The organism is Mycolicibacterium sp. HS_4_1 (genome assembly GCF_054515875.1).
The window spans coordinates 5,572,153-5,685,713 of the sequence record NZ_CM137261.1 but is presented as its reverse complement, the minus strand read 5'-3'; the positions used below and the strand labels follow the sequence as shown (position 1 = coordinate 5,685,713).

Sequence of the window (113,561 nt, the reverse complement as noted above, 5' to 3'; positions counted from 1 at the left end):
CAGCGCCGGTGGTGTATCTGCCGGCGCCGCCGACGCGGACCCCGCGGCACCGGCACCGAATCCCCCCGTACCGGGGTCGGTGTCGCGGCCCCCGGTGCCGCTGCCGGACCAGCGCCCGATGCCCGAGGACCCAGGCCGGGTCAATCCCATTGGCGGCGCCCGGGTTTCCTCGACCACACCGCAGGGCGAGACGGCGGGTATGGAGCGCCCGTTGGCGGCTCAGGGGGAGCGGGGTGCGGTGACGGTGCCGATGTGGGCCAAGGACGGCATCTTCGTCCCGACCGCGCACCCGAATCGCCAGATCGCCATCCACCTGCCCGGCGAGGTCACGTTGGGCCCGGCCGCGTGGTTGCCCGGTGGAGGTGCTGTTTACGGCTCGAACGATGTTGACTACCAAGTCATCCCATACGCCGGTGGCGGCGTCGACATCACCGTGACCCGCAAGACGGTGTTTTCCGCGTCCACGATCCCGTTTGGGGTGAAGCTGCCTGCCGCGACGCATCTTCGGCAGGGCAACAACGTCGTGTTGGTGGAAACCGATGCCGCACCGAGCAATCCGGCCCGGGTGATCGGCACTTTCAGCATTCCCGCGGCTACCGATGCGAACCAAGCCCTCGTCGGCGTGACACCCACGCTGGGGCCGGGTTTCCCACCAGGACAGTCGAATCTGACCATTGATCTGGGTCCGACCAGTGTTTTCGCGTTCCCGGTCACCATCAGCCTGTCCTACCGGGCTTCCGACGCGGCAACCACGGGCGCACCCACATCGAACTGGGCCGGGCTGCCCGCTGGAACACCGGCCGCGTCAGTGACGCCTCCGAACCCGGCGGGGTACGTCACCGATCCGGGCGGCGCGCACCGCCCCGACAACGTCGACCCGACCGCGTACGCCCAGCGCCACTCGGGGCACTGCCAGGGCGGCCCCGATGCCTATACGTCCGGTGACGGACGTTCAGCGAACTTCGTGGCCGCCTGCCAAACCCAACAACTCTGCCTGGCCGGAACCCCTGCCTACACGTCAGTGGACTCGTGCAACGACCGGCTACTGGCGCACATGTCCATCTCGTGCGTGACGGTGTTCGGCCAAACCGGCGACGACTACGACGCCTGCACCCGTACGGCATCCGATGAGGTCGCCTGGGTCAAAGCGAACATGGCCGGCGGGCCCGGCTGACCCGGCTTGGCATGTCGCATTGATTCGCTTGCAGAGTTCTTGAGCCAGAAGGGGATTTGGGCCATGACACCGATGAAGCCGCCGAGGTGGGGCGTGTACCGCTACCGGCGCGTCCTGGCCATTTTCTCGATCGCGACATTGCTGCTGGCAGCGCTCATCACGACCACCCGGGACGACCACGGCTCCACCATTGCGGCGCTGCCGGGAGCCACCGCCCAGCCCAGCGTCCCAGGCGGCGGATCGGGCGGGTCCGGCGGTAGCGGCGGTGGACCGCCGTTTCCGTTGCAGCCACCCGGAATGCCTGATGGCCCAAGCGCATACAACAGCGGCTCCTACCCGGCCCCTGACCAGGGCAACGGCATATCCATCTACAACAGTGGCGCCCCGCAAAGCTCGGGCAGCCAGGGCTATGAACACGCTCCCAACGATCCTCAACAGTTGCAGCCAGCGAATGGCCAGCAACCCCCGGATTACGACGCCCCACTACAAACTGCAGCGGCACAACCATCAGTCGCCCAGCAGGCCCCAATGTCGCAGGCGCCGGCGCAACAGTCTAACCAGGCGCCACAGTCGCAGCAGGGCAATCAGGGGCAGTCGGGGACGAACTCGACCACTAACGGCGGGCAAAATTCTGGGTCCAATCAAGGCTCCAGCCAAAGCCCGGCGCAGAACGGGAATAGCAATTCGCCGCAAACTCAGAATTTGAGTCGTGAACAGGTACAACAGCAGCAGGAAAGCCTCGACAAACAGTCTGAATCGCTGAGCCGCCAGCAGGAGCAGCTCGATAAGCAGTACGACCAGCTCGACCAAGACCAGCAGGCGCTGGAACAGAATCAGCAATTAAGTCAACAAGAGCGCGCTGACCAACAAGCCCAGTTGGACCAGCGGGAATACGAGCTCGATAGCAAACAATCAGACCTTGACGAGCAGCAGCAACAACTCGAACAACAGAAGCAGCAGTTCGACCAGGAAAATCAAGAAAACCAGGAAGATCCGAACCAGCAACAAAAGAAGAACGAATGCGACCCCAACAGCTTCCTCCTGCCCAAAACGGCAACCCTACAGGGAGACGAGAAGGCGATGTATGACAAGTTCAAGAGAAAGGCCCGCAAGCAAGCGGTCAGAATTTTTAAGAGAGAAAAGGGAATAAAGAACATTCCCGAAGGGTGGACGGTGGATCACGCCCTGCCATTGCGGCGCTTGTGGGACAAGTTCAAGGAGTACGGAATAACAGACGAGAAGACGAAGCTGCGTCTGGTAAATATGGTTGCTAATTTGAAGCTGCTTGAGGGCCCTTGGAATTTCTCTAAGGGGGATGATGACGTGGCCGGTTGGAATTACAGTGACATGCTCGACCCGCAGCCGACACCGAAAGATCTCCAAGACACATGTGCGCTGACGAACAGATGGCCACCGAAGCTATGGAGAAAGCCTTCGCCGAATGGCAGGCCAACCAGGCATCTCAAATTCCGAAGCAGACGAGTATCGACCCACCTCCGGTGTCGGCACCGGCCCAGGCAACTTCTGCGCCACAGGCTCCCGCGGCTCCTCAGGCGCCTGCACCGGTAACTGTGCCTGCGCAGCCGCCGGCCCCGGAAACGGTCGCACCGTCCGCAGTTCCGGCTCAGCAGCCAGCAGCGCCACCTCAAACCTCGGCGCCTACACCCCAACCGGGGTGGTGGGAACGCAACGCAGGAAACGTCGCCGACGGAGTCGGATGGGGCGTCACTATCGTCAGCTGCATACTCGATTGCGTTGAGTCGTTGGGCACCGGCGCAATAGCTGACCGCGCAATCGGTATCGCGGCGAAAGAAGGCACCAAAGAACTCATACTCGACCTCGTGGGTGCCAAGTGAGGACAGGTCTCATGACGCGATTCAAGGCTGCGCTACCGACGACAATGCGGGGTCGCGGTCTGCTCGCAGCAGCAGCCATTTCTCTTGCGGCGGCAGCCGTGATCGGTGGCGTGTACTGGCTCCGCGACACCTCGTCAGATCGCGGTATCGACCCGTCCCGCGTGGTGCAGATCGTTCAAAAGCTCCCTGCGAGCTACGAATCCCGCAGCGGTCAGCGAGTGATCAACCAAGTAACTGTCGACTCGCTCAAGAGGCCCAAACCCGGTGAGGTCCGCCCGGCCGCATGCGCAAAGCAGCAGACCGAAGGAATTCTGGGCGAGACGATTTACGGGGTTAACGCTTATGGCAAGGGTCTGTTCTACGTCATTTCCGCCCAACAGTTGCCTTCTAGTGGAGGCCCCCACGAAGACTCCACCGTGGACTGCTCCTATATGAACGGCACTTTCCCGGACGGCCACGCGATCACGACCCCTGCCGACACACCCCAGATAGCAGGGCTGAAGGTGGAAGCAACACATACCGTGAGCAATCGCGGTGGGCGCGTGATCGACGGCTACCATTACAAGACATGGCTAGACGGATTTCATGCCGTTACCTTGATCGTGACCTCCGACCCTAGCGCGACGCCCCCGTCTAATCCGATCGATCCGGCCTTCGCCAAGCAGATCTTCACCGAATCAGTCGCACTCGTGCGCGGCCGCTAGCCCGCATATCGAAGGGATAACCATGGACAGAGCCGATCTCACGGCCGACGCTGCCGAGTACCTGGAGTGCCGCATCGAGCCGGTGACCTCAGACAATCCTCTCACCGATGAAGAGGCACAGGCACTTCCCACATGGTGGCCGCAACTCGCGGGACTGAATGCGGCCGAATCGACGGAACTGATTCTCGCGCAATGGGGCTCAGCGCTCCCGGGCGTCCTTCCCCGCTTCGGGCAGTCCCTGACGGACTATGGCCACAGCTCGCTCTCGCGGATCGCCTCGGAGAGCTATCACGGGATCGCCATCTTGTACGTCTTCACCTCACCCGATGAGGACCCGATCTACCTTGTCGGCTACCCGCCGACCACAACACCGCCTGCCCTGGTCGCCGAGCTCCCGGACTCGGTCCAGACGTTCTACACCAAAATCCATGATGGCCTACTCAACCAGGTCGAGGGCGAACCCGCAGGCCTGTACCGATCACGCCGCCTCATCGATTTGCGGTCTTGGGTCGGCGATAGCGTCCTCAAGTACCTTTCAGACCCGCCGGCGAATCCACCGGGACTGTCAGATAAACGGTGGATCTGATCCTGGCATTTGGTTAGTTGCCAGTCGGAGTGATCCGGCCGTTAAAGGTGATCGCGAACGCGTTCAGTGCGGGCTTCCACCTCATCGCCCATCGTGCCTTACCGCGGCCGGTGGGGTCTAGGGATCGGGTCACCAGGTAGAGGCACTTGAGCGCGGCCTGTTCGGTCGGGAAGTGCCCGCGGGCCCGAATCGCCCGCCGGTAGCGGGCATTGAGGGATTCGACCGCATTCGTCGAGCAGATGACGCGACGAATCTCGACGTCGTAGTCCAGGAACGGCACAAACTCACTCCAGGCGTTCTCCCACAGCGCCGTGATTGCCGGATACTGCGCACCCCACTTGGCGGTGAACTCGACGAACCGTTCCTTGGCCGCAGCCTCGGTTGCCGCGGTGTAGACCGGCCGGATGTCCTTGGCGATCTGATCCCAGTACTTACGCGACGCGTAACGAAAGGTGTTGCGCAGCAGATGAATCACGCACGTCTGCACCACCGCGCGGGACCACACCGTGTTGATCGCCTCCGGCAGCCCTTTGAGGCCGTCACAGACCACCATGCACACATCGGCGGTGCCGCGGTTCTTGATCTCTGTGAGTACCGCCAACCAGAATTTTGCACCCTCACCGCCATCGCCGGCCCACAGGCCCAGGATGTCGCGCTCACCGGTGCAGGTGACCCCGATCGCGACGTAGATGGGCCGGTTGGTGACCTGACCATCGCGGACCTTGACGAAGATCGCATCGATGAACACCACCGGATACACCGACTCCAGCGGCCGGTTGCACCACTCGGTCATCTCGCCGACCACCTTGTCGGTGATCCGCGAGATGGTGTCCTTGGATACCGTGGCTCCGTAGACGTCGGCGAAGTGGGCGGCAATCTCCCCAGTGGTCAATCCCTTTGCCGTCAGCGACAATACGATTTCATCGATCCCCGTCAGGCGCCGTTGACGTTTCTTCACGATCTGCGGCTCGAACGAGCTGTTGGTGTCCCGCGGCACGTCGATCTCGACCGGGCCGATCTCGGTGAACACCGTTTTGGTCCGGGTGCCGTTGCGGGAATTACCGCTGCCGCGGCCAGCCGGGTCATGCTTGTCATAGCCCAGGTGCTCGGCCATCTCGGCATCCAGTGCCGTTTCCAGCACGTTCTTGGTCAACTGGTTCAGCAGCCCATTCGGGCCGACCAGCTCGACGCCTTGTTCCTTCGCTTGTGCGAGCAGCTGCTCCGCTAGCTGCCGTTGATCCAGGTCAATCGCCATAGATTCGAGTGTTTCTGACATCGTCAGTCCTTCCCGCCAAGCTCACGCTCGGCGTGTCAGACCAAGATCAGATCCACCGTTGTTCGGACAGTCCCAATCCACCTCTAGCGGGCAATCTGATCATGTTTTATTCAGACGGCGCCGGTGGCTACATCTTCATCAATAGGGGCAAGCAAGACAACGCCGTATGGACCGCTGGAGCTGGACTGTTGGACGACGAGTCGGACGGCGGCATGATGACTCTCTGGGATGTGGTGGACGACTGGATCACCTTGTTCGTCAGCCCCGACGATGACGATGACGACTAACCCCGACCCCCGTGGGGCACGCGAGGTTTCTGCACGGGGCCGATGGGTTTCCTGGTAGCGATCGCCGAACCAACTGCGGCTATGCCTGCAGAGTTGGCCGAGTCCGTACCGGTCAGTGTCGGTGAGGTCGTGGTTGGGTGGTGATGGCATGCTTGGCGGCGATAGCTTGGGGGCTGCGGTCTAGGTGGGCGATTGTTTCTCCCAGCGATAGTGATGATTCGTCCAGGGCGATGGCCAACTCGTGGTCTAGGGATCAAAGCCATTGTCCTGCAAGTTGCTTGCTCCCATGGCGATATGTATTCGAGCGCCCATCGGAGCCGCGCAGTGCGGAATAAAGATTGAGCCGCCGCTAGGCAGCTGTGCCATCGATACGGAATCCGGTGACGATATTTAGTTCGATCGCCACGACGGCGTCAGTCCGGTTGATCCACGGATGTAGCCGTCGTTCGTGGAAGCTCGGCTACCACAATTCATTCCGATTTTGCCCGTCAATGCGCAGGCGTGAATGGTGACATGCTTACCGCGGAAATTTGGAGTACATCAGGGTTGCCACCTACGCCGGATGACTTCGCGGGCGGTTTCGCCGCGAACGCTGCGCCAAGTCGGTCCGGTCCAGATCATCACTTCATATTCGAGGCCCTGTTCGCGGCGCATCCGTTCGCCGAACGCTGTTGCGTCGTGAGACTGACAGTAGCGTTCGGGGCGCACCAGAGCCGGCCCATCGACGGCGTCGGTGGCGCAGGACAGGAGGACTGCGTACGTGCTCACGTGCGTACCTCGAATCGCTGCCCGGGGGTGCATTGCGGACCGCCTCGCCACGACAGTCAGCAGCTGCTCGACAGTGATCGCCTGACGCGGTCGATGTCCGCGCGGTCGGCGACGTCGTCTGTGTAGGTCATGATTGCGACGGCGATGTCGACATCTGACACGGCCGCAGCCTGCGGCGCGAAATGGTCTGCCATTACGCTGATTTCATCATCTGCGAGACGCCGGGGCACCAACGCCAGCAGGGGGCTGTAACCTGTCGCCGGGGCATCCGGCGGCTGGCCGAAGCGTAGATAGCCGACGAGCGCCGCAACGGCCTTCGTGCATCGTTCTCTCATGTTCCTGCTCGGCTCGTCGTCACGGGTGACCCAGCACCCAGCTGAGTGCGGGGAAGCGCGTCGGTGAGATCGATTGCCATCTGCACACGATCGCAAGGCGCAGGCCAAATTCGGTTTCTCGGCAGTGTCCGTCCGGTAAGGAGCTGTTCACGATAGGTTTTGTCGGTCTGTGAGCTTTGTGCGCTGCGCCCGATCAGGAAGCCTGGCGCGGGGTTTCGATCAGTTCCGTAGCCCCGCTCGGGGATCTGCACACCCGGCCACCAGCCGGCACCCCGGGGGCAGTACGGCCCGGTCTCGACCGCACCGTGCGCTGCGACGGATTATTAGCTCGCGGTCGAGTAGATGCCACCGGTGGTACGCCGACTACGCCGGATCGGTGCTGGTCGGTGCCGAACTCCATCTGCAGTGATTCGCATACACGTGTGGACGAAATTGCGCTGACGCGGTTATGTTCCGCGATGAAGACGCCGACCTCGCGTTCGTCACCGAGAACGCTCATGTGTGGTCGTACTTCTCACCACAATTGCGTGCCCGGCTGTCCGAACTGCCTCGATCCTCGTCGATGACCGAACGGGTGCGCACGGTGCTCCTCGAAGCGCTGCCGGCCGGGCAATCAGACGTCGAGACCGTGTCCCACAGGCTGACAGTGAGTCAGCGCACGCTGCAGCGTCAACCCCAAGCCGAAGACACCAGCTTCCAAGCCGGATTGAGCCGCACCCGGGAAAGCCTCGCCCGCCATTATCTCACCACCGGAGATACCAGCGTCGCTCAAATCGCCCTGCTGGTCGGCTACAAGGACACCAGTTCCTTCTACCGCGCCTACCGCGGGTGGACCGGTACGACACCCGACGCAATGTGCCTCGGCGCGACGGCAGGTGCCGCCTCGGGAAGTTGAGATTCCGGCGGCTCAACAAATCAGACCGGACCCATCACCTGATGATCAGCCGCGTATGCACCGGAGTCGCCCCGGTCGTCAGATCCAGCACCGGGCAGTGTGCATCCACCGCGTCCTGGAGTTCGCGGTAGCGCTCCGGGGATTCCGGGCCGGAGACGTTGACCGTGACTCGGATCTGTTGGAAGCCGGGGCGGACGTTGTGGTCCAGACCGAAGAAGCCGCGCACATCGAGATCGCCTTCGGCGCTCGCGCTGAGCGAGTCGACCTGGATGCCGAGCCGCTCGGCCCAGAAACGGTACGTCACCACCTGGCAGGACAGCAGCGCGGCGAGGTAGTACTCGACGGGGTTGGGCGCCGTGTGCTGTCCACCGAGCGCCGGTGGCTCGTCGGCGTGGATGCGGTACGTGCCGAGCGTGATCTCGCTGCCGACGGTGCCTTCGGGCTGCGCGGAGGCTTTGAACACCACGGTGGCCGCGGCGGGATTGCCGGCGACGGCCGCCCGGGTGGCGTCGGTGATCGCGTTGAGGGAAGTCACGGAAGCACTCACGCGGGCGACGTTATGTTCGCCGACGTCGGGGATCCACCATTGTGCTCACGATGAATTCAACGTCCGGACTACGCTTTTGCCATGACGGCTCAGTGGCTACCGCGGTACCTGCTGGTCTATTCGTCGACGGAGCAGGCGCGGGCGAAAATAGCGGAGCTGTTTCCCGCGCACCAGGCACACGCTGGTCAGTTCCGTCAGGAACACCCGGGGGTCCTCCTGATGCTGGGACCGGTCCAGGACGCCGGCCCGGGGGAGTTCGGGGCGCTGGCTGTGTTCACCGACAAGGATGCTGCCGAGCGATTCGCGGTCGCCGATCCGTTCGTCGTCGGCGGCGCGGTGACCGACTGGGTGGTGCGAACCTGGCTGTGGTCGGCGGAGCCGGACGAAGCCTGACGAGACCAACGGCGATTGGACGAGCAGATGCCCAGTAATGCGGTTTCGGCCATGAGCAAGTTGATGTTTCGGGGCATGGACAAGTTGCGTCACCGGGACGCCTTCGATATCGGGGAGCCGACGAGGTCCGATTTTACGGGCTTCGACAGGGCGCGACAGATCGTCCTCGTCACGTTCAAGCGCTCGGGTGAGGCCATGCCCAGTCCGATCAATCACGGTGTCGCCGACGGCAGGTTGTATGTCCGCACCGATGCGTCGACGGGCAAGGTGAAGCGGGTGCGTCACGATCCGCGGGTGGTTGTGGTGCCGTGCAATCTTCGGGGCCGGCCGAAGGGGCAGCCGGTCGCGGGCATCGCGCGGATTCTGCCCGAGGCCGAGCACGCCCGCGCCGACGCCGCAATCGCCGCGAACTGGTCGCCGGCCATGACGGTGTTCGAGCGGACGCTCGAGAAGAGCAGCTCGGCGTTCGACATCCCGATTGTCCGATCCCATTGAACATCGCAGTCTGGCTCCGCGGTTGCTGGGTTTTGCAAGGTTTGTCGGGACGTCCTACCACCGTTGGTCCCGAGATACTTTGCATTTTCGGTGGGCTGACGCCTATATCCCATCCCGGGCATGAGTCGACACCGTCTGTTGGCGAATTCTGAAAGTAGACAGCCGAGGGTCCCTTGGGGGTTGACCCACCGGGTGCTCCGTGGAGGGTGCTTTCGGTGGAGGTTGGTGTTCGTTGTCTGGGCACCTATCTGGCTGATCGGACGAATCTGTCCGAGGTCGATACCGCAGCCGATCTGTGTGCAACAAACTCAGGGCGGTTCAGGGTGAGCGCGTTTGTGTACTGGCCATCATGAAAACCGAAACCATCCCTGGTGGCAACACCAAAACCACCTACACAGCAACGCCTTTCGAGCGAATCGATCAGCCGGACTGAACAGTGATCCCGCTACTCTGAACCGCCCCGGGTTTGATGCACACCTTCTTTCGAGGGAAGGTAGTTCGCATCATGCCGAAGAAGTACGACGAGGAGTTCAAGGCCCGGGCAGTGCGACTGGTCGCTGACCATGTCGAGGAGTACGACACCCGCACGGCTTGTCTGGAGGCGGTCGCCAAGCGGTTGGGCGTGTCCTATGAATCGCTGCGCCGGTGGTCCAACCAGGCCGAGGTCGATGCCGGCCAGCGCGACGGCGTGCCCACTGACACGGTGCGCGAGTTGCGCGAGCTCAAACGTAAGAATCGTGAGCTCGAGGAAACCATCGAAATCCTCAAAGCGGCAACAAGTTTCTTCGCGCGGGAGAGCGACCCGCGACGCCGCTGATTTGTGCGTTCATCGCCGAGCACCGCGCTCGGTTCGGGGTCGCTTCGATCTGCCGCGTGCTGTCCGAGCACGGCTGCCAGATTGCCCCGAGAACCTTCTATGCCTGGGCCTCGCGACCGCCGTCGGCGCGCGCGTTGTGGGACACGGTCATCACGCAGGTGCTCGCTGGCCTCTACGAGCCCGACGCCGATGGCCGCCGCGCACCTGAGTCGCTGTACGGGGCGACCAAGATGTGGGCTCACCTGAACCGTCAGGGCATCCCGGTGGCCCGCTGCACCGTCGAGCGCCTCATGAAAGCCAAGGGCTGGCGTGGAGTGACCCGCCGTAAGAAGGTCCGCACGACCATCGCTGATCCGGCCGCCGGGCGGGCGCCGGATCTGGTGGACCGCCAGTTCCGGGTGCCTGCTCCGAACATGTTGCTGGTGGCTGACTTCACGTATGTCCGTTTGGCCAGCGGGGTGTTCGTCTACACCGCGTTCGCCATCGATGCGTACGCCGGGCGGATCGTGGGCTGGACCTGCTCGGCGGGCAAGCGTGACGGGTTCGTGCGTCGGGCGATCCGGCACGCCGCCGAACTTCGCAGACGTGAGGGTAATCCATTGTCCGGCCGCACTATTCACCACAGCGACGCAGGATCGCAGTATACGTCGGTGCGCTTCGGGGAAACCTTGGCGCTGTCCGGGCTCGTTCCGTCGATCGGGTCGATCGGAGACGCCTACGACAATGCCCTGGCCGAGACGACCATCGGGCTCTACAAGCACGAAGCCGTCCGCGACGATTCGCCGTTTCGGCGCGGCCCGCTGCACCGGCTGACCGACGTGGAACTGCTCACCGCGGACTGGGTGCATTGGTACAACACCGGCCGGCTCATGCACCGCCTGGGACGTATCCCACCGATCGAATTCGAGACCGTCTACTACGCTACGACCGCAGCCCAATCCGAGGCTGCCCACCAATAACCGGTGTGCATCGAACCCGGGGCGGTTCACTCTGACTTGGTCTGTTTCTTCTGGGTGACGCGGACGCACACCCAGCGGAAGGACTGTGCTGCCGAAAATGGTGCTGTTACGTGTCCCAGTAACGCGTTATCGCGATGGTGCGCGGGGGCGCCCTTGCTTTGCAGGGCGGCATGTTCTGCGCTGTTCGCGTGTGGTGCAGCGGCGGACCCGCCACGTTGGCAGGCCCGCCGCCGCGGGTGAGAGTCTCATAGCGGCGGTGCCGCTACCGCCTTGGGGGCAGGGGAGTTGCTGGGGTGTCAGGCACCTCCGGGCCGCTCCGGTCACCGCCCTGAATACCGTCGTTGTCTGGGGCTCCCGGAACATCAGGTGTGTCACCCGGCTCCGGTGCATCGACAACCGGAGCCTGTGGGCCCGGTATCGGGGTGGCATGTGCTAGCGCAACGCCGCTGCCGATCATGCCGGCCAGCAGGGCCGCGCCTACCGCGGCCGCCATCGTGTCTTTGCGAATGGTCACTGTTATTTCCCTTTCGTTCGATTCTCCGCCGATCTGGCGATGCATTGACCGTGCCCGACTGCGGCTGAGCTGCCGCTGAACGCGCCTGAGAAATCCCGCAGGTAGCACCGCCCGGGCATGCCCGGTGAGCTTTACCAGCGGCCGAGCCTTGCGCGCCGTGTCATGGCGGACTGGTCAGTGGCAGCTATGCCGCTGCCGGCACCACCGCCCATCCCCGGGTTATGCACAGAGCGCACCGAAGGCGCAGTCCCGCGATCGCAGCGAGACGCGTTGTGGCAATCGCGCGGCCGGGCCGGTTGTCAGTTCATGTTCCAGGGTTCGCCGTAGGTGGTGACCGAGTCGCCGGTCTTGGAGATCAGGCGTGCGAATGGGCGTAGCAGTACCCCGCCGGCGGCGCCGGTGACGGTGCCGTGCGCGTTGGACACCGCCACTGCGCGATGCGGACCGGACACGTCCACCGAGAACGTCGCCACTTCCTGGACGCCGGGGCCGTTACCCAGGTCAGCGGAAATCGACACTCCCGGAAGCAAGTTCGGGGTGATGATGCCGCCACAGCACGCGCCGCGCAGCGTCCCGGGACCGACATTGTCGAGCAGGATGTTCGGCGTGGTGTAGCTAAAGTTGATGCCTACGCCCAGTGACCACGGGAAACCGATCTGGTACCCGAGTTCCAGGGTGCCCGCGAAGTCGTCGCAGCCCGCGCCTTCACACGTGTAGGCGGCTTTACCGGAGTGGAACCACTCGCGGGTCAGCCGGTTGCGGTCCAACGGGAATACCCCGTTGAGGAACGTGTCCCACTGCTGCACCGTCAATGTCCGGTCGTGGCCGTCGACCAGGCTCAGTTCGTTGTCCAGGCCAGCATGAGCGGTACCGGTGCCGGCAACCTGCACGGCCGCGGCGATGCCGCACGCGATCACCGCGCGAAAAAGTGTTCGCACCAGGTCCTCCTCGATTCGATGTCGATGACGCCGGGTGCTTCGCCGCGGCACGTGAGTGTGGCAAATGCTGGCTGAGAGATCGCCAAGATCGAGGTGGCGTCCTACAGTGCACAGGCATGCGCAGCATCAGCCGGATGTCCCCGGCTCATTGGGGGATCCCAGTGCGGTCGGCGGCGGTGTCCGCAACGGTCGTCCTGGTGGCGTTCATCGTCACCAGCGCGGGGCTCATCACGGTGCTCAACACCACCCTGCTGGCCGGCATTGACGCCGCCGTTACCGACCGGGTCACCAATCTGGCCTCGGCCCTGCACGACGACTCGCCCGCCGACCTGGACGCCTCCTTACTCGCCATCGATCAGCGGATCGTGACGGTCCAGGTGATCAATCCGGCCGGCCAGGTGGTGCGCCGATCCGTCGGCGCCCCCACCACCGCGGTCATACCGGTGACCGACATCGGTTCGGGCCCCCGCCACGGTGTGATCGGCGACGGCACCGACGACGGGCTCCGTATCAGCGGCTGGCGCGTCCATACCCCCCAGGGCGACTACACGATCCTGGTCGCCGGTAGCAGCGAGTCCGCCGAAGCGACGCTGAAAACCGTTGCGCTGCTTCTCGGTGCAGCCGCGCCAATCATCATCGTAGCCTCGGCCGTGGCCACCTATCGGCTGGTGAAACGCTCCCTGCGGTCGGTGGAGGCCATCAGGGTCCGCGTCTCTGACATCTCCACCACTGACCTGTCAGAGCGAGTGCCGGTGCCGCAGCACCGAGACGAGATTTCAGAGTTGGCCCACACGATGAACGCGATGCTCGCCCGCATCGAGGCCGGGCACGCGGCGCAGCGCCAGTTCGTCGGCGATGCCTCGCACGAGCTGAGAAGCCCACTGGCGGCAATCATTTCGGCGTTGGAGGTGGGCCAGGCCCATCCGGAGCTGCTGAATTCGGAATTGACCACTGGCACATTGATTCCCGAGGCTTACCGGATGCAGGCCCTGGTCGAGGACCTGCTGCTGTTGGCCCGGGCTGATGAGCGGGCGCTGATGCTGCGCGCCGAGGACGTCGACCTCGACGATCTCGCTGAACGCGAGGCAACGCGGCTCCGACACGCAAGCACCCACACCGTGTGCACGAATCTGCAGCCCGCACGATTAACCGGTGATGCCGCCGCCCTGACCCGGGTGTTGCGCAACCTGCTGGACAACGCCGACCGCCACGCCCACTCACGGATCGACATCTCGGTGCACGATTGTGCCGGCCAGATCGAATTGACTGTCAGTGACGACGGCCCGGGCATCCCCCCGGCCAAGCGGAGAGCCGTATTTGACCGCTTCGTGCGGCTGGATTCCTCGCGATCGCGCGGTGGTGGCGGCACCGGACTCGGGCTGGCAATTGTCGCCGAGATCGTCGCCGCCCACGGCGGCCGGGTCACCATCGGGGAACGCCCTGGCGGCGGCACCGCGGTTCGGGTCAGCCTGCCGTCACGGCAGTAGTCGGTAGCCCACCCCACGGATCGTCTCAATCGTGTTGGTACCAAACGGCGTATCGATCTTGCGGCGCAGATACCCGACGTACACCTCGACCACATTGTCCTGACCCTCGTAGTGCACATCCCACACGCCGCGCAGCATGTCCGCCTTGGTCACCACCGTGTCTTTGTGCCGCATCAGAAACTCCAGGACACCAAACTCGCGCGGCGTCAACGCGATTGGCGTGCCGGCGCGGGTCACCGTGCGACGCGACGGGTCAAGCGACAAGGTCCCGGCGGCGAGCACCATCGGTCGCTCCGGCGCGCCGCGCCGCACGAGCGCACGCAGCCGAGCCACCAGCACCCGGTAGGAGAACGGCTTGGTCAGGTAGTCGTCGGCGCCCAGCTCGAAAGCGTCGGTCTGGTCGTATTCACCGTCTTTGGCGGTCAGCATCAGCACCGGCGTCCAGATGCCTTGCGCCCGCATCTGCCGCAATACCTCGTAACCGTTGAGCCCGGGCAGCATGATGTCCAGGACCACCACGTCGTAGCTGTTGGTGACGGCCTCGTGCAGTCCCTCGACGCCGTCCCCGGTGGCTACCACCAGAAAGCCGTCAGCCCGAAGTCCCATCGACAGCGTCGCAGATAGGGCCGGTTCGTCTTCGACCAGCAGAACTTTCACCTGACCTCCCGCCACAAACCCGTCAACGTCCCTTCCCTCCTTGCGAATCGATAATCGGCGGCTTAACCGATGTGCGCATCCGAATGCGGCGGTATCACCGGGTTGACTTCAGTGGCGGGTCCTGCGGTCATTCGACGTCCGCAACTAGTGTCGGTGCCCAGACCTCAGTCGCCGGAAATCGGTGATGTAGCCGCGCAATAAGGAACTCTGCGTGGTGGACATCGCGGCGCAGCTGCGCGATATCGAGCCGGATCGCCCTGATGTGTTGGGGCTGCCCGGAGCAAACGTCAAGCTCGGCCTGCGCCAGCCTCGGCACCATCGTAGCCAACTGATCCTGAAGCGCCGCGATCAAAACAGTCGCTTGGGCGGTATTCGGATCGATCATGCCCACGATGGTGACATGCGTTGACCGAAGGCTGCATCAGAAATGCCCCGCGACACCGCAAGCGATCTCAGCGTCCTCTCAGCGTGAGCCGTGCGAGTGTGCGGACGAGTCAGTCTTTCTCAGCGTCGGTTCAGCATGCGATATCTACAGTCGGCGGGTATGACCCCTGCTACCCGCGTGCAGACCCGCGCCTGGCGGGTGACTGCGAGCAAAGTGCCCGAAGTTACCATCTGGTTTTGGCTGATCAAGATTCTGTGCACCACCGTCGGGGAGAGTTTCGCCGACTGGATCAATATGGGTCTGGGTGTCGGCCTTGAGCTGACGGCCGTGATCTTCACCGTCGTGCTGGGCGCGGTCTTGGCCGTTCAGCTGCGGCTGTCGCGGTATGTACCGACGGTGTATTGGCTCACGGTCGTGGTGGTCAGCGTGGCCGGCACCCTGTACACCGACATCCTCACGGACACGCTCGCTGTTCCGCTGTCAGTGAGTACGACGGTCTTCACGGTCGCGCTGGTGGTGGTGTTCGGCGTCTGGTACGCCCGGGAGCGCACCCTGTCGATCCACAGCATCACCACCCGACCGCGTGAAGTGTTCTACTGGCTGGCCGTTCTGGTCACCTTCGCCCTGGGCACCGCGGCCGGTGACTGGACCCTGGCGCTGACCGGGTGGCCCCCCGGAATATCGGTCCTGCTGCCGCTGACCCTGATCGCCGCGGTCGCCATCGGCTGGCGCGTCGGGGTGAATTCGGTGCTGTCGTTCTGGCTGGCGTATATCCTGACCCGGCCGCTGGGCGCCAATCTCGGCGACTTTCTCGCCGCGCCGCAAACTGACCACGGATTGGGGTTGAGCTACGGGCTGACCAGCGTGATCTTCCTGGTCGCGATCGCCGCCGCGGTCACCTACCTCACCCTCACTCGCGTCGATGTCATCGAGGCACGGCAAGAGACGCCGCAACAATCAACATCGCCCAGGCCGGTACGACGGGTGTCGGTTGTCAGCACGGTCGGCTACTACGCCGTCGTTGTCCTGGCTGCCGGCGCGCTGCTGCAGTGGGCATCGATGCAGCCGCACTCCACGAAAGGCGGCAGCGAGGACGAGGCCGGCCCTGTCGCGGCAGCCGCGCCCCTCACACCGGGCAAGGTCAGCGCATTCCCGGCCGCCGATATCGCCAACTTCCGCACGATCACGCAGGACACCCTGGTGAAGGTGACCGCCGGAGATCAATCCGGTGCCCGGACCCGGATCACCGACCTGGAAACCGCATGGGACCACGCTCAAGACCGGCTACAGGCCATCGACCCCGACACCTGGTCGGTTCTGGACCATCAGATCGACGCCGTACTCAAATCGATCAGGTCCGCCAATCCCAGCGCCGACGATGAAAAGCGCACCCTGACAACGCTGTTGGATAGTCTGCGCTGAACGCCCGCCGCAGGCGCGCGACGGTGAGACACGAGCAGGCGCTCGGCACCGGGGCCTGCAGCCAGCAACGCTCGAGGGCCTCAAGCTGAGCGTTATCTTCGGGTATCACCGACGTGACAACAACACCCGATAAAGGCCGCGATGGACCCCGATACCCGAATCTTCTACTACATCAACGATTTCGCACGTGACACGCCGTGGCTACACCAGGTCGTGGCGGCATATGCCAACGGTGGCATCGCGCTGTTCGCTGCCCTTCTGCTGGCCGGATGGTGGATCGCCCGGCGACGCAACAATTCCGCCGCGATGGCCGCGGCACTATGGGCGCCGCTCGGAGTACTGCTCGCCGTGGCCATCAACCAACCCATCGCAAACACCATCAACGCGACCCGCCCCTGTAACGCGTTGCCCCACATCGTGGTCCTGCACTGCAACACCGACGGTGGATTTCCCAGCGACCACGCGATGATGGCCGGAGCGGTGACTGCTGGAGTGTGGCTGGTCAGCTGGCGCCTCGGCATCGTCACCGCCATCGCGGCAGTAGTGATGGCGTTCGCCCGGGTTTACGTCGGTGCTCACTACCCGCAGGACGTGCTGGCCGGCCTTGCGCTGGGCGCGGCCGTCAGCTTCGCCGGCTACGCGGCAGTGCGACCGCTACTGCGGTGGGTAGTCGAGCGAGTCGCACACTCGCCGTTACGTGTGCTGGCTTGCACATCCGCCGCAGAGACGCCACGAGTCGCTTCCTAAAGTTCATCTACGACAACACTTTTCGGCGATCGCTGCAGTGGCATCAACGCGTGGACGCGATTCCTGCCGCAGGCCGTGGCCGCCGGCGCAGGCGGCCGCTGTGTACTGAACATGGATGCGGGTACTGCGAAGTGAAGCGACCGAGGGAACCCCTCTCATTCCAGCGCCAGCGTGCGACCCCAGCCCTGTTCTCAGCGTCTCCACAGCGCCGCGCATGCACGCTCGGGGAATAGTGCGACGCGATCATCGAAGGAAGGGGTGATGACGGCCATGGATCTCCGCAAAGTGAGACGGCTGGGCGCACTGGCCGCTGTGCTGGTGCTCGCGGGCTGTGGCCCTGTCCACACGAATACGGACAGCGCCGGATCCTCGACGGCAGGCGCGACAACATCGGAGACCAATCCCGCCGGCGACATCCCCGATAGCCAGGTGTATGTCCCGTTCACGGTGCCAGGTGGGTCATTCAGGGTGTCGGTGCCGGAGGGCTGGTCGCGCAGCGCCAGCGGTAATGCCACGGTGTTCACCGATAAAACCAACACTGTGCGGCTCGAATCTCTCGCACAGCCGACCGCGCCCACCGCGGAATCGGTGACGACCCAAGTTGTTCCCGTGATCGCGGCTGCGACCCCGGGCTATCAGCCCGGTTCGGTCAGCATCGTGCAACGCGATGCCGGGCCTGCGGTACTAGTGACGTATAAAGCAAGTAGCCCACCCAACGCGGTCACCGGCAAATCGATCATCGATGCGGTGCAGCGCTACGAGTTTTGGCACGCTGGGCGCACCGCCGTCATAACGGTATCTGGTCCAGTCGGCGCCGATAACGTCGATCCGTGGAACACCATCACCAATTCGCTGGTGTGGCAATGACTACCCCGCTGCCAATGGTGAACGCCCATGAGCTGTACCGATTTTTTCGCAGCGAGGACGAAGAAACGCAGGCGCTGCGCGGGGTGTCCTTGACAGTGCACCGCGGCGAATTCGTCACCGTCACCGGCCCCTCCGGGTCGGGCAAGTCCACACTTCTTTCCTGCCTGGCAGGCACCGACGACCCTGACGGCGGCAGTGTGCAGATCGGCGGGAAATGGATCAGCCACCGGCCGGAACGTATCCGATGCGCCATCCGCGCGGCCCACATCGGGCTGCTGTTTCAAACGGCCAATCTGTTCGAGCACCTCACGGTTGCCCAGAACGCGGCGCTGGTCAGCGCGCTGGCGAAAAACCGGCACCGCGCAGCGGTCGCCGAGTTGCTGGTCCGGCTGGGAATCGACAACCGCGCGGGCGCCTATCCGCACCAACTGTCTGGTGGCGAGCTCGCGCGCGCTGCGATCGCCGTCGCGCTGGCCAACGATCCGGCGGTGCTGCTGGCCGACGAGCCGACCGGTGAACTCGACAGCACCACCGAAGCGATGGTCCTCAACCTGCTGCGCCAGGCAGCTGGCCGCGGCGCCGCAGTGGTGGTCGCCAGCCACAGCGCAGCTGTCGTGAACACCGCAGACCGGGTGATCCGGCTAAAAGACGGGCGGGTGGTGGCGTGACCGTGGCAGACCACCCCGACCCCGCGACCGGGGTCGACGTCGTGCAATGCACGGATGTGGATCGGGTCTACGGCACGGGTCGCGCCGCGGTGATCGCGGTGCGCGGGGTCACCTGCGGCATCCCACCCGCCGCGCGCATCGCGCTCACCGGTCGCTCGGGATCGGGCAAGTCGACCCTGCTGCACCTGATCGCCGGCCTGGACACCCCGAGCCGCGGCACGATCAGCTGGCCGGCCCTGGGCGTTGACCGGCGTGGCCGGCCCACCGGAGTCGGGGTGGTGTTTCAGGGAACAAGCCTGCTCGATGACCTCGATGTCATCGAAAATGTCTCGCTGCCAATGCTTTTCGCGGGAATATCGGCCGCCGACGCGAACCAGCGAGCACATGTGGCGCTCACCGACGTCGACATTGCAGAGCTGACGCACCGACTGCCCGAAGACCTCTCGGGTGGTCAGGCTCAGCGCGTCGCGATCGCCCGGGTCCTGGCGGCGCGGCCCACGTTGATCCTGGCCGACGAGCCGACCGGGCGCCTGGACCGCCACACCGGTGAGCGCGTGATCACCGCGCTGCTGGCCGCCGCCGATACCGCCGGCGCCGCAGTCCTCATCGCCACCCACGACGACGCCGTCGCGGCGCGCTTGCCCACTCACTGGAGTATGCGCGACGGCCAGCTGGACTGCACCGCATGATCGGCCTGTGGACGTGGGGACTGCTGCGCCGCCGCGCTGGCAGATTGATCTTCACCGCTATCGGCGTGGCCGCCGCGGTCGCGCTACTGGCCAGCCTGGGCTCCTTTGTCGCCTCGGCGCAGGCCACAATGACCCAGCGCGCGGCGGCGCGTAGCATCGTCGACTGGCAGGTGCAGGTAGAACCCCAGGCTGCCAGCACTGCCGCCACACTCGACCGTGTGCGCTCGACACCGATCGTTCGCGCCGCCGTGCTGACCGGCTACGCCCACACCACCGGCCTCACAGCGTCGCCCTCGGGCACGACCCAGACCACCGGGCCCGGCATGGTGCTCGGCGTCCCCCCGGAATACTTCACGATGTTTCCTGGGGTGATTCGGCTACTAGCGGGCGCTGGCAACGGGGTTCTGCTCGCCCAGCAGGCCGCCGCCAACCTTCACGTCAAACCCGGTGACACCGTGCAGATCGGCCGCGCCGGTCTGCCACCCGCCCACGTTGTCGTCGACGGCGTCGTCGACCTGCCCACCGCCGACCAACTGTTCGCCAACATCGGTGCCCCACCAGGCGCCCAACCGGCGGCGCCACCCGACAACGTCGTGCTCCTCGGCGACGCCCTGTGGCACCAGATTTTCGACCCGCTCGCCGGTGCGCGGCCCGATCTGGTGTCCACCCAGGTGCACGCCGCCCTACAGCATGACCTGCCGCCCGCTCCGGGCGCCGCCTACCTGCAGGTGACCGGCGCGGCGCACAACCTCGAGGCCCGCAGCGCCGGAGGTGCCGTGGTCGGCGACAACCTGGGCGCCACGCTGGCCGCAGCCCGCAGCGATGCCGCCTACGCGCAGATCCTGTTCCTGTTCCTCGGCGTTCCGGCGGTCGTGCTCGCCGGTCTGCTCACCGCGACGGTGGTCACCACCGGCGCCCCGCGACGGCGCGGTGAGCAGGCGCTCTTGCGCGCCCGCGGCGCGGCTGCACCGCAACTGTTGCGCCTGGCCGCCGCCGAAGCTGCGGTGATCGGACTCGGCGGCGCAGCTGCCGGGGTGGGCGCCGCCGTCGCCGTGGGGCACACCGCGTTCGGCGCTGCGGGCCTGCGGTGGTGGACCGTAGGTGCGGTGCTGGCCGGCTTGTTTATCGCCGGCCTGGCCGTGGTCGCACCGGCCTGGCGCGACCTACGGCGAAGCCACGCACCGGCCGACCACGCCGCCCCTGCTCCCGCCCGTCTGCCGGGGTGGGCACGGTGGGGCCTGGACATCGCGGCCCTGGCGGCGTGCGCAGCGCTGTTCTTGGACCTACGGCGCGGGGGCTACCAGCTGGTGCTGGCCCCCGAGGGGACACCGACCATCTCGGTGTCCTATTGGGCCTTCGCCGCGCCCGCACTGCTGTGGGTCGGGGCCGCGCTGCTGACATGGCGCCTGGCCAACCTGCTGATGGGCCGCGGCAGGCCGCTTGTCAGCGTGACGCTGCGGCCTCTGGCCGGCCAGCTCGCACCGATCATCGCCAACACCGTCGCGCGCCGGCGCCGCACCCTGGCCGTGGCGACGGTTCTGCTCGCCCTGGCTGCCGCGTTCGCCGCCTCGACCGCCGTATTCAACGCTACCTACCGCACTCAGGCCATGGTGGACGCGCTGCTCACCAACGGCGCCGACGTGACGGTGACCGAACCTCCGGCATCGTCGGTGCCGCCGCAGGCCGCGTCAGCTCTCAGCTCGATTCCCGGTGTACGTGCGGTCGAGCCGATTCAGCACCGGTTCGCGTATATCGGCGCCGACCTTCAGGACCTCTACGGAGTCAATCCCAACACGATCGGCGCCGCTACGGCTTTGCAGGACAGCTACTTTCAGGGTGGTAGCGCTAAACAGCTGCTGGCCGAGCTGGCCGCGCGGCCCGATTCGATTCTGGTCAGCGCCGAAACAGTGAAGGACTATCAACTACATCCCGGTGACACGCTCAATCTGCGCCTCACCGACACGCGAAGCCATCAACCGGTCACGGTGCCGTTCCGTTACGCCGGCGTGGTGGCCGAATTCCCCACGGCCCCCAAAGACAGCTTCTTCGTTGCCAACAGCGGCTACGTGGCCGCGCACACCGCAAGCAATGCCGTGGGCGCTTTTCTGATCGATACCGGCGGCCGCGGCAGCGTTGCCGTCGCCGCTAAGGTGCGCGCGCTGGTCGGAACCAATGCCATTGTGACCGACATCGCGACGGTGCGCGGCACCGTCGGGTCCAGCTTGACCGCGGTCGACCTGGCCGGATTGACCCGCGTCGAACTCGGCTTCGGGCTGCTGCTGGCTGTCGCGGCGGCGGCTCTGGTCCTCATGCTGCGGCTGACCGAACGGCGGCGGAATTTCGCGATCGCCACCGCCCTCGGCGCCCACCGACATCAGCTTCGCGCGTTCGTCGCTGCCGATGCCGCGCTGCTCGGCGTAGTCGGGTTGGCGGCCGGGGCGGCCTTGGGGTGGGCGGTCGCCGAGATGCTGGTCGCGCTGCTCAATGGTGTCTTCGACCCGCCACCGCATAATCTCACCGTGCCGTGGACGTACCTGGGCACACTTGCGGCGGCAATCATCGCCTCGATCGCTGCTTCGGTGGAGATCATCGCCAGACTCGCGCGACGCACACCCCTGGCAACGCTTCGCGAGCTGTGAGCGTCGCGAGAGCGTGGCCGTCTGGGAGTCTAGGCCCCAGTCAACTACCGTGGTCAGACTGGGCTCTCAGCGCCCTCTCAGCGCCGGTCGGTAACACTGCAGTCGGCCCCATTTCCGCCCAGCAACATGCGCCCACCGCATGACACGAAACGCCTTGTCCACCCGTGATATTTCGACACCACTTCATTGCCGGGGCCGGTGTCGACCGCTGTGTCCATCCGTTCCCGTTCGCAAAGGTGGCCCCTTGAGCACCCCCACCACCAGACTGAGTTCTTCCTCCGCACTGACCCGCATCGGCGCGCTGCGGGTTCCCGAGATCACCGCAGTGTTCTGGATCGTCAAGGGATTGTCCACCGCCATGGGCGAATCCACCTCCGACTTCCTGGTGACCAGCATCGACCCACAGATCGCGGTCGTGCTGGGTTTCCTCGCCTTCGTCGCTGCCCTGACCGTGCAGCTGCGCCTCGGCCGCTACAACGCCTGGACGTATTGGGGCGCGGTGGTCATGGTCGGCGTCTTCGGCACGATGGCCGCCGATGTGATGCATGTCGTCCTCGGCATCCCCTACCCGATCTCGACCGGCTTCTACGCCCTGGTCCTCGCGGCGGTTTTCCTCGTTTGGTACCGCACCGAACACACTCTGTCGTTCCATGCGGTCGACACCAACCGCCGAGAGCTGTTCTACTGGGCCGCGGTCATGGCGACCTTCGCCATGGGCACGGCCCTGGGCGATCTCACCGCATACACACTGCATCTGGGTTACGCCGCCTCCACGGCGGTCTTCGCCGTGCTCATCCTGATACCCCCCGCAGGCTACCGCTGGCTGGGCTGGAACCCGATCGTGTGCTTCTGGACCGCCTATGTCATCACCCGTCCGCTGGGCGCCTCCATCGCCGATTGGCTTGCCAAACCCACCGGCACCAGCGGCCTCGGCCTGGGCGACGCCCCCGTGGTCGCCGTCCTCGGCGTGCTCATCCTCGCGTCGGTCACGTACTTAGCGATCACCAAATCCGATGTGCAGCAAGCCGTCCACTCCGATGGCCCGTACCGCGATGACCCGTGCTAAGGCGGTGACCAGACCGCTCAGCGGTGCACGAGTCAGCGGCGGGCCCGATCCCGTGCGTCAAACCCGCTGGCATACCGGCGAATCCGGGTCTATCACGCCCCCACCTGCGTGGCTGGCCCGGGGGCGGGGTGTGCCGGCGCGCCGCTGAAAGGCTGTTGCGGCAGCTTCGGCGGGTGCTTTAACGACGCGACCGTTGCTGGAGTGGTTAGTCGCGCGCCCGCCGTTGCGTGCGCTGGCCTGACCAGCCGCCGCGGAGACGAGCATGCATCGTTTCCTAGAATCGCATCGTGCAACAGCTGGTATCGGCGATCATCGTGCCGGCATCAGCGCGCGCACTGCGATTGCCTATCGTGACCGTGCCTGTCGTAGCACCCGGCCGCCGCATGCGGTGGATGTTGCTTCCGAACATGGCGGCGGGTATGGCGACGTGAGGTGGGGACCGTGGCCTGGCGCGGCGGTGACCGCGGTCGTGGTGAGCGCCCTGCTGCTGCTGTGCGGGTGCGATGCCACGGTGCCGGATCGGCGCGCGAACGTTGAGCGTCTGAGCCGGCAGCTGGGTTCCTTGCCCGGGGTACAGGCGGTCGACATCGCCTATGCCAACAACTGGGCCCAGGGCACCGTGCTGTTCACCATCCATGCCAAAGCTGCCGAGACCGTGAGTCCAGATCAGCTGGCCGCGATCGTCGGTACGTACCTTGGCGACCTGAAATCGGGCAGGTACCGCAGCTACCACACCGAACTCGACGTCCGCCGCGGGCGCAGTGTTTTCGCCGTGGAAAGCAGCGATCAACCGATAGCCAACGCGAGGCAGGTCATCGATCAAGCTCGCGACTGGATCGCCTTGCACGACACACTGATTGGTGCCACCGTCACGTTGCGGGCGACGATCAGACATCCCTCAGGGCGCTTGACCCCACGGGAGATGGAGAGCTCGAATCAGGCGGACATCGAGCTCCCCGAAGGTGCCCACAGCGTCGATGTTGCCAATGCCGTCGACACAATCGCCGCCCACTTCCCCCACCTAGCAGTGCTGGCCTCGGCGGTCAGCGCCGCCCTGGAACTCAACCAGATCGCCTTCACCGGACGATTCCCGACCGCGACTGAACTCGACCTCTGGCGTCAACTCGCCGCCGACCAGTCCATCCCCCACACCGACAGCATGCGGATCAACGGACCGGTCACGCCACCGGTGTGGCTGTCCGAGACAACAACCGGCACCCATGACGTCGACGTCGCGCTGGCGCTGGCGACCCGGCACCTGCCGCTGGCCGCGAGGCTACCGGCACCGGTCCTCTACACAGCCAGTGACCAAACCTCCGGCCACATCGGCGCTCACGGCGCCGCGCGTGGCCCCGTCGCCGTCACCATCGGCGGATGCACACCCCGCGATCCGCTGGTCTATCGGCCCAGCAGCAGTGAACACGCACTGATCCGCCGGTACGAGGCATGCCATCAATGACTGCGTGCCACGCCCCCGACAGACACGCTGGACCACCCGCGACATGAACAGCCTCAGTAAGCAGCCACGCGTGAAGATGGACGTGCGCACCGCAGGGGGCGCGTCCCGCGTGGGCACGTCATTGACCACCAGACACCATTGGGTTGGCGACGCGCAGGCTGGGACGGATGCTGCGTGCGCAGATTCAGCGGTGACATCGACGCCGACGTGGATTCGGCCGGTCCGACAGTGCGTATCCGCCCATGATCATGGCACCGGTGAACGGCACGACGGAGCGGATACAACATCGCTAAATGGCCTGGGCCACAAATACTTTCATCGTCGTGACGTCGGAATAGTGGTGTCGCATCGCGGCCGAGATCATTGATCGTGCTACGGCGGCGGCATCAGCTCGGGGTTCGGCGTCTCCGGCGCCGGCGCCCCGGCCGGGGCTGGTGCGCCGGGCGGGGATGGGGTGTTGCTTGCGGGCACCGGAGCCGGGTTCTGGTCCGGCGGGGCTGGCGCAGTGAACGGGCGGATCGATTCGGCCAGTGTCTGGGCGGCGACTGTGTCGATCGGGCTGTCGGCGGTCCCGAGCCAGACGACGAACCACCGGTTGCCGCCCGGCGCAGGATGGGCACCGTGCTGCGGGGTTGCCGAGCCCAGGGCCGCCGCCCAGATCTGGCCGTTGGGTTTGCCCGTGTCGGTGAATTGCACCTCGTAGTAGGAGGCGGCGCCCGGCACGCCCGCGGCGTTGAGCGCGGTGGCCTGCCTGTTGACACGGATGCCGGGGAACGGCATGAAGAATTCGCCCATGTCTGAGGCCAACCGGGCGGCGGCCTTGGCGTTGTCGGGCTCGGCGGCGGCGTAGAGCCGCTGATCCAACGTGCCCAGCATGATGGCGGCGTCGGCGGGCGGCGGGGCACCGGGTGCAGGCGTCTTGGTCAAAAGCGCTTGGCCGTAGGCGATCTTTGATGCATCACCCACCGTCCAGCCATCAGGTAGTGCGTAGCTGAATCCGCCGGCGTCGACGTTGATCCGGTTGGGGTCGGGCGCGGCGTCGGGATCTGGCGGCGGTGGGGGCGCGCCCGGGTCAGCTGGGACCGCCGGCGGCACAGGATCGGCGGCAGCCGGTGCCGGCAGCCTCAACGCCACCGTGCCCAGGATCGTCAGCACCGCCACCGCCGCCGACGTCACCCGTGGCCGAAACCGGGTCCCATCTCGTTGTCCCATGGTGACGAAGCTACCGGCGCCAGCAAAGTCGTCGGTGCCATCGCCGTGAACTGCAAGGTGATTCCCAGTCGCGCTACCCCGTATGGGCGCACAGCCCTCACCGACCGCTGACGCACCACATCCATCGCCGCCACAGCAGCTGCCGGTACGCAGCCGTCTAGAGCCGGAGGCGCTGTTCACCGCCGGGCACATCGATGCACGGCCATGACGCTCCGGCAACTTCGGCGAAGTTTCCATCAGACCGCGAAATCAGGTCGGGCCGATTCGGTGACCATCGGCACTGGGGAGAGCCGACTATGGGGGTGCACCATCGGTGATATGTCGGCCGTGGGACGGGATTGCCGTGGTGAATGAGCGCGACACTAGTGCCGGTAGCGTGCCTGGTCTCGAGTTGGGCCTTGTCGGATTGACGTCAGATCAAGCACGGGCATTGCTGGCGCAGCGCGGTCCGAACACCGTGCCCGAGCAGCGGCCACATGTGCTGGCGCGGTTGGCCGGCGGGTTGTGGGCGCCGGTGCCGTGGATGCTCGAGGCCACAATCATGTTGGAGCTGGTGCTGGGTAAGTGGGCCGACGCCGCGATCGTCGGCGTGGTGCTGATGTTCAACGCTGGGCTGGGGTTTGTGCAGCAGCAGCGGGCCGCCGCAGCGCTGGCATTGCTGCGCCACCGGCTGACGGTCAACACCCGGGTGTGCCGCGACGGCACCTGGCGGCAGGTCCCGGCGGCAGAGTTGGTCGACGGGGATCTGGTGCATGTGCGCGTCGGTGATCTGGCGCCCGCGGACCTTCGCATCGCCTCGGGTGATGTGCTGGTCGATCAGTCGAGCTTGACCGGCGAATCGGTGCCGGTGGAACGCGGCCGCGGCGACAGCGTGTTCGCCGGGTCGGTCATCGCGCGCGGTGAGGTGACGGCCACGGTGACCGCCACCGGTCCACGCACCTTTTTCGGACGTACCGCCCAGCTCGTCGGTACCGCGCAGACCGCCGATCACCTGGCCGCGGTGGTGCTGCGCATGGTGCGGGTGTTCATCATCATCGACGTGGCGCTGGCGATCGCCGGCACGATCTATCTCGCGGCCGGCGGCGCCAGTGTCGAGGACATCGCATCGTTTGCGGTGGTGCTGCTGTTGGCGTCGGTCCCGGTGGCCCTGCCGGCGGCGTTCGCACTGGCCGGGGCGCTCGGGGCACGGCATCTGGCCGGCAGGGGCATCCTGACCGCGCGGCTAGCCAGTGTGGCCGATGCCGCCGAGATGGATGTCCTGTGCGTGGATAAGACCGGCACCATCACCGGTAACCAGCTCGCGGTGGCGGCCGTGTCCGCCTGCCCCGGGGCTTCGGAGGCCGAGGTGCTGCGCATGGCCGCCGGCGCCTGCGATGCGGCCACCCAAGACCCGATCGATGTGGCAATCCTGCGCGCGGCCGCGCAGCGCGGCATCGTCCCCGATCCCCGCATCGGGTTCGTGCCCTTCGATCCCGCCACGAAACGCTGCGAAGCCACCCTGCACGCGGGATCGCGGACGGTGCGGGTCGCCAAAGGCGCGCCGCAAGTCATCGCCGCGCTCGCCGGCCAACCGGTCGACCCCGACGTTCCACTGTTGGCCGCCGCTGGCGCCCGGGTGTTGGCGGTCGCGGTCACCGACGACACGAACTCGTGGCATCAGCTGGGCCTGATCGCGCTGGCCGACCCGCCCCGTCCCGACGCGCCGGTGTTGATCGAGCAGCTGACCGAACTCGGGATCACCGTGGTGATGGTCAGCGGCGACACCGCGGCGACCGCTGCGGCGGTCGCCGCCCAGGTCGGTATCACCGGGCCGACGCTGCGGGCCGACGCGCTGCGCGACGCCAAGATGGATGCGCACGGCGCGGGGGTGATCGCCGAGGTGCTTCCCGAAGACAAGTACCGGCTCGTCAAACGTCTGCAGGACGCCGGGCACACCGTCGGTATGACCGGTGATGGGGTCAATGACGCGCCCGCGCTGCGTCAGGCCGATGTCGGGATCGCGGTGGCCGGGGCCACCGATGTCGCCAAATCCGCGGCGGGGATCGTGCTCACCCGCGAAGGACTCATCGACATCGTCGGCCTGGTGAAGGAGAGCCGGCGCATCCATCAGCGCTCGTTGACCTACGCGCTCAACGTCAGTGTCAAGAAGCTCGAGGTTCCGCTGGTGCTGGTTTTCGGGGTGTTCGCCTGGCAGCAATTCGTGTTCACCCCGCTGCTGATGGCCCTGCTGCTGCTGGGCAACGATGTGGTGAGCATGGCCATCACCACCGACCGTGCTGATTACGCCCGCCGCCCGGACCGCTGGGATGTCGGACGCATCATCGGCGGTGCGTGCGTGATCGCCGTGCCGCTGCTGAGCGCCTCGATCGGGCTACTGTGGTGGGCCCGCACCCTGTGGCCACACCTCGATCTGCCCGAGCTGCGCAGCCTGATTTTTGTGACCCTTATTGCCAGCAGCCAGGCCACCATTTACGTGGTGCGCACCCGTGAGCACGCCTGGACCAGCCGCCCCAGCAGCTGGCTGCTGGGCGCCACCGCGGCCAACCTCGCCGCCGCGCTCACCCTGGCGGTGAGCGGCACCCTCATGGCAGCGCTGGCGCCGGTCGTGGCCGCCATCGCCATCGCCGCGCTCACTGCCGCGGCCCTGCTGGCCGACTATCTCAAAATCCCCGTCTTCAAAGCCCTTGGCCTGCACCGCCTCTGGCGCCAAACCCCGCCAGCCGGGCCGACTAGCTGACCCACCCGTTCGCCGGTTGAGATGCCGGCGTGCCGCCTACAGCGCGGGCACTGACGGCGCGCCGATCGAGGGTGTTGATCAGCGGTCGATCAGCCCTGCCGCGCGACGATGACGGGCACGCGGGCCGCATGCACCACAGCGGTGCTCACCGATCCGAGCAGCATGCCGGCGAATCCACCCCGACCGTGGCTGCCCACGACCACCAGTTGAGCGTTCTCGGCCTCGTCGAGCAGATGGCGGGTCGGCTGATCCACGACCACCACGCGGCGCACGCGAACATCGGGGTAGCGGTCCTGCCACCCCGCGAGTCGCTCAGCCAGCTCTTCTTCGGCCGCCGGGCCAACCGACCACCCGCCGGGGACCTCCGACACATCGGCATCGATCCAGGCGTGCACTGCCACCAATTCGACCCCGCGCCACGAGGCTTCATCAAAGGCAATGGCGGTGGCCAACTCCGAGGCCGGTGAATCGTCGATCCCGACCACGACCGGTGCCTGCGGTGCCACGGCGGCGTCATCGTGGATCACCGCGACCGGGCAATGAGCGTGATGCACCAACGCGGTGCTGACCGACCCAAGCAAGACGCGTCGCAGCGCCCCGCGGCCTCGGCAGCCCACCACGATCATGTGTGTCTCTTTGCTCAAGTCGATCAGTGTGGGCACCAGCGGGGAAATGAACACCTCGGTGTGGATCTGGGCCGCGCCATACTCTTTGGCGGCCTCACCGGCGGCGCCCTGGGCGGCCTCAAGGATCTGCTGAGCACGTTCATCCGGCCATGGGCCGAGAGTTACGGATTGGTCAGTCGGTATCAGTGGCCAATCCGACCAGCCCTCCAGCGGTACCGACAGCCCATGCACGATGGTGAGCGCGATATTGCGCATCGCCGCTTCCCGTGCCGCCCACCGCACAGCCGCCATGGAGTAGTCCGACCCGTCGACTCCGACGAGTATTCCCCGATGCGCTGACCGAACCGGCATTTTCGCCCTCGTTTCCGTTTTCTCGGCGAACCCACGCTCGGCCTCCGTGAGCCTGGACGTCAACCACGACGCTACGAGCCCGACCGCATCCCGGTCGCGGGGCATTCGTCACCGCGGCAGGGGCCATCAGGCCTTCATGTTCCCGAATAGCCCGCACCACAAGGGGAACAGTGCAGTGGCCGATGCCACGGTGGGAATTGCGCGTGAAGCGGCGCCGGCGCGCACACTATGCGGACGGGACGAGACAGTAAGGGCCTGAAACCGTCGATTCCCCGGCCAATCCGATTCAGCGACCGCACGGAGTTGGTTTAGCTCGCCCGGTGGCGCCGAATGTGCGGGTTTGCTTGCCGCGGGCCAGGTAGATACCGGCCAAGATCGCGATGGTGCCGCTGGGCAGGCGTGCGGTGAGGTCTTCGTGCAGCAGCACGATCCCGGCGGCCACGCCGATCGGGGGATCGGGTAGGTGGACAGGGCCGCAGTGGTCGGACCGACCGCGACGATGTTGCGGTAGTTGAGCAGCTGCGCGGCCCCGGTGCCGACGCAGCCCAGCAGGATCAGGCTCCACGCCTGCCATGGCGTCGGGGATTGCGGTCAAGGCGTTGTTCCAACCCCAGATGAACCCGACGCAGGCGACCCCAAACACAGGCTCCTCCAAATGGTCGAACCCAACGGTCAGCGCGTCGTCTTCCAGCCAACCATCACATCGTCACACCATAGAATGTAACTTCGGATACATACCTATTAGCAACGATATGCCGTAGCCACGCGGCGTCCCCTTTGAGGGTATCGACCAGGTGTGGTGCGCCGCGGTGGTGCAGATGTTTGGCCACGACCATCGGTGAGGGGCGTGTGAGGTCCCGCGTTCCTCCTGCAGGGTGGCAATGATGGTGACCGCGTTCGCGCAGTTTGGTTTTTCAGATCGGCAATTTGGGTCTCGTGAGCTTCGGGCCGGGTCCGCGGAGCCAGCGACGATGCTGCTGTCGGTATCTGCCAATCTCAGGCCGTCGGCGGTGGATGACGCTACGGGACTCGTCCGTGTCCCGGGACAGTCCACCGCGGGTGATAACCGCGACCTGTTTTGGCGCTTTCTAAGGGCCTCATCGATGTGGGTATCGACCCGTTCGGTGCCCCATCGGGTGTGGGCGTCCTTCGATATTCGAGATCGCGTCCCACGTCGTGCATGCGGCCGCGGCATCGACGATTCGACGGTGTGGGTTCGGCTTTGCAGCTGCAACCCAACGTGCGGCGCGCACACCGCGGACCGCGATGGCATGGCGGCGCGATACAGAGTGATCAGCAACATATGTTACATTTGGGTCCGTGGCGGAAGATCACGATGCGATGGTGCGGTGGCTCCTACTTGCGGTGCGGGTGCCCGCCGAGCCGTCACGGCACCGGGTCGCGGTGTGGCGGGAGCTGCGCCGCATCGGTGCAGTGCAGATCGGGCAGGGTGTCTGGGCCGTCCCGGACGTACCGGTTTTCACCGACGGGGTGACCCGGGTGATCGAGCTGGTGCACCGCGGCGACGGCGAGGTGCTCACGCTCAGCGCCGCCGGCCGCGATGAGCCCGACGCGGCCCGCCTGGAGCACATGTTCACCGCTGAACGCACCGAGGAATGGACCGAATTCCTTGCAGACTGCGCCAAGTTCGATGCAGAGATCGACAAGGAGATCGCCAACGGCAAGTTCACGATCGCCGAGCTGGAGGAGGAAGAGCAGAGCCTGGAGCGGCTGCGCCGCTGGCACCGCGACATCCGGGCCCGCGACGTGTTCGCCGCCCCGGCGGCCGCCGAAGCCGACCATCAACTCAAGTACTGCACGGAGCGGTTAGCCGTGTATACCGAGCGGGTCTTTGCGGCTGTGCACCAGCTGTGATCCTCGAATATCGGAGCACCCATTTGAATCTGGACACGCGAATCTTCTACACCATCAACGATTTCGCCCGCGACATACCGTGGTTGCAGCCCCTGGTATCCGGATACGCAACCTACGGGGTGGTGCTGTTCGCGGTGCTGCTGCTGGCGGGCTGGTGGATGGCCCGCCGCGACGACGATCGGGCACGAATGATCGCCGCGGTATGGGCCCCGCTGGGCATGCTCGCCGCGCTGGCGATCAACCAGCCGATCGCCGCCGCCGTCGGCGAAACCCGCCCCTGCCAAGCCCTGCACGACATCGTCGTGCTGCACTGCAACACCGACTCCGGGTTACCGAGCGATCACGCCGTCATGGCTGGTGCGGTCACCGCCGGACTGTGGCTGGTATCCCGGCGTTTGGGTGTGTTGGCCGCGGCCGCCGCCGCGCTGATGGCGTTCGCTCGCGTGTATGTCGGCGCGCACTACCCACAGGATGTGCTGGCCGGACTACTGTTGGGGGCCACGATCGCCCTCGCCGGATACGTGGTGGCCCGGCCGCTATTGGAGCGGCTGATCGCCGTTGTCGCCGACGGCCCGCTACGCACCCTGATCACACCGCCTGAATCGAAAGCCGTTGCTGTGCAGGAACAACCGCGATGAACACGGCAACAAACCGACACTCGTACGCTCCCTGCTCGCAGTCCCGTCAGCGGTTGCCGACGCACGACGGTCGGCAGCCGGCAGGGAGCCTGTGATGGATACCTCACCTGCAAGTTCAGCAACCGAAGATCCAGTGCCAGCGACCGGTCATCGGCTCAAACCCTGGCAATTCGTGATCATTTTCGGCGTGGTGAGCCTGTTCGCCGACATGGTGTACGAGGGTGCCCGCAGCATCATCGGCCCGTATCTCGCCACGTTGGGCGCATCGGCAGCCGTCGTCGGATTGGTCGCCGGCGCAGGGGAATTCATCGGATACGGACTGCGCGTCGTGTCCGGATACGCCACCTCCCGCACCCAGCACTACTGGGTCTGGACGATCACCGGCTACACCCTGACCGTGCTCAGCGTGCCGCTTATCGGCGCCACCGGCACACTCCTACCCGCCCTGGTGCTGTATGGAACCGAACGGCTCGGCAAGGCCGTGCGGTCACCGGCCAAAGACACCCTCCTCTCGCACGCATCGATGAGCACCGGTCGGGGCAGCGCGTTCGGTGTTCACCAGGCCCTCGACCAAACCGGGGCGATCGCCGGGCCGCTGCTGCTGGCAGCGGTGCTCAGCACGCACGCCGGGAACTACCGGTTGGCTTTCGCGGTGCTCATCGTCCCCGGCCTGATAGTCCTTATCCTGTTGGGTTGGCTGCAGTTTCGCGTTCCGGACCCGCGCCGCTACGAACTTCACTCCCCGAACCCAGCGGCCACCACCTCGCCGCATCCAGCTGGCCCCACAGCGCCGCCCATCGACGACACCGGGCGGCTTCCGGCCCGTTTTTGGCAGTACGTCCTCACCATTGGGGTGCTGTCCTGCGGTGTCGCGGCGTTTCCGCTACTTGCATTCCACGCCCAGCGCAGCGGGGCACTGTCCGATGCCCAGGTCCCCGTCCTATTCGCGGTGGCGATGGCCGTCGACGGCGCAGCCGGCCTCATCGTGGGCCAAGTGTACGACCGGCGCGGACCCGTCACGCTGCTCGCGGTGCCCATCGCCGCCGCAGCCTCGGCAATCGCCTTCACCACAAACCCGACCCTGGTGTGGATCGGGGTCGCCATCTGGGGCATCGTCAACGGCGTCCTGGACTCCACCGTCAAAGCCGTCGTCACCGAACTCGTCCCCGCCCACACCCGGGCCGTGGCGTTCGGCTGGCTCGCACTGCTGCGCGGCGTGGCACTACTTATCGCGGGCGGACTGCTCGGCGCCGCCTACGACGTCTCACCCGCCGCCACCATCGCCCTGATCGTCACCGCCAACACCGCCGCACTCATCGGCCTGACAGCAATCCTGCGACGGCTGCACCCCGCGACCCCCTCGACGATGTGAGGAGTTCACCGATGTCTGAGGGAATCGCGGGCCGCACGCTCGTGCGTCGTAGTGTGCTGGGTTTGGGCCAGGCTGGAGCGCTGACCGCGGTGATGCTGCTGGCGCTGGCAGGGACGGCGGGCGCTCAAACCGGGCTGCTGTCGGCTGAAGGTCCGCCCGGTCCGGATGTCGAGTTGCGCCAGGAGGCAGCGCTGGCCGGGTACCTCTGCTACGGGCTGATGGCCCTGGTAGTGGTGTGGGGCATGGTCATGGCCACCAAGTGGGCGCGAAAATGGTTGGCGCACAATGTGATCTATCACACCCATATGGTTCTGGCTGTTGTCGCGCTGACCTTGGGGTGGGTGCACGCCGGGTCGTACGTCCTGCAGACCCAAGAACATTTCTCCGTCGCCATGGCGGTTATCCCGTTCGTCGACGGCGAGGAGCCCGAGGTCGCGTTTGGCGTGATCGGGTTGGAGCTGGCCCTGGTGTCGGCGCTGTCGGTCCTGGCGATCCGGTGGTTGAACTTCCGCCGGTTCCGGTTGATTCACATTGTCGGTGCCTATATCGGGTTCGGGTTGTCCTGGGTGCATGTGCTGGCCACCAGCGCAGAAGTGAAAACCTTGTCCCTGGTGGGGATTACCGTCGCGGCGGTCCTGATTGTCTGTCTCATTGCCGGCGTCCTGCGACTCCTGTCCGCCTCACGGGCCGCGACAGCGCCGGAGCCGGTCAGCTGACACACGCTGGACGCACCAGCTGCGAAAACGCCAGAGCAGGCGCATGCCAGCTGCGCTTCGTGTTCGTGGACACGGGGCGCCGCAAGCGTCGTGCACCCGGGTCCGCGCGGGCAGTCCTGGGCCAGGTCGGCCGTTGCTTCGGCCACGTTTTTGCCAGTCACGCATTTCCTCCGGTGCCCGAGGTGGGGCAGAGTTCGGCGGCGTTTTAGGTGGCAGCCAAGACGGTCTCGGCGGCCGTTCAGCACATCGATGAGGGCGGACAGGGCGAGCTGAAACAACGAACATCGGTCTACCGGATCGGAGGTCGCCAGACCGTAATCTCGAAGGCAACACAAAATGTTTGGAGATTCTCGACTGCGCCGGCGATGTCCTTCTCTTGTCGCAGCCTGTGTGAGGACCTGCAGCTGACCGCCCGCGCTTTAGTGGGGGCAATGCACCACATATTGAACGTCACGTCCGAAAAGTACGCCATCGAGCCGCTAACTGACGGTCCGGTGCCTGAACATCACTCGGGTAAAGCGCACCCTCTCAGACTATTGACAGTTGGTGTGCCTTACCTTAGTTAGGTGGTCCTGTCTGATGCCGTGCCGAATCTGCTGATCGGGCTGCGGGAGGGGCTGGAAGCTGGTCTCGTGGTCAGCATCTTGCTCGCCGCCGTGCGCAAGTCTCCTGCCGCGGCGGAGGTGCCGCGGCCGACTGCCCCGGTCTGGCTGGGTGTACTGGGCGCCATCACGGTGTCGGCGAGTGTCGCTGCGGTGCTGAGCTCAACCACGAGCTCCTTCGGCGCGCGCGGCCAGGACATCCTCGGCGGACTGTTCAGCGTGGTCGCGGTGGCGCTGGTCAGCGCGATGATCTTCTGGATGTCGCGGACCGCAACCAATCTCTCGGCTGAGCTGAGCGGTAAGGTCCGTGAAGCGCTGATGCTGGGTGCCGGTGCACTCGCGCTGACGGCGTTTCTTGCCGTCGCCCGCGAAGGCTTGGAAACAACGCTGTTCTTGTGGACCGCCGCCCGCGCAGCGGGCGAATCCGTCGGCCCGATCATCGGCGGGGCACTCGGCCTGGCGATCGCGGTCCTGTTGTGCTGGGGGCTGTACCGGCGGTCGGTGCGGATGAACCTGAAGGTGTTCTTCACCCGAACCGCCGTGCTGCTGATCGTCGTGGCCGCGGGCATCCTTGCCTACGGTATCGGTGATCTGCAGACCGCTGGCTGGCTACCGGGCCGGTGTTGGTACGCGTTCGATTTCAGCGGACACGGATGGACCGACTCGTGGTGGGTGGCCATCATCACCGGCATCACTCAGCTCACGCCGCGCATGACGGTGCTGCAGGTGCTGGGTTGGGCCGGATATCTGGCAGTCGTCCTTCCCGCGTTCCTGCGGTCGTCGCGGCACACCCCGGCCCGCTCAACCGAGAGTATCGCCGAAAATCCGTCACTGCCTTCGGGTTTCAGTCGGCTGATTGCGCGTCGCCCGCTGGTCATAGCGGTGGCGGTGGTGCTGGCGCCGGTCGCGGCCGCGGCTGCCGTGATCGCGGTGTTGCCGCAATCGCCTCGATTCGAGGCCACCCAGGTGACCGTCACCGGCTCGACCTGCGCCGCGGACTGGTCCTCGGCACGGCCTGGAGCCCAGACGTTCACCGTGATCAATAAGTCCGGTAAGACCGGCGAGATCACCCTCGTCGATGCCGCCAACGGAGTGGTCGGCGAAATCGAGACCTTAGGCCCGGCCACCAGCGCGCCGCTGGCGGCTACCCTGGGGGCGGGCAGCTACAAGTTCACTTGTCTGCTGGCCGGTCAGGCCCCGACGACATCGTCAGCCAGACAGATCACGGGGCTACCGGTTGCCGACACCACGGCGGCGGTCCTGCGGGTGACCGAGAGCGATCTGAAGCCCGCGATGCAAGCCTACAAAACCTACGTCGCGGGGCTGTTGGTGACGCTGGCTGACCAGGTGCACCGGGTCCACGCGGATCTGGGCAGCGCGAATCTGGCTGCCGCCAGATCGGATTGGACTCCGGCGATGCTGATCTGGACCCGGGTCGGCGCTGCGTACGGAAGCTTCAGCGACTACGGCGACGCGATTGCCGGACTCCCGCACGGCCTGCCCGGCGGGGTGAATGACCCCGGTTTCACCGGGCTTCGCCGCCTGGAATACGGCCTGTGGCATGGTCAACCCGCCGCGCAGCTGATCGCGGTCGCCGACAGGCTAGCTGGTGACATCGCGAAACTGCGCGCCCATCTCGCCGATGCGTTGCCGGCCCCAGTCGACCAGACCAAGCGCCCCCACGAGATCCTCGAGGACATGCTGAGATTCCAGCTGATGGGTGACACCGACCAAGGCGCGGGAACGGAGTACGCCGAAACCTCTGCCGCCGTCGAGGCCACCCGAGCCTCCCTGGGGCAGTTCGCCCCGCTGATCGCTGCGCGCGCACCAAAACTGTTGCCCCAAAGCAATTCTGAACTCGACGCGCTCGACGCAGCGCTACGCGCGACACAGCTGAATGGGCATTGGGTTTCATTGGCGCAGGTCGCGCCGAACCAGCGGCGCGCCGTCGACGCCGCACTCGGACAGGCGCTGGAGACCCTCGCCGCGGTGCCCCTGCTTCTCGAACTTCCACCCAGCCGTTAGGAGCGCGCAGACATGGACGTCAGTCGTAGACACTTCCTTCGCGGCGCCGCCGCCGGCGCAGCCGGGACCGCGATCACCGGTGCCGTACTGGCCGAGGGCAAGGCCGTCGACGCCAATGCCGCCACCGTGGCCGCCCCGCCGCAGCAGTACCCATTCCACGGCGCACATCAGGCGGGCATCCTGACCCCGGCCCCCGCGCAGAAACAGAATTTCGCTTGCCACGTCGCCCTGGATGTCACAGCCCCCGGCAAGGGCGCACTGGCCCAGGTGCTCACCACGCTGACCCAGCGTGCGCGCTTTCTGACCGCAGGCGGGTCGCCGCCGCAACTGGGCGTCGGCGCCCCTCCCTCCGACAGCGGAGTCGTGGGCTCACTCGTCTCGGCCGACGGTCTGACGATCACCGTCGGCGTGGGTGCGAGCCTGTTCGACGACCGCTTCGGTCTGGTCGATCGCAAGCCCGCCAAACTCAAGCCAATGACGGTGTTCCGTAACGACTTTCCGGATCCGGCGTGGACGCATGGGGATGTGGTTGTGCAGCTGTGCGCGCACAATCCCGACACGGTGCATCACGCATTGCGCGACATCATGCGCGCCGTGCGAGGTTCGATGCAGTTGCGCTGGCGCATTGACGGATATAACTCGCCGCCACGTCCGTCGGGTACCGGCCGCAACCTGTTGGGATTTAAGGACGGCACCGCCAACCCCGTCTCAGTCGATGCTGAAAACCTGGTGTGGGTCACTGATCCAGCCGAACCCGCCTGGACTCACGGCGGCACCTATCTGGTCATCCGGCTTATCCGCATGCTCGTCGAGTTCTGGGACCGGGTATCGATCAACGAACAAGAACGGATGTTCGGCCGGCGCCGCGACAGCGGCGCCCCCCTGGACGGCAACAACGAATTCGACATACCCAACTACCCGGCCGACGCCGAGGGGAAGACCATCCCGCTGGACGCCCACATCCGGCTGGCCAACCCGCGTACCTCACAGACCGACAACCAGCGCCTGCTGCGGCGGTCCTACAACTACGACCTCGGCGTCGACACCAACGGCAACCTGCAATCCGGCCACGTCTTCGTGTGCTTCCAGCAAGACATCGACCGCCAATTCGAAACCATTCAACGCCGGCTCACCGACGAACCCCTCGTCGATTATGTCCAGCCCTTCGGTGGCGGCTACTTCTTCACCCTGCCCGGACTGACCGACGAACACGACTGGTACGGCAAGACGCTGCTGGCCTGAACGCATTGGCCAACCGAACACGACCCGCCACGCAGGTCAGCACACCCACGTGCCTGGTGATTGACCGGACCAACCACGGCTTGCCGGGTAGCTGCTCGCATGACCATGCTCACCACACCTGTCGGAGGGGAATGCGCCGCAGGGAACCCTCGATGCGGGCGGCCAAACGTCGTGGTACCGCTGGTGGGCCCGCGTCGAAGGTGCTGGCGCAATTGGGGATTCGTGTCTCAGGGTCCTTTCAGGGTGCCAGCTGTAAGTGTGGATTAGTGGGCGGCTTTGGTGTTGTTTGCGCCAAAGCCGTTGCGATGCCTGATGATCAGCGGCGATCTCGGCATGTTGCGGTCGATGTGGCCCGTCGTTGGTTCGGCGTCGACGGAAGCTGCGGACATCCAAACCGGTGAAACGGAAAGGCGAGAACGTATGAGCGAGAGTGCGAAGCAGGCACTGACTAAAGTGCCGGCTGTCACCTTGGGCTTTTGGGCCATCAAAGTATTGGCGACGACATTGGGTGAGACCGGTGGCGACACCGTGACGATGACGCTGAATTGGGGCTACCTAGCTGGTGCGGTTCTGTTCGGCGGATTGCTTGTGGTACTGGTCGTCGCGCAGATCGTTGCTGAGCGCTTTCATGCCAGCCTGTACTGGGCCACCATCGTTGCCTCGACGACGTTTGGCACGGCATTGGCTGATTTTGCCGACCGATCACTCGGCATCGGATACACGGGTGGGTCGTTGCTGTTATTGGTGCTTCTTGTGGCCACTCTTGGTCTCTGGCGCTGGTCACAAGGCAGCGTCTCGGTGAACACCGTGGTGACACCGAAGACAGAGGCGTATTACTGGGCCACTATCACCCTCTCGCAGACCTTGGGTACCGCACTAGGTGATTGGCTCGCTGATACGGGCGGGTTGGGTTATGACGGCGGTGCGTTAGCTTTTGGCGCGGCTCTGGCGATCGTTGCGGGGCTGTACTACTGGACCAGCATGTCGCGCGTGGCGCTGTTCTGGTTGGCCTTCATCCTGACCCGACCGCTGGGTGCCACGGTGGGCGATTTCCTCGATAAGCCGGTGGCCGAAGGGGGATTGGACTGGAGTCGCCCAGTGGCGTCAGCTGTACTTGCAGCCATCATCATTGTGCTGCTCGTCGTGCTGCCGCAGCGCCCGGGACAGCACCCCGGCCACGACGATCCGAGTCCGCCCTCCGATGACGCCACATCGACCGTAGGCCGGCGATCGGCAGCCCGCTGATGTGCGTCAGCAAGGCCAATCTGCGACGATCCCGGGGGCTATCCGTGGTGGCCACCATCGCGGTGGGCGACGACCCCAGTAATCGGTCCCGGTACGGTTCAACTGAGCGAGGTTTTGCTCAGACAAAAAGTGGCCTGCTTGATGTTGCGGCCGGCTCGGCGTTGTTGGGTAAGTGCAGTCGGTCGTATTCCTGTGCGCGGATGCCGCCATAGTCGTGTAGTGAGGCGCTGGCCGAGATCGTCGCGGTCATGCCGGCCATCTGTGCGGCCCATTCGCGGACGAGCACGGGTCGGAGGTGGCGGTGGTGCAGGATGCTGCTGCCGCCGCACCGCTTGACCGCGAACCAGCGCGCTTCGCGCTGGGTGCGCTCGCGGCTGGCACTGTTGGGATTGGCTGGCCGGGTCGCGCCGCACTCGCGGGTTTCGGGGAACGTCTTGTCCGGCCGGCTGGGCGGCCGATGGCTGTCGAAGATCATCCAGTGCCGGATCGCGTCGGCACGCTTGTTGTCCAGGTCGGGGACGGCTCGGCCGAGGCGACGGCTCGCTTCGGTCAAGAACATGCGCTGCCCGGCGGTATCGCCGGAAGCACGTTGGCGCCAGGCCGGGTCGGTGATCAGTTCGGCGAGGTTGACGGCCTCGGGATAGACCGCGGCGAACAGCAACGAGGTGCTGTAGGAGGTGGTCTCTGTTCCCGGCGGGATCAGCCAATGTGCCCGTTGATCCCAGCGGTGAACGGGCGCGGTGGCGTGGTCTCGTTGTGGCCACTGGGTCCAGAGGTGACCGCAGAACAGGAACCCGGTCAGTACCGCGTCGAACACCGCTGCCGGGCTGTAGTGGGCCAGCAGCCGGTTGTGCCGGTGCTGGGCAGCCACGATCTGGTCGCTGACCCGATCATGCAGGGGTGTGGGCGGTTGCCCGGCGTCGGGTGGGCCGATCCAGTAGCGATGGCGGATGCAGACGTAGTGGTGGTGCGGCAGCAGTAGCAGGACTGGTCCGCCGTCGTGGCGGGCGTCGCAGCGGCCGCAGCCGGGCTGGGATTGGTGGCGCCATGCCGTCCAGTCCGGTGCCGGGTCGCGCAGTTCGGGCAGCGCCAGCCCCAGGTGCGTGGCCGGGCGGCCGGTGAGGACGGCGAGCCGCTCGGGCAGCACCACCCGGCCTTGTGCGCGGCCGGAGCGGTCTGCGGCCTTGGCGGTGGCGACATGGTTCCACAGTTCACCCGTTGGTAGGCCGTGCAGTACCGCCAGGCGGGTCAGATAGGAACGGACAGTCTCGTGGCGGGCCGGTCCGGCGGGGATCGGTAGGCGTGCCAGCACGGTCAGCCGATCGCCCGGCGTGAACGATCGGTGGCAGCGCTACGTTCGGCGGCGTAATCGACCGGGACAAGATCGAGCAGCGGGCGGGTGATCTGTTCGGTGCCGTCCTCGATGGCCAGGACTGCCGCGCCGCGGACCAGGTGGGACAGGCTGCCGATCATGCCGCCACTGCGCCGGTACAGGTATTCATCCAGCGCGACCAGGGAGCCGGTCTTGTGTCGGTGCAGCCTCACCGTGGATTCCATGGTGGCGACCAGCGCCCGCCACTGCTCACGCTGCTCACTGGTGCCGTAAGCGAACGCGCTGGCCCCGATCATGGTGAAGCGGCCGGCGATCTGCCGGCCCCGGACCCCGGCGAACAACCCGGCCGCTTCGACGTCGATGCCGGCGTAAATGAACGTTGCTGGTAGCCGCTCGGCGAAGTACTTCAGCTGGTCGGATACTTCGGCGCCAGGGCGGGTCGTCAGGTTCAGGTTGTGCACCTCGTCGACGAGCACCAGCTCGACACCCGTGTGGGCCGCGGTGTGGCAGACCGCGTCGACAATGTCGGTGATGTTGACCCGGCCGGTGAACGACAGCCCGAGGAAGCGGGCGAACTCCATCGCCAGCATCCGCGCGGTCGAGGCCGGCGGGACGGTCACGTACAGTACCGGCAACCGATACACGTCGTGCGGGAACCGGCGGCGGATATGCAGTTCGTGGGTTCGGCCCAACTGCGTCAGCGCGGTTGTCTTGCCGGTGCCCGACTCCCCGGACACGATCAGACCCCGCCGAGCGGAAACCTGATTGCGGTTCAACTGCACCAGCAGCCGCGCGGTGGAGATCACCTTCTGGATGGTTGGGGTGTTCGCCAACGGCAAGTCGCCGTGGTAGGCCTGCCGCGCCTCCTTGACCGCTTCTCGCTCGACTTCGGTGAGCAACTCCAGGGTGGCCGGGTTGTGCCCGTCGGGCGCAGCGGGTTGGCGGTTGACGAACCGCTGCCATCCTTCCTTGGTCGTCAGCGGCTCATCGGCCCCGACCGCTGCTGAGGCGTCACTGTTGTTTCGGTTCACCATTTGTCGGCCTCGGCGGCGGCGTCGAACACCCCGAACGGGATCACCGTCGCCAGCGCCGGTTCAGCCTCGACGGTCGGCTCGCGTTCTGGCTCCGCACGCTCGGGCAGCGTGCTCACCGGATTGGTAGCGCTGGTCAGGCGGGTGCGGGCAGCGACCCGGTCAGTACGCTTGTCCACCGGCCCGGCCGCTGCGCGGGTCAGCAGATCATCCAGCACCCGGGCGACCTGCGTCTGGTTGGTGTCGTCGCCGCCGCGCTGCGCGGTCAGGGCGCGGGCGTGGCGCCAGGTGAACTCCGCGAACGGCGCGGTCACCATCGGCAGATGCGTCCACGGGACGGTCAACCACCCCTCCCGCGTGCGCACGAACACCCGAGTCGCGTCGTAGGGGTCATAGTGGACCTCCCAGAGCCCGCGGCGGGCGGTGACACCGGAGTGCTGCAACCGCAGCGGCCCGAGTTCAGGGCAGTCGTAGGTGCGGTAGTCGATGATGATTCCGTAGGCGTTGATCTGCCGCGAGGTCACCGGCAGCAACTCCAAATAGTCTTCCCCGGTCAGGGTCAGCGGCAGATACCCGGCCGCGGCAACCAGCGCGGCGTACTTCTCATTCGGACTAAGCACGCGTCGCGGGGCCAGCGGGTCGCGTAGCGCGTCGTGCGGGCGGGTCTGCCAGCCGGCCAGCAGCCACTCATCGAGCAGGTCCTGCAACTCGGTCAGCGTCCATGCCCCGGACACGTCGGCGCCGCGCCGGGTCGGGTTGGGGCCCGTGTAGGAGGCAACGTGCTGACAGAACAGCGTGTTGATCGACCCGAACGTGGCCTCCACGATCGCTTTGTCGGTGGGGGTGCGGGGCCGCGCCTGCTGCACCGAAATCCCAAGCCGCTCACAAGCTCTGGAGAACGTTTCGGAAACGAACACTTTCCCGCCGTCGACGGTGATCGTATCCGGGACGATCACCGGCTTGGCTGCCGCCAGCTCCATCCGTGCATCAATGTCCAGCAGCCTGGCGTGTGGCAACACCGACGCCGACATCCGCAACGCCTGGCTCCATCCGGGGCGCATCGGTTCGGGAACCAGCATCCGAGCCAGGAGCAGGGCGGCGTCCACCGCCTTCGTCCCGACCGGCCTCAGCACCGCCGCGCAGATCGTGCGGGTGGCCACATCCACCACGATCGTCAAGTCAGCCCGTGCCGGTGTGCCATCGTCGAGCAGCACCAGCACGTCGATCGGGGTCGAATCGATCTGCACCTGCTCACCGGGCCGCGCGGCGAACGACGGGGTGAACATCCCTGCCGGACGGTTCGCCGTCTGCCGCCGCGTGACCGCCGACCCGAAACTGTGCCGGCCGGTGGCCAGTGCGTCGATCAGTCGGTAAAACGTCGAGCGCGACGGGATTGGCACTGCCCCCACGCCGTGTTCGTCTTCGAGTTGCTGCCGCACCCGGCGGATCAGCCGCGTCCGGGTGCCGGTCGAGTTGTTCGTCTCGGCATCCAGCGCTGCCCGCACCGCCGCGACCACCCGTGTGTCGACCCGGCCGGTGACGGCCCACTCGCGGGTAGATCGTTGATCGACCAAACCCCACAAGCCCTGCCGGGCGTACCGCGCGCGCCTGGTCTGCACGGTACGGACACTGACTCCCAGCTCAGCGGCCTTGGCGACATCGCGGTCGGTGACCGTCGTCAGCGCCGGGTCGAACCCGTCGCGGGGCACCGCACCTGGCTCTGCTGCCGGCGGCAGTCCAGTCTCGACCTCGACCACATGTCGTTCCCATGCCCGGGCCGCATCCACGACGTCAGCCGGCAGGCCCTCCAGCAGGCCGAACGGCTCCATCCCCACGGGCTCATCGTGATCGACCAGCTCGAAGTCGGGGCAGGCCAGCAGATGCGAGGCCAGCACGACCTGCTCGACACCCTCGTCTGAACGCAACCGCACCGCGGTGCCGACCAGCCCCAGTACCTGGTGCTCGCCGCCGTCGAATACCACCCGATCACCGGGGCACAGCACCCCCGGCCTCATCACACGCACACCAGCGGTGTTGCCTCACCCAGCGGAACCGACAAGTCGGTCGCCAACCGTTGGCGCCAGAGCAGATGAAACAACACCGGCAGCACGCCGATCGGATCCCCCACCGCCTCCGCGCCGGCCAGCAGCGGCATCGGAGCCGCGAACACCTTCAGCAGCGACACAGCGACCGTCGGGATGTCGTGGCGTTCGTGGCGGTAGCCCGACAGCCACCGCAGATTGCCCTGCAGCACCGGGTCCAGCCCCGCGACCAGCCGATACCCCCAACCCAGCCGCTCGCACGCCCGCTCAGTGACGGCGAACTTGACCATGTCCCGCGGCCGGCGCCGCTCGACCGGGCGGCAGTCGATCACCAGCCCACTGCCGTCACGGTGGCGGGCGAACAGGTCCGGCGCATGCGCCACCGGCTTACCTCCCGCGCCGGTCCAGTGCAGCCAGAACGGCTGCGCCGCGATGCCGACCACCTGCGGGTCGAAATCCAGCAGCATCACGTGATCGCGCTCCAGCCACGACTCAAACCCAATATGGCTGCCAGTCGTCGCACACCACCACCGGCCGCTCAGATGCCGCTGCCCCTTACGCGGCCGGTACCGCCGCACAGGCAGCCCCTCCTCGAATGGCGCTCGCACGGCGGCGTCGAGGGCGCACCACTGACGCTCACCGTCGGAGGTCACCCACTCGACCTCCACGTTCTCCGCCTTGGTCACATCGGCGGCTACTTCGACCGGAGCCATCGTCACGACCAGCATTCTTCGCCATCACACGGACCCAACCCGGCAACGACTCGCAACCTACAACGAGACATTCGCAACGCCACTCGCAACCTAAGCCGAGATCACGCAGCCTTCACTGGGACCGGACACCGATGGCGTACCTCGAGATCACACCCGCTGCGAGCTAATTGGTAATACCACTAGACCTCTTACCTCTAGTGGGTTAGGGTCGTGCGGTGGAGTTGATCGCGATCAAGCGACGCTCGGCTGCCGACGAGGTGCACGACCAGCTGCTCAAGCAGCTCGTCGCGGGCGCCCCGCCGCCGGGCTCGCGCCTGCCGAGTGAGCGCAAACTGGCCGAGGTGCTGGGCGTTTCGCGCCCTGTGGTGCGCGAGGCGATTCAGCGCCTGGTCGCGTCCGGGCATCTCGATGTGCGGCAGGGGGACGGCGCTGTCGTCAACGACATCATGCGCACCGGCGGGCTCGACCTGCTGCCACATCTGCTGGTCGACGCGCCCGCGGGGGCGATGGTGAATCCGTCGGTGGTGCGCAGCGTGCTGGAGGTGCGCGAGTATCTCGGGCCGTGGATCGCGGAGCGGGCCGCGGCGCGCTCGGCGGAGAAACTCACCGGACCGCTGACCCGGGCGCTCGCAGACCTCGAGCGCGCGCAGACGGGCGCCGAGCAGCAACTCGCTGCCCTCATCTTCTGGGAATGCCTTGTGGTGGGCGCAGATTCGATCGCGATGACGCTGATCTTCAACGGGATGCGCCGGGTGTACGAGCCGATGCTCGCGGTGGTGGCCGACGCCGTCGCGGCCGCTGAGCCCGTGGACGCCTACCGAAAGCTCGCGGCGGCGGTGACGTCGGGTGCCGCGCCGAAAGCGCGCCGGGCTGCTGCCGTCGTGCTCGGTGGCGCCACCGCGGTGCTCACGGATTTTCTCGACCAGATGGAGGCACAGTGACGACCACCGGCACCCGAGGCGTGACCCTTGGCCAGGCGGCCCGCGAGTTCTGGCGCCATCCGACGCCGTGGATGATCCTGGCGCTGGTCGTCGGGTCGGTCGTCGCCCGTGTGGCGGCCGGTGGCATCGGTCTGGCTGACGTGTGGGCCCCGCTGGCGCTGGTGCTGCTATTTCCGTTCGTGGAGTGGGTAATTCACGTTTTCATCCTGCACTGGCGACCGCGGAAGCTGGGACGTATCACCCTGGACACGCTCGTCGCGCGTGATCATCGTCGACACCACGCGGACCCTCGTGACGTCGACCTGGTCTTCATTCCGACGCCGACCCTGCCGTGGCTGATCGCGGCGATCGTGGCGCTGCCTCTGGGCATCGGCGCCGCAGTCGGTGTGCCGGTATCGGCCACGCTGTCGTTCATCCTGGTCGAGTCTCTGATCCTCATGACCTACGAGTGGATTCACTACCTCGTGCACACCGACTACAAGCCGCGGACAGCGTTGTACAAGGCGGTGTGGCGCAATCATCGGTTGCACCACTTCAAGAATGAGCACTACTGGTTCTCGGTCACCACGTCGGGCACGTCCGACCGGGTGCTCGGCACCTACCCTGATCCCGCGTCAGTCGAGACAAGCCGGACGGCGAAGAACCTGCACGGGGTGCAGAACTAGCCGCCCTCACCCTCGCGGCGGGTCGGCGGCCTCGCTCAGTGCAGGGTCAGCCAGGCCAGACTGCCCAGGCCGGCGACCAAGCAATAGATCGCGAACGGTGTGAGAGTGCGGGTTTCGAAGTACTTCACCAGGAACCGCACGGACAGGTACGCCGCGATGAACGCAGCGGCACTACCGGCCAGCACCTGTCCGCCGATGCCGTCGCCGGCGGGGCCGAGCAGTTCCGGAATCTTGAGCGCGCCCGCGGCCAGGATCACCGGGGTCGCCAAGAGGAACGAGAACCGCGCGGCGTCTTCGTGGGACAGTCCGCGCAGCACGCCGGCGACCATGGTCGCGCCGGATCGGCTGATGCCCGGCAGGAGCGCCAGAATCTGGGCCGCACCGATGCCCATGGCCTCCGGGATCGGGAGGCGGGCCAGGCGCTCGTCGGACTCGTTGAGTGCTTCCGAATGCGCGGCGGCGGGCACCGCCGAGGCCGTGCGCCGCCGAAGCCGTTCACCCACAAAGAGAACGACACCGTTGATGGCGAGGAACGCGGCTGCCGGTACCGGCTTGCCCAACGTCGTGCGCAGCGCGTGATCCAACGCCAAGCCTGCGATACCGACGGGGATGGTGGACAGGATCAGCAGCCACGCGAGGCGCTCGGCGGAGGTGGTGATCTTCCGGTTCTTGATCGACGTGATCAACCCGCCGATCACCGCGACCCAGTCTCGCCAGAAGAAGACGAGCAGTGCCAGCGCGGTCGCGACGTGCACGGCCACCAGGAACGCCAGGTACGGCGATTTCTCGGCCGTCATGCTCAGGTCCTGGGCCCAGCGACCACCGACCAGGGCCGGTACCAGGATCGAGTGGCCCAGACTCGACACCGGGAACAGCTCGGTGACGCCCTGGAACGCACCGACAACGATCGCTTCGATGTAGTTGAGGCTCAAGGCAGTTGACCCCTACTCGCCCTTGAATTCGGGCGCGCGCTTTTCGAACATCGCGGTGATGCCCTCGGTCAGATCCTTCGACGCGATGAAAGCCGAGTTCCATGCCGCGACGTAACGCAGGCTGGCCGAAACCCGTTCGGTGCGTTGCTCGTCCAGCACATCCTTGACGCCGCGCACGGTCAGTGGCGGGTTGGCGGCGATCTCGCGAGCGGTTTCGTGGGCGGCGGCCAACGACGCCTCGGCGTCGGCGAAGACGTCGTTCACCAGACCGATCTTCTCGGCGCGCGCAGCATCGAAATCCTTACCTGTCAACGCCAGTTCGCGCAGATGCCCGTCGTTCAGGATCAGCGGCAGGCGGGCCAGCGAGCCCACGTCGGCGACGATGGCCAGCTTGACCTCACGCACCGAGAACTTCGCGTCGGCGCTGGCGTAGCGGATGTCGACCGCGGAGATCAGGTCGACCCCGCCGCCGATGCACCAGCCCTGAACCGAGGCGATGGTCGGGGTGCGACAGTCGGCGACCGCCGTGATCGACTGCTGCATGGCCCGCAGCTTGGTGTGGAAGTCGGCACGCTCCTTCGCCAGCGCGCCGTCGGCCATCATCGGGGTCAGAGTGCCGCCCATCGCGGCCAGGTCCAGCCCGTAGCTGAAGTTGCGGCCTGATCCGGTGAGGACGATGGCCCGCACGTTCGGATCGGCATCCAGCGCCTCGAAGGCCACCGGCAGCTCGGCCCAGAAGGCCGGGCCCATGGCGTTGCCCTTGCCGGGGCCGGTCAGTGTCACCTGCGCGACGTGATCGTTGACCTCAACAGTGAGAGATTCGTAGGTAGCACCCATGAATCGGAAGGCTAGCCGGTGAACCTGGGCGTAGCGTCTCGCCTATGACGATTCCGTCCGATGTGATCGAGGCCGGCGAGGCGAGTCTGGATGTTCTCGAGCAGGTGCTCTCAGGTCTGGGGCCCGGCGACGCAGCGCGGCAAACACCGTGCAGCGAGTTCGATGTGGCGGCGCTCACCGATCACTTGATGAACTCGATCACGGTGATCGGCGGGATCGCGGGCGCGCAGCTGCCTGAGCGGGACGCGGCGGCGCCGATCATCGACCAGGTGAGTGCCGCGGCGCGGCCTGCCTTGGCGGCGTGGCGCACCAGGGGGCTGGAGGGCACCGTCGCGGCGGGGCCGGGCGAGATGCCGGCCGTGCGGGTCGCCGGCATCCTCTCGCTCGAATTCCTCGTCCATGCGTGGGACTACGCGACGGCAGTCGGCCGCCAGATGGAGGTCCCCGATGACCTGGCCGAGTACGTCCTCGGGATGACCAAGGCCGCCGTCAGCCCCGCGGCACGGGCAGCCGTCGGGTTCGACGATCCCGTCGAGGTCCCGGCCGACGCGAGCCCGCTCGATCAGCTGATCGGCTTTACCGGCCGCCGCGCCAACTGACGGCGAAGTCCAGGAAGAGGTCGTTCTCCTGCGGCACCGTGACGGTGACGCGGACGCCTTCCTGGCCGTAGGGCCGCACCAGGAGTTTGTTGTCGGCCGCGGCATCGACGAAGTCGACGGTGTCCTCGGAGCTCAAGGGCAGCCAGACGAAGTTGGCCTGCGAGTCGGGCAGCTCGAAGCCCGCCGCGCGCAGTGCGGCGCTGACCCGGGCGCGTTCGGCCACCACGGCGTCGGTCCGGGCCAGCAGCTCGTCGGCGGCGTCCAGAGACGCGATGGCTGCGGCCTGGCTGATGCTGGTCGCGGTGAACGGCACGTACACCTTGCCCAGCGCCGTGACGATGTCTTCGTGCGCGACGGCGTAGCCGACCCGTAGTCCGGCTAGGCCGTAGGCCTTCGAGAAAGTGCGGAGCACGACGACGTTCGGGTGCTTGCGCACCAGTGCCAGGCTGTCCGGCAGCAGGCCGTCGCGGATGTACTCAACGTAGGCCTCGTCCAGGACCACCAGGATGTGCGGTGGCACTTTGGCGACGAAGTCGGCCAGCTTGGCCGGATCGACGACGGTCGAGGTGGGGTTGTTGGGGTTGCAGACGAAGATCAGCCGGGTGCGGTCGGTGATCGCGGCCAGCATGGCGTCCAGGTCGTGCGTGTGATCGGTGAGCGGGACGGGGACCGGCGTCGCGCCGGCGGTGCGGACCTGAAGCGGGTAGATCTCGAAGCTGCGCCAAGCGAACAGCACCTCGTCGCCGACGGAGGCGGTGATCTGGATGAGCTGCTGGCACAGGCTCACCGACCCGCAGCCCACCGAAATCTCGTTGGGCGCGAACCCGACATAGGCGGCCAGCCGCTCGCGCAACGCCGCATAGCCGTTGTCCGGATAGCGGTTGATGTTGTCCATCGCATTGACGATGGCCTCGCGGACGCTGGGCAGCGGTCCGTCGACGGTTTCATTGCTGGCGATCTTGATGGCGCCGGGCACTGTGCGGCCGGGGGTGTAGGCGGGCAGGGCGTCCATCTCGGGGCGCAGGCGGGCGGTCACCCGGGACAGTCTAGGTGTCCGGCAGATGGCGCCCTGGCGTCGCGCTTTGCCTTTCGCGGTGTTGACTGTGTACCGTATGCCCTCGGCGGTTGCGGGGTGTAAGAGTCCGGTACCCTCGGATCGTTCAGGAGGCGTGCCAGAGCGGCCGAATGGGACTCACTGCTAATGAGTTGTCCCCCTTACAGGGGACCGGAGGTTCAAATCCTCTCGCCTCCGCCACATAACTTAATAGTTGTACCCATGCGCCCGTAGCTCAACGGATAGAGCATCTGACTACGGATCAGAAGGTTAGGGGTTCGAATCCCTTCGGGCGCACAATCACTACAGGCCAGGAGCAATGCTCCTGGCCTGTAGTTCGTCTATGGGTGGTTTAGATGCCGGCGACGTGGACGAGTTGACCGACGAGTGCCGTCACCAGCATGGCCAACCCACCGCCGATGACGACGCGGAGCGCGGGTCGGAGCAGCTTGGTTCCGGCAATCCACGCGCCCAAGACGCCCGCGACGGCCAGGCCGATGACGGTGACGGCCACGATGAGCCACAGTTTGGTGGTGGGTGTGGGCGCGAGCAGCCCCAGCAGAGGTATGAGACCACCGACGAAGAAGCTGGCCGCCGATGCAGCGGCGGCTTGTACCGGCCGGGCAGCGGTGATGTCGGAGTGCCCGAGTTCGTCGCGTAGGTGTGCCGCCAATGGATCGGCGTCGTGCAGCGCGTGTGCGACTTGGTCCGCGAGCTCAGCGGGTAGACCGCGGTCGCGGTAGATGCCGGCCAACTCGGCGAGTTCGGCATCCGGGTCGGTCGCCAATTCGTGCGTTTCTTTGGCGCGATCACCCCGTTCCACATCGACTTGCGAACTCACGGAGACGTATTCACCAGCGGCCATAGCCATGGAACCAGCGGCCAGCCCGGCGATACCTGCGGTCAAGACGCTCGTGGCCGCGGCGCCACTAGCTGCGACGCCGACCATGAGGCTGGCCGTGGACACCAGACCGTCATTGGCGCCCAGTACCGCGGCCCGCAACCAACCGGCATGTGCGCCGCGGTGGGCTTCGGAATGCGGATTGACCATTTCGAAAAAGCTCACAGATATCTCACCTCTGTCGTCGGATCACCTGGCACGTTCGCACGCCGCGCCCAGGACGGCTAGGGCATAACGGCTCCATCGATGGAAGTGCGCATCGACTGGGTGGTGGGGTCCTACGGCCCTAGATGCGGCGTGAGCGCCCTGGTGGACTGGGCCAGACGTGCTGCCTTCGATTCTGCCTTGGATCGAGCGCGGGTATGGCAACGGTGGCGCGGCCGAAAGGACAGTCGTGCGAGGCGAGACGAAACAATCAATGAACCAACGGATTTCGCGGCTGCGCCCGTTTGTCGAACCCACGATCGTGGTGCTGACGGTGGCCGCCCTCGCCGGCGGCGGGGTTGCTTGGCTGACCGGATGGCGGTCTGTCGCTGATCGATGCTGGATCGCCGGCACGGTGCTGGCCGTGGTGCCGGCTGTGGTGTGGGTGGTGATCGCGTTGCGACGAGGGCGGCTCGGGGTGGACGTGATCGCGGTACTGTCCCTCGTTGGCACGCTGCTTGTCGGTGAGTATTTGGCGGGTGCGCTGATCGCGGTGATGCTGGCCGGTGGCCGCGCACTGGACGCGGCCGCCACGCGGCGGGCCTCCCACGATCTGCGGGCTCTGCTCGAACGTGCGCCGCGATTCGCGCGGCGCCGGATCGGCACGACGGTCAGTGTGATCCCGCTCGATGACGTGGTTGTCGATGACCTGCTGGTCGTCGGCCCGGGCGAGGTGGTCCCCGTGGACGGCCGGGTTCTCGATGTGGTGGCTGTGCTCGATGAGTCGCTGCTGACCGGCGAACCCCTGCAGGTCGAGCGCGCTGTCGGCGAGCCGGTCCGCAGCGGTGTGATCAATGCGGGCGGGGCATTTGAACTGCGAGCGACGGCCACCGCTGAGGCCAGCACCTACGCCGGCATCGTGCGGTTGGCCGAGCAGGCCGGTGCGGAAAGCGCGCCGATCGTGCGCTTGGCCGATCGGTACGCCGCGTGGTTCTTGCCGCTGGCGCTGGGGCTGGCGGCAGTGGCGTGGCTGGCCAGCGGCTCGGCAGTGCGTGCGGTGGCGGTGCTGGTGGTGGCTACCCCGTGTCCGTTGCTGCTGGCAGCGCCGGTGGCGATCGTGTCGGGTTTGTCGCGGGCATCGCGCACCGGGGTGATCATCCGCAGCGGCGGCGCGTTGGAAAACCTGGGACACGCAACAACTTTGGTGATGGACAAGACCGGAACCCTGACCATGGGCCGCCCGGTTGTGGTCGACGTGATCGCCGGACCCGGTAACGAGGCGACCAGCTTGCTGCAGCTGGCGGCGTCGGTGGACCAGTTCTCCCCGCATGTGCTCGCCGAGGCCATCGTCACCGAGGCGCTGGCACGTGGACTGTCGTTGTCGCTACCTACAAACGTGGTCGAAGAACCGGGTCGTGGGGTGACGGTCACCATAGAGGACCGTCGCGTCTCCGTCGGCAAAATTCCGGTCAGCAGCGTGACCAGCGACTGGGGGCGTGGCGTGGTCAACCGGGCCAGCCTGGACGGTGCCGCGATTGCCTGGGTGAGCATCGACGGTGAACTGGCCGGCGCCGTCTTGTTGCGGGACCCGTTGCGCCGCAGGGCACCACGCACGATGCGCCGACTGCGCAAGGCAGGTTTCGACCGGTTGGTCATGCTTACTGGCGACCGGCCCGAGCCCGCCCGCGAGGTCGCCACGGTGCTCGGACTCGATGAGGTCTACGCCGAACAAACCCCAGCGGACAAGGTTGCCGCAGTGCGCGCCGAACGCCAACGTGCCGTGACGGTGATGGTCGGTGACGGCATCAACGACGCACCCGCACTGGCCGCCGCCACGGTGGGGGTGGCGATGGGTGCCCGCGGCGCCACCGCATCCTCCGAAGCTGCCGATATCGTCTTGACCACCGATCGGGTCGACCGGCTTGCAGATGCCATGGACATTGCCCGCTGGTCGCGACGCATCGCTGTGCAAAGTGCGGTGGTCGGGATGGGCTTGTCGCTGCTGGCGATGGTGATCGCCGCCCTGGGGTGGCTACCGCCGGCCGCGGGCGCTCTGCTGCAGGAAGGCATCGACGTCGCGGTTATTCTCAACGCACTTCGTGCCTTGCGGGCCAACCCTCAGACTGCCGTGGAACTACCCATCGAGACCGAACAGCTGCTACTGCACTTTGCGGCCGAACACGACGAGCTGCGCGACACCTTGGGCCAGCTGCGGGAAGCCGCCGACCAACTCGCGGCAACTCCGGATGCGAAGGCATTACAGTCGCTGATGTCGATACGCAGTCTGCTGTCGGACCGGATTCTGCCCCATGAACTGGCCGAGGAAAACGAGCTGTATCCCGCGTTGGCGCGGCCGCTCGGCAGCGATGAAGCCACCGCCACGATGAGTCGCACCCACGCAGAGATTCAGCGGCTCTCCGATCGTGTCACGGCGCATGCCGGGCTGGCCGAATCGGCCGGCACGATCCAACCGGATCAAGTCGACGACCTCTTGGCGTGCCTGTATGGCCTGTACGCGCTGCTGCGCCTGCACTTCGCCCAGGAAGAAGAAAGCTACTTCACCCTTGCTCAGGACGACCCGGCGGCCAAAGATGCGACTGCGGTGCGGCCCGGTTCCGCAGCGGCGCGCTGAGCCCACGGGATAAGCCCGGGATAAGTAGGCGCCGCGGTCACGGACAAGCGCCGGCGAGCGCGGCAAGGTTAGCCATTCCTTGAAGCACAAAGTCGTTCGCCGTGGTGACCAACGTCGCCTTTAACGCCGACATTGCGCCCTCGAATCGTCGACGGACTGCGCCGACGATAGCGATGTGTTGTGCGGCGAGCGAAAGGGATAGCGCGTATGGACACGTTGTTTGGGTTGCCGGGGCATCCATTGTTGGCGCACGTAGCGGTGACAGCGATTCCCGTCGCTGCGGTGCTGACGGTCGTGATCGCGGTTGTTCCGCGGGTGCCGGCGCTGGTGAAAATCACCACGCTGGCACTGGGCGCCATCGCGCTGGCCGTGGTGCCGTTCATGGAGTCCTCTGGCAAAGCGCTCGAACACAGGGTGACCGAGACGCCGGCGGTGGAGCTCCACACCGAAATGGGAGAAACGTTGCTGCCGTGGGTAATTGGTCTATTCGCGATCATCGTCGTGATCCTGATAGCTGATCGCTGGTTGCGTCGACCGCAGTCAAACGGGTCAGGCGCGGTAAGCGTGCCGCGTCGGCGCACCCCGATGGGGCGGGCGGTGACCGCGGCGGTGGCCATCACAGCTGCAGCCGTCGCTGCGGGCACTCTGGTACAGACGGTCCGTATCGGTCACAGCGGCGCGCAGGCCACCTGGTCGACCCCCGCGCCTGCCGTTCCCGCTCCTGGCTCGGGCGGCGCAGGTGAGCAGGAACAAGGTGAACACTGACCAGCGCCGCCGCGCAACTCATACAAATTCATTCCCGCGAAAATATCTGCGGTTCAATGTAATTAGAGGAGAACTGATGCTTCCTTTCGGCCGTTCGTCTATAGCCGCGTGCGCTGTGCTGATGCTGCCGGTAACCGCATGCGCCGGCCAATCGACCCCATCGGGCGCTCCAACCACGTCGGGCACCTCCGCACTGGCCGAATCCACCCGGGCCAATGCCCTGACGGCAATGCATGGCGAAGCGATGGCTCACGCGAAGTATCTGGCATACGCGGCGCAGGCTCAGCAGACGGGGCGCGCGCCGGCCGCTGAGCAATTCACCAGCGCAGCAGAAACCGAATTGCGCGATCATTTCGCTCGCGAAGCCGACCTCATCGGGCTAGGTGGCAACCTGCCCGAGAACCTACGCGACGCGCTGAGCGGCGAAACCACCGAAGCCACCAACATGTACCCCGAATTCGCCAAACAGGCCACCGCGGAACATGATCCGGCTGCAGCTGCGCTGTTCACCGACATCGGTTCCGATGAGGCCACGCACGCCAGAGACTTCAGCACCGCCCTGACCTCCGTCACCGGTGGCCAGGGCGCGCCACCGGTACCCGGTGGCGCGCGTCCTGCCCCGGAGGCGATTACCGCGGGACCGCCGCATGCGTCGGGTGCGACATTGGCCAACCTGCGCTCCGCGATGCAGGGTGAGGCCTTCGCTTACGCCAAGTACATGCGCTACGCAGATCAGGCCCGCCGGGACGGTAACTCCGCAGCGGCACAACTGTTCACCAGTACCGCCGCCATCGAACTCAACGAGCACTTCGCCTCCCTGGCCAACCTGGCCGGGCTGGTCGCTGCCAGCACCAACGACAACCTCACCGACGCCATCAACGGCGAACAGCACGAGGCTGATGTCATGTATCCGGACTATGCGCGCCAAGCCGATGCGGCGGGCAACCCGAAGGCGGCCGGCCTCTTCCGTGAAATCGCCGGCGACGAAAAGACCCATCAAAAGGCGTTCCAAGCGGCACTGACCACCTCATGAACCCGCCGCGGGACACCCGCCGCACCACCCGGCGGGTCCGCGGCACCCCGACCAGCGGGCTGGCATTTGTTCAGATCTGCTGGACGGTCTACCGGGCTCCACGCGAAGGCCCGGCGGGTATCGCGCGACGACAGCAGCAGCGCCTGGAGCACCTCGTCGCATTTGCCTGCGCACAGTCGCCCTACTATCAGCAGCTGTACCGCGATCTTCCCGAATCACTTTGCCCGACAGATCAATTGCCGACGGTCAGCAAGACCGATCTGATGAATCACTTCGACGACTGGGTAACCGACCGAGCCGTCACCAAGGCCACCGTGCAGGAGTTCCTGGCCAATCCGGACAATGTTGGCCACGATTTTCTCGGACGCTACGTCGTGTGTACGACCTCGGGTGCTACCGGTGTGCCGGCGATACTCCTGCACGACCATTTCGCGTTGATGGTCTACAACGTCCTGGGCTACCTGCGTTCGTTGCCGGCGGCGCTGATGACGCCCAGAGATATCGGGGCACTGTTGCGGCGACGGGCCCGACTGGCGGCGGTGTTTGTCACCGGTGGACATTTCCTGGGCAACACCATGATGGCTCGACGCATCCGTGCGCTGCCATGGCGCGCCAAGACTCAGCGCCTGTTTTCCGCATTGTCGCCGGTACCGCAACTGGTGCACGACCTCAACGCCTTTCAACCCGCAGTACTGGGTGGCTATCCGAGCGCGCTCGAGACGTTGGCCAGAGAACAGCAAGCCGGGAGGCTGCATATCCGCCCCATTCTGATCAACGCCGCGGGTGAAACGCTCACCACCACCGCACGCCGGCTCATCGCAGCCGCTTTCGGCTGCCGAGTCGGCAACTACTACGGCTCCTCCGAAGCCGTCGGGTTGACCTACGAATGCCGGGCACAGCGACTGCACGTCAACGCCGACTGGTACCTCGTTGAGCCCGTCGACGAACACAACCGCGCGGTACCGCCGGGCCGGCTCTCCGATGGCGTGCTGGTGACCAACTTGGCCAACACAATTCAGCCGATCATTCGCTACCAGATGGGCGACCGCGTCGCGATCGACCCCGATCGGTGTCCATGCGGCAGCCCTTTTCCCTCCATACGGGTGGTCGGGCGCACCGACGACGTCCTGACGTTTCCGACCGAAGCGGGGGAACCGGTTCGCATCCTGCCGCTCGCGGTCGCGACGGTGGCAGAGGAGATTCATGGGGTTGCTGCCTGCCAGTTCGTTCAGCGCACACCGTCGACGCTCACCGTTCGCCTCGCCACCGACGACGACGCCGATGAGCGGCAGGTGTGGTCCGCACTCCGAGAGCGGCTGGCCGCCTTTCTCACTCAGCATGGCGCCACCACCGTCACGGTCGAGAAAGCAGCAGAGCCACCCGCCCTGCACCCTCGCAGCGGAAAATTCCGGCAGGTGTATTCGGAGCTGACAGCACAACATGATGCCGGGCGCGGCTAGGCTTCCCGGTTGAATCGGTGACAGCGGATCATGCTCAAGGTGCGACTACGTCAAGCTCGGCGTACATGCCCGCCGCGTAGTGCCCGGCGATGTTGCAGATCAGCTCGTAGCGCCCCGGTGACAGGGTCAGGGTGGTCCAGCCGGTGGACTGTGGGGCAATGCCGTACTCGGGCGAGTTTTCTTCGCCTTGGTCGGCGCCGCAGGTGCGGGACGCTTCACCCAGGCTGCCTGCCTCGTCCACGCGGCCGTCGGCGCCGCTGACACGTTGCCCGGGTAGCTGGCCCGCAGGTAGTGGCAACACCACCATTTCGTGGGCCACGGTGCCGGTGTTGTCGACACGCAACGATATCTGACCGGCCGGGATCAGGTTGGGATACACCATGATTCGCATCATGCCCATACCTGGCATCATGTGCTGGCCCATCATCGGATATCGGCCCATCATCGACCGGCCCCACGGACCCATCATCGGTCCCATATCCGTGAGATTGACCTGCGTCACGGTGCCGGGCAACGCCGGTACCGAACATGTTGGGGCAGAGGGATATTGTCGCCATCGGCCGGGGTACGCCACCGCAGTGGCGGCCAATCCAAGGATGAGCGACGCGGCTGCGATGGCCAGCACCGACCACGCACGGTGGGCGCGCCCCGTAGCCATGGTCAGCGGTGCTCGCGCAGGGCGGTCATGCGCCGCCGGTATTCGTCATCATCAATCTCGCCCCGAGCCAGGCGCCCACCCAAGATGTCTTCTGCGGCCGGGGTCCGCGGCGCGGTATCCGCGTCCCGATGGGCACCGCTGAGGTAGCGCACCACGAGCACCGTCGCGGTGATCAGCATTGCGAAGAACAATGTGAACACCACAGCGGTGCCGACCCAACCCCAGCCGCCATTCCACATCCAGCCGTTGCCGCCCCAGCCGCACATCTGCCCGCTCCCTTCCCGGCGCCCGTCACGAACTCCGTCCGCAATCGAAACGATTCACCGGAGCGTCAAGGCTTTCTAGAGTCCAATGGCCGGCCACGCAGGGCCCATGGTCGTCAGCCCCCGTCGCGATACGGGCGTCGGGCAATCTGGCCGTGAATGCCGCCCTGACGTGCGCGTTCGGCGCTAAGCTGCCGGTCATGTCGCCGGCGACCACGTCTGCACAGGCCCTGGCGCGCCGCCAACGGGTGTTGACGGTCGCCGCCCGGATCGGTGCGGTGGTGGCCGCTTTTCTCGGCGTCCTGTCGATGCTGGCGGGTGAGGCCGGCATCTGGATCGGGTGCCTGGCCGTCCTGTCCACGCCGGCCTACCTGATGATGCCCAGGCTGTACCGCTATGGCGAAGTCGTCGCACCGCTGACCTTCATCGGCATCGCCTATTTCGTCACGACCCTCGTGACCGCCTATGTCGGGAGGGGAGCCGGCCAGCAGTTGTACTTCCTCGTGGCTGCAGCGCTGTTGGTGGTCATTCTCGGAATCGATCACGTCGTACTCGCATCGGGAGTCGCGGCAGTGGGTGCAGCAACGAGCATCGCATTGCAGTTCCTGGTACCCGCGGATACCGGCGTCCAGCCGCTGTGGGCCACGACCGTAGGGTTCGTCATCTCGGTGGTTTCCTCATGGGTGCTCGTGATTGCCACCATCGGGTACGCGATGCGCGAAACCGCCCGCGCCGAAACAGCTTTGGCCGGTGAATACGAACGCTCGGAGTCGCTGCTGGCCAACATCCTGCCGGCGAAGGTCGCCGAGCGGCTGAAGGATCCGCACCGGGACGTCATTGCCGACCGGTACGACGAGGCCTCGGTGCTGTTCGCCGATATCGCCGGATTCACCGAGCGGGCAAGCGCTACCTCGCCCACCGATCTGGTCAGGTTCCTGGACGCCTTGTACACCGACCTGGACACCCTGGTGGACCGTCACGGACTGGAGAAGGTCAAGACGAGCGGTGATTCCTACATGGTCGTGAGCGGGGTGCCGGAACCACGACCCGACCATCTCCAGGCATTGGCATGCCTGGCTCTGGAGATGGTCGATGTGGTCGCCGAGTTGACGGACCCTGATGGCCGGCCGGTGCCGCTGCGGATCGGGCTGGCCTCGGGCCCGGTGGTGGCGGGTGTGGTTGGCGCCCGCAAGTTCTTCTACGACGTGTGGGGTGACGCGGTCAACGTCGCGGCGCGAATGGAGACCACCGACGTCGTAGGCCGAATCCAGGTGCCGCAGAACGTCTATGAGCGGCTCAAGGATGCTTTCGTGCTGGAGGAGCGTGGGGCGGTCGAAGTCAAAGGCAAAGGCGTGATGCACACGTGGTACCTGACGGGCAGCCGCGGTGTTTCAACGCACTGAACGGGATCGGTTGCGGCTGGCTACGCCGCAGCCTGCTCCAGTTCATCGAGCGCGTCGCGGGAGTAGACCGCCAGGCGCTGCAGGTGCGGCATGGTGTCGCGGCAGCCGACGAACCCGAGGATGACCTTGTCGGTGTAGCCGACCAGGGTGATGTTCAGGCCGTAACCATCGCACAGGAAGGACACCGGGGCGATCAGTTCCAGCTGGGCACCGCCGAGGTACAGCGGCTCTTTGGTCAGCACCACGTTGGACACGGTGAGGTTGAACAACGGCGGAATCTTGGTGAGGGCACCGGTCTTCTGGCCGATGGTCAGCGGCAGCAGACCCATCAACGTGTAGTGGTTCAACGCATTTGGTGACATCGCGAGCAGTTCCTTCTTGCCGCGCGTGGTCGAGGCATTGATCACCGCCAGCCGCTGTAACGGGTCGGATTCGGTTGTCGCCAAAGGGCAGACGAATCCGGCGGCGGCATTCAGGGTGTCCTCGTCCCGCTCCCAGCCCACCGGCACCGAGGCGGTCAGGGTTTCGTCGGGTAACTCACCCTGCTCGTCGAGGTAGCGGCGCAAGGCCCCTCCGCACACGGCAAGCGTGACGTCGTTGACCGTCGTCTCTGTGGCTTTGGCGATGGTCTTCAGGCGGGACAGCTCGAGCACCTCGACCGCGAGGCGGCGCTGCGGCGTGAGCGTCGCGTTGAACGGAGCCCGCGGGGTGCCCAGCGTGGCGCCCACGTGGCTGTTGGCGCCGCCGATCATCCCGACCAGATTCTTCACCAACTCGGCCGAACCGGTGACGCCGTCGGCGGCCCGGTTCCACAGCTCGTACGCGACCGACGCGAGCCGGTTGCGGTCGGGCACCTCGGCCTTCGGTCCGGCCTCGGACAGCGGTACGTAGCGGTCGGGTTCGGTGCTCAACCATTTCTTGATGGTGTTGATCGCGCCCATGCCGTCCACCGCGCAATGGTGGGCCTTGAAGTAGATCGCGAAGCGACCGTCGCACAGGCCTTCGATGAAGTGCGCCTCCCACAACGGCCGGTGCATGTCGAGTGGGTGCGCGTGCAATCGGGCGACCAGTGTGCCGAGGTCGGCCTCACTCCCCGGATACGGCAGCGCCGACAGGCGCACGTGGTACTCAGGGTCGGGGTCGACAGCGCGCCACTCGGGCAGCAGACCGTCGACCACTTCGCTGTCGAACGGGAACGGCAGAAACGAGAGTTTGGAGAACGCTTCGTAGAGGTCGCGGACGTAATCGGGGCCGGCGGCGTCGGGCAACCGGAATGTCAGCAGGGCGCCGATGTGCATCGGCGTCCGGTCGGACTCCATCCGGTAGAACATGGTGTCGACAGCACTCAACAACCGCATGGCAGCACTATGGCAGGTTCGCCAGCTGGAACGCGACGAAATCCACCACCAAGTCCACGCCCGACGCGAATTCTTCGTCCCGATCGAACCGGGCCAGAAAAGGAGCGCACGCAACGACTTCCGGTAGCGAGGAACTCTCGAGTTCCGCCTGCCGGGACGCGATGTCGGCCGGATTCGCGCTGCCGAACGTGGGGCCGGCCGACACCTCGCGAAGCAGCATCCCGACGAGGGTCGCCACGAGTACACGAGTGAGTCGCACGGCGTGCTCGGGGTCCGCTCCCGCCCGCCGCAGGATGGACAGCAGGGCGTCGACGGGTGCGAGCCCGGCCGGCGACGACATCGGCCGGGTCAGAATGAGCGTCGCGGCTTCGGGATGTGCGAGTGTCACGCGCCGAAACTCGTAGGCGAGGGCCCGCAGATCGGTCCGCAGCTCACCGGTGGGTGACGGGGGCCGCAGCTGTCCCAGCAGATGTTCGGCGACGGCGTCCAGCAGGTCGTCTTTGTCGGCGACGTGGTGGTACAGGCTTTTCGCGTCGACGCCGAGTAGTCGGCTGACCGACCGCATGCTCACCGCGGCGATGCCGTCATCGTCGATCACGGTCAGCGCCGCCTCGCGGATGGTCGATCGGCTGAGCTGTGCCAGGGCTTTTGGCGGCCGTCCGCGTCGAGGCGCTGGGGTGGCCGCGTTCATGGGCCCATTCTCACCCAGACTCTTGCGAATTTCCACGCCGTGGGATTACTCTCGATTTAATCCCACGGTGTGGAAATAACTTGTAGCTGGAGGAGACGTCATGACGCACCGCTTCGCCATTCCTTCCCTCGAGGTATTGCAGGCTCGCGAGAAGCTCGTCCTCGACCACTTCCACGACGAGGTCCGTCAGGACTGGGACGACGTGCTGGCCACCTTCCCGCATCCGCACTACGAGATCATTCCGACGCTGACCGTCCACGACGGCGACGCCGATGTGCGTGGCTACTACCACGACACCCGGGTCGCGTTCCCCGATCAGGACCACGAGATCATCGCGCTGCGCCACAGTGCCGATGCGGTGATCGTCGAATTCTGGCTACTCGGAACACATCTCGGTCCGCTGGGCGGCATCCCGGCCACCGGATCGCGGCACCGCACCCGGATGACGGCGTACTTCGTCTTCGACGAGGACGAGAACCTGGTCGCAGAACGCATCTACTTCGACACGCTGACGATGCTGAAACAGCTTGTGGGCGGCCTGAATCTGCGTGATCCACGAAACTGGCCCACGGTCATCCGGGGGCTGCGCGGCCTACTGGCCATGTCGAGCCAGCCTGACGCCCGGCTCATCGATACCGCGCCCGCCAACCTGACATGAGAGTCCACCACCTGAACTGCGGCACCATGCACCCGCGTTTCGTCCCCGACGGGCTGGTCTGCCACATCCTGCTCGTGGAAACGCCCGGCGGCCTCGTGCTTGTGGACTCAGGGCTGGGGCTCCGGGACGCTGAGTCGCCGGCCAGTCGTTTCGGCCCGGCCCGCTTCTACGTTCGCCCGGTGTTCGACCCGAGCGAAGCCGCCGTCAACCACATTCGCCGGCTCGGATATCAGCCCAGCGACGTTCGGTACATCGTCATCACCCACTTCGACGCGGACCACGTGGGCGGCCTCGCCGACTTCCCTTGGGCACAAGTCCATCTCACCGACGCCGAGGCGTTTGCGACGCTGCACCCGAAGACCCTGGTGGAGAGACAGCGGTACCTGCCTGCCGGGCACGCGCATGGCCCGACCCTTGTCGAGCACTCGCCGTCGAGCGCCGAGTCCTGGCGCGGATTCCCGGGCGCCAAAGAACTGACCGAGATCGCCGACGGCATCGTCTTGATCAGCCTGCCCGGGCACACGCGTGGGCACGCCGCGGTGGCGGTCGACGCCGGAGACCGCTGGATTCTGCATGCCGGTGACAGCTTCTACCACCACGGCCAGCTCGACGGCAGCGCCACGGCGCCCCGTGCCCTGCGGCTGATGGAACGCTCCGTCGCTTTCGACTGGCGGCGGGTCCAGGCGAATCATCAACGCTTGAGCGAACTTTGGGCTGCAGATGAACCTGATCTATGCCTAGTCAACGCCCATGATCCGCAGCTGCTGCGGCGAGCGGCCGGCTAGGTCTGGCCCAGGGCGTCCCGCCGGATTGCGCGGCGATGGCTGGCCGGACCGGCGCCGAACCAACGGCGGCATGAGCGCGTCAGCACGCTCTGCTCGGCGTAGCCGAGCTCGCGAGTCAGGTGAGACAGGGTCATGTTGGTATCGCGAAGGTAGTGCTCGGCAGTTCGCCGGCGGACGTCGTCCAGTAACTCGCGGAATGGCGCTCCTTCGTCGGTGAGCCTGCGCTGCAAGGCTCGTGGATGCATGTTGAACTGGCCGGCGATCAGTTCCAACGTGACGGTGCCGGTCGGCAAGAGTTGGCGGACCATCGTTCGCACTGACGCCGATAAACCTGAGTCGCGAGCGGTGATCAGTTTCAGATATTGGACGACGGCCTGGTTCGCGAGTTGATCATGGTTGAGATGCTGCGCGAGATCGGTTGCCCGCAAGGTGAATCCGGCGGCCTTGGCCCCGAAGCGTGGCGGGCAGCCGAAGTAGCGCCGATAGTCGTCCTCGGGCGTCAGTGGCTGGTGTGGAACGTGGACGTCCAACGGCGCATAGCCGGTGCCGATCATGAGTCGGAGCACGCGAAGTGTGACGCCGAGGGTCAGTTCTGTTGATTGCGGTATCGGCGGCGATCCCTCAAGCAACAATCGAAACTCGAAGAACGCCCGCCCGGGGTCGTCCAGTTGCGTGACGGTGGTGGAAATCGCCGGGCTGTAAGCCGCCATGAAGTTCTCGAAGATGGCGAACGCGTCGGCGACTGTGGCCGCGGTGCGGGCTGCGACCCCGACCGGCCCGAGGATCTCGATGCCTTGTCGCAGGGCGAGCCGGCGCCCGAAGTCCGGTGTGGCAGTGGCGACGGCGGCGGATTCGACGGCAGCGGCCACACCTTCAAAAGGGATGAAGACCTCGTATTGGCCGACGTCTCGGGGCTCGATGCCGGCAGTGCGAAGGAGCTCCACCGGATCGCCGCCCAGCTCGTGAACGAGCCGCGGGTAGTTCGACAGCGATGTTCCTCGCACGACGGACATGGCATCAAATGTCAAAGAATCGTCGTGAAGTGTCAAGACTGCGGCGGGTTCGGCGCGGGATCGTGATGGCAGTTGCCAGATCAACTGATCCGCGAAGGAGGACTCCCATGACAGTGCGACACGTCGCGATCACCGGCGGTGCCCGCGGCATCGGCCTCGCCACCGCCCAGGCCTGCCTGCGCGCAGGTATGTCGGTCGCGATCGGCGATGTCGACGGCGCGGCGTGTGCGGCCGCCGCTGCCGAACTCGGTGACCGTGCCGTAGGCCTGCGGCTCGACGTGCGCGACCCGGAGGATTTCGCTGCCTTTCTGGACTCCGCGGAAAGCTGTTTCGGTCAGCTGGACGCTGTGGTCAACAACGCCGGCGTCGCGCCCATCGGCATGTTCGTCGACGAGGATCCCGCCGACACCCAGCGCCTGCTCGACATCAACCTCGGCGGCGTCCTCCTTGGAACCAGACTGGCGCTCAGCCGGTTTCTGCCACGACGCCACGGCCACATCGCGAACGTCGCCTCGTCGGCGGGTCAGATCGCTACCGCCGGCGGCGCCACGTATGCGGCCACCAAGCATGGGGTTGTCGGGTTCACCCGGGCGATCCGCGCTGAATGCCGCGGCACCGGCGTGCGGACCACTATCGTGATGCCCGGCCTCATCAACACCGACATGATCAGCGGGTTCGGTAAGGCCCGCGGCAGCCGCATTGTCAGCCCCGACGCGGTGGCGGACGCCATCGTCGAGGCGTTGCGCGGCGGTCGCCATGAGATTTTCGTGCCCCGTGAACTCGGCCCGATGGCCCGGCTCATCGCCGGAACGCCACCCGCTGTGTCCGATCGGCTCAAGAGCCTGCTCAAGGCGGATCACATCATGACTCACGCCGACGCGAAGGCGCGTGCCGGATACAACCGGCGAATGAACCAGGACATCAAGGAGATTCAACGATGACCGGGTTCGAGACGCGACGGTTGGAGGTGAACGGTGTCGGCTCGCCGGTGTTGACTGGCGGCACCGGCGCCCCGCACGAGGCTGTGGTCTTCGTGCACGGCAATCCCGACGCCGCCGGAGACTGGGAACCATTGATGGCACGGGTCGCGGAATTCGCGGCCGTGGTCGCACCGGACATGCCCGGTTTTGGCGGGGCGGACAAGGGCGCGGACCAGGACTACACCTTGGCCGGGTATGCCGCTCACCTCGGTGGGTTGATCGACCAGCTCGACCTTGATCGAGTACATCTGGTCGCGCACGACTTCGGCGGTCCGATGGCACTGACCTGGGCTGCGGCGAATCCGGATAAGGTCGCCAGTGTCACGCTGATCAACACCGGAGTGCTGCTGGACTACAAGTGGCATCGGCTGGCTCGCGTCTGGCGCACCCCGATCGTGGGGGAACTGTTCATGCGCGCCACCACCGGCCGCTTGGCGCGCTTGGTGATGCGTCACGACAACCCCGGGTTACCCGATGGCTGGGTGAATCGCATTGCGGGACATCTGAATCCGGCGGGGACCAAGCGAGCCGTCTTGCGCCTGTACCGGTCCACCCGGGCGGAAGACATGGACGCGCTGGTCGAACCATTGCGCCGATGCGATCCCGATGCGCTCGTGGTGTTCGGCACCGACGACGTCTACATCCCGGCCGAACAAGCCGAGCGACAGCGCCGCGTGTTTCCGCGCGTACGAATTGAAACCTTGCCCGGTGTCGGTCACTGGGCGTGGCTCGAGCAACCCGACCGGGTTGCCGGCTTGGTCGTCCCGTTCTTGCGCGAACGGGTCGGCATTGATATTCAAAAATCCAACTGACACAAGGAGATTCGAAATGAGCACTTCGGTAGACACCACGGCAGAACAGTTTGCGGCGCTGGCCGCGCGGGCAGCCGACGCACCGGTGGTGATGGTGAACCTGCTGCAGTTCAAAAAGTCGGGAGGGATCGAGCGCTACCTGCAGTATGGGCAGGACGTGGCACCGCTCCTGGAGCAGGTCGGCGCCCACGTCGTCTACGGTGGCGTCGCGCCGGCGGTCATCATCGGCGACGGCGAGCAGCCGTGGTGGGACGCGATTCTGATCGTCGAATACCCCACGCCGGCAGCATTTCTCGACATGGTCACCACTGATGAGTACGCCAAGGTTCACGAGCATCGGGCCGCTGCGCTCGACCGCGGAGACCTGATTGCCACGTCGATGTGGTCGCTCGCTGATCAGTGATGGTGGGCCAGCCGCCTGACCGACGGTAGGTGTAGGTAATCCGAACTGATCGGCTAGGGCGTGTCTGACAAAAGTTTCAGGTGTGGTGCCTGAGACTTGAGGAATGTCGCGGTTCCAATTGCTCTCCGATGCCCAGTGGTCGTTGATCGAGGATCTGCTTCCGGTTCGAACGGGTAAGCGGGGCAGACCTTTCCAGGATGCTCGGTCGATGGTTGAGGGCATCATCTACCGGTACCGGTGTGGCATTGCCTGGCGTGACGTGCCGCAGGTGTTCGGTCCGTGGCAGTCGATCTGGACGTGGCACCGGCGGATGAGCGCCGACGGTACCTGGGATGCGGTGTTGGCCCGGTTGCTGGCGGCCGCTGATGAGGCCGGGATGATCGATTGGGCGGTGGCGGTCGATTCCACGATCGCTCGCGCGCATCAGCACGCCACGAACCTCACCCGTGACACAGGGGGCTGGGTCGAATTACACGAATCTGGCGATCGAGCCGCCTGACCACGGTATTGGCCGCTCCCGCGGTGGGTTAACCAGCAAGATTCACCATCTGGTCGACGGTCGCGGGCGGCCGTTGGTGGTGCTCGTGGGCGCCGGTCAATCCCACGATGGCCCGGTGTTCGAGCATTTGCTCGCCCATCTGCGAGTCGACCGCCCCGGCGGCGGACGGCCCCGCACCCGCCCCGATCGCGTCCGCGCAGACAAGGCCTATTCGAGTCGAGCCACCCGGACCTTGCTGCGGCGACGCCGGATCGGCGCGGTGATCCCGGAACCTTCCGATCAGGTCGCCAACCGGAAACGACGGGGCTGCCGTGGCGGCCGGCCCCCGGCCTTCGACGCCCAAGATTACAAGGGCCGCAACGTCGTTGAACGCAACTTCAATGACGTCAAGCAATGGCGCGGACTGGCCACCCGCTACGACAAGCTCGCCATCGTCTACCGCGCCGCAGCAGTCCTGAGAGCGGTCACCCTGTGGCTACCCCATTTGTCAGACACGCCCTAGTCGGGTCCCGATAACGGTTGCTGGAAAAGTGTCAAAAGGAAACTTCAGGCTGGTGCCGGGCTGAACTCGCGCCGGTCAAGACGCCCAAAGCCTGGCGGTTCGTCGACGCGTTGCCCATGACGCCGTCGGGCAATATTCAGAAGTTCCAATTGCGCGAATCAACTTGTGGGGACTGGTAGTTTGCGGCATCTGCTACTGGGGTGGGACGGCCGGTTGTCAGTTTCGTCAGCGCTGATGACGGTCACCGACCTCTCGCTTGCTTCGTACCAAACGCGAGCTCATCGAGCGATGGCTGAGTCTGCCTGTGATTTATCAGGACATCGGTGACAGTTGGTGTGTCAGGATTTCGGTGACAGTTCGTCTGGTTTGGGGTGTGAGCCGCGGGGTTTTCCGTTGCCGACGTAGGTCACTCCGGGTGCGGGCCGGGTGTGTTCGATGAGGATTTCGCCGTCGCCGTCGCCGTCGCCGTCGCCGTCGCCGTCGGTGGCGACCAAGACCTCGTGCAGGCCGTGTCGGCCGCCGACTTTGTAGATGACCCCGCCGAGCATGAATGTGCCGTCGGTGGTCAGCGTCCGGATGCTGGTGGTCGCGGGTAGCTCTGGTGCGGGCTGGAGCTGTTTGACTGCGGCCTGGATCAGCAGAGGCGGGTCGGGCTGGGGTCGGGGCGGGTCGGCTTTGGCGGTCGCTTCCCACGCGGTCAGCGGGGTGACGCGCCCGGGAAGCCCCTGATGTGGGCGCTCGGTGTTGTAGATGCGGTCGAACGCGTCGACCTGGGCCTGTAGTTCGGCAAGGGTCTCGGCGAGAGGCTGTTTATCCAGGTAGCGGAACAAGGTCTGATGAAATCGTTCATTCTTGCCCTGGGTGGTCGGTTTGTAGGGCTTGCCGGTGATGGCCTCCACGCCCAGTGCCCCAACATGATTAACGAATTTTCCGACCAATCCGCGGCGCGAAGGATTGAGCGCCAGTCCGTTGTCCGAGAGCAGTCGTTGGGGCACGCCGTGGGCGGCGACGGCCTTGTCAAAGACGGCGATCGCCGCCTCAGCGGTCTCGCCCCATGCCACGTGCGAGGCAACGGCGTAGCGGGAGTGATCATCGATGAGCTGGAAGATCACACACTTGCGCCCGCCGGCCAGGACGTACTCGGTGCCATCGAGTTGCCAGCACGCGTTCGGGGCCGGATAGACGAACCGCCGCCACGCCGAGCGGGGCTTTTTCTTCGGCTCCCGACGAGCCACGCCCGCTTCGCGGAAGATCCGGGCCAACGACGCCGTGGACGGGACCCGCGCCAGGCCCATCGCGTGCATCTTCTCGTGCACGCTGATCGGCCCATGGTCCAACCCGCAGTACTCCAGGGCAGCACGCACTCCGATGGCCTGTTCCTTGACCTCATCGCTCAACGTCGACGGGCTCGACTTCGGCCGTCGGGTCCGCGGTTCGAGCACCGCGGCCGAGCCGTCAGTCTTGGCGCGGTTACGCAACGCGTAGAACGACTTCCGCGAGATTCCATGTTCGGCACAGAACGTCGAGACCGCCCCGCGGGGCGCGTCATCGGGCCACTGCGCGATCGCCAGACGGACACGAGGATCGATCGGTTCATGAACAGCCACCACCTGAGCCTGCGGGCCCAAGTGTCACCACCAAGACCACCGGAACTGTCACCGATGTCCTGATGCAGAACTGTCACCTATGTCCTGCGACATTACAAAATCCGAACACTCCCCCCATTGCCATTCGAACGGTTGTTCGATAAAATGAGGTATGGGGATCGCGCAAGAATTCACCACTGGCCTCGGCGCCATCCGGGGCGTGCAGGTCCCCGGCGAAATTGCCGGGGACGACGCATTAGAGGCGATGCGCGTTCTTCTCCTGCTGCGCAACGTGATTGATCATCTGGCGGCGACGGTCGCCGGGGTCCTGGATCGGCGTGGCGTTGCAGCTGGGCAGGGGCGGACGGTGCGGGAGCTGCTGATCGCTCTCGGTGCGGCGCCGGCCGTGGCGTCGCGGGTGGTCCGTGTCGGTGTCGCGTTACCGTCGTTGCCGACGCTGGCCGCCCATGCCGCGGATGGGGCGATGTCCGGTGAGCATGTGGATGCGATCGTCAAGGGCATCAACCATATTCGGGCCCGCTCACCGGGCCCGGTGGATGAGGAGGCCCGGTTCGGGCAGGTGACCGATCTGGTGGGGCAGTTCTTCTCCGGGGCCACCCCCGCCCAGATCGGGGACCGCGCCCGCCGGCTGGGCAACCGGGTCGCCGCGGCCGAAGGTGGTCTGCCGGCCGCCGAGGACCGGTCGATCAACACCGTCGATCACCGGGTGACCAGCGACGGGCGCCTGCAGGTGCGGGCGGACCTGGATGCGGAGGTGGGTGCGAAATTCGTAGCCGCCATGGAGCAGTGGTCGGCGCCGCGGCCCGAACCCGACGGCACCGCTGACGTCCGTTCGGCGGGGCGGCGGCGCGCTGATGCCCTGGAGGCGGTGCTCGATATCGCGGCCCGGGGTGGGGATATCGCCTCGGCGCCGCGCACCCAGTTGCTGCTGACGGTGCCCGCCGACACCCCGGACCTGGCCCAACTCGAGTTCATGGGATCGATCAGCATGGCGACCCTGGAACGCCTGTCCTGCGACACCACCGTGACCACGGTGATCGTGGACGGCGAACAGGTACCCCTGGACATGGGACGCGATAAACGGTTGTTCCCGGCGCCGCTACGCAAAGCCTTGTATCTGCGGGATCAATGCTGCATCAAATGCGGGGCACCGCCCGGACGCACTCATGCCCATCACATCGTGCACTGGACCCACCACGGCCAAACCAGCCTGAGCAACGGCTGCCTGCTGTGCCCGGCGTGTCACGCCAATGTCCATCACGACGGCTGGGACGTCGTCATGGGCCTGGACAAACACCCCTGGCTCATCCCACCGGTGGCCGTGGACCCCCACCGCAGACCCATCCCGGCCTACAACCGCCGCACCATGCGACTGGACGTGGCCGCATAGCCGCCTCACACGCCATCTGAAACCTGCTGCGCACCTTGACAACTAAACAGTGTTGGCCGTTTTCATCACGCCCGGCTTGTACGGCTGCAGCGGCCGCTGCCGGACGAACGTCGGCCACCAGAACCACGGACCCAGTAGCCGCACCAGGCACGGCACGATGAACGACCGGACGACCAGGGTGTCCAGCAGCAGGCCGATGCAGACGGTCGAGCCCATCTGGCCGATGGTGCGCAGATCGCTGGAGAGCATGGCCAGCATGGTGAACGCGAACACCAGCCCGGCTGATGTCACCACACCACCGGTGCTGCCCAGCGCGCGGATCAAACCGGTGTTGAGGCCGGCGTGGATTTCCTCCTTGAGGCGGGCCACCAAGAGAAGGTTGTAGTCCGAACCGACGGCCACCAGCACGATGAACGTCAGCGGCAGGATCAGCCAGTGCAGGTGTAGCCCGATCAGGTGTTGCCAGATGAGCACTGACAACCCGAACGCGCCCGCGTAGGAGAACGCCACGGTGCCGGGAATGACCAAGGCGGCCACCAGAGATCGGGTGATGATCATCATGATCAGGAAGATCAGCACGAAGGCCGCGATGGCTGCGATCATCAGGTCGTCCTTGGCGTACAGCTGGATGTCCTTGTTGTTGGACCCCGAGCCGCCGATATAGATCTTCGACCCGGCCAGTGACGTCTCCTTCAATGCGATCTTGATGGCGTCGGGGAACTGCTCGACGTGCTCGATGCCCTCAGGTCCCATCGCGTTGCCCTCATGGGTGACGATGAAGCGCGCCGCATGGCCGTCAGGCGACATCATCAGTGCCATACCGGTTTTGATGTCGTCGTTGTCGAAGGCCTCGTGCGGGATGTAGAAGAAGTCGTCACTGCCCGAAGCGTCGAAGTCGTTGCCGACGTTGATCATGTCGTCGAAGGTCTGGTCGGTGTTCTTGTTCTGAATGTCGGTGGGGCCGTAATTGTTGACGATCAAAGCCAGCAGCGCCTGATTGTCGGCCACCGTCTGCCGCAGCAGTGACACCATCTGCGGCATCAAGCTGTCGACCACCTCCAACGAGCCGACGGCATTCCCGATGTCGGCGGCGAGGTTGTCCACCTTGTCGATCACGTCGAACAGCGACCGGAACGACCAGCACACCGGAATGTCGAAACAGTGCGGTTCCCAATAGAAGTACGCGCGGATCGGGCGCATGAAGTCGTCCAGATTGGCGACCGCGTCGCGCATGTCGTTAGTGACCTGCTGCATGTCCTCCATGGTTAGCACCGTGGAATGCAGCTCGTCGGCGAGTTTCTGGGTCAGGTCCGCCGTCTTCTTCAGCACCTCGATGCTGTGCGCGGTGATCTTGGCCTGCTGGGCGGTGTTCTCGTTGTTGTGCTGGGTGAACGGCAGCTGCTGGCCGTTGCCGCTGCCCTGGGTGGTGAAAAGGTAAGGGATGGAGGCATGTTCGAGGGCCCGTCCCATGGGGCGGGTGATGCTCTGCACCATTGCCACACCGGGCAGCCGGATCAGCGCCTTGGCCACGCGATCCAGCGAGATGAAGTCCGCCGAGTTGCGCATGTCATGGTCGGCCTGGACCATCAGCATCTCGCTGAACAGCTTGCTCTTCGGGAAGTGCCGGTCGGCGGCCTGAAATCCCTGGTTGGCCGGGGCATCTGGTGGCTGGTATGTGCGGTCGTCGTAGCTCACCTGGTACGTCGGCACGAACACCGCGCCCACCGAGACGACCGCGACGCTGGCCACGAGGATCGGCTTGGGCCAGCGCACCACGGCGGTGCCGATGCGCCGGTACAGCTTTGCCCTGACCGCCTGCTTCGGATCGAACAGCCCGAAGAGGCTGCCGACGCTGAGCAGTGCGGGTCCGATGGTGAGGGCACCGGCGATGGTGATCAACATGCTGACCGCCACGGCGGGGCCCATGGTGTGGAAGTAATTCAGCCGGGCAAAGGTCAGGCAGGCGCAGGCGCCGGCGATGGTTAGGCCGGAGCCGACGATGACGTGCGAAACACCTTTGTACGCCGTGTAATACGCGTCCTCCCGGCTCTCGCCGGCCAGCCGTGCTTCGTGATATCGGCCGATGAGGAAGATGCCGTAGTCAGTACCGGCGCCGAGCGTCAGCGAGATGACCATGTTCGTCGCGAACGACGACAACGGGATCACGCCGTAGTGGCCGAACGCCGAGATCACGCCCTTGACCGACAACATCAGCAGGATCACCCCGAAGAATGGCACCAGCATCGTGACGACCGAGCGGTAGACCAGCAGCAGCATGAAGATGATCAGGAACATCGTCGCGATGGTGATGTTGTTCAGGCTGGAGTTGGCGATGAGGACGGTGTCGGCCGCCAAGGGTGCTGCGCCGCTGACGTAAACCTTCAGCCCGGCAGGTGGATTGGAGTTCTTGACGATCTGTCTGACGGCATTGACCGAGTTGTTGGCCTCCATCTGGCCGATGTCGCCGGCCAGCCGCAGCAGAACGTAGGCGGACTTGCCGTCGAGACTCTGCGCGCCGGCTGCGGTGATCGGTTTGCCCCAGGTGTCCATGACGTACTGCACGTGCGTGCTGTCCGCTTTGAGCGTGCGGACCAGGCCGGCGTAGTAGTCGCGATCCTGTTCGGTGAGGCCCCGGTCGGCCTCCAGCACGAGCATGGTCAGGCTGGTCGAGGTGGACTCGTGGAATTCCTTGCCGATGGTCAGCATCGCCACTTGGGACGGCGCGTAGGTCGGCACCATCGGACCGGCGAGTTCCTCGGCGACGTCTTCGATCTTCGGCACGAACGTGTTCGTGACCACGGCGAGCAGGGCCCAAAAGACGATGATCGGGATCGCCAGCAGGCGAACCATTCTGGGGACGAAGGGCCGCTTCACCGCGCTGTGTGCGGGACGGGCGATCGGGGCGGTGTCGGTATCGGTCACGCGGACTTCACCCGGCACGCGACGTCGGCGTTGCCGTGATCGTCGGATTGTTCGTCGCGCACAACGTCGTTCACCTTCATCCGGCAGCCGACGGTGCCGCCGTGTACCTGAACGGAGATGCTGCCGGAAACGACCGTGAGGGTGGTGGTCTCGGTGTGCGACCACGGCAGTTCGGTCAGATTCACGGTGTGCGGGTGTCCGCTGATGTCGATGTACGACAGCAGGCCGCCGGAGCCGAGGTTGCCGAACACTTCATAGGTGAGCGTCTTGGGCGTGAACTCCGGTGGCGCCTGCGGTGGGTTGACGGCCAGCACTGGTCCGGGCTCGGAGAACTCGTGCACTTTCACCATGCACAGCACCCCGACGCCGATCGCGATCAGGGCGACCGTGGGCATCCAGGCGCGGGCAAGGAACCGCCAACCGGCAGAACGCTGGCTCACTCGACCACCTTTCGACAGTAGGACGTCATATATCAATTAGGTTGAGATGAGTCGGCGTAAACGCTATCAGTGAATCGACAACGGGGGAATTTGAGATATTCCACAGCACGAAAAGGCGTGGTCGGGGCGTCCAGCTAATTCCCAGAATCGGCCAGGGTCACCTGGGGGAGACGCCTTTTCAGCTTGATCACGCGGAAGATCTGGGTGGTGACATTGATGGACGAGATCATCGCGATGACGCCGAGGAACGTGCGCTCCGATGGCGTGGCTCCGTGCAGCTGTTCCAGGCTGCCGAGTACGTAGAAACAGCCCAGCGAGAAGATCGTGAGGGGAATCGCAAAGGTCATCAACGTCCGCTGGTTGTCGATCACCTGGGTGGCGTACTCCAGCTCCTCGGCCGTCATCGGCTCGCGCTTACGTACCTTGCCCAGCACCGTCTGCTTGGCTCGAACGTTCTCCGCCATCGGTAGTTGCGGTTGTTTTCGCAGGCGCTGGATATAGAAGAACATCACCGTTGCGCCGAATAGCAAAGTCAACAGGGCGACGTCGGCGAGCTTGCCGAACAGGTGCCAGTCGGTGCCGAGAAAATTCCAATCCATTCGGGCACTCCTTCGCAGTTCTGGATGTGCGGGACGTTACCTCAGCTAACTGGCAATGCGCGATCGGTGTCAACTCGATTGATATGAGCCCTTGATGCCGGGGCATCCATGGCACAGACTGGCGGAGATGACGCACGTGCAGACGGTCAGAGGCCCGCTGCCTGTCGACCAACTCGGGGCCACCCTCATGCATGAGCACGTGTTCATCCTGGGCGACGAAATCCGGCAGAACTTCCCGGATTATCCGTCGCCGTGGGATGAGGAGACCCGCGTCGCCGACGCGATCGACCAACTGCGCCAATGTAAATCGCGGGGTATCGACACCATCGTCGACCCCACGGTGATCGGCCTGGGCCGTTACCTGCCGCGCATCCAGCGGATCAACGAGCAGGTCGACATCAACATCGTCGTGGCGACCGGCATCTACACCTACAACGACGTGCCGTTTCAATTCCTGCACACCGGCCCCGGGCTGCTCTTCGATACGCCGGAGCCCATGGTGCAGCTGTTCGTCAGAGATATCCGCGAGGGCATCGGTGGCACCGGGGTCAGGGCCGCGTTCTTGAAATGCGCCATCGAGCGCCAGGGGCTGACGCCCGGCGTCGAGCGGGTGATGCGCGCGGTCGGTCAGGCGCACGTGCAGACCGGTGCGCCGATCACCGTGCACACCGACGCGCGCAGCCGCTCTGGCCTCGTCGCGCAGTGGGTTTTCGCGGAGGAAGGCGTCGACCTGACCAAGGTGGTCATCGGACACTCCGGCGACAGCACCGATCTCGACTATCTGTGCACGCTGGCCGATGCCGGGTCGTATCTCGGCATGGACCGGTTCGGGCTCGACATCCTGCTGCCGTTCGAACAGCGAGTCGACACCGTCGCGGCGCTGGCCAAGCGCGGTTATGCCGAGAAGGTCGTACTGGCGCACGACACATCGTGCTTCATCGACTGGTTCTCGCACGACGGGAAAGTTGCGGCGGTGCCGAATTGGAAGCTGACGCACATCAGCGACGACGTGCTGCCCGCGCTGCGCCAACGCGGCGTCACCGAGGACCAGATCACCACCATGCTGGTGGACAACCCGCGCCGGTATTTCAGTGATGCGCCTACTGCTGATCTCTGACACCCACGTGCCCAAGCGGGCGCGGGACATGCCGGTGCGGGTCTGGGATGAGGTGGCCCGGGCCGACGTCGTGCTGCACGCCGGTGACTGGGTTGACGTGACGCTGCTCGACGAACTCGAGCAGCGGGCCACCCGGCTGGTCGCGTGCTGGGGTAACAACGATGGCGCCGAGCTGCGCGTCCGGCTGCCGGAACGGGCTGACGTCACGCTCGGCGGCGTCCGGTTCACCGTCACGCATGAGACCGGCGCGTCATCGGGCCGCGACGCACGCATGGCCCGGCTATATCCCGACACCGACGTTCTGGTGTTCGGGCACAGTCACATCCCGTGGGACAGCACCGCGGCCACCGGACTGCGACTGCTCAACCCCGGCTCGCCCACCGACCGTCGGCGGCAACCGCACTGCACCTACATGACGGCCTTGGTGAGTGGCGGCACTTTGTCGGAAGTGGTGCTGCATAACCTCTAACCCGCGGGGTAATTGACGCTAGGTTGGTCGGCATGGAGCAGAAGCCGCCCACCGATGCCATTGCCGCCGCCAACCGTGCGCACACCGCGTCACTGCCGTTCGCGGACACCCGCGACTTCGACGACGCCGACCGTGGCTTCATCGCCGCGCTAGAGCCCTGCGTTGTCGCGGCCGCTGACGGAAGAGTGGTGTGGGACAACGATTCCTACAGCTTCTTGGACGGCGACGCCCCGGACAGCGTGCACCCCAGCCTGTGGCGGCAGTCGCAGTTGTGCGCCAAGCAGGGCCTGTACGAGGTGGTGCCGGGCATCTACCAGGTCCGCGGTCTGGATCTGTCGAACATCAGCTTCATCGAGGGCGACACCGGCGTCATCGTCATCGACCCGCTGATCTCCACCGAGACCGCCGCCGCGGCGCTTGCGCTGTACCGCGCGCATCGCGGTGAGCGCGAGGTCCGGGCCGTGATCTACACGCACAGCCACGTCGACCATTTCGGCGGGGTGCTCGGGGTGACGTCCCAGGCGGAGGTTGACGCCGGAAAGGTCACGGTCATCGCGCCGGAGGGCTTCACCGAGCATGCCGTGCAGGAAAACGTCTATGCCGGAACAGCAATGGCCCGCCGGGCGGGCTACATGTACGGCGCCGCCTTGGACCGCGGCCCGCAGGGGCAGGTGGGCTGCGGCCTGGGGCAGGTCGGGTCGACGGGCGAAGTCGCGCTCATCGTGCCGACCCTCGACATCACGGCGACCGGTGAGACCCACGCCATCGACGGCGTCGAGATCGAATTCCAGATGGCGCCGGGCACCGAGGCACCGGCCGAAATGCATTTCTATTTCCCGCAATTCCGCGCGCTGTGCATGGCCGAGAACGCCACCCACAACCTGCACAACCTGCTGACTCTCCGCGGCGCACTGGTTCGCGATCCGCATGGCTGGGCCGGTTACCTCACCGAAGCCATCGACACGTTCGCCGGGCGCACCGATGTTGTCTTCGCGTCGCACCACTGGCCCACCTGGGGACAGGACAACATCGTCGAATACCTGTCCGTGCAAAGGGATCTGTACGCCTATCTGCACGACCAGACGCTGCGTCAGCTCAACCAGGGCTACACCGGTATCGAGATCGCCGAAACCTTTCAGATGCCACCGGCATTGGAGAAGGCGTGGCACACCCACGGCTACTACGGCTCGGTCAGCCACAACGTCAAAGCCGTCTACCAGCGGTACATGGGCTGGTTCGACGGCAACCCGGGCCGGTTGTGGCAGCACCCGCCCGCCGCAGCGGCACCGCGGTACGTCGCAGCGATGGGTGGCATCGACCGGGTTGTGGAGATGGCCCGCGCCGCCGCCGACGAGGGCGATTTCCGTTGGGCCGTCACCTTGTTGGACCACGCCATCTTCACCGACGAGAATCACGCGGCGGCCCGCGAACTGTACGCGGACACGCTCGAACAGCTGGCCTACGGCGCCGAGAACGCGGTGTGGCGCAACTTCTTCCTGTCCGGCGCCACCGAGCTGAGAGTCGGCAAGTTCGGCACACCGACCCAGGCCGCCTCACCGACCATCATGATGCAGCTGACCCCGGAGCAGATGTTCGATACCTTCGCCATCAATATCAACGGCCCGCGGGCATGGGACCTGAACCTCGCCATCGACGTGACATTCCAGGACATCGCCACCAACTACCGGCTGAGCCTGCGCAACGGAGTCCTGGTACACCGCGAGGTTGCCGCCGACCCGGATACCGCGCAAGCCACCGTCACCCTGGCGAACAAGTTGCGGCTGTTGGCTTTTGCCGCCGGAGATACGAGCTCCCCGGGGGTTGAGGTGACGGGCGACGCCACGGCGCTCCCGACGCTGCTGAGCGTGGTCGACCGGCCCGACCCGGCGTTCAACATCATCACGCCGTAGCCGAGCCGGTCGGCGAATCTCACGTGCTGGGTACCCAGTTGCCGTGGAACCCGGCCGGCACCCGGTGTGGGATCTTGATGCTCGCGAGGTCTTCCAACGTTTGGGCATCGATGATCGCCAGCTCGCTGCGGTCGGTTGTCTGGTCGTAGACGTAGCCCATCAGCACGCCGTCGTCTTCGGCCGCGGTCGCGGACGACGGATGGAAGACGAACTCGCCCAACATCTTCCCGCTACCGAAGTTCCGGGTGGCAGTGCTGCCGCCGATCAGGTCGTGCTTGAGCAGCGTGTCGCTGCCGCCGGCATCTTCGCCTACGGTGGGTGCATAGCCGTAGCGGTGGCGCTTGCCGGTCAGGCGTTCGTCGACCCGCGGGAACTCCTGGCCACGGTCGTCGAAGCGTTCTTCGCGGACCTTGCCGTCGCCGAGGTCGACGGTCCAGCGTTCGAGGGTGGGCGGTCCCTCGTTCGGTCCCAGCTGGTCGGTGTCGAACATCTTCGGGTGCCGGACCACATCCAGGACGATCGTGTTGTCGTCGGGGGAGTCATAGGCATTCATCGGATGGAACACGTAGCAGGGTTCCACTTCGAACCACCGGACGTCTGAGTTGCCGCCGTCGCGTGGCATCACCCCGACGCGGGCCGGGTATTTCGGATTCCACGAGTAAGGCATCCGCCGGTCCTTCGATGAAAAGCTCGACTGTCGCGCGGTGACCGGATCGGGAATCTTGACCCGACCGATCAAGGACGACAACAGCAGTCGCGCCGGCAACCGCAGTAGCTTCGGCACCGCCATCTCGGTGATGATGCCCGCATCGAAGCTCACCGGCAGGTCGTAGAAGATGACGTGCCGCTCGGTGAGGGAGAAGTCGTGCATCATCGGGCTGCCGTGCACTTCGATGTCGACAGTGCGCTTGGCGCGGCCGTCGGTGCCGATCACCGAGTACTGCACGGTGTTGCCGCGGGCAAAGCTGTACGAAACCGCGTGCAGTTCGCCGGTTTCCGGATCACGCTTCGGATGAGCGGTGTAGCCGCCGCGGAGCGTGCCGTCGAAGTCGCAGACACCCACGGTGTCCAATTCGTCGGTCAGCTCGAAGTTCGCCCCGCCGCCTTCGACCAGCGCCAGGGTCTTGCCGGCGTGTCCCAGCACATTGGTGTTGGCACCGATGCCGAAAGGACTGCCGTGCCCGGCCTGAGTACCTTCGCCGAGCGCGGCGGCGGTGGACGGCCCGCGCACCCAGCGATTGCGGTACCACTCGGCTTTACCGTCGCGGATGCGGATGCCGTGGACCATGCCGTCACCCAGGAACCAGTGATACAGCTCGGGATCGACTTCGCCGATCGGGTTGGGGCCGTTGCGTAGATAGCGACCGTCCAGATAGTCCGGGATCGTGCCGGTGACGGTCAGGTCGGTCAGGGTGTATTCGTCGTGCAGTGGCGCGAAGGCGCCTTCCAGGTAGCGGTTGGTCATCCCAGAACCTCCATAACAGCGTTATTGGCCGCGGTTACTGGTATAACACTGTTATGAGAGGTGTGCAAGGGTGAGCGAAGAAATTCGTCGGCAGTTGATCGAAGCCGGCATCGTGATCCTTGAGCGCGACGGTCTCCAGGCGTTGACTGTGCGCAAGCTCGCCGCCGAAGTCGGCACCTCGACCATGGTCGTGTACACCCACTTCGGGTCGATGACCGGTGTTGTCGAGGCACTTTCGGGCGAGATCTTCGCGCGGTTCGGGGCGGCCCTGGCCGCCGTACCGCACACCGATGATCCGGTGGCTGACTTCTTCTCGATGGGTGCCGCCTACCGCCGGTTCGCGCTGAAGAAGCCGCAGCACTACCAATTGATGTTCGGCACGGCCGTCCCCGCGTCGTTGTCGAGCTGCCGCACGGATTTGACGGTGACCGGGCATGCGACGTCACGCGACGCGTCGTTCCAGACGCTCTGTGAGTCGGTGCGCCGGATGACCGCTGCCGGCCGCATCCGCGATGACGGCGAAGCCGCTGTCGCAGGACGGATTTGGAGCATCTGCCATGGGGCAGTGATGCTCGAGATGGCGGGGTTCTTCGGTACCGAAGGCCACGGCCTGCGGGATATCCTCAGTCCGCTGACCGTCGATTTCCTCGTCGGAATGGGTGACGAACGCGAACGCGCCACCGCATCACTCGCCACCGCGGCTGCCGCCCTGGTGGCGAGTGGCCACCTGTGAGCTAGGCGAACCCGCCGTCGGCGCGCAGGATGGACCCTGTCGTGAAGCTGGACGCGCCGGACATCAAAAATAGTGCGGCACCTACGATTTCGCTGGGCTGGCCCGCTCGCTGCAGGGGCAGGGAGTGGAAGGCGTTCGCCGTGTCTTCGCCCCAGGCCTTGCTGACGTCGGTGAGGAACGGGCCGGCCATCAGGGTGTTGACCCGCACCGTCGGGCCGAACGCCTTCGCGAAACCCTCTGTGAGAGTGTTCAATCCGGCCTTGGCCGCGGCGTAGGGCAGCATGTACGCATCCGGGCGCAGCGATCCCGACGAGCTGATGTTGATGATCGACCCGCCACCGTCGGCCACCATCCTTTCGCCGACCAATGCCGACAAGCGGAACGGCCCCTTGAAGTTCAGGTTCACCACCGCGTCGAAAAGCTTCTCGGGGACCGAGCCCAGCGACTCGTACAGCGGGGACATCCCCGCGTTGTTCACGAGTACGTCGACCTTGCCGAAGCGCTCGTACGCGGCGTCGACCAGACCGTCGAGCTCAGCCCAGCGTCCGACGTGCACCTGGTGTGCCAGTGCGGCTCGTCCGGTCGCCGCGACGATCTCGTCGGCAGTGGACTGACACGACTCCAGGTTCCGGCTGGCGATGATGACGTCGGCGCCGCAGCGGGCTGCGGCGAATGCCATCTCCCGGCCGAGCCCGCGGCTGCCCCCGGTGATCAGAACCACCCGGTCAGTGAGGTCGAAGAGTTCGTCGGCATACCCCATGGCTTTATGGTGACACGGTGCAATTGCTTCTGATCCGCCACGCCCTTCCGCTGCGCAGCGCGCCCGGCGAGGGCGCCGACCCCGACCTGTCGGAGGAAGGCATCGCGCAGGCGATGCGGCTGCCCGACGCCCTCAAGCGGTACCCGATTGCCAGGCTGATCAGCAGCCCACAGAAGCGCGCCGTCCAGACTGGTCAACCGGTGGCCGACGCGCTCGGGCTGGCCATCGAGGTCGACGACCGGCTGGCCGAGTACGACCGGGACATGGAGCAGTACATCCCGATCGAGCAGATCGCCGCCGAGCATCCGGAGGAGATGGCCCGGCTGATGACCGGTCATCTCCCCAGCAGTGTCGACGAAGAGGCGTTCCTGGCGCGCATCACCGAGGCCGTCATGGACATCGCGAGCGAGGCCGAGGCCGACGACACTGTCGCGATCTTCAGTCATGGCGGCGTGATCAACGGCCTGCTGCATGACATCGTGCCGACCGAGCGCATCCTGTCGTTCCAGGTCGACTACACCGGGATCACTCGGCTGCTGGCCTCGCGCAGCGGCCGGCTGGCGGTCGCCGGAGTGAACAGCGTCGAACACGTGTGGGACCTGCTGCCGAGAAACCAGCGGTGGTAGACACATTGGGTGACCAGTCTCGACGGCCTTGACCTGACTGCCCTTGACGCGCATCTGCGCGAGATCGGGGTGGCCCGCACCGGTGAGCTGCGCGCCGAACTGATCGCCGGGGGCCGGTCGAATCTGACGTTCCTGGTGTTCGACGACGCCGCCAAGTGGGTGCTACGACGGCCGCCGCTGCACGGCCTCACGCCGTCGGCGCACGACATGGCCCGTGAGTACAAAGTCGTTGCGGCACTTGAAGGTACGACGGTGCCGGTGGCCCACCCGGTGACGATGCGGGGCGACGACTCGGTGCTCGGTGCGCCGTTCCAGATGGTCGAATTCGTGCCCGGTCGCGTGGTGCGGTACTCGGCGGAGCTCGACGCGCTGGGGGACCAGCAGGCCATCGATGCGTGTGTGGACGCGCTGATCAAGGTGCTCGCGGACTTGCATGCCCTGGACCCCGAAGCCGTCGGGCTCGGGGACTTCGGGAAGGCCAACGGGTACTTGGAACGGCAGGTGCGGCGCTGGGGTTCGCAGTGGGATCTGGTGCGGCTGCAGGACGATCCGCGCGACGCGGACGTGCGCCGGTTGCACGGCCTGCTGGCCGAGAAGCTGCCGCCGCAGAGTCGCAGTGCGATCGTGCACGGCGACTATCGCATCGACAACACCATGCTCGACGCCGTCGACGCCACCAAGGTGCGGGCCGTACTGGACTGGGAGATGTCGACGCTGGGCGACCCGTTGTCGGACGCCGCATTGATGTGCGTCTACCGGCACCCGATGTTCTCCATGGTGCATTCCGACGCGGCCTGGTCCTCGGACAAGATTCCGCCGATGGACCAGCTGGCCCAGAAGTATTCAGTGGCCGCTGGGCAACCGCTGGACCATTGGGAGTTCTACCTGGCGCTGGCGTATTTCAAGCTGGCGATCATCGCCGCCGGCATCGACTTCCGCGCCCGGATGGCTGCCGGTGAGGCCGGCCACGACGACCCGGTCGGGGAAGCCGTCGCACCGCTCATCGCCGCCGGACTGGCTGTGCTGTCTTAGCGCGAGCGTGCGTGTCTGCCCGCGACACTCCGTGAATTTCGTGCGGGAGCGTCGCGCTCGCAGCCGTTGAGTGAGACGTTCTTGCACACCGGGGGCGGCGTGTCGGGGGCAGACACGCACGCTCGCGGGAAGTGATTTAAAGCCCGGCTTTGAGGTTCTTCTTCGCGGCTAGCCGCAGTTGCAGGATCCGGGTCGTGGCGACCGCGAAGGTCAGCAGGCCACCGGCGATGGCCGCGAGCAGGATCGTCACACCCAGCTGCACCTGGTGCAGTTTCCAGCCGAGTAGGACGATGTCGACCGGGGTGTCGTTCTGGATGACGAACACCAGCAGCAGGATCAGAATCAAGAAACCGAGGACCAGCGCCGTCCACAGCGCCGCGGTGCGGGTGAACTTCACCGCCGATTCGGGTGTCTTGGACTTCTTGGCGGGCGCCGAGCCCGACTTGGGGGACTTGGGCTCCGGCGGTTCGGCGTGGGTAGGCGCGGCCTTGTGTGTCGCGTCGGTCGGCTCGGGGGTCGACGCGTGATCGCTACTCATGCGGTCCATCTTGACGGTTATGTGGGCTGGATGCCGGGAACTGCGGCACCAATTTTCGAATAACGCTAGGGTCGGCCTCAGTGCACGACGCCGAAAGGACGTTCGGATGGACTTTCGGGGAGCCGGGGTGGGCGCTGCCGCACCCCGCAGACTTCTCGCTGCTCTGGCCCTGCTGTGCGCTGTCCTGCTGGCCGGGTGCGGCAGTGCCAATCCCCTCGGCGGAGGCAGCATCTCGGGTGATCTCAAGTCGATCGTGGTCGGGTCCGCCGACTTCCCCGAGTCGAAGATCATCGCCGAGATCTATGCACAGGCGTTGGCAGCCAACGGCTTTACCGTCGCCAAGCAGTTCGGCATCGGCAGCCGCGAGACCTACGTCCCTGCGGTGAAGGATCATTCGATCGACCTGATCCCCGAATACACCGGCAACCTGCTGCAGTACTTCGACCCGAAGACCACGGCCACTGCCGCCGATGACGTCGAATTGGCGCTCGCCCGTGCCCTTCCGGGGGATCTGTCGATCCTGACTCCCTCCCCTGCCGCCGACACCGACACCGTGGCAGTGTCGGCGGAGACCGCCAAGAAATGGAATCTGAAGACCATCGGTGATCTGGCCCGGCATTCAGCTCAGGTGAAATTCGGTGCGCCATCGGAGTTTCTGCAACGGACCGAGGGCCTGCCCGGATTGAAGGCCAAGTACGGCCTCGATATCGCGCCGGCCGACTTCATCGCCATCAGCGACGGTGGGGGACCGGCCACGGTCCGTGCGCTGGTGGACGGAACCGTCACCGCGGCAGATATTTTCAGCACCTCACCGGCCATCGTGCAGAACAACCTGGTGGTGCTCGACGATCCGAAGCACAACTTCCTGGCCGCCAACGTGGTGCCGCTGGTGGCGTCGCAGAAGAAGTCCGATCTGCTGAAGACGGTGCTCGACGCCGTCAGCGCGAAACTCAGCACGAAGGCCCTGATCGACATGAACACCGCGGTGTCCGGCAACGGTGGCGTCGATGCGGATCAAGCTGCGAAGAAATGGGTGCAGGACAACGGGTTCGACAAGCCGGTGGGCCGATGATCACGTTCGACAAGGTCACCAAGAGCTACGGCAATGCCGTCGCCGTCGACGAGCTGAGCCTCGAGATCGCCGAGGGTGCGCTCGTGGTGTTTGTCGGGCCGTCCGGTTGCGGCAAGACCACATCCATGCGGATGATCAACCGGATGATCGACCCCACCTCGGGGACACTGACCGTCGACGGTGCCAACGTTGCCACCGTCGACCCAGTGAAGCTCCGGCTCGGCATCGGCTACGTGCTGCAGAGTGCCGGGCTGATGCCGCACCTGAAGGTGGTGGACAACGTCGCGACGGTGCCGGTTCTCAAAGGCGAATCCCGCCGCACCGCAAGGAAAAAAGCGCTAGGTGTTTTGGAGCGCGTCGGGCTCGACGTCAAGTTCGCCGACCGCTACCCAGCCCAGTTGTCGGGCGGGCAGCAGCAGCGGGTCGGGGTGGCCCGGGCGCTGGCCGCAGACCCTCCGATCTTGTTGATGGACGAGCCGTTCAGCGCGGTGGACCCTGTCGTCCGTGAAGAGCTGCAAGCCGAAATCCTGAGGTTGCAGAGCGATCTACGCAAGACCATCGTCTTCGTCACCCACGACATCGATGAGGCGGTCAAACTCGGCGACCGGGTCGCGGTGTTCGGGCCTGGCGGCAGCCTGCAGCAGTACGACGCGCCACAGCGTCTGTTGTCCAACCCGGCCAACGCATTCGTCGCGGGGTTCGTCGGTGCCGACCGCGGCTACCGCGGTCTGCAGTTCCGCGACACCGACGGACTCCGGCTCCGCGACATCCGCACCGTCGCCGAGCCGGCGGTCGACGCGTTGGAACTGACCGACGGCCAATGGGCCTTGGTGGTCAATGCCGACGGCAGCCCGTACGCGTGGATCAACGCCCACGGCGTGGGCCTGCACCGCATCGGAAAGTCCTTGTACGACAGCACCATCGCCGGCGGCTCTCTGTTCCGGCCCGACGGCACCCTGCGACTGGCGCTGGACTCGGCGCTGTCGTCGCCGTCCGGTCTGGGTGTGGCGGTCGACGCACAGGGGCGCGTGGCCGGCGGCGTGAGCCTCGACGACGTCATGGCATTGGTGAAGAATCACCGGAATCTCACGGGCCCCCAATGCGATACCTGCTGACCCACCTCGAGACCGCGTGGGTGCTCACGCAGATTCACCTGCGGTTGGCGCTGCTGCCGCTGCTGATCGGGGTGCTGATCGCCGTGCCGCTGGGTGCCTATGTGCGGCAACGGCCGCGGCTGCGCCGGTTCAGCACCGTCACGGCCAGCATCGTGTTCACCATCCCGTCCCTGGCGCTGTTCGTGGTGCTTCCGCTGATCATCCCCACCCGGATTCTCGATGAGGCGAACGTCGTGGTCGCCCTGACCCTCTACACGGTGGCCCTCTTGCTGCGGACGGTGCCCGAGGCGCTCGACGCCGTGCCGGCGGACACCCGTGAGGCGGCCACCGCCATGGGCTATCGGCCCCGCACCCGGCTGTTGAGAGTCGAACTGCCGCTGGCCATTCCGGTTCTCACCGCCGGGATGCGCGTGGTTGCCGTGACGAACATCTCGATGGTGTCGGTGGGGTCTGTGATCGGCATCGGCGGGTTGGGTACCTGGTTCACCGAGGGCTATCAAGCGGACAAGAGCGACCAGATCGTCGCCGGCATCATCGCGATCTTCGTGCTGGCGGTGGTGGTCGACATGGTGATCCTCGCCGCCGGCCGGCTGGCCACCCCGTGGCTCCGGGCGAAGGCTCCGGCATGAATTTCCTGCACCAGGCCCTGGCCTACATCTTCACCGCAGCGAACTGGACCGGCCCGGCGGGGTTGGGCATGCGAATGCTGGAACATCTCGAATACACCGGCATCGCGGTGCTGTGCAGCGCACTCGTCGCCATCCCGGTGGGCATGTACGTCGGGCACAGCGGTCGCGGTACGGCCCTGGTGGTCGGTGGCGTCAACGCCCTGCGCGCACTGCCCACCCTCGGCGTCCTGCTGCTCGGCGTCCTGCTGTGGGGCCTGGGCCTGCTGCCCCCGACCGTCGCGCTGATGCTGCTGGGCATCCCACCGCTGCTGGCGGGGACGTACGCCGGGATCGCCAACGTCGATCCCGTGGTGGTCGACGCCGCTCGCGCCATGGGGATGACCGAACGTCAGGTGTTGCTGCGCACCGAGGTACCGGTCGCCATGCCGCTGATCGTGGGCGGCCTGCGGACCGCGACGCTCCAGGTGGTGGCTACGGCGACCGTCGCCGCGTACGCCAGTCTGGGCGGGCTGGGCCGGTTCCTGATCGACGGCATCAAGGTGCGCCAGTTCTATCTGGCGCTGGTCGGGGCCCTGTTGGTCGCCGTCCTCGCCCTCGCGCTGGACGCCGTCTTGGCGCTGGCTGTGCGGGCATCGCGGCCCGGTCCGTCCTCCAGTTGCAATCGTGACTACGAAGGCGGGCTTCCGTCGCCTACGGTAGACGGGTGAGCGCAGCCCAGTCCGATGCCAGCCCCAACGCTGCTGAACCCGCCTGGCCGGCGATTCTGACCTGGCGCGCGCAGGATGTATCGCGCATGGAATCGGTCCGGGTCCAGTTGTCCGGCAACCGAATCAAGGCCTACGGCCGGATCGTGGCCGCAGCCAACGACATACATCCGGCGTTCAGCGCGTCCTATGACCTGGTGACCGACGAGAGTGGCGCAACCAAACGCCTGTCGCTCACCGTCACCCTCGCGCAGCGCGAACGGCAGCTGTCCATCGCGCGCGACGAAGAGAACATGTGGCTGGTGCAGGATCACCAGAACCAGGCCCGCCGGGCGGCCTACAACGGGGCGTTGGACGTCGACGTGGTCTTCAGCCCGTTCTTCAACGCGCTGCCCATCCGGCGTACCGGGCTGCACCACCGTGCGGCGGCGGTGTCCTTGCCGGTCGTCTACGTCCGGGTGCCCGACCTGACGGTCGAACCGGTGACCATCAGCTATGCCAGTGCCGGCCCCGGCCAGCCGATCAAGCTGGACTCACCCGTTGCCGACACCTCGATCACCGTCGACGACGACGGCTTCATCCTCGACTACCCCGGACTGGCAGAGCGGATCTGATCACTCCACCGGCCCGTCCCTGGGCAGCCAGCTCCTCGCGCCAGCCGTCCGCCCCGATGGTCGTCGCGATGATCTCGGGCCGGCGGAAGCTGTCGTAGCGGACGCGAGCGGCATGGCCACTCTCGACCAGTTCAGCCACGGATTGGGCCTCTACCAGCGACGACCGGGCTTGGCTCAGCAGGTCAATGGCCCGGTCCAGCATGACCGTCAGCTCCGCGGCGTTGGCCTCACACATGGCCCGGACCAGGTCGGGTCCGGTGGCCGCCACCCGGGTGCCGTCCCGGAACGACCCCGCGGCGAGGGCGAATGCCAGCGGAACCTCGCCGGCTGTCACGGCCAGCGCCTCGGCCAGCAGGTGCGGCAGATGCGAGATGGCAGCGGCCGCGGCGTCGTGTTCGTCGGAGCGGGCCGGGACGATCGCCGCGCGGCAGTCCAGCGCCAGGTGCATCACCTGGGTCCACACCTGGGGGTCGACGTGGTCGTCGACGCTCACCACCCACGGCGCACCGACGAACAATTCGGCGGTCCCTGCGGCCCAGCCGGAATGCGCGGTGCCGGCCATCGGGTGGCCGCCCACGAAGTTATCCAGCAGTCCGTACTGCTGAACCTGTTCCAGCACATTGCCTTTGACGCTGACAACATCGGTGAGCGGGCAATCCGGGGCGGTGTCCCGGACGTGCTCGAGCATGATCGGCAGCGCGGGCACCGGCACCGCCAGGACGATGAGCGCTTCACTCAAGGCGGCGCGTTTCAGGGTGGCGGTGAGGTCCTCGGTCGCGTCGAATCCGTCGGCCGTCGCGCTCTTGACCGCCTCGATCGAGCGGTTGTACCCGAAGACTTCGCGGCCTGCGGCCTGGCCGGCACGCATCAGCGAACCGCCGATGAGCCCCAAACCGAGCACACACACCGGAGTTGTCACCTTCCAAGGTTTGCACATGGCCCGGGTCGGGTACATACGGGACCGCTGGTCAAGTGGCAGAGTGCGGACTAGCGTTGTCCGCATGGGAGTACAGCGCGCGCAGGCACAGCAGCAGGTTGCCGATCTCCCCGACGGCTTCGGTGTCGCGGTCGTGCGGGAGGACGGCGCCTGGCGCTGCGTCCCGCTGAAGCGGACCGCGCTGGTGGATCTGGCCGCCGCCGAGACCGAACTTCGTGAACTCCGCTCCGCCGGTGCGGTTTTCGGACTGCTGAACGTCGACGACGAATTCTTTGTGATTGTCCGCCCGGCCCCCTCCGGCGCTCGGCTGCTGCTGTCGGATGCCACCGCGGCGCTGGATTACGACATCGCGGCGGACGTGCTGGAGAAGCTGGACGCCGACCTGAGCCTGGAAGAGCTCGAAGAAGACGATCCCTTCGAGGAAGGTGACCTCGGGCTACTGGCCGACCTGGGCCTGCCCGAGGCGGTTCTCGGCGTCATCCTCGCCGATGACGAATACGCCGACGAACAACTCAGCCGCATCGCCCAGGAGATGGGCTTCAACGACGAACTCGTGGCGGTATTGGACAAGCTGGGGCGGTGAGCGGCGCTGATGAACGGCTGATCCGGGCTGCGCTGGAGGCTGCCGAACTTGCCGGTGCCGACGACGTCCCGATCGGCGCCGTGGTGTTCTCGGCAGACGGCGTCGAGCTGGCCCGGGCGGCCAACGCTCGCGAATCCCTGGGTGACCCGACCGCGCACGCGGAAATGCTGGCGCTGCGCGCCGCTGCCGCGGTCCACGGCGACGGCTGGCGGCTCGAAGGTGCGACGCTGGCCGTGACGGTCGAGCCGTGCACCATGTGCGCCGGCGCGCTGGTGATGTCCCGCGTGGCCCGGGTGGTGTTCGGGGCGTGGGAGCCCAAGACCGGCGCCGTCGGCTCGCTGTGGGATGTGGTCCGGGACCGCAGGCTGACGCACCGACCGGAAGTGCGTGGCGGGGTGCTGGAGGCCGAGTGTGCGGCGCTGATGGAGCAGTTCTTCGCTCGTCAGCGCACGTCAGGGCTCGATTAGGGCGAGACAGCCCCTGGCCGGTAAGCTGCCACACGGTGGCGTGTCCGAGCGGCCTAAGGAGCACGCCTCGAAAGCGTGTGTGGGGTAACCCCCCACCGAGGGTTCAAATCCCTCCGCCACCGCCAGTGAGCCCCTCACCTGTTAGCCCAGGTGAGGGGCTTTTTTGTGGGTGATCGCGGGCCTGCGTGCGCGCACAGGCGCACAGATCGCAATCTGGATATTTCGGCGATCTGGCCACACGCTCGCCACTAAAAGTCCCTGAGTGCAATCGTGATTGCGATGCGGTGGTGGTTATTGCGCTCAGGGACCTCTGAAGCCCGCAAAAAGTACCTGGGCTCAATCACGGCAGCGCGGGCGCCCCGTGATTGACGCCAGGAATTTCTCGGGAGTCCCTGGCCGAATTTCTCTCCGGCGAGCAGAGTCTGCCGGTGGCGCCGAGTGCGGACTGAGGTCACCGTTGATGGCCGCCGGAAATCACAAAGGCCAGGCACCCATCGGGTGCCTGGCCTTCGAGATGAGGATTAGCGGCCGAAGTTGAAAGCCGATCCGGTGTTGAAGTTGGAACCGCCGACCGGGGTGGCGACGCCGGCACCGGAGTTGGTGCTGGTGCTCGCACCGTCGGGGCCGATCTGGCTCGAGCCACCGGTGTTGAAACCGCTGCCGCCGACTGGGGTGCTGACCGCCGCGCCGCCGTTGGCGCCGCCACCGACGGTCGGGATGAAGTCGGCCGGAGCCGGCATGGCGAAGTCGTTGGAGGCACCGGCGTTGAAGCCGCTGCCGCCGACCGGGGTGTTCACTGCCGCGCCGCCAGCGGCGTTGGCGCCGCCGCCGAAGGTCGGGATGAAGTCGGCCGGGTTGGGCACGTTGAAGTCGGTGGCCGCGCCGGTGTTGAAGCTGCTGCCGCCGAGCGGGGTGTTGATCGCCGCGCCGGTGTTGCTGTCGAAGCCCGCGCCGCCGACGCCGGCGTCTGTGCCGGTCGCGGTGTTGAACTCGCCGCCACCGAGCGGGGTGTTCACGCCCGCGCCGCCACCTGCGTTGCTGGCGGCGTCGAGGGGCTGGAAGAACGGGTTCTGCATGCCGAAGCCCGCGCCGCCATCTGCGTTGCCACTGCCGACCGGGGTAGCGACCGCGGCGCCGGTTTCACCGGAAACCTCGTCGTCGGCCCACGCCGGGGCGGTGACGGCGAGTGGGGCCAGCGTGAGGGCTGACGCCGCAGCAAATCCGATCAAACGTCCTGAGTTGCGCATTAGTGATACTCCAATCGTGGTTCTCTCGCGTATGGCCGCTGGGCCCTACTAGGTCGTACTCGGTTCCTCCGACCACTACCCTGATATCGACGGCCGCGGCGCATCCGTTACAGCAGTGAACCAGCTGGTTAACGCATAGTGATTTGCCAAGCGTCTCGATTTGGTCACTTATCGTGGCAAGGATGTGCTGTGCGATGTTCGCTGAGAGGCCGTCCGCTATTCGGAATGCAGGACTGCGGACTCGTACCACTGACACAGTAGCAGGGCCATTTCGACGTCCAGCCTGTCGTCGCCGAGCGGCCGGCCGCGGCGTTCCAAAGCCCGCCCGACGCGATACTTGACGGTGTTGAAATGCACCACCAGCTCGTCGGCCGCGGCGGTGTAGCTACCGCCGTGCCGCAGGAACACCTGCAAGGTCTCGCGCAGACGGGCGTCGTTGGTGCTGGGCCCGGCCAACGGGCCGAGGACGGCGTGGACGAACTCCCGCGCGTCGTCCTGGTTCTCGCCCATCAGTGCGGCTGCGGCGAAGCCCGGGGCATCGGCGGCGGTCACACCGGTCAGGTTGGCCGTCACCGCGACGCTGTGCGCGCGAAGGGCCTGCCGGTGCGACCGGCGGAAACCGTCGACGCTCGGAAGTGGAGTGCCGATCGCGACGGCGGGTGCGTCGGGGTGGGAGTCCGTGAACTGCCGCAGCTGTGCCGACGCTCCCGGTATGGTTTCGCCGGACAGTGGCAGCCAGCCCCAGCCGGTCCGCTGGTCGACGGCCAGAAAAAGTGGACTGCCTTGTGTGCCAACATGATCGGCGGCTGCGCGTAGGAACTGTTCGAGCTTGGCCAGCGCGTCGTCGTGGGGGATGGCACGTACCACTGACTGCCTGTCTTCTCCGGGCCACCACAGCACGACGGCCAGATGATGGCGCCGCATCGGATAGCGGATCGCGGCCGTCACGGCCTCGGGGTCGGAGTCGTTGCCGGACAACACTTCCCGTACCCGGAGTGCCTGAGTGCTGTTCCGGTTGGCCAGCCAGCGATCGCGCTCGTCCTCGTAAACGGCGACGACCTGCTGTGAGATCCAGTCGATGTAGCGGAACGTCACCGACGTCAGGCGCTCGAAGATCGCCAGGCTGGTCTGCGGCGCGAAGCCGGCTCGGTTGATCTCCTCGCTCGCGACGTCGAGTACCAGCGCGTGGCCGATGCGATAGGCCCGGGTGAGCGCGTTCATCGGCACCCCGCGCTGCGCGAGCCGACGGGCGTACTCCAGCGCGGCGGTCGGCGCTTCGATGTTGTCCAGAGATATGTCGTAGCGCAGTGCGTGGAATATGGTGTCCACGTTGCCGGCGACGCTGGCGCGGAGCAGTTCGATGATCTCGGAATCGCCGCGGAGTTCGGTGATATCGCTGGCCAGGCGGTGCCCGACGGAGCGCGCCACCTCGGCCTGGCGGGCGATGAGACGGGCCATGATCGTGGTGTTGGCCTCACTGACCGCCGGATCCATGTGCCGACTGTAGGGCCAATCTTTGTGCTGAGCGAACAAATCCGCCGACAAAGTTGATCTGCGCAGAACGGGGTGTCGCAGGCCACTCGATTTCTATCGTTGTGACATGAATCTCGCCTCCCTGCCTGACCGCCGGGCCGCCGCGGCGCCGCACGCGCCAGCCGTCGCTGACGACCACACGGACCTCGACAACGCGGCCTTCCTCGACGCCGTCCAGCGCGCCGCCGGGGCACTGTACCTGCGCGGCGTGCGCGCCGGCGACGTCGTCGGCATCATGCTGCCCAACCGCGCGGCCTTCGTGGTGACGCTGTTCGCCACCTGGCGCCTGGGCGCCGTCGCCACACCCATCAGCCCGACGCTGGTGCCTGCCGAGGTCGCCTACCAGGTGGCTGACGCCGGCGCCGTCGCACTCGTCGTGGATCGCGACGTCGACTCCGAGGTTCCGGTATTGCACGTCGACGACATGGGTGGCGAGCCTCGGACCGCCGAACCTGTGGTCGGCGATGACGATGACTTGGCCCTGCTGATCTACACCAGCGGCACGACGGGCCGCCCCAAGGGCGTCATGCTCGACCACGGCAACGTCAATGCCATGTGCGCCATGGTGATCGCAGGATTTGAACTGTCCGAGTCCGACCACAGCTTGCTCATCCTGCCGCTGTTCCACGTCAACGGCATCGTGGTCAGCGTGCTGTCGCCGCTGCTCGCCGGTGGACGGACCACCATCGCCGGCAGATTCAACCCGGCCACCTTCTTCGAACGCCTCGAGGCCAGCCGCGCCACCTACTTCTCCGCGGTGCCAACGATTTACACCATGCTGCTGGGTCTTCCTCCGGAGGTACGGCCCGACACCTCGGCCGTGCGGTTCGCCGTCTGCGGCGCCGCGCCCGCCAGCATCGAGCTGCTGGAGGGATTCGAAAAGCGTTACGGCATACCCTTGGTCGAGGGTTATGGGTTGTCAGAGGGGTCGTGCGCCAGCACTGGCAACCCACTCGGCGGGCCGCGCAAGGTGGGCACCGTCGGAATTCCCTTGCCGGGACAGGAAATTCGCATCGTGGACGTGGCCGGTGCCGAAGTTCCGCAGGGCCAGCTCGGTGAAGTGGTCATCAAGGGGCCCAACGTGATGCGCGGTTACCTGAACCGCCCCGAGGAGACCGAGAAGACCCTGAAGGACGGCTGGCTGCATACCGGCGATGTCGGGCGGTTCGACGAGGACGGCTACCTGGTCCTGGTCGACCGGGCCAAGGACATGATCATCCGCGGCGGCGAGAACATCTATCCCAAAGAGATCGAGACCGTCGTCCACCAGGTGGCCGGGGTCGCCGAGGCCGCCGTCGTCGGACGGGCCAGTGGCCTGTACGGCGAAGAACCGGTGCTGTTCGTCTCCGCGCATCCGGGAGCCGAAATCGACATCGACAACATCGCCGCGCACCTGAAGGCATCACTGTCGAAATACAAACTGCCCGTGGACATCACGGTGCTCGAGACGCTGCCGAAGAATCCCGTCGGCAAGATCGACAAGCCGTCCCTGCGCAAAACCCTCACCACCACCGAACCGCGAATCTAGCCTGATACCGGCAAAGGAGCTCACGTCATGGGATTCATCGAACCGACCTTGCCGAAGGTCGACCTGGAGGAGTTTCTCCGGATGCCGCTGCGGGAGCGGCTGCGCATCATGTGCCTGAAATGGGTGGACGAGGGCTACGGCGCACCGCGCATGATCCACGTCCTGTACGTCGTCAAGCTCGTGTTCTTCTACGCGATCGGTGGCGTGGCGATCGCCACCTGGACGTCGCACCTGCCCGCGTTCTGGCACGTGTCGCAGTGGTGGAACCAGCCGATCGTGTACCAGAAGGTGATTCTGTGGACCGTCCTGCTGGAACTCATCGGGTTCGCGGGCTCCTGGGGTCCGCTGGCCGGCAAGACCAAGCCGATGACGGGCGGGTTCCGATTCTGGGCCAAGCCCAACACCATTCGGCTGCGGCCGTGGAAGGCAGTGCCATTCACGAACGGCGACCGGCGCACCTGGTTCGACATCATCGCGTACCTGGCCCTGATGGCCACCGTGTTCGCCGCCATGGTGCTGCCCGGGGTGCCCAGCGAATCACTGTCGAAGGCCTTGCCGGACAACACTTCCGGACTGGTCAACCCGGCCCTGTTCGTTGCGCCGATCATCCTGTTCGTGCTGATCGGGCTGCGGGACAAGACGATCTTCCTGGCCGGCCGCGGTGAGCAGTATCTGCCGGCGCTGATCTTCTTCGCCACGCTGCCGTTCGTGAATATGATCATCGCCGGCAAGCTGCTGATCGGCACGGTCTGGATCTGGGCCGGCGTCTCGAAGTTCGGCCTGCACTTCACCAGCGTCATTCCGCCGATGGTGAGCAACAGCCCCGCGATTCCGTTCAAGTGGCTCAAGCGGGCCCACTACCGCAACTTCCCTGAGGACCTGCGTCCGTCACACCTCGCCACTTTCATGGCGCATGGACCGGGCAGCATCGTGGAAATCGCTGCGCCGCTGGCACTTCTGTTCTCGCCGTGGCCGTGGCTGTCGATCGCGGCCGCCGCCATCATGGTCAGCTTCCACCTGTTCATCATCTCGACATTCCCGCTGGCGGTGCCGGTGGAGTGGAACGTGCTGTTCGCCTACGCCACCATCTTCCTGTTCTTGGGCTTCCCCAATGGGGACGGCTACGCGGTGTGGGATATGAACCCGGGCTGGCTGGCCATCGTGCTCGCCGCGGCGCTGTCGTTCTTCCCGATCCTGGGGAACCTGCGCCCTGACCTGGTGTCGTTCCTGCCCGCCATGCGCCAGTACGCCGGCAACTGGGCCTCGGCGGTGTGGACCTTCACGCCCGGTGCCGAGCAGAAGCTCAACCGCGTGACGCGGTCGTCGCCCAACTCTGCCGACCAGTACGTCGAGTTCGGCTGGGACCCGATCACCGCCGAGGTTTTCACTCAGCAGGTGACGGCGTGGCGGGCCATGCACAGCCAGGGACGCGGCCTGTACTCCGTGCTGCTGACATGCCTGCCCGACATCGACACTCGCGTGGTCCGCGAAGGCGAGATGTCGTGCAACACCATCATCGGCTTCAACTTCGGCGACGGTCACCTGCACAATGAAGATCTGATCCGGGCAATCCAGTCCGAGGCGCAGTTCGAGCCGGGCGAGTTCGTCATCGCCTGGGTCGAATCGCAGCCGATCCACAAGATGACTCAGGAGTACAAGGTGATCGATGCGGCACTGGGCGTCATCGAGCGCGGCACCTGGAACGTGAAGGACCTTGTCGACGAGCAGCCGTGGCTGCCCAACGGGCCGATCCCGCTCAACGTCACCTGGCGGCGTGCCACGGTCAGCCACTGATGAGCACCGCGGTTGTGGTCGGCGCCGGGCCCAACGGGCTCGCCGCCGCCATCGCCTTGGCTGCCACGGGGGTCGACGTCACGGTGCTGGAGGCCGCCGACCGGATCGGCGGCGGCATCCGCTCCAGCGAGTACATCCTGCCGGGCCTGGTGTTCGACGATTGCGCCGCCATCCACGTGATGGCCGCCGGCTCGAAGTTCATCGCGGACCTCGGCCTGGACCGGTATGGCCTGCAGTGGAAATGGACCGAGATCGATTGCGTCCACCCGCTCGACGACGGTTCCGCCGGGGCCCTCTACCGCTCGGTCGAGACCACCGCGACCGGGCTCGGGGTCGACGGGTCGCGCTGGCGGATGCTGTTCGGCGGACCGTCGCGCCGGTTCGACACCGTGTCCGAGGACATCATGGGACCGCTGCTGCGGGTGCCGCGGCATCCGCTGGGGCTGGCCCGGTTCGGCGCGCCGACGGTGCTGCCCGCCGCCGCACTGGCCCGCGTGTTCCGTACGCCGCAGGCCCGCGCGCTCTTCGGAGGCGTTGCCGCGCACACCTTCCAACCGCTGCACCGCCCGCTCACCTCCGCGATCGGGCTGGGCATCATCACCGCCGGGCATGCCAACGGCTGGCCGGTGGCCGCCGGGGGATCGCAGTCGATCACCGACGCCTTCGAAGCGGTGCTGACCGAGCTGAGCGGCAAGATCGAGACCGGCGTGCGGATTACCGCGGCATCGCAGTTGCCGCCCGCCGACATCACCATGTTCGATCTGTCACCCACCGCCGTCGCCGGCATCCTGGGGGATCGGCTGCCTACACGGGTGCGCCGCGCCTTCGATCGATTTCGTTACGGCCCAGGCGCTTTCAAGGTCGACTTCGCGGTGGAGGGCGATGTGCCGTGGACCAACACGGCGGCGCGCCAGGCCGGCACCGTCCACCTGGGCGGTGACTTCGCCGAGATCGCCGCGACCGAACGGGATATTCATGCGGGCCGGATGCCGCAGCGCCCCTTTGTGCTGGTGTTTCAGCAGTACCTGGCTGACCCCCAACGTTCGGTCGGCACCATCAACCCGGTCTCGGCCTATGCCCATGTGCCGGGCGGCTACGGCGGCGACGCCACCGCGGTGATCATCGCGCAGATCGAGCGGTTCGCTCCCGGGTTCCGCGATCGCATAGTCGGGCAGGCCGTCCGGTCGACCACCGAAATGTCCGTCTACAACCCCAATTACGTCGGCGGTGACATCAACACCGGCGCCAAGGACATCCGTCAGCTGGCCTTCGGCCCGCGAACCACGTTGTCGCCGTACACCATCGGCGTCCCCGGGATGTACATCTGCTCGGCAGCCACGCCGCCGGGCCCGGGGGGACACGGCATGTGTGGCGCCAACGCCGCTGCTGTGGCACTGGCTCGGCTCGCCAGGTAGCCCACGCTGTTAGCTCATCAGAAATTCTGGTGCGTCAGCAGCAGCTGCAGGGTTTCACGAAGGTCGGCCAGGCGCCGTTGGCCCAGAACCTTCCGCCAATCAGCCTCGATCGCAATGGCGTTGGTGCGCATCACTGCCAGTGCCTTCCTGCCTAGCGGGGTGAGCTCGATGAGCAGCGTCCGGGCGTCGGAGGGGTCGCGGGTCCTGGTCACATAGCCGTGCGGCTCCAGAGCGCGGATTGCCTGGGCCACGGCCTGCCTGGTGACGCCGAGGTGGTCAGCCAACATCGAGGCATGCAGCGGGCCGCCGGCCAACGGCACCAGCGCGACCGCCTGCGCCGGCCGGATGCCCGTCAGGCCGGCATCCTCGAATGCGGCCCGCAACCGTGGTGCGGCGAGGCCCGCGACCATGTGCAACATGGCGGGCGTAGTCGGCCGCCAGCCGGTATCAGAGGATGCATCCGCCACCGACTGAGTGTCCCACCAACTGTTAATTGACAAGTTACTTGTCAATTGATTGGGGCGAGTGCACGATGTATGACATGTTCCAGTCTGTGCGACAGGCCTTGTTGGGCGTGCTCGTTGTCGGCGTGGTCGCGATGATCGGCGGTTGTGTCGGCGGACAACACGCAGCGGGTGCGCCGGAAAGCGGCATACCCGTCGGCCAGTCGAGCCACTCGGTGCAGGCAGGCGGGCTGACCCGGACCTTCCACCTATACCGGCCGGCCGGGCTTGGCGGCGCGGCCCCGTTGGTCGTGATGCTGCACGGCGGCTACGGTGACGGCGCGCAGGCCGAGCGTGCCTACAACTGGGACGGCCAGGCCGATGCCGGCCGGTTCCTGGTTGCCTACCCCGACGGCATGGATCGCGCATGGAACGCCGGAACCTGTTGTGGCGTACCGAAGAAACGCGATATCGATGATGTCGGGTTCATCACCGCGATGGTCGCCGCGATCCAATCGCAGGTGCCCGTCGACGGTGCACGCATCTATGTCACCGGCATGTCCAACGGCGCCATGATGGCGCTGCGCCTCGGCTGCCAGACTGACCTGTTCGCTGCCGTGGCTGCCGTCGCGGGGACACTGCTGACCGACTGCTCGCGAGCCGTCCCGACCTCGCTGCTGCAGATTCACGGCACGGCCGACGATCGGGTGCCCTTCGACGGCGGGCCGGGCAAGGCGAAGACCATCGCCGGCGCGCCGAATGTCGACGGACCGTCGGTGCCCGCGGTCAATGCCACGTGGCGCGGCATCAACGGCTGCGGGGCGCCCGCGACGTCCACGGCCGGCACCGTGACAACGCAGACCGCGGACTGTCCCGGTGGGCGCACCGTCGAGCTGATCAGCATCGCCGGTGCCGGCCACCAATGGCCCGGCGGGGTGCCGAGCCCACTGGCGCAACGGCTGGGCGACCTGCCGCCGCCGTCGACCGCGCTGAACGCGACCGACACCGTCTGGCAGTTCTTCGCCGCGCACCCGCGCTGAGTCCGGCGCAAATATACGGATTGTCGAAAAGTCACCCGAAAAATCCCCGGATTGTCCGAGCGTCGCTGATGTGTCCTGGCGCACACTGAGGCCGTGACCGCCGACGGTGAGGTGAGATGAGTCGACAATGGCGGGTCGCCCTCGCCCAGGCCAGTCCATTACAGGGCGACGATCCGGTGGCCGAGCTGGCTGCCGACCTTGCGACGATCCTCGCAGAGCGCCCGGGCACCCAGATGGTGGTGTTCCCCGAGATTCACCTGCTGGGTGCGAGCGACGGCGACGACGATCTTCGGGCCTATTTCGACGCTGTGGCCGAGCCGCTCACCGGTCCGCTCGTGCAGGCCCTCGCCGCAGTGGCCGCGGACGCCGGCGTCTGGCTGGTGCCTGGTTCGATCGCCGAGCGCGGCGAGGACGGCCGGGTGTACAACACCGCTGTCGTCTTCGATCCCGACGGTCGTTTGGTCTCGTCGTATCGCAAAGTGTTCCCCTGGCGCCCATATGAGCCGTGGGCGTCTGGCGCCGGTTTCACGGCCTTCGACGTGCCTGGTGTCGGCCGGATGGGCGTCAACATCTGCTACGACAGCTGGTTCCCCGAGGCAACCCGGCAGATCGCGTGGCTCGGTGCGGAGGTCGTCTTCAACATCGTCAAGACGACGTCCGACGACCGCGAGCAGGAGCTGGTCCTCGCCCGCGCCAACGCGATCGCGAATCAGATCTACTTCCTCAGCGTCAACGCCGCCGGGCCACTCGGGCGAGGGCAGAGCATCTACGTCGGACCGGAGGGTGAGGTGCTCGCTCAGGCGGCCCACGCCGAGCCGGAGGTCACGTATCTGACGATCGACCTCGACCGGGTGACCGCGGTGCGGACCAACGGCACCGCCGGGGTCAATCGGGTGTGGGAGCAGTTGCACGCCGATGATGACCCGATCGATCTGCCCGCCTACGGTGGCCAGCTGGTTCACCAGCGGTGGCAGCCCCAGTATGTAAACCCCGAAGGACGCTCATGACCGAAACAGCCCAGCAGCCCGTCGAGGCCGGCCACCTCAACGCCACACTCGGCTTGGGCGGCGTGACGCTGTTCGGCCTCGCCTATATGGCGCCGATCATCGTCCTGGGCATCTTCGGCGTGATCGCCGAGGCGTCCGCGGGGGCCAGTGCCGGTTCGTATCTGCTGGCCACCGTCGCAATGCTGTTCACGGCCGCGAGCTACGCGAAGATGTCGGTGCACTATCCGGTTGCGGGCTCGTCGTACACCTATGTCCGCAAGGCCCTGGATTCGCGGCTCGGATTCTTGGTCGGCTGGACGATCCTGCTCGACTACCTGTTCCTGCCGCTCGTCATCTGGTTGATCGGCGCCGCGTACCTCACCGGTGAGTTTCCGTCGGTGCCGGCGTGGGTGTGGATCGTGGTGTTCATCGTCGTGACGACCGCGCTGAACATCATCGGGCTCAAGGTGGCAGACAAGGCCAACCTGGTTCTGATGGCTCTGCAGTTCCTGGTGATCGCACTGTTCGTCGGTTTCGCGGTGGCTCATATGGTGTCCCACCATGGCGGTGGCTCGCTGCTGTCCGTCACTCCGTTCAGCGGTACCGGTGGCTTCCCCGCGATCGCCGCGGGCGCGGCCATCGCGGCGTACTCCTTTCTCGGGTTCGACGCCGTCAGCACGCTCACGGAGGACACCAAGGATCCGCAGCGCAACATCCCGCGCGCGATCATGCTCGTCGCTCTCGTCGGCGGGGTGGTCTTCGTGGCGGTCGCGTACATCCTGACGCTGGTACAGCCCGGCGGCACATTCTCGAACGCCGATTCGCTGGCCGCGGACACGGCGCGGACCATCGGCGGGGCGCTGTTCGCCGCGTTCTTCGTGGCCGGGCTGATCATCGGCCAGTTCACCTCGGGCCTGGCAGCGCAGGCCAGTGTGTCCCGGTTGCTGTATGCCATGGGCCGAGACTCGGTGTTGCCCAAGCGATTCTTCGGCCGGCTCTCGCGGCGGTTCTTCACGCCCGTCTTCAACATCGTGCTGTGCGGGCTGATCGGGCTGGGTGCGGTGTTCCTCAGCGTCGCCACGTCAACGTCGTTCATCAACTTCGGGGCGTTCACGGCTTTCACGCTGGTGAACGTGTCGGTGATCGGCTACTTCGTGCGGCATCGCGGCGAACAACAACTGAATCCGCTGACGTACGTGGTGATTCCGTTGATCGGCGCGGTCGTGGACGTCTACCTGCTCACCCAACTCGGCAGTGCCGCACTGATTCTCGGGGTGATCTGGATGTGCGCCGGCGTGGTGTATCTCCTGGTCCTCACCCGTGGCCTGCGCGTCCCGCCGCCGGAGCTGTCACTGGCTGAGTAGGCGTGCGCTGCTGTCGGCCCAGTGGGGCGCAGCGGACGTCGAAGCGTTGCGCGACGGTGTCCAGCGTGCGTTGCAGATGCGGGCGGCGACGGTGGTGCGTGGCCAGGAACTGGGCCATCCCCAGGAGCTGACGCGGCGCTGGGTACCACCGCGCGATGTCGAGCCCGCAGTCGCGAAATACCTTGGTGGGCAGGGTATCTGTCATGAGGCTGAGGTTGTGCAAGGCCAGCGTCATGATCGTGTGGGGAAACGCCGCGTTGCATTTGCGGCGCAACTCGATCATGTCGAGTTCGTAGAGCGGCACCTCCGTGAGTTGGTCTGTGAACATCAGATGCGGCAGGAAGTAGCCCATGTACGTTGTCAGATGCAGGGTCGCCGCCCGGGCATTCAACGACAGCACCCGGCCGCTGGGCGAGGTGTAGGGCTCGTACGGGTGTGAGCGCTTCAGCAGGTAGCCGGTGCAGTTGACGATCCAGCTGTCCGGGTCGATCTCCCGGACCGCGCCAGTGCGCAGTTGCAGTTCGGTCCGTCCGTCGCGGTCGACGGCGTCCACGAAATGGTCCATCACGATGTCGTTCAGGCCGTCGGCGATGGCGTCGCGCTCCGCTGTCGACAGCAGCCCGAGGAGGAAGTTGCCGGTGCGAGGCGTCACCCAGACTCCGCACCGCTCACGCCAGCGGCGTGCGACCTCGTCTTCGTTGGTGCCGTCGAACAGTTGGGTCACTTCGTCGACAAAGGCATTGAAGGTCACCCCACCCCACCACCGCTTGCCGCCGGTGGGGAAGAGGAGGTCACGGTGCGCGAAATACGTGCCCGAACCCGCCAGCAGATTCACTTCGCGCCCGGGGTGCCGGGTGATGAGTGCCAGGGCGGTGTCCATCGCGGTCTTGCCGCTGCCGATCACCCACACCGGAGCACGGCTGGCATCGATGTCACCGGTCCGCATATTGCAGTAGTTCGGCGACACCGAGCGGACGCTGGTGCTGGAGACCGGCAGCGGGTCGTTCGGTTCCACATCGGAAGCGCCGGCCTTGATGAGGCGGTTGGCTTCCACGGCCATGCTGCGCCCGTCGTCGGAAACACATTGGATGCGAACAACACCGTCGGCTTCGGCGTCCGATTGCATTGTCCAGCCGTAGTATTCGTCCACCGTGAGGCGGTGCCGCAGCACATCCAGGCAGTGGTCGAAGTGTGCCAGCACCTCGTGTTTGGTGGCCAGGTGGGATGGTTCGGCGCCCAGCGTCCACCCGATGTTCCCGACGGTGAAGAACGGATGCGGCTGGTGCAACCGGACGTAGTCGTACGTGTCGACCCACATGCCGCCCGCGCGGTGCCGCCGGTCCAGGAGGATGACGCGCTGTCCCGGTGACAGGTACCGGGAGGTCGTGAAGAGGGCATTCAGGCCGGCGATCCCGGCCCCTGCGATGCAGACGTCGCAACGCTCGATGGCGGCGCTCACCGGTGCGATCCAGTCGTGGTGATGACCATGGGACCTCCCTTGTCGTTGACCTGAGAATCCGGCATCAGTTCCGGTGGCGCATCAGCTGATCGGCGTATTTGGTGCTACTACAGCGAGATGGCCAGCAGCGCCCGGACGAGCTCGGCCTGGCGATGGGTACCGGTCTTGTCGAAGATGTGTTGAACGTGGGTTCTCACGGTGCCGGCGGATAAGCACATGCTCTCGGCGATCGGCTTGATCCCGTCGCCTTGCATGAGCCGGATGGCTACCGCGGCTTCCGCCGTCGTCAGCCCGTACAGGCGGCGCAGCAGGTCGCCGTCCGGCTGCGGGTGCTGCTCGGGATCGAGGATGAGCACCAGGGCCCGCGATTCGGCGAGTGGAGCCGTCACATGCTGGAACGGCAGCACGTGAATGACGTACGGGCGCAGGCCGGATGGTCGCGGGCACAGCAGCGAGGTGGTGCCCCGAACCACCGCCCCGGCCTGTCCGAGTGCGGCGTTGATGCCGTGCCGCAGCGCCGCGTCCGCGGGTGGATGCGCGAATGCGAAGGATCCGTCACGGATGGTCAGGCCGTCGCGGCCACGGATGATGTTCTCCGCGGCCGTGTTCAGGTATCGCACCGATAAGGCGCAGTCCATGACGGCCATCCCGATCCGGGTCACGTTGTTCATCGCCGACGAGATGTTGTGGATCTGGTGGGTGGCCTCGCTGAGGTCGTGCTGGATGCGCAGCGCGCGCTGGAAGTGTGGCACCAGCGCCTCGGCCAGTTGGACGCGTTCGGCGGTGTCGAACGGCTCGGCACGTTTCTCGGTGGCCACGACCCAGGTGGACGGCTGGGGCCCGTCTGTGAGCCGGACGAACAGCCCGTCGTCGAGTCGGTGCGGCCGCATCCAGTCCATGTGGAACTCGGCGTTCGGCTGCAATGCGGTCAGTTCTTGGCTGGCGCGCACCTGCCCGACGGGCCCGGCCTCGACTGCCTCGAGCAGGTAATCGATGTGGCGGTAGTAATCCGTGTACTCGGCGAGGGCGTCGGCAGGGATGGTGACACTCTGGGGCGCCCGGCTCACGGCGTCGGCGACCACGAGGGCGGACCCGCCCGTCGCCCCGAAAATGGTGTGAAGTTCGGCCATGGTCGCGGCCCATCGTTCGGGTTGGACCGCGGAATCGTAGATCGACGAGACTACGCGTGAAAACGTCTCGACCGTGACCACGGCCGATACTCCCGACGATGCGTTGTGCTCACGTCTGGGGCCTTTCGCGACGTGATGTACCCGCAGGTGGTTTACAGGTATTGCGGAAATCGTAATTCAAGACCAAAGGTATGTAAAGTATTCCTCGGTGGCTGCTGCGAGTCGGATCAGTGCCGCTGAAAGTGCGGACAGATCGCGATTAGCGGGGGATCGCGATCTGTACGCATGGCCGCCGACGGGCGGCTGTCAGGCGGCCGACTTCTCCGGGTGAGTGGTCTGCCCGCCATCGGACCCGCCGGCCTTCGGCGCCGGCTTCGCGTTCGGCGTGTCTGCGTCCGTGCCGGGCGTGTCCTTCTTCTTCGGCTTCGTCACCTTCACCGGTGGCGCGTCGGGGGCATTCTTCGGTTTGGTCGACTTGGCCGGAGGACCGTCCGGATCGGCTTGCGGCGCCGGTGATTTCACTTGCGGATCGGCCGACCCCGTCGGTTTCTGGTCGGTGTTCGATGTCGACGGTACCGAAGACTGCTCGATCGACAGGCCGGTCTTGGGGTCCGTCTTCCCGTCGACCTTCGCGTCTGTCGTCGGCTGGATGGTCGCCGTCTTCTGCTCCAGGACCGCCGGCTTGTCCTCGGCAGTCGCTGCCACCGGCGCCAAGGTGGCTGGCTTCTTGGCGGAGGCGTCGAGCGGCTTGGCGGGCGGAGGGACTGCCGGTGTGGCGGCAAGAGGAGGCAGGTGCAGCTCCGACTGCACATCGGTGACGAAGTTGTTGGCGCCTTCCTGCAGCGCGCCGGGGATCGCGCCCAGCGTCTCGATGATTCGGGACAGCGGAGTGAACAACGAGAACGGTGTGTTCTTCGCCGGATTCAGGTTCGCCCGGTCCGTGTAGCCCATGTCGACCAGCACGCGCAGCAGCGGCTCGACGGCGTCCAGCAGTGGTTTGATCACGGGCGTCAATCCGATGGCGCCGGCGCCGATGCGCAGGGGCACCAGCAGCGGCAGGTCGGGATTGTTGATGAACACGTAGGTGTCTTGTCCGCCTGCGCTGTTGGTCACCGTGGTGGTGATGGCCGGCGTGGTGCCGGGGATATACGAGTCGTAGTACGCGTCCGGGTGCGCATACATGACACCGAGCAGGCTGTTGGCCAGGGAGAGCGGATTGAAGTACGCCGGGAAATCTGCGTAGGGGTCGTACTCGTTGGTGATGAACGTGCTGTTGTAGGCCGACGGCACCGCCGGGCCCATGTTGTTCACGATGAACGGCACACTCATGCCGGGGAACCGCGCGAAGATGCCGCCGTTGGGTGCGAAGGGTGAGGCGATCATCAGGAACGACAGCTGCGAAGGAACGGGACCGGTGTTGTTGGCCAGCAGCTGCCGCTTCGCGAATTCGGCGCCCAGCGTGCCCTCCGAGTAACCGGCGACGATGATCGGCGTGGTCTGCGTGAGGATTTGGTTGTAGGTCTTAGGACCCGAGATGGCAGTGCTTGCCGACAGCTGGATCGACGCGGGGTAGTTGATCGGGTCGTAGACGTAGCCCGGCGGCACGACGGTGCCGTTGAGTTTCGCGGGGATGTTGGCCGACGTCGGGTCGTCCTTCCCGCCGATGCCGATGACCGTGCCCACCACCGACGAGGTGTGGATCAACCCGACGATCAGTCCCGTGGTGATGTTGGTGGCGGGTCCCACGAGCAGCGCGCAGCACATCGCGAACAACAGGAATGCGCGCGGCACACCGCGCGCGGCAGGACTGGTGGTCGGCCATATCTGAACTGACATCGACGTTCCCCCGACTAGGCGTGAACCGGACGCTACTCCCGTGACCAGGGCTTTAGAGGGGAATTCGCAAGTTCTCCGGGAATGCAGAACGGGTGGTGTTCCGGCAACCGGAACACCACCCGTGTCTGTGTGCGGGTACCTGCTAGGGGCAGGTGACCTCGATCTCGAAGGGCTTCTTGGTGGGCTCCATGGGGTTGGCCATGTCGACCCCGGTCGCGGTGCCGCTGATCTTGTAGGTCTTGCCGTCCTTGGTGGCCTTGGCCTCGCCGCCCGGGACACCGTCGGTGTAGCCGAGGGTGACGCCGTTGACAGCGCCCAGGCCGACGGTCTTGACGACTGGCGGGTCGGCGTCGGTCAGGGTGACGCCCAGGCCGCCCGAGGCGTTGCCGATGGCGATGACGACGTTGCCGGCTGCTGTGGTGCAACCGATCTGGCCCTGGACGTCCTGGGCCTTGCCGTCGATGCTGACCTTCGCGGTGCCGGAGCCCGCGCTGGAGTTACCCGCAGCCGACGAAGCCGAAGCCGACGCGGTGGCCGACGAGCCGGAAGACGACTTCTTGTCGTCCTTGGAACAGCCGGTCAGGCCGGCGGCCAGAACCGCGGCGCCGGCGACGGCGACAACCAAACCACGTTTCATAACTTGTGCTCCTTTGTATTGCGAACCGTCGAGATCGGCGGGTCATCCAGTGCATTATGAGGTTCGCCACCCGACTGTTCATGGAATTCACAGAAAATCCCTATAACCGTCCTGACCTGTTTGTTTCCGTGTTGTCGGCGGGCATTCGGGCGTCCGGCCGGGGAATTGATTGAATACAGCGGTGAGCCAGCCGTACTTCGAAGTCACCGCCGAACTGCCGGACCGGCGTGCCCGGGCCGGGGTCATCCATACCCCACACGGTGACATCCAGACCCCGGCGTTCATCGCCGTCGGCACCGCGGCCACGGTCAAGGGCGTTCTCCCGGAGACCATGAAAGCGCTTGGGGCGCAGGCACTCCTGGCCAACGCCTACCATCTGTACCTGCAGCCCGGGCCCGACGTGGTGGACGAGGCGGGAGGTCTCGGCGCCTTCATGAACTGGCCCGGGCCGACCTTCACGGACAGTGGTGGCTTCCAGGTGATGTCCCTCGGTGTGGGCTTCAAGAAGGTGCTGGCCATGGACACGGCCCGCTTGCAGGCCGACGACATCATTGCCGAAGGAAAAGAGCGTCTCGCACACGTCGACGAGGACGGGGTGACGTTCCGCTCGCACCGCAGCGGCGACGAGCATCGGTTCACGCCCGAGGTGTCGATCGGTATTCAGCACCAGCTCGGTGCGGACATCATCTTCGCCTTCGATGAATTGACCACGCTGGTGAATACCCGCGCTTATCAGGAACGTTCGGTGGAACGCACGCACCGGTGGGCGGAGCGTTGCCTGGCCGAACATCGGCGACTGAGCATCGAACGCGCCGGCAAGCCTGCCCAGGCGCTGTTCGGGGTGGTGCAGGGCGCGCAGTACGAGGACTTGCGCCGGCAGGCCACCAAAGGGCTGGTCGGAATCGTCGACGAGGACGGCCGGGGCTTCGACGGTTACGGCATCGGCGGCGCGCTGGAGAAGCAGAATCTCGCGACGATCGTCGGCTGGGTGACGGACGAACTGCCGGCCGACAAGCCCCGGCACCTGCTGGGCATCAGTGAGCCGGACGACCTGTTCGCCGCCATCGAGGCCGGAGCCGACACCTTCGACTGTGTGTCACCGTCGCGGGTCGCCCGCAACGCGGCGATGTATTCGGTGACGGGCCGCTTCAACGTCACCAACGCGCGGTTCAAGCGCGACTTCAATCCCATTGACGCCGAGTGTGATTGCTACACCTGCGCCAACTACACCCGGGCGTATCTGCACCACTTGTTCAAGGCCAAGGAAATTCTGGCGGCCACGCTGGGCACCATCCACAACGAACGGTTCATCATCCGGCTCGTCGACCAGATCCGGGCCGCGATCGGGGCGGGGGAGTTCGACGAGTTGCGCGACCACGTGCTGGGGCGTTACTACGGGTCCAGATAGGGAACCACCTGCGACGATCCCGCGCTGTGCACAATTGCTTGTATGACTGGCGCACCGGGAGTGATCGATCCCCAGACCCTGCTACTGGGGTTGATGGATCCGGGCAACCGCGCTGACCCGTACCCGCTGTATGAGCGATTCCTCGACGCCGGCCCGCTGGCGCTGCCCGACGCGAACGTGGTGGTGTTTCCGGGCTTCGCCGAGTGCGACGAGGTGCTGCGGCACCCGGCGTCCGCCAACGACAGGTTGAAATCGACGGTGTCGCAGAAGCAGATCGCCGCAGGACAGCGTCAGGCCCGGCCGTTCGGCGAACCGGGCTTCCTGTTCCTCGACCCGCCGGACCACACCCGTCTGCGAGGACTGGCGCAGAAGGCGTTCGCGCCCAAGGTGATCAAGGCGCTCGAGGCCGACATCGTGGCCATGGTGGACGGCTTGCTCGAGGGCGTCACGGGCACCATGGACGTGGTGGCCGACCTGGCCTATCCGCTGCCGGTCGCGGTGATCTGCCGGCTGCTCGGGGTGCCGATGGCCGACGAGCCGCAGTTCAGCCGCGCCTCGGCGCTCTTGGCCCACGGACTGGACCCGTTCGTGGCGGTGAACGACGGGACGGCCGAGGACAATACGGATTTGATGGAGGCCGGGCTGTGGTTGCGCGGGTATCTGCGTGATCTGATCGCCGAGCGCCGCAGTTCGCCGGGCGAGGACCTGATCTCCGCGCTGATCGCCGCCGAAGAGGACGGTGACCAGTTGACCTCCGAAGAGATCGTCGCGACCTGCAACCTGCTACTGATCGCCGGGCATGAGACGACGGTGAATCTGATCGCCAACGCCGCGCTGGCCATGCTGCGGCACCCGCGCTACTGGGCGGAGTTGGCGGCCGACCCCGCGCGCGCGTCGACGATCGTCGAGGAGACGCTGCGCTTCGACCCGCCGGTACAGCTGACCAGCAGAGTCGCCGTCGAGGACATCCAGATCGGTGGCGTCGCCGTGCCGCGGGGCGACATCATGATGCTGCTGCTGGCTGCCGCGCAGCGTGATCCGCGGATGTTCGACAGGCCCGGCGAGTTCGACCCGGACCGCGCCGTGATCAAGCACCTGGCCTTCGGCAAGGGCCCGCATTTCTGTCTCGGTGCGCCGCTGGCGCGGCTGGAGGCGTCCGTCGCGCTCTCGGCGCTGGCGGCACGGTTCCCCGACGCGCAATTGGCGGGCGAGCCCGTCTACAAGCCCAACCTGACGCTGCGCGGTCTGGCCACCCTGCCGGTCACCGTCTGATCCCGGCTACGCTCGCGCGTATGCCTTCAGTTCTCGTCACCGGTGCCGGCCGCGGCATCGGCCTGGCCATCACCCAGCACCTCGCCGCGACCGGGTGGGACGTCATCGCCGGGGTGCGCTCCAAAGCCGACGCCGCGGCGGTCGTGGCGCTGGCCCCGCAACGGATTTCGGCCGTGATCCTCGATGTCACCTCTGACGACGATGTCGACGCACTGGCAGCGGCTCTGCCGGACCGGTTGGATGCCGTGGTGAACAATGCGGGCATCGTGGTGGCCGGCCCCGTGGAGACGCTGACGCCCGCGGACTGGCGGAAGCAGTTGGACGTCAATGTGGTTGGTCAGTTCGCCGTGACCGCGGCGGTGCTGCCCAAGTTGCGGGCGTCCCGTGGTCGGGTGGTGTTCATCTCCAGCGTCAACGGGCAATTGTCGGCGCCGATGCTGGGTGCCTACGCGGCGTCGAAGTTCGCGTTGGAGGCCGGAGCCGAAGCACTGCGAATCGAACTGCGGCCCTGGAACGTTCCGGTGGTGGTCGTCGAGCCCGCCCAGACCGATACCGACATGTGGCGCAAGGCCGACGACATGGTGGTCGAATTGGAATCCGCGACCTCACCCGCGCACCACGCTCTGTACGGCCGGCACATCGCCGGGATGAAGAAGATGATTCCGCTGTCGCAGAAAATGGCGGTCGACCCGGCGAAAGTCGTTGCCGTGGTGGAGGAAGCGCTCACCGCGCGGCGGCCCAAGCCGCGGTATGTCGTCGGGTTGGGGCCCAAGCTGCAGGCTGCGCTGATGACGAACATCCCGGCATCGGTGCGAGGATTCTTGCTGGCCAAGGTATTCGGAGTGCCGCGCCGGGTGTGAGGCTCTGCCTAAGTACCTGAGTGCAGTCGCGATCTGTCGGTGATTGTTGCACAGGCGGGGCTCTGGCGTTTGCAAAAGGTACCTGGACTCAATCAGGGTGGCGGCTAGGGCCTTGTGATTGATGCCGCGTACTTGCCCCGGGTCCCCCGGCAGCTGGCGGAGTCCACCCGCTGAGCGCTCGACTAGCAAATCCCCTGTGGTAGTTGAGATTGCGATAACGCAGCAAGAGTTCGAGTAGCGATGTGCGTAGACGCACAGTCGACGTGCCTAGCCTAGGGCCGGAAAATCCACGGCTCGCGGGGAAGTCTGGCCGGATCGAACTCGGCCAGCATGCCGTCGAGTGTGGTAGCGGTATAGCCCAGTGACGCCGCGATCTGTGCCATCGCTGATTCCGGTCCGATCTCCGAAACCGTCACCGCGCCATCGCGCTTGGCCAGCCGCTTACCGTCGGCGTTGAGAACCAGCGGGACGTGCGCGTAGACGGGCTGCGAATAGCTCAGCAGCGCAGCCAGATACGCCTGCCGCGGGGACGACGGCAACAGGTCGTCGCCGCGCACCACCTGGTCGATGCCCTGGGCGGCGTCGTCCACCACCACGGCCAGGTTGTAGGCCGGCACGTTGTCGCCGCGGCGCAGCACGAAGTCGTCGACGACACCGGTGTACGTGCCGTGCAGCAGATCGGTGACGGTGTATTCGTTTGTTTCCGAACGCAATCGAGTGACGGGCGGGCGGCCCGCGGCGCGGCGCGCGGCGCGCTCGTCGGCACTGAGATCGCGACATGTGCCGGGATAGGCGCCTTCGGGCGCATGTGGCGCCCGGGGTGCCTGCTGGATGTCCTTTCTGCTGCAGAAGCATTCGAACGTCAGGCCGCGTGCGGTCAGCTCATCGACGACAGCGAGGTAGCGGGCCTCGTGTGCGGTCTGGTATTCGGGCGGTTCGTCCCAAGTCAGTCCGACAGACGCCAGATCGTCCAGTTGCCGTTGGGCCACGTCGGCGAACGTGCGATCGTCCAAATCCTCCACGCGCACCAGAAAGCGGCGGCCAGTGGACCGCGCGAACAACCACGCCAGCACCGCGGTGCGCACGTTGCCGATGTGCAGGTCGGCGGACGGACTCGGCGCGAACCGGCCGGCGGGTGAGTGGGACACGACCGCAATGTAACGCGCCGGGCGATGAGATTGCCCACCCGCGCCGGTCTACGTGACTATGGAAACTGTGGACCTACCCGTGCAGCCGCCGATAGACCCCATGCTCGCCAAGGCCGCCGCGAAAGTGCCGGATGAGGCGGGGTGGTCCTACGAGCCCAAATGGGACGGGTTCCGGGCCCTGGTGTTCCGCGACGGCGACGAGGTGGTGCTGCAGTCACGCAACGGAAAAGAACTGGGCCGGTACTTCCCGGAACTGGTCGCGGCGTTGCGGGACGAGGTCGCGCCGCGCTGCGTGCTCGATGGCGAGGTCGTGGTGCCGCGGGAAATCCACGGCCGCATCCGGCTGGACTGGGAGTCGCTGAGCCAGCGCATCCACCCTGCGGCCAGCCGGGTACAGATGCTTGCCGAACAGACTCCCGCGCACTTCATCGGCTTCGACGCGCTGGCCGACGGCAGTCGGAGCCTACTGGCCGAGCCATTCCGCGTCCGTCGGGCAGCGCTGCAAGAACTGGTGAGTGAGAAGCAGTGGTGCCATGTCACGCGGACTACCGAGGACCCGGAACAGGGTGCACACTGGCTGACCACGTTCGAAGGCGCCGGTCTAGACGGTGTGATCGCCAAACGGCTTGACGGTCCCTATCTGCCGGGCAAGCGGGAGATGGTCAAGGTCAAGCACGCCCGTGACGCGGATTGCGTGGCCATCGGCTATCGCATCCACAAGAGCGGTGACGGCATCGGGTCGATACTCCTGGGCCTCTACAACGGCGGCAACCTCCACATGGTCGGTGGCGCAGCGTCTTTCAGCGTCAAAGACCGGATCGCACTGCTCGCTGAACTGGAGCCGCTACGAAAGGGTGACGCGCAGGACGGCGAGCCGAGCCGCTGGAATTCGGCGGCCGACAAGACCTGGATTCCGATCCGTCCGGAGAAGGTGTGTGAGGTGGCGTACGACCAGATGGAAGGAAATAGCGTGCACGGCAGACGATTCCGGCACACGGTGAAGTTCCGGCGCTGGCGTCCGGACCGGGATCCGGAGAGCTGTACGTTCGACCAACTCGACGTGCCACTCAACTATGACCTGTACGACGTCCTGGAGAATTCATAATGGCAAGCGCCGCGGAACAACTCGATGTCGACGGCGTAGCCGTCAGGTTCACCAACCCTGACAAGGTGTACTTCCCGCAGTTGGGGAGCAAAGGCACCAAGCGCACGATGGTCGACTACTACCTGGCCGTCGCCGACCGGATTGTGACGCTGCTGCGGGACCGGCCCACCCACTTGCAACGGTTCCCGGATGGCATCGAAGGGGAGGAGATCTACCAAAAGCGCGTCCCGGTAAAGCATCCCGACTATCTCGAGACCTGCCGGGTGACCTTCCCGTCGGGCCGTACCGCCGATGCGCTGAAGGTGACGCACCCCTCGGCCATTATCTGGGCCGCGCAGATGGGCACCGTCACGTTGCACCCGTGGCAGGTCCGGTGCCCGGACGTCGAGCACCCTGACGAGTTGCGCATCGACCTGGACCCGCAGCCGGGTACCGATTTCAAAGACGCCCGCGAGATCGCGACCGGTGTGCTCAAGCCGATCCTCGACGAGCTGGGCCTGACCGGTTATCCCAAGACGTCCGGCGGGCGTGGGGTGCACGTCTTCGTCCGGATCAAACCGGAGTGGGACTTCATCGCCGTGCGCCGGGCCGGTATCGCGCTCGCCCGCGAGGTGGAGCGGCGTGCGCCCGACGCGGTGACGACGTCATGGTGGAAGGAAGAGCGAGGCGAGCGGTTGTTCATCGACTACAACCAGAACGCCCGGGACCGGACCTTCGCATCTGCGTACTCGGTGCGCAAGACGCCGATCGCCACCGTGTCGACGCCGCTGTCGTGGGCTGAGCTAGCCGACGCCGATCCCGACGACTACACCATGGCCACCGTGCCGAAACTGCTTGCGCAGCGCGACGATCCGTGGGCCAGTATCGACGACGTCGCATACTCCCTGGAGCCGCTGCTCGAGATGGTGCGGGCCGACGAGGACCGCGGACTGGGTGACCTGCCCTACCCGCCGAATTATCCGAAGATGCCGGGCGAGCCCAAGCGGGTGCAGCCGAGTAAAGACCGGGACTTGAAAGGTTCCTAGAACCTCACAGGGAACTCGGGTGCCGGTGCGGTGCGGTACCGGAGTGGCTTGCGGGGCGAATGACGGGTATGTACGTGATGTCCCGATGAGTCGCTGACGCATGCTGACGGATATTGACGATCGCCGCTGTTCTGATGGGGTTCACTGGGTAGATTGCTGCCCATGACTGGAAGCTGGGGCACGGTGTTGACCGGGCTTGTTCCGCTCGGACTGGTGGTGGCACTGTCGCCGATCACTGTCATTCCGGCGGTGTTGGTCCTGCAGGCGTCGCGGCCCCGGCCGACGGGCCTGGCGTTCCTCGCCGGCTGGGCGGTGGGCCTGGCGGCGGTGATCGCGGTGTGCGTCCAGTTGTCGCATTCGCTCAGCGACGCGCACAAGGCGCCGCCGGAGTGGGCTTCGTGGCTACGGGTGGTGCTGGGCGCGGCACTCATCGTCTTCGGCATCTATCGCTGGTTCACGCGGCACAACAGTACGGACTCGCCGGGCTGGATGAAGAAGATCGCGACCGTCACTCCCACGCGTGCGGCCGCGATGGGTGCGGCGCTGGTGGTGGTGCGCCCCGACGTCGTATTGATCTGTGTGCCAGCCGGATTGGCGATCGGCACCGCCGGGCTAGGGCTCGAGGGCGACTGGTTGGCGGCGGCCTTCTTCGTGATCGTCGCCGCGTCGACGGTGGCGATTCCGACGCTGGCTTACGCGATTGCCGGTGATCGACTTGATGACACGATGCGACGGCTCAAGGACTGGATGGAGAAGAACAACGCCGCGTTGATGGCCGTGATCATGGTCGTCATCGGCGCGATGGTGCTTCATAACGGCGCGCGTGCGCTCGGGTGGCTCTGAAACCTCGAGCATTTCTGCGCGCATGCCGGTCCGAAAACTGTTCTCTCATAACGGTGTTGGGTGATTGCGGTTGCGCGCTACGTGGTTACCGGCGCGTCGGGACGCGGTTGTGGCCGTCGTTCTATGGTGATCACCGGGCGGCAAGGTCTTGTCCGGGCCGGGTGAGGTAGGGCGGCGATAGGGGCGTCGATTGCCGGTGCCACCGGTGATCCAGGCCCGTTCGGCCTCACTGAGTCCGCCCCAGGTGCCGTACGGTTCTTGCACCCGCAAGGCGTGGGCGCGACATTCGGCCATGACCGGGCATTGCCGGCACATCTGTTTGGCGCGGTTCTCGCGGGCTGAACGGGCCCGTCCCCGTTCGCCGTCGGGTGAGAAGAAAGTGCGCCAGTCAGCACCGCGGCAGGAGGCCCGCAGTTGCCAGTCCCACACGTCGGTGTATTGGCCGGGCAGCTGTTGAGGCAATGTCACGGGCCACCATCCTTTCTCGTCCGCTGGTGTCCTGTCAGGGACCGCCAGTGATCAGCCGACGGTGAACGACCACTGGCTGTGGACCTCGTCGCCGTCGGCGGAGGTGTTGTGCCAGTGCACGGTGTACTCGCCCGGGATCAGCGCGGGTCGCAGCGCGACGCTGTAGGTCGCTCCGGACCCCTTCAGTGGGCCGGTGGTCCATTCCGCGTGGTCAGGCCCGATCACCCAGATTTGGGGGTTCTTCACCGCTTCGTTGTAGGTGATCGACACCTGGGTCGGGGACGGTCCGGTGGAGCTTTCGGCCGGGGTGGTGGCCACCACCCAGTCGTGCGCGGACGCGATTGCCGGGGTCAGCACGGCCGTTGCGGTCATGACCGTCGCGGCGGTCATCCAGCGCAGGGGTTTCATGTGGATCACTTTCGTTCTGGGGCAGTCCGCCGGGCCCGGTAGCGGTTCAAACGGTGGTAAACCGGGGGCATGCCACAGTTCGCCACGTCGGATAGTCGGCGTGGTCGGATGGTTAGTTCCGCGATCGAGCTGTCAGTTTGCTGGGAACGTGATCATCGGCCGGTGCCCACGACCGGTGCAGCCGCGACACCACCGCGCGGCGGTCAGTTCTTGCGGCGTGCCACCGCGAGGTTGGCCACGCCCAGCAGGAGCGCGACCAGCGCCACCCCCAGGGCGGTGATGGGCAGCCATGACGGTGCCGGCCCCGCCGGCGAGGGTGCGGTGGTGGGGGTCGGAGCTCCGCTGTTGGTCCCGGCGGAGGTCAGGGACAGCACCGGTGCGGGGTGTTCCGGCTCAGCGCCGCCCGCTGTGGTCGTTTCGTTCCAGTTCACCACCGTGCCATCGCTATACGTCTGGACTGTGGGCATGATGATCGACGGTGCTTTGGGGAGGGGGCCCGCCGCGA

110 protein-coding genes, 3 tRNA genes and 1 pseudogene (2 of these 114 only partly in view) are annotated in these 113,561 nt (G+C 66.0%); 72 read left to right on the top strand and 42 right to left on the bottom strand.

The annotated features are described in order from the left end of the window. From ACX12F_RS27435 to ACX12F_RS27420, 4 genes are all read left to right on the top strand, one after another. Positions 1-1,174: the 3' portion of a hypothetical protein gene (locus tag ACX12F_RS27435; RefSeq protein ID WP_459367381.1), read on the top strand. 17 nt of this gene lie to the left of the window's left edge; the window shows 1,174 of its 1,191 coding nt (coding positions 18-1,191); its start codon lies off the left edge, out of view; the stop codon is at positions 1,172-1,174. 63 nt (positions 1,175-1,237) lie between these two features. Further along, the gene (locus ACX12F_RS27430) at positions 1,238-2,743 is read left to right on the top strand and encodes a hypothetical protein (RefSeq protein WP_459367380.1); all 1,506 of its coding nucleotides are present in this window, start codon (positions 1,238-1,240) and stop codon (positions 2,741-2,743) included. A gap of 298 nt (positions 2,744-3,041) precedes the next feature. Further along, entirely contained in the window at positions 3,042-3,734 is a 693-nt protein-coding gene (locus tag ACX12F_RS27425) for a DUF5642 family protein (RefSeq protein ID WP_459367379.1), read from the top strand. 22 nt (positions 3,735-3,756) lie between these two features. Then, positions 3,757-4,320: a hypothetical protein gene (locus ACX12F_RS27420; protein ID WP_459367378.1), complete on the top strand. Its 564-nt coding sequence runs from the start codon at positions 3,757-3,759 to the stop codon at positions 4,318-4,320. Positions 4,321-4,333: 13 nt separating this feature from the next. Here the strand turns inward: ACX12F_RS27420 and ACX12F_RS27415 are convergent, their stop codons facing one another. Then, on the bottom strand, positions 4,334-5,575 hold the full coding sequence (locus ACX12F_RS27415) for an IS256 family transposase (protein WP_459366463.1): 1,242 nt from the start codon (positions 5,573-5,575) through the stop codon (positions 4,334-4,336). Between the two features lie 122 nt (positions 5,576-5,697). Here ACX12F_RS27415 and ACX12F_RS27410 point away from each other — a divergent pair, with 122 nt between their 5' ends. Further along, a complete protein-coding gene (locus ACX12F_RS27410; protein WP_459367377.1) occupies positions 5,698-5,883 on the top strand; it encodes a hypothetical protein in 186 nt (61 codons plus the stop codon). Positions 5,884-6,423: 540 nt separating this feature from the next. Here ACX12F_RS27410 and ACX12F_RS27405 read toward each other — a convergent pair. Both ACX12F_RS27405 and ACX12F_RS27400 read right to left on the bottom strand, forming a co-directional pair. Further along, entirely contained in the window at positions 6,424-6,651 is a 228-nt protein-coding gene (locus tag ACX12F_RS27405) for a hypothetical protein (protein ID WP_459367376.1), read from the bottom strand. 56 nt (positions 6,652-6,707) lie between these two features. Continuing rightward, positions 6,708-6,986 (bottom strand): DUF3349 domain-containing protein, encoded by a 279-nt coding sequence (locus tag ACX12F_RS27400; protein ID WP_459367375.1) that lies wholly within the window; start codon positions 6,984-6,986, stop codon positions 6,708-6,710. A 448-nt stretch (positions 6,987-7,434) separates the two neighbouring features. On the opposite strand from ACX12F_RS27400, the gene ACX12F_RS27395 reads away from it, so the two are divergent. Further along, a complete protein-coding gene (locus ACX12F_RS27395; RefSeq protein WP_459367374.1) occupies positions 7,435-7,881 on the top strand; it encodes a helix-turn-helix transcriptional regulator in 447 nt (148 codons plus the stop codon). A gap of 34 nt (positions 7,882-7,915) precedes the next feature. On the opposite strand, the gene ACX12F_RS27390 is transcribed toward ACX12F_RS27395, so the two are convergent. Continuing rightward, entirely contained in the window at positions 7,916-8,428 is a 513-nt protein-coding gene (locus tag ACX12F_RS27390) for an OsmC family protein (RefSeq protein WP_459367373.1), read from the bottom strand. Between the two features lie 81 nt (positions 8,429-8,509). On the opposite strand from ACX12F_RS27390, the gene ACX12F_RS27385 reads away from it, so the two are divergent. The 3 genes from ACX12F_RS27385 (at position 8,510) to ACX12F_RS27375 (ending at position 11,092) form a co-directional block, all read left to right on the top strand. Beyond that, positions 8,510-8,821 (top strand): YciI family protein, encoded by a 312-nt coding sequence (locus ACX12F_RS27385; protein WP_459367372.1) that lies wholly within the window; start codon positions 8,510-8,512, stop codon positions 8,819-8,821. Positions 8,822-8,872: 51 nt separating this feature from the next. Further along, positions 8,873-9,316, top strand: a complete 444-nt coding sequence (locus tag ACX12F_RS27380) for a PPOX class F420-dependent oxidoreductase (protein ID WP_459367371.1) — start codon at positions 8,873-8,875, stop codon at positions 9,314-9,316. A gap of 505 nt (positions 9,317-9,821) precedes the next feature. Then, positions 9,822-11,092, top strand: a protein-coding gene (locus tag ACX12F_RS27375; RefSeq protein WP_459367370.1) for an IS3 family transposase whose coding sequence is annotated in 2 segments (ribosomal slippage) — positions 9,822-10,095 and positions 10,095-11,092 — 1,272 coding nt in all. Because the reading frame shifts where the segments join, the coding sequence is not laid out codon by codon here. A gap of 262 nt (positions 11,093-11,354) precedes the next feature. On the opposite strand, the gene ACX12F_RS27370 is transcribed toward ACX12F_RS27375, so the two are convergent. Then, positions 11,355-11,606, bottom strand: a complete 252-nt coding sequence (locus tag ACX12F_RS27370; protein WP_459367369.1) for a hypothetical protein — start codon at positions 11,604-11,606, stop codon at positions 11,355-11,357. A 299-nt stretch (positions 11,607-11,905) separates the two neighbouring features. Further along, positions 11,906-12,544, bottom strand: a complete 639-nt coding sequence (locus ACX12F_RS27365) for a porin MspA (RefSeq protein WP_459367368.1) — start codon at positions 12,542-12,544, stop codon at positions 11,906-11,908. 116 nt (positions 12,545-12,660) lie between these two features. Between ACX12F_RS27365 and ACX12F_RS27360 the strand changes: the two genes are divergently transcribed. Continuing rightward, positions 12,661-14,031: a sensor histidine kinase gene (locus ACX12F_RS27360; RefSeq protein WP_459367367.1), complete on the top strand. Its 1,371-nt coding sequence runs from the start codon at positions 12,661-12,663 to the stop codon at positions 14,029-14,031. Here the strand turns inward: ACX12F_RS27360 and ACX12F_RS27355 are convergent. Then, the gene (locus ACX12F_RS27355) at positions 14,020-14,688 is read right to left on the bottom strand and encodes a response regulator transcription factor (protein ID WP_459367366.1); all 669 of its coding nucleotides are present in this window, start codon (positions 14,686-14,688) and stop codon (positions 14,020-14,022) included. The genes ACX12F_RS27360 and ACX12F_RS27355 overlap by 12 nt on opposite strands. Positions 14,689-14,899: 211 nt before the next feature. On the opposite strand from ACX12F_RS27355, the gene ACX12F_RS27350 reads away from it, so the two are divergent. From ACX12F_RS27350 to ACX12F_RS27305, 10 genes are all read left to right on the top strand, one after another. Further along, a complete protein-coding gene (locus ACX12F_RS27350) occupies positions 14,900-15,097 on the top strand; it encodes a hypothetical protein (RefSeq protein WP_459367365.1) in 198 nt (65 codons plus the stop codon). Between the two features lie 135 nt (positions 15,098-15,232). Then, positions 15,233-16,495: a COG4705 family protein gene (locus ACX12F_RS27345; RefSeq protein WP_459367364.1), complete on the top strand. Its 1,263-nt coding sequence runs from the start codon at positions 15,233-15,235 to the stop codon at positions 16,493-16,495. Positions 16,496-16,636: 141 nt separating this feature from the next. Then, entirely contained in the window at positions 16,637-17,242 is a 606-nt protein-coding gene (locus ACX12F_RS27340; RefSeq protein WP_459367363.1) for a phosphatase PAP2 family protein, read from the top strand. A 312-nt stretch (positions 17,243-17,554) separates the two neighbouring features. Further along, on the top strand, positions 17,555-18,109 hold the full coding sequence (locus tag ACX12F_RS27335; RefSeq protein ID WP_459367362.1) for a hypothetical protein: 555 nt from the start codon (positions 17,555-17,557) through the stop codon (positions 18,107-18,109). Beyond that, complete coding sequence (locus ACX12F_RS27330) at positions 18,106-18,777, top strand: ABC transporter ATP-binding protein (protein ID WP_459367361.1); 672 nt, start codon at positions 18,106-18,108, stop codon at positions 18,775-18,777. Before ACX12F_RS27335 ends, ACX12F_RS27330 begins: the two co-directional genes overlap by 4 nt. After that, positions 18,774-19,466 carry an ABC transporter ATP-binding protein gene (locus tag ACX12F_RS27325; RefSeq protein ID WP_459367360.1) on the top strand — a complete coding sequence of 231 codons (693 nt, stop codon included), beginning with the start codon at positions 18,774-18,776 and terminating at the stop codon, positions 19,464-19,466. Before ACX12F_RS27330 ends, ACX12F_RS27325 begins: the two co-directional genes overlap by 4 nt. Next, entirely contained in the window at positions 19,463-22,105 is a 2,643-nt protein-coding gene (locus ACX12F_RS27320; protein WP_459367359.1) for an FtsX-like permease family protein, read from the top strand. Before ACX12F_RS27325 ends, ACX12F_RS27320 begins: the two co-directional genes overlap by 4 nt. A gap of 244 nt (positions 22,106-22,349) precedes the next feature. Continuing rightward, positions 22,350-23,171, top strand: a complete 822-nt coding sequence (locus ACX12F_RS27315) for a COG4705 family protein (protein WP_459367358.1) — start codon at positions 22,350-22,352, stop codon at positions 23,169-23,171. A gap of 287 nt (positions 23,172-23,458) precedes the next feature. Then, complete coding sequence (locus tag ACX12F_RS27310; RefSeq protein ID WP_459367357.1) at positions 23,459-23,602, top strand: hypothetical protein; 144 nt, start codon at positions 23,459-23,461, stop codon at positions 23,600-23,602. Continuing rightward, the gene (locus ACX12F_RS27305; protein WP_459367356.1) at positions 23,599-24,630 is read left to right on the top strand and encodes a hypothetical protein; all 1,032 of its coding nucleotides are present in this window, start codon (positions 23,599-23,601) and stop codon (positions 24,628-24,630) included. The genes ACX12F_RS27310 and ACX12F_RS27305 overlap by 4 nt, the downstream gene beginning before the upstream one ends. A 372-nt stretch (positions 24,631-25,002) precedes the next feature. On the opposite strand, the gene ACX12F_RS27300 is transcribed toward ACX12F_RS27305, so the two are convergent. Further along, positions 25,003-25,842 (bottom strand): APA family fibronectin-binding glycoprotein, encoded by an 840-nt coding sequence (locus ACX12F_RS27300; RefSeq protein ID WP_459367355.1) that lies wholly within the window; start codon positions 25,840-25,842, stop codon positions 25,003-25,005. Between the two features lie 376 nt (positions 25,843-26,218). On the opposite strand from ACX12F_RS27300, the gene ACX12F_RS27295 reads away from it, so the two are divergent. Then, positions 26,219-28,579, top strand: a complete 2,361-nt coding sequence (locus ACX12F_RS27295; protein ID WP_459367354.1) for a plasma-membrane proton-efflux P-type ATPase — start codon at positions 26,219-26,221, stop codon at positions 28,577-28,579. Positions 28,580-28,668: 89 nt separating this feature from the next. On the opposite strand, the gene ACX12F_RS27290 is transcribed toward ACX12F_RS27295, so the two are convergent. Continuing rightward, positions 28,669-29,556, bottom strand: a complete 888-nt coding sequence (locus ACX12F_RS27290) for a universal stress protein (RefSeq protein ID WP_459367353.1) — start codon at positions 29,554-29,556, stop codon at positions 28,669-28,671. Positions 29,557-29,842: 286 nt separating this feature from the next. Further along, the gene (locus ACX12F_RS27285; protein WP_459367352.1) at positions 29,843-30,199 is read right to left on the bottom strand and encodes a hypothetical protein; all 357 of its coding nucleotides are present in this window, start codon (positions 30,197-30,199) and stop codon (positions 29,843-29,845) included. A 677-nt stretch (positions 30,200-30,876) separates the two neighbouring features. On the opposite strand from ACX12F_RS27285, the gene ACX12F_RS27280 reads away from it, so the two are divergent. The 7 genes from ACX12F_RS27280 to ACX12F_RS27250 all read left to right on the top strand — a co-directional run bounded on the left by ACX12F_RS27280 (position 30,877) and on the right by ACX12F_RS27250 (position 39,271). Then, positions 30,877-31,431, top strand: a complete 555-nt coding sequence (locus ACX12F_RS27280) for a Chromate resistance protein ChrB (RefSeq protein ID WP_459367351.1) — start codon at positions 30,877-30,879, stop codon at positions 31,429-31,431. Between the two features lie 23 nt (positions 31,432-31,454). Further along, on the top strand, positions 31,455-32,069 hold the full coding sequence (locus tag ACX12F_RS27275; protein ID WP_459367350.1) for a phosphatase PAP2 family protein: 615 nt from the start codon (positions 31,455-31,457) through the stop codon (positions 32,067-32,069). Between the two features lie 172 nt (positions 32,070-32,241). Further along, positions 32,242-33,441 (top strand): MFS transporter, encoded by a 1,200-nt coding sequence (locus ACX12F_RS27270; protein WP_459367349.1) that lies wholly within the window; start codon positions 32,242-32,244, stop codon positions 33,439-33,441. Between the two features lie 11 nt (positions 33,442-33,452). Next, entirely contained in the window at positions 33,453-34,157 is a 705-nt protein-coding gene (locus tag ACX12F_RS27265; RefSeq protein ID WP_459367348.1) for a hypothetical protein, read from the top strand. A gap of 566 nt (positions 34,158-34,723) precedes the next feature. Then, complete coding sequence (gene efeU, locus ACX12F_RS27260; protein ID WP_459367347.1) at positions 34,724-36,784, top strand: iron uptake transporter permease EfeU; 2,061 nt, start codon at positions 34,724-34,726, stop codon at positions 36,782-36,784. A 12-nt stretch (positions 36,785-36,796) separates the two neighbouring features. After that, positions 36,797-38,026 (top strand): iron uptake transporter deferrochelatase/peroxidase subunit, encoded by a 1,230-nt coding sequence (gene efeB / locus ACX12F_RS27255; RefSeq protein WP_459367346.1) that lies wholly within the window; start codon positions 36,797-36,799, stop codon positions 38,024-38,026. Positions 38,027-38,446: 420 nt separating this feature from the next. Further along, the gene (locus tag ACX12F_RS27250; RefSeq protein WP_459370528.1) at positions 38,447-39,271 is read left to right on the top strand and encodes a COG4705 family protein; all 825 of its coding nucleotides are present in this window, start codon (positions 38,447-38,449) and stop codon (positions 39,269-39,271) included. A 118-nt stretch (positions 39,272-39,389) separates the two neighbouring features. On the opposite strand, the gene ACX12F_RS27245 is transcribed toward ACX12F_RS27250, so the two are convergent. Genes ACX12F_RS27245 through ACX12F_RS27230 form a run of 4 tightly spaced genes read right to left on the bottom strand, consistent with a single transcriptional unit; the run spans position 39,390 to position 44,390 of the window. Further along, a complete protein-coding gene (locus ACX12F_RS27245) occupies positions 39,390-40,583 on the bottom strand; it encodes a TniQ family protein (RefSeq protein ID WP_459367345.1) in 1,194 nt (397 codons plus the stop codon). A 2-nt stretch (positions 40,584-40,585) separates the two neighbouring features. After that, entirely contained in the window at positions 40,586-41,638 is a 1,053-nt protein-coding gene (locus tag ACX12F_RS27240) for an AAA family ATPase (RefSeq protein WP_459367344.1), read from the bottom strand. Further along, a complete protein-coding gene (locus tag ACX12F_RS27235) occupies positions 41,632-43,650 on the bottom strand; it encodes a TnsB C-terminal domain-containing protein (RefSeq protein WP_459367343.1) in 2,019 nt (672 codons plus the stop codon). Before ACX12F_RS27235 ends, ACX12F_RS27240 begins: the two co-directional genes overlap by 7 nt. Continuing rightward, positions 43,650-44,390 (bottom strand): TnsA-like heteromeric transposase endonuclease subunit, encoded by a 741-nt coding sequence (locus tag ACX12F_RS27230; protein WP_459370527.1) that lies wholly within the window; start codon positions 44,388-44,390, stop codon positions 43,650-43,652. Before ACX12F_RS27230 ends, ACX12F_RS27235 begins: the two co-directional genes overlap by 1 nt. A 215-nt stretch (positions 44,391-44,605) precedes the next feature. Between ACX12F_RS27230 and ACX12F_RS27225 the strand changes: the two genes are divergently transcribed. Both ACX12F_RS27225 and ACX12F_RS27220 read left to right on the top strand, forming a co-directional pair. Next, positions 44,606-45,331, top strand: a complete 726-nt coding sequence (locus ACX12F_RS27225; protein WP_459367342.1) for a FadR/GntR family transcriptional regulator — start codon at positions 44,606-44,608, stop codon at positions 45,329-45,331. After that, on the top strand, positions 45,328-45,996 hold the full coding sequence (locus ACX12F_RS27220) for a sterol desaturase family protein (RefSeq protein ID WP_459367341.1): 669 nt from the start codon (positions 45,328-45,330) through the stop codon (positions 45,994-45,996). Before ACX12F_RS27225 ends, ACX12F_RS27220 begins: the two co-directional genes overlap by 4 nt. Positions 45,997-46,031: 35 nt before the next feature. Here the strand turns inward: ACX12F_RS27220 and ACX12F_RS27215 are convergent, their stop codons facing one another. Together ACX12F_RS27215 and ACX12F_RS27210 are read right to left on the bottom strand one after the other, a co-directional pair. After that, entirely contained in the window at positions 46,032-46,928 is an 897-nt protein-coding gene (locus tag ACX12F_RS27215; RefSeq protein WP_459367340.1) for an undecaprenyl-diphosphate phosphatase, read from the bottom strand. A 12-nt stretch (positions 46,929-46,940) separates the two neighbouring features. After that, positions 46,941-47,765 (bottom strand): crotonase/enoyl-CoA hydratase family protein, encoded by an 825-nt coding sequence (locus ACX12F_RS27210; protein WP_459367339.1) that lies wholly within the window; start codon positions 47,763-47,765, stop codon positions 46,941-46,943. Positions 47,766-47,809: 44 nt separating this feature from the next. Between ACX12F_RS27210 and ACX12F_RS27205 the strand changes: the two genes are divergently transcribed. Further along, positions 47,810-48,364, top strand: coding sequence for a TIGR03086 family metal-binding protein (locus tag ACX12F_RS27205; protein ID WP_459367338.1), 555 nt, complete (start codon positions 47,810-47,812; stop codon positions 48,362-48,364). Here the strand turns inward: ACX12F_RS27205 and hisC are convergent. After that, a complete protein-coding gene (gene hisC, locus ACX12F_RS27200; protein WP_459367337.1) occupies positions 48,342-49,400 on the bottom strand; it encodes a histidinol-phosphate transaminase in 1,059 nt (352 codons plus the stop codon). The two genes, ACX12F_RS27205 and hisC, sit on opposite strands and share 23 nt — an antisense overlap. 127 nt (positions 49,401-49,527) lie before the next feature. Between hisC and ACX12F_RS27195 the strand changes: the two genes are divergently transcribed. Both ACX12F_RS27195 and ACX12F_RS27190 read left to right on the top strand, forming a co-directional pair. Next, positions 49,528-49,619, top strand: a tRNA-Ser gene (locus ACX12F_RS27195). A gap of 23 nt (positions 49,620-49,642) precedes the next feature. After that, a tRNA-Arg gene (locus ACX12F_RS27190) sits at positions 49,643-49,715 on the top strand. 55 nt (positions 49,716-49,770) lie between these two features. Here ACX12F_RS27190 and ACX12F_RS27185 read toward each other — a convergent pair. Then, the gene (locus tag ACX12F_RS27185; RefSeq protein ID WP_459367336.1) at positions 49,771-50,484 is read right to left on the bottom strand and encodes a VIT1/CCC1 transporter family protein; all 714 of its coding nucleotides are present in this window, start codon (positions 50,482-50,484) and stop codon (positions 49,771-49,773) included. Between the two features lie 253 nt (positions 50,485-50,737). On the opposite strand from ACX12F_RS27185, the gene ACX12F_RS27180 reads away from it, so the two are divergent. From ACX12F_RS27180 to ACX12F_RS27165, 4 genes are all read left to right on the top strand, one after another. Further along, the gene (locus ACX12F_RS27180) at positions 50,738-53,095 is read left to right on the top strand and encodes a heavy metal translocating P-type ATPase (RefSeq protein WP_459367335.1); all 2,358 of its coding nucleotides are present in this window, start codon (positions 50,738-50,740) and stop codon (positions 53,093-53,095) included. A 207-nt stretch (positions 53,096-53,302) separates the two neighbouring features. Then, positions 53,303-53,860 carry a hypothetical protein gene (locus tag ACX12F_RS27175; protein WP_459367334.1) on the top strand — a complete coding sequence of 186 codons (558 nt, stop codon included), beginning with the start codon at positions 53,303-53,305 and terminating at the stop codon, positions 53,858-53,860. Further along, entirely contained in the window at positions 53,850-54,893 is a 1,044-nt protein-coding gene (locus ACX12F_RS27170) for a ferritin family protein (protein ID WP_459367333.1), read from the top strand. Before ACX12F_RS27175 ends, ACX12F_RS27170 begins: the two co-directional genes overlap by 11 nt. Beyond that, positions 54,890-56,353 (top strand): phenylacetate--CoA ligase family protein, encoded by a 1,464-nt coding sequence (locus ACX12F_RS27165; protein WP_459367332.1) that lies wholly within the window; start codon positions 54,890-54,892, stop codon positions 56,351-56,353. The genes ACX12F_RS27170 and ACX12F_RS27165 overlap by 4 nt, the downstream gene beginning before the upstream one ends. 34 nt (positions 56,354-56,387) lie before the next feature. Here the strand turns inward: ACX12F_RS27165 and ACX12F_RS27160 are convergent, their stop codons facing one another. Beyond that, positions 56,388-57,011 (bottom strand): sulfocyanin-like copper-binding protein, encoded by a 624-nt coding sequence (locus ACX12F_RS27160; protein WP_459367331.1) that lies wholly within the window; start codon positions 57,009-57,011, stop codon positions 56,388-56,390. A gap of 2 nt (positions 57,012-57,013) precedes the next feature. Then, the gene (locus tag ACX12F_RS27155) at positions 57,014-57,277 is read right to left on the bottom strand and encodes an SHOCT domain-containing protein (RefSeq protein ID WP_459367330.1); all 264 of its coding nucleotides are present in this window, start codon (positions 57,275-57,277) and stop codon (positions 57,014-57,016) included. A gap of 197 nt (positions 57,278-57,474) precedes the next feature. Between ACX12F_RS27155 and ACX12F_RS27150 the strand changes: the two genes are divergently transcribed. Next, the gene (locus tag ACX12F_RS27150) at positions 57,475-58,677 is read left to right on the top strand and encodes an adenylate/guanylate cyclase domain-containing protein (protein ID WP_459367329.1); all 1,203 of its coding nucleotides are present in this window, start codon (positions 57,475-57,477) and stop codon (positions 58,675-58,677) included. A gap of 20 nt (positions 58,678-58,697) precedes the next feature. Here the strand turns inward: ACX12F_RS27150 and ACX12F_RS27145 are convergent, their stop codons facing one another. Beyond that, complete coding sequence (locus tag ACX12F_RS27145; RefSeq protein WP_459367328.1) at positions 58,698-60,035, bottom strand: WS/DGAT/MGAT family O-acyltransferase; 1,338 nt, start codon at positions 60,033-60,035, stop codon at positions 58,698-58,700. Positions 60,036-60,042: 7 nt separating this feature from the next. Beyond that, positions 60,043-60,726 (bottom strand): TetR/AcrR family transcriptional regulator, encoded by a 684-nt coding sequence (locus tag ACX12F_RS27140; RefSeq protein ID WP_459367327.1) that lies wholly within the window; start codon positions 60,724-60,726, stop codon positions 60,043-60,045. Positions 60,727-60,826: 100 nt separating this feature from the next. On the opposite strand from ACX12F_RS27140, the gene ACX12F_RS27135 reads away from it, so the two are divergent. Together ACX12F_RS27135 and ACX12F_RS27130 are read left to right on the top strand one after the other, a co-directional pair. Then, the gene (locus ACX12F_RS27135; protein ID WP_459367326.1) at positions 60,827-61,384 is read left to right on the top strand and encodes an ester cyclase; all 558 of its coding nucleotides are present in this window, start codon (positions 60,827-60,829) and stop codon (positions 61,382-61,384) included. Further along, the gene (locus ACX12F_RS27130; RefSeq protein ID WP_459367325.1) at positions 61,381-62,169 is read left to right on the top strand and encodes an MBL fold metallo-hydrolase; all 789 of its coding nucleotides are present in this window, start codon (positions 61,381-61,383) and stop codon (positions 62,167-62,169) included. The genes ACX12F_RS27135 and ACX12F_RS27130 overlap by 4 nt, the downstream gene beginning before the upstream one ends. Here ACX12F_RS27130 and ACX12F_RS27125 read toward each other — a convergent pair. Next, a complete protein-coding gene (locus tag ACX12F_RS27125; RefSeq protein WP_459367324.1) occupies positions 62,166-63,182 on the bottom strand; it encodes an AraC family transcriptional regulator in 1,017 nt (338 codons plus the stop codon). The genes ACX12F_RS27130 and ACX12F_RS27125 overlap by 4 nt on opposite strands. Before the next feature lie 107 nt (positions 63,183-63,289). On the opposite strand from ACX12F_RS27125, the gene ACX12F_RS27120 reads away from it, so the two are divergent. From ACX12F_RS27120 to ACX12F_RS27100, 5 genes are all read left to right on the top strand, one after another. Then, positions 63,290-64,123, top strand: coding sequence for an SDR family NAD(P)-dependent oxidoreductase (locus ACX12F_RS27120; protein ID WP_459367323.1), 834 nt, complete (start codon positions 63,290-63,292; stop codon positions 64,121-64,123). Then, positions 64,120-64,974, top strand: coding sequence for an alpha/beta fold hydrolase (locus tag ACX12F_RS27115; RefSeq protein WP_459367322.1), 855 nt, complete (start codon positions 64,120-64,122; stop codon positions 64,972-64,974). The genes ACX12F_RS27120 and ACX12F_RS27115 overlap by 4 nt, the downstream gene beginning before the upstream one ends. 16 nt (positions 64,975-64,990) lie before the next feature. Continuing rightward, positions 64,991-65,377, top strand: a complete 387-nt coding sequence (locus ACX12F_RS27110) for a DUF1330 domain-containing protein (protein ID WP_459367321.1) — start codon at positions 64,991-64,993, stop codon at positions 65,375-65,377. Positions 65,378-65,480: 103 nt separating this feature from the next. Beyond that, positions 65,481-66,378 (top strand): IS5 family transposase gene (locus ACX12F_RS27105; protein ID WP_459366735.1). Its coding sequence is split into 2 segments (ribosomal slippage): positions 65,481-65,827 and positions 65,826-66,378, totalling 900 coding nucleotides; the frame shifts between segments, so codons are not numbered across the junction. 17 nt (positions 66,379-66,395) lie between these two features. Continuing rightward, positions 66,396-66,557 (top strand): AMP-binding enzyme, encoded by a 162-nt coding sequence (locus ACX12F_RS27100; protein WP_459367320.1) that lies wholly within the window; start codon positions 66,396-66,398, stop codon positions 66,555-66,557. A 159-nt stretch (positions 66,558-66,716) separates the two neighbouring features. Here the strand turns inward: ACX12F_RS27100 and ACX12F_RS27095 are convergent, their stop codons facing one another. Continuing rightward, positions 66,717-67,988 carry an integrase core domain-containing protein gene (locus tag ACX12F_RS27095; RefSeq protein WP_459367319.1) on the bottom strand — a complete coding sequence of 424 codons (1,272 nt, stop codon included), beginning with the start codon at positions 67,986-67,988 and terminating at the stop codon, positions 66,717-66,719. Positions 67,989-68,136: 148 nt separating this feature from the next. Here ACX12F_RS27095 and ACX12F_RS27090 point away from each other — a divergent pair, with 148 nt between their 5' ends. Next, positions 68,137-69,375, top strand: coding sequence for an HNH endonuclease (locus ACX12F_RS27090; RefSeq protein WP_459367318.1), 1,239 nt, complete (start codon positions 68,137-68,139; stop codon positions 69,373-69,375). A gap of 42 nt (positions 69,376-69,417) precedes the next feature. On the opposite strand, the gene ACX12F_RS27085 is transcribed toward ACX12F_RS27090, so the two are convergent. From ACX12F_RS27085 to ACX12F_RS27075, 3 genes are all read right to left on the bottom strand, one after another. Further along, a complete protein-coding gene (locus ACX12F_RS27085; RefSeq protein ID WP_459370526.1) occupies positions 69,418-72,225 on the bottom strand; it encodes an MMPL/RND family transporter in 2,808 nt (935 codons plus the stop codon). A gap of 68 nt (positions 72,226-72,293) precedes the next feature. Continuing rightward, the gene (locus ACX12F_RS27080; RefSeq protein WP_459370525.1) at positions 72,294-72,692 is read right to left on the bottom strand and encodes an MmpS family transport accessory protein; all 399 of its coding nucleotides are present in this window, start codon (positions 72,690-72,692) and stop codon (positions 72,294-72,296) included. A 179-nt stretch (positions 72,693-72,871) separates the two neighbouring features. Continuing rightward, entirely contained in the window at positions 72,872-73,336 is a 465-nt protein-coding gene (locus ACX12F_RS27075) for a hypothetical protein (protein WP_459367317.1), read from the bottom strand. Positions 73,337-73,463: 127 nt separating this feature from the next. Here ACX12F_RS27075 and ACX12F_RS27070 point away from each other — a divergent pair, with 127 nt between their 5' ends. From ACX12F_RS27070 to ACX12F_RS27060, 3 genes are read left to right on the top strand one after another with little or no spacing between them, the layout of a single operon-like run. Beyond that, on the top strand, positions 73,464-74,453 hold the full coding sequence (locus ACX12F_RS27070) for a phosphotriesterase family protein (RefSeq protein WP_459367316.1): 990 nt from the start codon (positions 73,464-73,466) through the stop codon (positions 74,451-74,453). Further along, positions 74,431-74,922, top strand: a complete 492-nt coding sequence (locus tag ACX12F_RS27065) for a metallophosphoesterase family protein (protein ID WP_459367315.1) — start codon at positions 74,431-74,433, stop codon at positions 74,920-74,922. Before ACX12F_RS27070 ends, ACX12F_RS27065 begins: the two co-directional genes overlap by 23 nt. 32 nt (positions 74,923-74,954) lie before the next feature. Beyond that, positions 74,955-76,832: an alkyl/aryl-sulfatase gene (locus tag ACX12F_RS27060; RefSeq protein WP_459367314.1), complete on the top strand. Its 1,878-nt coding sequence runs from the start codon at positions 74,955-74,957 to the stop codon at positions 76,830-76,832. 19 nt (positions 76,833-76,851) lie between these two features. Here ACX12F_RS27060 and ACX12F_RS27055 read toward each other — a convergent pair whose 3' ends face one another. Then, on the bottom strand, positions 76,852-78,297 hold the full coding sequence (locus ACX12F_RS27055) for a carotenoid oxygenase family protein (RefSeq protein ID WP_459367313.1): 1,446 nt from the start codon (positions 78,295-78,297) through the stop codon (positions 76,852-76,854). A 70-nt stretch (positions 78,298-78,367) separates the two neighbouring features. Here ACX12F_RS27055 and ACX12F_RS27050 point away from each other — a divergent pair, with 70 nt between their 5' ends. Next, the gene (locus ACX12F_RS27050; RefSeq protein WP_459367312.1) at positions 78,368-79,030 is read left to right on the top strand and encodes a TetR/AcrR family transcriptional regulator; all 663 of its coding nucleotides are present in this window, start codon (positions 78,368-78,370) and stop codon (positions 79,028-79,030) included. A 1-nt stretch (position 79,031) separates the two neighbouring features. Here the strand turns inward: ACX12F_RS27050 and ACX12F_RS27045 are convergent, their stop codons facing one another. Then, positions 79,032-79,790, bottom strand: coding sequence for an SDR family NAD(P)-dependent oxidoreductase (locus tag ACX12F_RS27045; protein ID WP_459367311.1), 759 nt, complete (start codon positions 79,788-79,790; stop codon positions 79,032-79,034). A 17-nt stretch (positions 79,791-79,807) separates the two neighbouring features. Between ACX12F_RS27045 and ACX12F_RS27040 the strand changes: the two genes are divergently transcribed. Both ACX12F_RS27040 and ACX12F_RS27035 read left to right on the top strand, forming a co-directional pair. Beyond that, positions 79,808-80,416, top strand: a complete 609-nt coding sequence (locus tag ACX12F_RS27040) for a histidine phosphatase family protein (protein ID WP_459367310.1) — start codon at positions 79,808-79,810, stop codon at positions 80,414-80,416. Positions 80,417-80,425: 9 nt separating this feature from the next. Further along, a complete protein-coding gene (locus ACX12F_RS27035) occupies positions 80,426-81,448 on the top strand; it encodes a phosphotransferase family protein (protein ID WP_459367309.1) in 1,023 nt (340 codons plus the stop codon). A 136-nt stretch (positions 81,449-81,584) separates the two neighbouring features. Here ACX12F_RS27035 and ACX12F_RS27030 read toward each other — a convergent pair whose 3' ends face one another. Next, entirely contained in the window at positions 81,585-81,986 is a 402-nt protein-coding gene (locus ACX12F_RS27030; protein WP_459367308.1) for a lipopolysaccharide assembly protein LapA domain-containing protein, read from the bottom strand. A gap of 106 nt (positions 81,987-82,092) precedes the next feature. Here ACX12F_RS27030 and ACX12F_RS27025 point away from each other — a divergent pair, with 106 nt between their 5' ends. The 5 genes from ACX12F_RS27025 to ACX12F_RS27005 are packed head-to-tail and all read left to right on the top strand — an operon-like array spanning position 82,093 to position 86,120. Beyond that, entirely contained in the window at positions 82,093-83,058 is a 966-nt protein-coding gene (locus ACX12F_RS27025) for an ABC transporter substrate-binding protein (protein WP_459367307.1), read from the top strand. After that, the gene (locus tag ACX12F_RS27020; protein WP_459367306.1) at positions 83,055-84,173 is read left to right on the top strand and encodes an ABC transporter ATP-binding protein; all 1,119 of its coding nucleotides are present in this window, start codon (positions 83,055-83,057) and stop codon (positions 84,171-84,173) included. The genes ACX12F_RS27025 and ACX12F_RS27020 overlap by 4 nt, the downstream gene beginning before the upstream one ends. Next, positions 84,158-84,802 carry an ABC transporter permease gene (locus tag ACX12F_RS27015; protein WP_459367305.1) on the top strand — a complete coding sequence of 215 codons (645 nt, stop codon included), beginning with the start codon at positions 84,158-84,160 and terminating at the stop codon, positions 84,800-84,802. The genes ACX12F_RS27020 and ACX12F_RS27015 overlap by 16 nt, the downstream gene beginning before the upstream one ends. Next, positions 84,799-85,509, top strand: a complete 711-nt coding sequence (locus ACX12F_RS27010; RefSeq protein ID WP_459367304.1) for an ABC transporter permease — start codon at positions 84,799-84,801, stop codon at positions 85,507-85,509. Before ACX12F_RS27015 ends, ACX12F_RS27010 begins: the two co-directional genes overlap by 4 nt. Continuing rightward, a complete protein-coding gene (locus tag ACX12F_RS27005) occupies positions 85,506-86,120 on the top strand; it encodes a putative glycolipid-binding domain-containing protein (RefSeq protein ID WP_459367303.1) in 615 nt (204 codons plus the stop codon). Before ACX12F_RS27010 ends, ACX12F_RS27005 begins: the two co-directional genes overlap by 4 nt. Here ACX12F_RS27005 and ACX12F_RS27000 read toward each other — a convergent pair. After that, positions 86,083-87,027 (bottom strand): prephenate dehydrogenase, encoded by a 945-nt coding sequence (locus ACX12F_RS27000; RefSeq protein ID WP_459370524.1) that lies wholly within the window; start codon positions 87,025-87,027, stop codon positions 86,083-86,085. The genes ACX12F_RS27005 and ACX12F_RS27000 overlap by 38 nt on opposite strands. 94 nt (positions 87,028-87,121) lie before the next feature. On the opposite strand from ACX12F_RS27000, the gene ACX12F_RS26995 reads away from it, so the two are divergent. The 3 genes from ACX12F_RS26995 to ACX12F_RS26985 all read left to right on the top strand — a co-directional run bounded on the left by ACX12F_RS26995 (position 87,122) and on the right by ACX12F_RS26985 (position 88,232). After that, positions 87,122-87,640, top strand: coding sequence for a tRNA adenosine deaminase-associated protein (locus tag ACX12F_RS26995; protein WP_133426136.1), 519 nt, complete (start codon positions 87,122-87,124; stop codon positions 87,638-87,640). Further along, positions 87,637-88,107 carry a nucleoside deaminase gene (locus tag ACX12F_RS26990; protein ID WP_459367302.1) on the top strand — a complete coding sequence of 157 codons (471 nt, stop codon included), beginning with the start codon at positions 87,637-87,639 and terminating at the stop codon, positions 88,105-88,107. The genes ACX12F_RS26995 and ACX12F_RS26990 overlap by 4 nt, the downstream gene beginning before the upstream one ends. A gap of 34 nt (positions 88,108-88,141) precedes the next feature. Continuing rightward, a tRNA-Ser gene (locus ACX12F_RS26985) sits at positions 88,142-88,232 on the top strand. A gap of 396 nt (positions 88,233-88,628) precedes the next feature. On the opposite strand, the gene ACX12F_RS26980 is transcribed toward ACX12F_RS26985, so the two are convergent. Then, a complete protein-coding gene (locus ACX12F_RS26980; RefSeq protein ID WP_459367301.1) occupies positions 88,629-89,354 on the bottom strand; it encodes a hypothetical protein in 726 nt (241 codons plus the stop codon). Positions 89,355-89,570: 216 nt separating this feature from the next. Further along, positions 89,571-90,848, bottom strand: coding sequence for a PucR family transcriptional regulator (locus ACX12F_RS26975; RefSeq protein ID WP_459367300.1), 1,278 nt, complete (start codon positions 90,846-90,848; stop codon positions 89,571-89,573). 106 nt (positions 90,849-90,954) lie between these two features. Here ACX12F_RS26975 and ACX12F_RS26970 point away from each other — a divergent pair, with 106 nt between their 5' ends. Genes ACX12F_RS26970 through ACX12F_RS26960 form a run of 3 tightly spaced genes read left to right on the top strand, consistent with a single transcriptional unit; the run spans position 90,955 to position 95,624 of the window. Continuing rightward, positions 90,955-92,415: a class I adenylate-forming enzyme family protein gene (locus ACX12F_RS26970; RefSeq protein ID WP_459367299.1), complete on the top strand. Its 1,461-nt coding sequence runs from the start codon at positions 90,955-90,957 to the stop codon at positions 92,413-92,415. A gap of 27 nt (positions 92,416-92,442) precedes the next feature. Next, positions 92,443-94,209 carry a DUF3556 domain-containing protein gene (locus ACX12F_RS26965; RefSeq protein WP_459367298.1) on the top strand — a complete coding sequence of 589 codons (1,767 nt, stop codon included), beginning with the start codon at positions 92,443-92,445 and terminating at the stop codon, positions 94,207-94,209. Next, positions 94,209-95,624, top strand: coding sequence for a phytoene desaturase family protein (locus tag ACX12F_RS26960; protein WP_459367297.1), 1,416 nt, complete (start codon positions 94,209-94,211; stop codon positions 95,622-95,624). Before ACX12F_RS26965 ends, ACX12F_RS26960 begins: the two co-directional genes overlap by 1 nt. A gap of 17 nt (positions 95,625-95,641) precedes the next feature. Here the strand turns inward: ACX12F_RS26960 and ACX12F_RS26955 are convergent, their stop codons facing one another. Beyond that, positions 95,642-96,043 carry a MarR family winged helix-turn-helix transcriptional regulator gene (locus ACX12F_RS26955; RefSeq protein ID WP_459370523.1) on the bottom strand — a complete coding sequence of 134 codons (402 nt, stop codon included), beginning with the start codon at positions 96,041-96,043 and terminating at the stop codon, positions 95,642-95,644. Between the two features lie 122 nt (positions 96,044-96,165). Here ACX12F_RS26955 and ACX12F_RS26950 point away from each other — a divergent pair, with 122 nt between their 5' ends. From ACX12F_RS26950 to ACX12F_RS26940, 3 genes are all read left to right on the top strand, one after another. Further along, complete coding sequence (locus tag ACX12F_RS26950; protein WP_459367296.1) at positions 96,166-97,107, top strand: extracellular catalytic domain type 1 short-chain-length polyhydroxyalkanoate depolymerase; 942 nt, start codon at positions 96,166-96,168, stop codon at positions 97,105-97,107. 116 nt (positions 97,108-97,223) lie between these two features. After that, on the top strand, positions 97,224-98,114 hold the full coding sequence (locus ACX12F_RS26945) for a carbon-nitrogen hydrolase family protein (RefSeq protein WP_459367295.1): 891 nt from the start codon (positions 97,224-97,226) through the stop codon (positions 98,112-98,114). Next, positions 98,111-99,457 (top strand): APC family permease, encoded by a 1,347-nt coding sequence (locus ACX12F_RS26940; protein ID WP_459367294.1) that lies wholly within the window; start codon positions 98,111-98,113, stop codon positions 99,455-99,457. Before ACX12F_RS26945 ends, ACX12F_RS26940 begins: the two co-directional genes overlap by 4 nt. On the opposite strand, the gene ACX12F_RS26935 is transcribed toward ACX12F_RS26940, so the two are convergent. The 4 genes from ACX12F_RS26935 to ACX12F_RS26920 form a co-directional block, all read right to left on the bottom strand. Next, on the bottom strand, positions 99,408-100,916 hold the full coding sequence (locus ACX12F_RS26935) for an NAD(P)/FAD-dependent oxidoreductase (RefSeq protein ID WP_459367293.1): 1,509 nt from the start codon (positions 100,914-100,916) through the stop codon (positions 99,408-99,410). The genes ACX12F_RS26940 and ACX12F_RS26935 overlap by 50 nt on opposite strands. Before the next feature lie 107 nt (positions 100,917-101,023). Beyond that, entirely contained in the window at positions 101,024-102,046 is a 1,023-nt protein-coding gene (locus ACX12F_RS26930) for a helix-turn-helix transcriptional regulator (protein ID WP_459367292.1), read from the bottom strand. A 306-nt stretch (positions 102,047-102,352) separates the two neighbouring features. Further along, the gene (locus ACX12F_RS26925; RefSeq protein WP_459367291.1) at positions 102,353-103,882 is read right to left on the bottom strand and encodes a PE-PPE domain-containing protein; all 1,530 of its coding nucleotides are present in this window, start codon (positions 103,880-103,882) and stop codon (positions 102,353-102,355) included. 142 nt (positions 103,883-104,024) lie between these two features. Continuing rightward, the gene (locus ACX12F_RS26920) at positions 104,025-104,519 is read right to left on the bottom strand and encodes a lipoprotein LpqH (protein WP_459367290.1); all 495 of its coding nucleotides are present in this window, start codon (positions 104,517-104,519) and stop codon (positions 104,025-104,027) included. 181 nt (positions 104,520-104,700) lie between these two features. On the opposite strand from ACX12F_RS26920, the gene tgt reads away from it, so the two are divergent. Genes tgt through ACX12F_RS26905 form a run of 3 tightly spaced genes read left to right on the top strand, consistent with a single transcriptional unit; the run spans position 104,701 to position 108,059 of the window. Beyond that, entirely contained in the window at positions 104,701-105,927 is a 1,227-nt protein-coding gene (tgt, locus tag ACX12F_RS26915) for a tRNA guanosine(34) transglycosylase Tgt (protein WP_459367289.1), read from the top strand. Positions 105,928-105,969: 42 nt separating this feature from the next. Next, a complete protein-coding gene (locus tag ACX12F_RS26910) occupies positions 105,970-107,199 on the top strand; it encodes a cytochrome P450 (protein WP_459367288.1) in 1,230 nt (409 codons plus the stop codon). A 20-nt stretch (positions 107,200-107,219) separates the two neighbouring features. Next, positions 107,220-108,059, top strand: coding sequence for an SDR family NAD(P)-dependent oxidoreductase (locus ACX12F_RS26905; protein ID WP_459367287.1), 840 nt, complete (start codon positions 107,220-107,222; stop codon positions 108,057-108,059). Between the two features lie 272 nt (positions 108,060-108,331). Here ACX12F_RS26905 and gluQRS read toward each other — a convergent pair whose 3' ends face one another. Continuing rightward, positions 108,332-109,207: a tRNA glutamyl-Q(34) synthetase GluQRS gene (gene gluQRS / locus ACX12F_RS26900; RefSeq protein WP_459367286.1), complete on the bottom strand. Its 876-nt coding sequence runs from the start codon at positions 109,205-109,207 to the stop codon at positions 108,332-108,334. Positions 109,208-109,265: 58 nt separating this feature from the next. Here gluQRS and ACX12F_RS26895 point away from each other — a divergent pair, with 58 nt between their 5' ends. The 3 genes from ACX12F_RS26895 to ACX12F_RS26885 all read left to right on the top strand — a co-directional run bounded on the left by ACX12F_RS26895 (position 109,266) and on the right by ACX12F_RS26885 (position 112,180). Further along, complete coding sequence (locus ACX12F_RS26895) at positions 109,266-110,312, top strand: ATP-dependent DNA ligase (RefSeq protein WP_459367285.1); 1,047 nt, start codon at positions 109,266-109,268, stop codon at positions 110,310-110,312. Then, complete coding sequence (gene ligD / locus ACX12F_RS26890) at positions 110,312-111,337, top strand: non-homologous end-joining DNA ligase (RefSeq protein WP_459367284.1); 1,026 nt, start codon at positions 110,312-110,314, stop codon at positions 111,335-111,337. Before ACX12F_RS26895 ends, ligD begins: the two co-directional genes overlap by 1 nt. 162 nt (positions 111,338-111,499) lie before the next feature. Continuing rightward, positions 111,500-112,180, top strand: coding sequence for a GAP family protein (locus ACX12F_RS26885; RefSeq protein WP_459367283.1), 681 nt, complete (start codon positions 111,500-111,502; stop codon positions 112,178-112,180). A gap of 171 nt (positions 112,181-112,351) precedes the next feature. Here the strand turns inward: ACX12F_RS26885 and ACX12F_RS26880 are convergent. The 3 genes and pseudogenes from ACX12F_RS26880 to ACX12F_RS26870 form a co-directional block, all read right to left on the bottom strand. Further along, positions 112,352-112,648, bottom strand: a pseudogene (locus tag ACX12F_RS26880) (WhiB family transcriptional regulator); the annotation flags it as partial. Between the two features lie 51 nt (positions 112,649-112,699). Further along, a complete protein-coding gene (locus tag ACX12F_RS26875) occupies positions 112,700-113,056 on the bottom strand; it encodes a copper resistance CopC family protein (RefSeq protein ID WP_459367282.1) in 357 nt (118 codons plus the stop codon). Positions 113,057-113,259: 203 nt separating this feature from the next. After that, positions 113,260-113,561: the 3' end of a YcnI family protein gene (locus ACX12F_RS26870; RefSeq protein WP_459367281.1), read on the bottom strand. It continues 388 nt past the right edge of the window; only the last 302 of its 690 coding nucleotides appear in the window; its start codon lies beyond the right edge, outside the window; its stop codon occupies positions 113,260-113,262.

Bases quoted from the DNA above. Each gene is read 5' to 3' on its own strand.
- ACX12F_RS27205 (WP_459367338.1), top strand. From the start codon at position 47,810: ATGACGATTCCGTCCGATGTGATCGAGGCCGGCGAGGCGAGTCTGGAT.
- ACX12F_RS26980 (WP_459367301.1), bottom strand. From the start codon at position 89,354: ATGCGCAACTCAGGACGTTTGATCGGATTTGCTGCGGCGTCAGCCCTC.
- ACX12F_RS27045 (WP_459367311.1), bottom strand. From the start codon at position 79,790: ATGGGGTATGCCGACGAACTCTTCGACCTCACTGACCGGGTGGTTCTG.
- ACX12F_RS27020 (WP_459367306.1), top strand. From the start codon at position 83,055: ATGATCACGTTCGACAAGGTCACCAAGAGCTACGGCAATGCCGTCGCC.
- ACX12F_RS27155 (WP_459367330.1), bottom strand. From the start codon at position 57,277: ATGTGCGGCTGGGGCGGCAACGGCTGGATGTGGAATGGCGGCTGGGGT.
- ACX12F_RS26875 (WP_459367282.1), bottom strand. From the start codon at position 113,056: ATGAAACCCCTGCGCTGGATGACCGCCGCGACGGTCATGACCGCAACG.
- ACX12F_RS27415 (WP_459366463.1), bottom strand. From the start codon at position 5,575: ATGGCGATTGACCTGGATCAACGGCAGCTAGCGGAGCAGCTGCTCGCA.
- efeB (WP_459367346.1), top strand. From the start codon at position 36,797: ATGGACGTCAGTCGTAGACACTTCCTTCGCGGCGCCGCCGCCGGCGCA.
- ACX12F_RS26910 (WP_459367288.1), top strand. From the start codon at position 105,970: ATGACTGGCGCACCGGGAGTGATCGATCCCCAGACCCTGCTACTGGGG.
- ACX12F_RS26885 (WP_459367283.1), top strand. From the start codon at position 111,500: ATGACTGGAAGCTGGGGCACGGTGTTGACCGGGCTTGTTCCGCTCGGA.
- ACX12F_RS27380 (WP_459367371.1), top strand. From the start codon at position 8,873: ATGAGCAAGTTGATGTTTCGGGGCATGGACAAGTTGCGTCACCGGGAC.
- ACX12F_RS27085 (WP_459370526.1), bottom strand. From the start codon at position 72,225: ATGGTTCGCCTGCTGGCGATCCCGATCATCGTCTTTTGGGCCCTGCTC.
- ACX12F_RS27160 (WP_459367331.1), bottom strand. From the start codon at position 57,011: ATGGCTACGGGGCGCGCCCACCGTGCGTGGTCGGTGCTGGCCATCGCA.
- ACX12F_RS27130 (WP_459367325.1), top strand. From the start codon at position 61,381: ATGAGAGTCCACCACCTGAACTGCGGCACCATGCACCCGCGTTTCGTC.
- ACX12F_RS26965 (WP_459367298.1), top strand. From the start codon at position 92,443: ATGGGATTCATCGAACCGACCTTGCCGAAGGTCGACCTGGAGGAGTTT.
- ACX12F_RS27290 (WP_459367353.1), bottom strand. From the start codon at position 29,556: ATGCCGGTTCGGTCAGCGCATCGGGGAATACTCGTCGGAGTCGACGGG.
- ACX12F_RS27420 (WP_459367378.1), top strand. From the start codon at position 3,757: ATGGACAGAGCCGATCTCACGGCCGACGCTGCCGAGTACCTGGAGTGC.
- ACX12F_RS26995 (WP_133426136.1), top strand. From the start codon at position 87,122: ATGGGAGTACAGCGCGCGCAGGCACAGCAGCAGGTTGCCGATCTCCCC.
- ACX12F_RS27115 (WP_459367322.1), top strand. From the start codon at position 64,120: ATGACCGGGTTCGAGACGCGACGGTTGGAGGTGAACGGTGTCGGCTCG.
- ACX12F_RS27110 (WP_459367321.1), top strand. From the start codon at position 64,991: ATGAGCACTTCGGTAGACACCACGGCAGAACAGTTTGCGGCGCTGGCC.
- ACX12F_RS27340 (WP_459367363.1), top strand. From the start codon at position 16,637: ATGGACCCCGATACCCGAATCTTCTACTACATCAACGATTTCGCACGT.
- ACX12F_RS27125 (WP_459367324.1), bottom strand. From the start codon at position 63,182: ATGTCCGTCGTGCGAGGAACATCGCTGTCGAACTACCCGCGGCTCGTT.
- ACX12F_RS26960 (WP_459367297.1), top strand. From the start codon at position 94,209: ATGAGCACCGCGGTTGTGGTCGGCGCCGGGCCCAACGGGCTCGCCGCC.
- ACX12F_RS27250 (WP_459370528.1), top strand. From the start codon at position 38,447: ATGAGCGAGAGTGCGAAGCAGGCACTGACTAAAGTGCCGGCTGTCACC.
- ACX12F_RS27345 (WP_459367364.1), top strand. From the start codon at position 15,233: ATGACCCCTGCTACCCGCGTGCAGACCCGCGCCTGGCGGGTGACTGCG.
- ACX12F_RS27210 (WP_459367339.1), bottom strand. From the start codon at position 47,765: ATGGGTGCTACCTACGAATCTCTCACTGTTGAGGTCAACGATCACGTC.
- ACX12F_RS27360 (WP_459367367.1), top strand. From the start codon at position 12,661: ATGCGCAGCATCAGCCGGATGTCCCCGGCTCATTGGGGGATCCCAGTG.
- ACX12F_RS27235 (WP_459367343.1), bottom strand. From the start codon at position 43,650: ATGAGGCCGGGGGTGCTGTGCCCCGGTGATCGGGTGGTATTCGACGGC.
- ACX12F_RS27430 (WP_459367380.1), top strand. From the start codon at position 1,238: ATGACACCGATGAAGCCGCCGAGGTGGGGCGTGTACCGCTACCGGCGC.
- ACX12F_RS27180 (WP_459367335.1), top strand. From the start codon at position 50,738: ATGAACCAACGGATTTCGCGGCTGCGCCCGTTTGTCGAACCCACGATC.
- ACX12F_RS26970 (WP_459367299.1), top strand. From the start codon at position 90,955: ATGAATCTCGCCTCCCTGCCTGACCGCCGGGCCGCCGCGGCGCCGCAC.
- ACX12F_RS26920 (WP_459367290.1), bottom strand. From the start codon at position 104,519: ATGAAACGTGGTTTGGTTGTCGCCGTCGCCGGCGCCGCGGTTCTGGCC.
- ACX12F_RS27175 (WP_459367334.1), top strand. From the start codon at position 53,303: ATGGACACGTTGTTTGGGTTGCCGGGGCATCCATTGTTGGCGCACGTA.
- ACX12F_RS27120 (WP_459367323.1), top strand. From the start codon at position 63,290: ATGACAGTGCGACACGTCGCGATCACCGGCGGTGCCCGCGGCATCGGC.
- ACX12F_RS27065 (WP_459367315.1), top strand. From the start codon at position 74,431: ATGCGCCTACTGCTGATCTCTGACACCCACGTGCCCAAGCGGGCGCGG.
- ACX12F_RS26940 (WP_459367294.1), top strand. From the start codon at position 98,111: ATGACCGAAACAGCCCAGCAGCCCGTCGAGGCCGGCCACCTCAACGCC.
- ACX12F_RS27055 (WP_459367313.1), bottom strand. From the start codon at position 78,297: ATGACCAACCGCTACCTGGAAGGCGCCTTCGCGCCACTGCACGACGAA.
- ACX12F_RS27070 (WP_459367316.1), top strand. From the start codon at position 73,464: ATGACGCACGTGCAGACGGTCAGAGGCCCGCTGCCTGTCGACCAACTC.
- ACX12F_RS26905 (WP_459367287.1), top strand. From the start codon at position 107,220: ATGCCTTCAGTTCTCGTCACCGGTGCCGGCCGCGGCATCGGCCTGGCC.
- ligD (WP_459367284.1), top strand. From the start codon at position 110,312: ATGGCAAGCGCCGCGGAACAACTCGATGTCGACGGCGTAGCCGTCAGG.
- ACX12F_RS27400 (WP_459367375.1), bottom strand. From the start codon at position 6,986: ATGAGAGAACGATGCACGAAGGCCGTTGCGGCGCTCGTCGGCTATCTA.
- ACX12F_RS27010 (WP_459367304.1), top strand. From the start codon at position 84,799: ATGAATTTCCTGCACCAGGCCCTGGCCTACATCTTCACCGCAGCGAAC.
- ACX12F_RS27030 (WP_459367308.1), bottom strand. From the start codon at position 81,986: ATGAGTAGCGATCACGCGTCGACCCCCGAGCCGACCGACGCGACACAC.
- ACX12F_RS27300 (WP_459367355.1), bottom strand. From the start codon at position 25,842: ATGGGACAACGAGATGGGACCCGGTTTCGGCCACGGGTGACGTCGGCG.
- ACX12F_RS27025 (WP_459367307.1), top strand. From the start codon at position 82,093: ATGGACTTTCGGGGAGCCGGGGTGGGCGCTGCCGCACCCCGCAGACTT.
- ACX12F_RS26930 (WP_459367292.1), bottom strand. From the start codon at position 102,046: ATGGCCGAACTTCACACCATTTTCGGGGCGACGGGCGGGTCCGCCCTC.
- ACX12F_RS27150 (WP_459367329.1), top strand. From the start codon at position 57,475: ATGTCGCCGGCGACCACGTCTGCACAGGCCCTGGCGCGCCGCCAACGG.
- ACX12F_RS26950 (WP_459367296.1), top strand. From the start codon at position 96,166: ATGTTCCAGTCTGTGCGACAGGCCTTGTTGGGCGTGCTCGTTGTCGGC.
- ACX12F_RS27385 (WP_459367372.1), top strand. From the start codon at position 8,510: ATGACGGCTCAGTGGCTACCGCGGTACCTGCTGGTCTATTCGTCGACG.
- ACX12F_RS27135 (WP_459367326.1), top strand. From the start codon at position 60,827: ATGACGCACCGCTTCGCCATTCCTTCCCTCGAGGTATTGCAGGCTCGC.
- ACX12F_RS26975 (WP_459367300.1), bottom strand. From the start codon at position 90,848: ATGGATCCGGCGGTCAGTGAGGCCAACACCACGATCATGGCCCGTCTC.
- ACX12F_RS27015 (WP_459367305.1), top strand. From the start codon at position 84,158: ATGCGATACCTGCTGACCCACCTCGAGACCGCGTGGGTGCTCACGCAG.
- ACX12F_RS27230 (WP_459370527.1), bottom strand. From the start codon at position 44,390: ATGGCTCCGGTCGAAGTAGCCGCCGATGTGACCAAGGCGGAGAACGTG.
- ACX12F_RS27080 (WP_459370525.1), bottom strand. From the start codon at position 72,692: ATGCCCACGGTCGCCCTGATCGCGATCGGCGTCGGGGTGCTGTGCATG.
- ACX12F_RS27410 (WP_459367377.1), top strand. From the start codon at position 5,698: ATGTTTTATTCAGACGGCGCCGGTGGCTACATCTTCATCAATAGGGGC.
- ACX12F_RS27075 (WP_459367317.1), bottom strand. From the start codon at position 73,336: ATGGATTGGAATTTTCTCGGCACCGACTGGCACCTGTTCGGCAAGCTC.
- ACX12F_RS26955 (WP_459370523.1), bottom strand. From the start codon at position 96,043: ATGTTGCACATGGTCGCGGGCCTCGCCGCACCACGGTTGCGGGCCGCA.
- ACX12F_RS27395 (WP_459367374.1), top strand. From the start codon at position 7,435: ATGTTCCGCGATGAAGACGCCGACCTCGCGTTCGTCACCGAGAACGCT.
- ACX12F_RS27265 (WP_459367348.1), top strand. From the start codon at position 33,453: ATGTCTGAGGGAATCGCGGGCCGCACGCTCGTGCGTCGTAGTGTGCTG.
- ACX12F_RS27145 (WP_459367328.1), bottom strand. From the start codon at position 60,035: ATGCGGTTGTTGAGTGCTGTCGACACCATGTTCTACCGGATGGAGTCC.
- ACX12F_RS27320 (WP_459367359.1), top strand. From the start codon at position 19,463: ATGATCGGCCTGTGGACGTGGGGACTGCTGCGCCGCCGCGCTGGCAGA.
- ACX12F_RS27240 (WP_459367344.1), bottom strand. From the start codon at position 41,638: ATGGTGAACCGAAACAACAGTGACGCCTCAGCAGCGGTCGGGGCCGAT.
- ACX12F_RS27140 (WP_459367327.1), bottom strand. From the start codon at position 60,726: ATGAACGCGGCCACCCCAGCGCCTCGACGCGGACGGCCGCCAAAAGCC.
- ACX12F_RS27090 (WP_459367318.1), top strand. From the start codon at position 68,137: ATGGGGATCGCGCAAGAATTCACCACTGGCCTCGGCGCCATCCGGGGC.
- ACX12F_RS27425 (WP_459367379.1), top strand. From the start codon at position 3,042: ATGACGCGATTCAAGGCTGCGCTACCGACGACAATGCGGGGTCGCGGT.
- ACX12F_RS26945 (WP_459367295.1), top strand. From the start codon at position 97,224: ATGAGTCGACAATGGCGGGTCGCCCTCGCCCAGGCCAGTCCATTACAG.
- ACX12F_RS26895 (WP_459367285.1), top strand. From the start codon at position 109,266: ATGGAAACTGTGGACCTACCCGTGCAGCCGCCGATAGACCCCATGCTC.
- ACX12F_RS27060 (WP_459367314.1), top strand. From the start codon at position 74,955: ATGGAGCAGAAGCCGCCCACCGATGCCATTGCCGCCGCCAACCGTGCG.
- ACX12F_RS26925 (WP_459367291.1), bottom strand. From the start codon at position 103,882: ATGTCAGTTCAGATATGGCCGACCACCAGTCCTGCCGCGCGCGGTGTG.
- ACX12F_RS27165 (WP_459367332.1), top strand. From the start codon at position 54,890: ATGAACCCGCCGCGGGACACCCGCCGCACCACCCGGCGGGTCCGCGGC.
- ACX12F_RS27330 (WP_459367361.1), top strand. From the start codon at position 18,106: ATGACTACCCCGCTGCCAATGGTGAACGCCCATGAGCTGTACCGATTT.